110 protein-coding genes, 5 tRNA genes and 2 pseudogenes (1 of these 117 only partly in view) are annotated in these 106962 nt (G+C 69.9%); 57 read left to right on the forward strand and 60 right to left on the reverse strand.

All coding sequences use genetic code 11. The annotated features are described in order from the left end of the window. Positions 1-98 (forward strand): integrase core domain-containing protein (locus ACYVAK_RS05065; RefSeq protein ID WP_461060487.1); only part of this gene is annotated, 98 nt, incomplete at its 5' end. Between the two features lie 23 nt (positions 99-121). Here ACYVAK_RS05065 and ACYVAK_RS05070 read toward each other — a convergent pair. The 6 genes from ACYVAK_RS05070 to ACYVAK_RS05095 all read right to left on the reverse strand — a co-directional run bounded on the left by ACYVAK_RS05070 (position 122) and on the right by ACYVAK_RS05095 (position 4769). Beyond that, the gene (locus ACYVAK_RS05070; protein ID WP_461058660.1) at positions 122-751 is read right to left on the reverse strand and encodes a phosphotransferase family protein; all 630 of its coding nucleotides are present in this window, start codon (positions 749-751) and stop codon (positions 122-124) included. After that, entirely contained in the window at positions 741-1958 is a 1218-nt protein-coding gene (locus tag ACYVAK_RS05075; protein ID WP_461058662.1) for an acyl-CoA dehydrogenase family protein, read from the reverse strand. Before ACYVAK_RS05075 ends, ACYVAK_RS05070 begins: the two co-directional genes overlap by 11 nt. Positions 1959-1968: 10 nt before the next feature. Beyond that, on the reverse strand, positions 1969-2652 hold the full coding sequence (locus tag ACYVAK_RS05080) for a histidine phosphatase family protein (protein ID WP_461058664.1): 684 nt from the start codon (positions 2650-2652) through the stop codon (positions 1969-1971). A gap of 3 nt (positions 2653-2655) precedes the next feature. After that, positions 2656-3171: a DUF4426 domain-containing protein gene (locus tag ACYVAK_RS05085; RefSeq protein WP_461058665.1), complete on the reverse strand. Its 516-nt coding sequence runs from the start codon at positions 3169-3171 to the stop codon at positions 2656-2658. Between the two features lie 16 nt (positions 3172-3187). Beyond that, a complete protein-coding gene (gene proC, locus ACYVAK_RS05090) occupies positions 3188-4024 on the reverse strand; it encodes a pyrroline-5-carboxylate reductase (protein ID WP_461058667.1) in 837 nt (278 codons plus the stop codon). A 67-nt stretch (positions 4025-4091) separates the two neighbouring features. Beyond that, positions 4092-4769 (reverse strand): YggS family pyridoxal phosphate-dependent enzyme, encoded by a 678-nt coding sequence (locus ACYVAK_RS05095; protein ID WP_461058669.1) that lies wholly within the window; start codon positions 4767-4769, stop codon positions 4092-4094. Positions 4770-4855: 86 nt separating this feature from the next. Here ACYVAK_RS05095 and ACYVAK_RS05100 point away from each other — a divergent pair, with 86 nt between their 5' ends. Together ACYVAK_RS05100 and ACYVAK_RS05105 are read left to right on the forward strand one after the other, a co-directional pair. Continuing rightward, complete coding sequence (locus ACYVAK_RS05100) at positions 4856-5893, forward strand: type IV pilus twitching motility protein PilT (protein WP_461058671.1); 1038 nt, start codon at positions 4856-4858, stop codon at positions 5891-5893. A 47-nt stretch (positions 5894-5940) separates the two neighbouring features. Further along, positions 5941-7071, forward strand: coding sequence for a PilT/PilU family type 4a pilus ATPase (locus ACYVAK_RS05105; protein ID WP_461058673.1), 1131 nt, complete (start codon positions 5941-5943; stop codon positions 7069-7071). A 63-nt stretch (positions 7072-7134) separates the two neighbouring features. Here ACYVAK_RS05105 and ACYVAK_RS05110 read toward each other — a convergent pair whose 3' ends face one another. Then, positions 7135-7893 carry a hypothetical protein gene (locus ACYVAK_RS05110; protein ID WP_461058675.1) on the reverse strand — a complete coding sequence of 253 codons (759 nt, stop codon included), beginning with the start codon at positions 7891-7893 and terminating at the stop codon, positions 7135-7137. Positions 7894-7966: 73 nt separating this feature from the next. On the opposite strand from ACYVAK_RS05110, the gene ACYVAK_RS05115 reads away from it, so the two are divergent. Genes ACYVAK_RS05115 through ACYVAK_RS05125 form a run of 3 tightly spaced genes read left to right on the forward strand, consistent with a single transcriptional unit; the run spans position 7967 to position 9949 of the window. After that, positions 7967-8527, forward strand: a complete 561-nt coding sequence (locus tag ACYVAK_RS05115) for a YqgE/AlgH family protein (protein WP_461058677.1) — start codon at positions 7967-7969, stop codon at positions 8525-8527. A gap of 13 nt (positions 8528-8540) precedes the next feature. After that, a complete protein-coding gene (ruvX, locus tag ACYVAK_RS05120; RefSeq protein WP_461058679.1) occupies positions 8541-8984 on the forward strand; it encodes a Holliday junction resolvase RuvX in 444 nt (147 codons plus the stop codon). A gap of 29 nt (positions 8985-9013) precedes the next feature. Further along, complete coding sequence (locus tag ACYVAK_RS05125; RefSeq protein WP_461058681.1) at positions 9014-9949, forward strand: aspartate carbamoyltransferase catalytic subunit; 936 nt, start codon at positions 9014-9016, stop codon at positions 9947-9949. 19 nt (positions 9950-9968) lie between these two features. Here the strand turns inward: ACYVAK_RS05125 and ACYVAK_RS05130 are convergent, their stop codons facing one another. Both ACYVAK_RS05130 and mgtE read right to left on the reverse strand, forming a co-directional pair. Next, a complete protein-coding gene (locus ACYVAK_RS05130; RefSeq protein ID WP_461058683.1) occupies positions 9969-10472 on the reverse strand; it encodes a hypothetical protein in 504 nt (167 codons plus the stop codon). Between the two features lie 197 nt (positions 10473-10669). Continuing rightward, positions 10670-12031: a magnesium transporter gene (gene mgtE / locus ACYVAK_RS05135; protein WP_461058685.1), complete on the reverse strand. Its 1362-nt coding sequence runs from the start codon at positions 12029-12031 to the stop codon at positions 10670-10672. Between the two features lie 132 nt (positions 12032-12163). On the opposite strand from mgtE, the gene ACYVAK_RS05140 reads away from it, so the two are divergent. Then, positions 12164-12544 carry a hypothetical protein gene (locus ACYVAK_RS05140; protein ID WP_461058687.1) on the forward strand — a complete coding sequence of 127 codons (381 nt, stop codon included), beginning with the start codon at positions 12164-12166 and terminating at the stop codon, positions 12542-12544. 21 nt (positions 12545-12565) lie between these two features. Here the strand turns inward: ACYVAK_RS05140 and ptsP are convergent, their stop codons facing one another. From ptsP to ACYVAK_RS05205, 13 genes are all read right to left on the reverse strand, one after another. Next, positions 12566-14290, reverse strand: coding sequence for a phosphoenolpyruvate--protein phosphotransferase (gene ptsP / locus ACYVAK_RS05145; protein WP_461058689.1), 1725 nt, complete (start codon positions 14288-14290; stop codon positions 12566-12568). Then, positions 14290-14559: an HPr family phosphocarrier protein gene (locus tag ACYVAK_RS05150; protein ID WP_461058691.1), complete on the reverse strand. Its 270-nt coding sequence runs from the start codon at positions 14557-14559 to the stop codon at positions 14290-14292. The genes ptsP and ACYVAK_RS05150 overlap by 1 nt, the downstream gene beginning before the upstream one ends. Next, entirely contained in the window at positions 14552-14944 is a 393-nt protein-coding gene (locus ACYVAK_RS05155) for a PTS sugar transporter subunit IIA (protein WP_461058693.1), read from the reverse strand. The genes ACYVAK_RS05150 and ACYVAK_RS05155 overlap by 8 nt, the downstream gene beginning before the upstream one ends. A 55-nt stretch (positions 14945-14999) precedes the next feature. Next, positions 15000-15860 (reverse strand): RNase adapter RapZ, encoded by an 861-nt coding sequence (gene rapZ, locus ACYVAK_RS05160; protein ID WP_461058694.1) that lies wholly within the window; start codon positions 15858-15860, stop codon positions 15000-15002. Beyond that, positions 15857-16807, reverse strand: coding sequence for an HPr(Ser) kinase/phosphatase (hprK, locus tag ACYVAK_RS05165; protein WP_461058696.1), 951 nt, complete (start codon positions 16805-16807; stop codon positions 15857-15859). Before hprK ends, rapZ begins: the two co-directional genes overlap by 4 nt. A gap of 13 nt (positions 16808-16820) precedes the next feature. Then, a complete protein-coding gene (locus ACYVAK_RS05170) occupies positions 16821-17291 on the reverse strand; it encodes a PTS sugar transporter subunit IIA (RefSeq protein ID WP_461058698.1) in 471 nt (156 codons plus the stop codon). 28 nt (positions 17292-17319) lie between these two features. Further along, a complete protein-coding gene (gene hpf / locus ACYVAK_RS05175) occupies positions 17320-17646 on the reverse strand; it encodes a ribosome hibernation-promoting factor, HPF/YfiA family (RefSeq protein WP_461058700.1) in 327 nt (108 codons plus the stop codon). 98 nt (positions 17647-17744) lie between these two features. Next, positions 17745-19187, reverse strand: coding sequence for an RNA polymerase factor sigma-54 (locus tag ACYVAK_RS05180; protein WP_461058702.1), 1443 nt, complete (start codon positions 19185-19187; stop codon positions 17745-17747). Between the two features lie 5 nt (positions 19188-19192). After that, entirely contained in the window at positions 19193-19912 is a 720-nt protein-coding gene (gene lptB, locus ACYVAK_RS05185) for an LPS export ABC transporter ATP-binding protein (RefSeq protein WP_461058704.1), read from the reverse strand. Beyond that, positions 19912-20415, reverse strand: a complete 504-nt coding sequence (gene lptA, locus ACYVAK_RS05190; protein WP_461058706.1) for a lipopolysaccharide transport periplasmic protein LptA — start codon at positions 20413-20415, stop codon at positions 19912-19914. Before lptA ends, lptB begins: the two co-directional genes overlap by 1 nt. Further along, positions 20351-20947, reverse strand: a complete 597-nt coding sequence (lptC, locus tag ACYVAK_RS05195; protein WP_461058708.1) for an LPS export ABC transporter periplasmic protein LptC — start codon at positions 20945-20947, stop codon at positions 20351-20353. Before lptC ends, lptA begins: the two co-directional genes overlap by 65 nt. Next, positions 20944-21495, reverse strand: a complete 552-nt coding sequence (locus ACYVAK_RS05200) for a KdsC family phosphatase (RefSeq protein WP_461058710.1) — start codon at positions 21493-21495, stop codon at positions 20944-20946. The genes lptC and ACYVAK_RS05200 overlap by 4 nt, the downstream gene beginning before the upstream one ends. A 3-nt stretch (positions 21496-21498) precedes the next feature. Beyond that, positions 21499-22500 (reverse strand): KpsF/GutQ family sugar-phosphate isomerase, encoded by a 1002-nt coding sequence (locus tag ACYVAK_RS05205; RefSeq protein WP_461058712.1) that lies wholly within the window; start codon positions 22498-22500, stop codon positions 21499-21501. A 70-nt stretch (positions 22501-22570) separates the two neighbouring features. On the opposite strand from ACYVAK_RS05205, the gene ACYVAK_RS05210 reads away from it, so the two are divergent. The 3 genes from ACYVAK_RS05210 to ACYVAK_RS05220 are packed head-to-tail and all read left to right on the forward strand — an operon-like array spanning position 22571 to position 24747. Continuing rightward, positions 22571-22807, forward strand: a complete 237-nt coding sequence (locus ACYVAK_RS05210) for a BolA family protein (protein WP_297866132.1) — start codon at positions 22571-22573, stop codon at positions 22805-22807. 1 nt (position 22808) lies between these two features. Beyond that, on the forward strand, positions 22809-24068 hold the full coding sequence (murA, locus tag ACYVAK_RS05215; protein WP_461058714.1) for a UDP-N-acetylglucosamine 1-carboxyvinyltransferase: 1260 nt from the start codon (positions 22809-22811) through the stop codon (positions 24066-24068). Positions 24069-24072: 4 nt separating this feature from the next. Next, positions 24073-24747 carry an exopolysaccharide biosynthesis protein gene (locus ACYVAK_RS05220; protein ID WP_461058716.1) on the forward strand — a complete coding sequence of 225 codons (675 nt, stop codon included), beginning with the start codon at positions 24073-24075 and terminating at the stop codon, positions 24745-24747. Positions 24748-24788: 41 nt separating this feature from the next. Here ACYVAK_RS05220 and ACYVAK_RS05225 read toward each other — a convergent pair whose 3' ends face one another. The 4 genes from ACYVAK_RS05225 to purM are packed head-to-tail and all read right to left on the reverse strand — an operon-like array spanning position 24789 to position 27561. Next, positions 24789-25499 (reverse strand): DUF3108 domain-containing protein, encoded by a 711-nt coding sequence (locus ACYVAK_RS05225; RefSeq protein ID WP_461058718.1) that lies wholly within the window; start codon positions 25497-25499, stop codon positions 24789-24791. 36 nt (positions 25500-25535) lie between these two features. Next, the gene (gene purN / locus ACYVAK_RS05230; RefSeq protein WP_461058720.1) at positions 25536-26201 is read right to left on the reverse strand and encodes a phosphoribosylglycinamide formyltransferase; all 666 of its coding nucleotides are present in this window, start codon (positions 26199-26201) and stop codon (positions 25536-25538) included. After that, on the reverse strand, positions 26198-26452 hold the full coding sequence (locus tag ACYVAK_RS05235) for a hypothetical protein (protein WP_461058722.1): 255 nt from the start codon (positions 26450-26452) through the stop codon (positions 26198-26200). The genes purN and ACYVAK_RS05235 overlap by 4 nt, the downstream gene beginning before the upstream one ends. Positions 26453-26463: 11 nt before the next feature. Continuing rightward, a complete protein-coding gene (gene purM, locus ACYVAK_RS05240) occupies positions 26464-27561 on the reverse strand; it encodes a phosphoribosylformylglycinamidine cyclo-ligase (RefSeq protein WP_461058724.1) in 1098 nt (365 codons plus the stop codon). 143 nt (positions 27562-27704) lie between these two features. Here purM and ACYVAK_RS05245 point away from each other — a divergent pair, with 143 nt between their 5' ends. The 4 genes from ACYVAK_RS05245 to ACYVAK_RS05260 are packed head-to-tail and all read left to right on the forward strand — an operon-like array spanning position 27705 to position 31421. Next, entirely contained in the window at positions 27705-28856 is a 1152-nt protein-coding gene (locus ACYVAK_RS05245) for a DUF2066 domain-containing protein (protein ID WP_461058726.1), read from the forward strand. Between the two features lie 21 nt (positions 28857-28877). Continuing rightward, positions 28878-30023, forward strand: coding sequence for an AI-2E family transporter (locus ACYVAK_RS05250; RefSeq protein ID WP_461058728.1), 1146 nt, complete (start codon positions 28878-28880; stop codon positions 30021-30023). Next, the gene (gene hda, locus ACYVAK_RS05255; RefSeq protein ID WP_461058730.1) at positions 30020-30724 is read left to right on the forward strand and encodes a DnaA regulatory inactivator Hda; all 705 of its coding nucleotides are present in this window, start codon (positions 30020-30022) and stop codon (positions 30722-30724) included. Before ACYVAK_RS05250 ends, hda begins: the two co-directional genes overlap by 4 nt. Positions 30725-30764: 40 nt before the next feature. Next, on the forward strand, positions 30765-31421 hold the full coding sequence (locus ACYVAK_RS05260) for an NADPH-dependent FMN reductase (protein ID WP_461058732.1): 657 nt from the start codon (positions 30765-30767) through the stop codon (positions 31419-31421). 3 nt (positions 31422-31424) lie between these two features. Here the strand turns inward: ACYVAK_RS05260 and murU are convergent, their stop codons facing one another. From murU to ACYVAK_RS05280, 4 genes are read right to left on the reverse strand one after another with little or no spacing between them, the layout of a single operon-like run. Then, positions 31425-32144 (reverse strand): N-acetylmuramate alpha-1-phosphate uridylyltransferase MurU, encoded by a 720-nt coding sequence (murU, locus tag ACYVAK_RS05265; RefSeq protein ID WP_461058734.1) that lies wholly within the window; start codon positions 32142-32144, stop codon positions 31425-31427. A gap of 13 nt (positions 32145-32157) precedes the next feature. Beyond that, positions 32158-33183, reverse strand: a complete 1026-nt coding sequence (locus ACYVAK_RS05270; RefSeq protein WP_461058736.1) for an aminoglycoside phosphotransferase family protein — start codon at positions 33181-33183, stop codon at positions 32158-32160. 4 nt (positions 33184-33187) lie between these two features. Further along, complete coding sequence (locus ACYVAK_RS05275) at positions 33188-33454, reverse strand: GlsB/YeaQ/YmgE family stress response membrane protein (RefSeq protein ID WP_461058738.1); 267 nt, start codon at positions 33452-33454, stop codon at positions 33188-33190. A 38-nt stretch (positions 33455-33492) separates the two neighbouring features. Further along, complete coding sequence (locus ACYVAK_RS05280) at positions 33493-34986, reverse strand: M20 family metallopeptidase (RefSeq protein WP_461058739.1); 1494 nt, start codon at positions 34984-34986, stop codon at positions 33493-33495. A gap of 234 nt (positions 34987-35220) precedes the next feature. Here ACYVAK_RS05280 and ACYVAK_RS05285 point away from each other — a divergent pair, with 234 nt between their 5' ends. Both ACYVAK_RS05285 and ACYVAK_RS05290 read left to right on the forward strand, forming a co-directional pair. Further along, complete coding sequence (locus ACYVAK_RS05285; protein WP_461058741.1) at positions 35221-35571, forward strand: ComEA family DNA-binding protein; 351 nt, start codon at positions 35221-35223, stop codon at positions 35569-35571. A 207-nt stretch (positions 35572-35778) separates the two neighbouring features. Then, complete coding sequence (locus tag ACYVAK_RS05290; protein ID WP_461058743.1) at positions 35779-36351, forward strand: HutD/Ves family protein; 573 nt, start codon at positions 35779-35781, stop codon at positions 36349-36351. Positions 36352-36362: 11 nt separating this feature from the next. On the opposite strand, the gene ACYVAK_RS05295 is transcribed toward ACYVAK_RS05290, so the two are convergent. The 9 genes from ACYVAK_RS05295 to ACYVAK_RS05335 form a co-directional block, all read right to left on the reverse strand. Beyond that, positions 36363-36857: a bacteriohemerythrin gene (locus ACYVAK_RS05295; RefSeq protein WP_461058745.1), complete on the reverse strand. Its 495-nt coding sequence runs from the start codon at positions 36855-36857 to the stop codon at positions 36363-36365. 82 nt (positions 36858-36939) lie between these two features. Further along, positions 36940-37257, reverse strand: a complete 318-nt coding sequence (locus ACYVAK_RS05300; protein WP_461058747.1) for a Rieske (2Fe-2S) protein — start codon at positions 37255-37257, stop codon at positions 36940-36942. Next, complete coding sequence (locus ACYVAK_RS05305; protein ID WP_461058749.1) at positions 37254-37781, reverse strand: GNAT family N-acetyltransferase; 528 nt, start codon at positions 37779-37781, stop codon at positions 37254-37256. The genes ACYVAK_RS05300 and ACYVAK_RS05305 overlap by 4 nt, the downstream gene beginning before the upstream one ends. A gap of 37 nt (positions 37782-37818) precedes the next feature. After that, a complete protein-coding gene (locus ACYVAK_RS05310) occupies positions 37819-39072 on the reverse strand; it encodes a cysteine desulfurase (protein WP_461058751.1) in 1254 nt (417 codons plus the stop codon). Next, positions 39069-40313, reverse strand: a complete 1245-nt coding sequence (gene sufD, locus ACYVAK_RS05315) for a Fe-S cluster assembly protein SufD (protein WP_461060489.1) — start codon at positions 40311-40313, stop codon at positions 39069-39071. The genes ACYVAK_RS05310 and sufD overlap by 4 nt, the downstream gene beginning before the upstream one ends. Positions 40314-40366: 53 nt before the next feature. Then, complete coding sequence (sufC, locus tag ACYVAK_RS05320; RefSeq protein WP_461058753.1) at positions 40367-41131, reverse strand: Fe-S cluster assembly ATPase SufC; 765 nt, start codon at positions 41129-41131, stop codon at positions 40367-40369. A gap of 8 nt (positions 41132-41139) precedes the next feature. Next, positions 41140-41493 carry a hypothetical protein gene (locus tag ACYVAK_RS05325; RefSeq protein WP_461058755.1) on the reverse strand — a complete coding sequence of 118 codons (354 nt, stop codon included), beginning with the start codon at positions 41491-41493 and terminating at the stop codon, positions 41140-41142. Continuing rightward, positions 41490-42965 (reverse strand): Fe-S cluster assembly protein SufB, encoded by a 1476-nt coding sequence (gene sufB, locus ACYVAK_RS05330; RefSeq protein WP_461058757.1) that lies wholly within the window; start codon positions 42963-42965, stop codon positions 41490-41492. The genes ACYVAK_RS05325 and sufB overlap by 4 nt, the downstream gene beginning before the upstream one ends. Before the next feature lie 19 nt (positions 42966-42984). Continuing rightward, entirely contained in the window at positions 42985-43446 is a 462-nt protein-coding gene (locus ACYVAK_RS05335) for an SUF system Fe-S cluster assembly regulator (protein ID WP_461058759.1), read from the reverse strand. Positions 43447-43684: 238 nt separating this feature from the next. Between ACYVAK_RS05335 and ACYVAK_RS05340 the strand changes: the two genes are divergently transcribed. The 4 genes and pseudogenes from ACYVAK_RS05340 to ACYVAK_RS05355 all read left to right on the forward strand — a co-directional run bounded on the left by ACYVAK_RS05340 (position 43685) and on the right by ACYVAK_RS05355 (position 47419). Beyond that, positions 43685-43849: a hypothetical protein gene (locus ACYVAK_RS05340; RefSeq protein ID WP_461058761.1), complete on the forward strand. Its 165-nt coding sequence runs from the start codon at positions 43685-43687 to the stop codon at positions 43847-43849. Next, the gene (locus tag ACYVAK_RS05345; protein ID WP_461058763.1) at positions 43836-44417 is read left to right on the forward strand and encodes a DUF7010 family protein; all 582 of its coding nucleotides are present in this window, start codon (positions 43836-43838) and stop codon (positions 44415-44417) included. The genes ACYVAK_RS05340 and ACYVAK_RS05345 overlap by 14 nt, the downstream gene beginning before the upstream one ends. A 51-nt stretch (positions 44418-44468) precedes the next feature. Next, positions 44469-44930 (forward strand): annotated as a pseudogene (locus ACYVAK_RS05350) (SET domain-containing protein); the annotation flags it as partial. A gap of 191 nt (positions 44931-45121) precedes the next feature. After that, a complete protein-coding gene (locus ACYVAK_RS05355; protein ID WP_461058765.1) occupies positions 45122-47419 on the forward strand; it encodes a DUF5916 domain-containing protein in 2298 nt (765 codons plus the stop codon). 7 nt (positions 47420-47426) lie between these two features. On the opposite strand, the gene ACYVAK_RS05360 is transcribed toward ACYVAK_RS05355, so the two are convergent. After that, positions 47427-47843 carry a DUF2784 domain-containing protein gene (locus ACYVAK_RS05360; protein WP_461058767.1) on the reverse strand — a complete coding sequence of 139 codons (417 nt, stop codon included), beginning with the start codon at positions 47841-47843 and terminating at the stop codon, positions 47427-47429. Positions 47844-47861: 18 nt separating this feature from the next. Next, a complete protein-coding gene (locus ACYVAK_RS05365) occupies positions 47862-49232 on the reverse strand; it encodes a metal-dependent hydrolase family protein (protein ID WP_461058769.1) in 1371 nt (456 codons plus the stop codon). 163 nt (positions 49233-49395) lie between these two features. On the opposite strand from ACYVAK_RS05365, the gene ACYVAK_RS05370 reads away from it, so the two are divergent. Together ACYVAK_RS05370 and ACYVAK_RS05375 are read left to right on the forward strand one after the other, a co-directional pair. Beyond that, entirely contained in the window at positions 49396-50100 is a 705-nt protein-coding gene (locus ACYVAK_RS05370; RefSeq protein ID WP_461058771.1) for an alpha/beta fold hydrolase, read from the forward strand. Between the two features lie 117 nt (positions 50101-50217). Next, on the forward strand, positions 50218-50832 hold the full coding sequence (locus tag ACYVAK_RS05375; protein ID WP_461058773.1) for a glycine zipper 2TM domain-containing protein: 615 nt from the start codon (positions 50218-50220) through the stop codon (positions 50830-50832). A gap of 65 nt (positions 50833-50897) precedes the next feature. On the opposite strand, the gene ACYVAK_RS05380 is transcribed toward ACYVAK_RS05375, so the two are convergent. Further along, positions 50898-51782 (reverse strand): PhzF family phenazine biosynthesis protein, encoded by an 885-nt coding sequence (locus tag ACYVAK_RS05380; RefSeq protein ID WP_461058775.1) that lies wholly within the window; start codon positions 51780-51782, stop codon positions 50898-50900. After that, a complete protein-coding gene (locus ACYVAK_RS05385; RefSeq protein WP_461058777.1) occupies positions 51776-52648 on the reverse strand; it encodes a PhzF family phenazine biosynthesis protein in 873 nt (290 codons plus the stop codon). Before ACYVAK_RS05385 ends, ACYVAK_RS05380 begins: the two co-directional genes overlap by 7 nt. A gap of 170 nt (positions 52649-52818) precedes the next feature. Here ACYVAK_RS05385 and ACYVAK_RS05390 point away from each other — a divergent pair, with 170 nt between their 5' ends. The 4 genes from ACYVAK_RS05390 to ACYVAK_RS05405 all read left to right on the forward strand — a co-directional run bounded on the left by ACYVAK_RS05390 (position 52819) and on the right by ACYVAK_RS05405 (position 59083). Beyond that, on the forward strand, positions 52819-55422 hold the full coding sequence (locus ACYVAK_RS05390; protein WP_461058779.1) for a bifunctional aspartate kinase/diaminopimelate decarboxylase: 2604 nt from the start codon (positions 52819-52821) through the stop codon (positions 55420-55422). Beyond that, positions 55419-56834 carry a UDP-N-acetyl-alpha-D-muramoyl-L-alanyl-L-glutamate epimerase gene (murL, locus tag ACYVAK_RS05395; protein WP_461058781.1) on the forward strand — a complete coding sequence of 472 codons (1416 nt, stop codon included), beginning with the start codon at positions 55419-55421 and terminating at the stop codon, positions 56832-56834. Before ACYVAK_RS05390 ends, murL begins: the two co-directional genes overlap by 4 nt. Further along, the gene (gene murD, locus ACYVAK_RS05400; protein WP_461058783.1) at positions 56815-58203 is read left to right on the forward strand and encodes a UDP-N-acetylmuramoyl-L-alanine--D-glutamate ligase; all 1389 of its coding nucleotides are present in this window, start codon (positions 56815-56817) and stop codon (positions 58201-58203) included. Before murL ends, murD begins: the two co-directional genes overlap by 20 nt. Positions 58204-58279: 76 nt before the next feature. Continuing rightward, positions 58280-59083 (forward strand): dienelactone hydrolase family protein, encoded by an 804-nt coding sequence (locus tag ACYVAK_RS05405; protein WP_461058784.1) that lies wholly within the window; start codon positions 58280-58282, stop codon positions 59081-59083. Between the two features lie 24 nt (positions 59084-59107). Here ACYVAK_RS05405 and ACYVAK_RS05410 read toward each other — a convergent pair whose 3' ends face one another. Then, positions 59108-60106, reverse strand: coding sequence for a polyprenyl synthetase family protein (locus ACYVAK_RS05410; protein WP_461058786.1), 999 nt, complete (start codon positions 60104-60106; stop codon positions 59108-59110). Positions 60107-60237: 131 nt separating this feature from the next. Between ACYVAK_RS05410 and ssb the strand changes: the two genes are divergently transcribed. The 3 genes from ssb (at position 60238) to ACYVAK_RS05425 (ending at position 63891) form a co-directional block, all read left to right on the forward strand. Beyond that, positions 60238-60792, forward strand: a complete 555-nt coding sequence (gene ssb / locus ACYVAK_RS05415) for a single-stranded DNA-binding protein (RefSeq protein ID WP_461058788.1) — start codon at positions 60238-60240, stop codon at positions 60790-60792. Positions 60793-61066: 274 nt separating this feature from the next. Beyond that, positions 61067-63130 (forward strand): dipeptidyl-peptidase 5, encoded by a 2064-nt coding sequence (locus ACYVAK_RS05420; RefSeq protein ID WP_461058790.1) that lies wholly within the window; start codon positions 61067-61069, stop codon positions 63128-63130. Between the two features lie 2 nt (positions 63131-63132). Beyond that, positions 63133-63891: a helix-turn-helix domain-containing protein gene (locus tag ACYVAK_RS05425; protein ID WP_461058792.1), complete on the forward strand. Its 759-nt coding sequence runs from the start codon at positions 63133-63135 to the stop codon at positions 63889-63891. A gap of 8 nt (positions 63892-63899) precedes the next feature. Here ACYVAK_RS05425 and ACYVAK_RS05430 read toward each other — a convergent pair whose 3' ends face one another. From ACYVAK_RS05430 to ACYVAK_RS05445, 4 genes are read right to left on the reverse strand one after another with little or no spacing between them, the layout of a single operon-like run. Then, positions 63900-64610 carry a sulfite exporter TauE/SafE family protein gene (locus ACYVAK_RS05430; protein WP_461058794.1) on the reverse strand — a complete coding sequence of 237 codons (711 nt, stop codon included), beginning with the start codon at positions 64608-64610 and terminating at the stop codon, positions 63900-63902. Next, positions 64600-64776 carry a cbb3-type cytochrome oxidase assembly protein CcoS gene (gene ccoS, locus ACYVAK_RS05435; protein ID WP_461058796.1) on the reverse strand — a complete coding sequence of 59 codons (177 nt, stop codon included), beginning with the start codon at positions 64774-64776 and terminating at the stop codon, positions 64600-64602. Before ccoS ends, ACYVAK_RS05430 begins: the two co-directional genes overlap by 11 nt. Continuing rightward, positions 64773-67211 carry a heavy metal translocating P-type ATPase gene (locus ACYVAK_RS05440; protein ID WP_461058798.1) on the reverse strand — a complete coding sequence of 813 codons (2439 nt, stop codon included), beginning with the start codon at positions 67209-67211 and terminating at the stop codon, positions 64773-64775. Before ACYVAK_RS05440 ends, ccoS begins: the two co-directional genes overlap by 4 nt. Beyond that, positions 67198-67686 (reverse strand): FixH family protein, encoded by a 489-nt coding sequence (locus ACYVAK_RS05445; RefSeq protein ID WP_461058800.1) that lies wholly within the window; start codon positions 67684-67686, stop codon positions 67198-67200. The genes ACYVAK_RS05440 and ACYVAK_RS05445 overlap by 14 nt, the downstream gene beginning before the upstream one ends. A 187-nt stretch (positions 67687-67873) precedes the next feature. On the opposite strand from ACYVAK_RS05445, the gene ACYVAK_RS05450 reads away from it, so the two are divergent. After that, positions 67874-69175: an HD-GYP domain-containing protein gene (locus ACYVAK_RS05450; RefSeq protein ID WP_461058801.1), complete on the forward strand. Its 1302-nt coding sequence runs from the start codon at positions 67874-67876 to the stop codon at positions 69173-69175. A 33-nt stretch (positions 69176-69208) separates the two neighbouring features. Here ACYVAK_RS05450 and ACYVAK_RS05455 read toward each other — a convergent pair whose 3' ends face one another. Genes ACYVAK_RS05455 through ccoN form a run of 6 tightly spaced genes read right to left on the reverse strand, consistent with a single transcriptional unit; the run spans position 69209 to position 74277 of the window. Beyond that, positions 69209-70759, reverse strand: coding sequence for a 4Fe-4S dicluster domain-containing protein (locus ACYVAK_RS05455; protein ID WP_461058803.1), 1551 nt, complete (start codon positions 70757-70759; stop codon positions 69209-69211). 4 nt (positions 70760-70763) lie between these two features. Continuing rightward, positions 70764-71057 (reverse strand): hypothetical protein, encoded by a 294-nt coding sequence (locus ACYVAK_RS05460; RefSeq protein WP_461058805.1) that lies wholly within the window; start codon positions 71055-71057, stop codon positions 70764-70766. 4 nt (positions 71058-71061) lie between these two features. Next, a complete protein-coding gene (gene ccoP, locus ACYVAK_RS05465; RefSeq protein ID WP_461058807.1) occupies positions 71062-72063 on the reverse strand; it encodes a cytochrome-c oxidase, cbb3-type subunit III in 1002 nt (333 codons plus the stop codon). Further along, positions 72060-72203 (reverse strand): cbb3-type cytochrome c oxidase subunit 3, encoded by a 144-nt coding sequence (locus ACYVAK_RS05470; RefSeq protein WP_297866214.1) that lies wholly within the window; start codon positions 72201-72203, stop codon positions 72060-72062. The genes ccoP and ACYVAK_RS05470 overlap by 4 nt, the downstream gene beginning before the upstream one ends. A gap of 1 nt (position 72204) precedes the next feature. Beyond that, positions 72205-72810: a cytochrome-c oxidase, cbb3-type subunit II gene (ccoO, locus tag ACYVAK_RS05475; protein WP_461058809.1), complete on the reverse strand. Its 606-nt coding sequence runs from the start codon at positions 72808-72810 to the stop codon at positions 72205-72207. A gap of 12 nt (positions 72811-72822) precedes the next feature. Next, the gene (gene ccoN / locus ACYVAK_RS05480) at positions 72823-74277 is read right to left on the reverse strand and encodes a cytochrome-c oxidase, cbb3-type subunit I (RefSeq protein ID WP_461058811.1); all 1455 of its coding nucleotides are present in this window, start codon (positions 74275-74277) and stop codon (positions 72823-72825) included. A gap of 531 nt (positions 74278-74808) precedes the next feature. Here ccoN and ACYVAK_RS05485 point away from each other — a divergent pair. Continuing rightward, the gene (locus ACYVAK_RS05485) at positions 74809-76536 is read left to right on the forward strand and encodes a S8 family serine peptidase (RefSeq protein WP_461060490.1); all 1728 of its coding nucleotides are present in this window, start codon (positions 74809-74811) and stop codon (positions 76534-76536) included. A 116-nt stretch (positions 76537-76652) separates the two neighbouring features. Here ACYVAK_RS05485 and ACYVAK_RS05490 read toward each other — a convergent pair whose 3' ends face one another. The 3 genes from ACYVAK_RS05490 to wrbA are packed head-to-tail and all read right to left on the reverse strand — an operon-like array spanning position 76653 to position 78187. Next, positions 76653-77138: an asparaginase domain-containing protein gene (locus tag ACYVAK_RS05490; protein ID WP_461058813.1), complete on the reverse strand. Its 486-nt coding sequence runs from the start codon at positions 77136-77138 to the stop codon at positions 76653-76655. A gap of 33 nt (positions 77139-77171) precedes the next feature. Next, positions 77172-77597, reverse strand: a complete 426-nt coding sequence (locus ACYVAK_RS05495) for a DUF2069 domain-containing protein (RefSeq protein WP_461058815.1) — start codon at positions 77595-77597, stop codon at positions 77172-77174. Further along, positions 77597-78187 carry an NAD(P)H:quinone oxidoreductase gene (gene wrbA / locus ACYVAK_RS05500; protein WP_461058817.1) on the reverse strand — a complete coding sequence of 197 codons (591 nt, stop codon included), beginning with the start codon at positions 78185-78187 and terminating at the stop codon, positions 77597-77599. Before wrbA ends, ACYVAK_RS05495 begins: the two co-directional genes overlap by 1 nt. A 122-nt stretch (positions 78188-78309) precedes the next feature. Between wrbA and ACYVAK_RS05505 the strand changes: the two genes are divergently transcribed. Further along, entirely contained in the window at positions 78310-79575 is a 1266-nt protein-coding gene (locus ACYVAK_RS05505) for a YihY family inner membrane protein (protein ID WP_461058819.1), read from the forward strand. Further along, complete coding sequence (locus tag ACYVAK_RS05510; RefSeq protein ID WP_461058821.1) at positions 79575-80228, forward strand: TlpA family protein disulfide reductase; 654 nt, start codon at positions 79575-79577, stop codon at positions 80226-80228. Before ACYVAK_RS05505 ends, ACYVAK_RS05510 begins: the two co-directional genes overlap by 1 nt. Before the next feature lie 22 nt (positions 80229-80250). Here the strand turns inward: ACYVAK_RS05510 and ppk2 are convergent. The 3 genes and pseudogenes from ppk2 to hemA form a co-directional block, all read right to left on the reverse strand. Then, positions 80251-81075, reverse strand: a pseudogene (ppk2, locus tag ACYVAK_RS05515) (polyphosphate kinase 2); the annotation flags it as partial. A gap of 59 nt (positions 81076-81134) precedes the next feature. Further along, positions 81135-82220: a peptide chain release factor 1 gene (gene prfA, locus ACYVAK_RS05520; protein WP_461058823.1), complete on the reverse strand. Its 1086-nt coding sequence runs from the start codon at positions 82218-82220 to the stop codon at positions 81135-81137. After that, positions 82217-83497 carry a glutamyl-tRNA reductase gene (gene hemA, locus ACYVAK_RS05525; protein ID WP_461058825.1) on the reverse strand — a complete coding sequence of 427 codons (1281 nt, stop codon included), beginning with the start codon at positions 83495-83497 and terminating at the stop codon, positions 82217-82219. The genes prfA and hemA overlap by 4 nt, the downstream gene beginning before the upstream one ends. A 67-nt stretch (positions 83498-83564) precedes the next feature. Between hemA and ACYVAK_RS05530 the strand changes: the two genes are divergently transcribed. The 24 genes from ACYVAK_RS05530 to fusA all read left to right on the forward strand — a co-directional run. Further along, the gene (locus tag ACYVAK_RS05530; RefSeq protein ID WP_461058827.1) at positions 83565-85139 is read left to right on the forward strand and encodes a tetratricopeptide repeat protein; all 1575 of its coding nucleotides are present in this window, start codon (positions 83565-83567) and stop codon (positions 85137-85139) included. After that, the gene (lolB, locus tag ACYVAK_RS05535) at positions 85136-85825 is read left to right on the forward strand and encodes a lipoprotein insertase outer membrane protein LolB (RefSeq protein ID WP_461058829.1); all 690 of its coding nucleotides are present in this window, start codon (positions 85136-85138) and stop codon (positions 85823-85825) included. The genes ACYVAK_RS05530 and lolB overlap by 4 nt, the downstream gene beginning before the upstream one ends. Further along, a complete protein-coding gene (ispE, locus tag ACYVAK_RS05540; RefSeq protein ID WP_461058831.1) occupies positions 85822-86715 on the forward strand; it encodes a 4-(cytidine 5'-diphospho)-2-C-methyl-D-erythritol kinase in 894 nt (297 codons plus the stop codon). The genes lolB and ispE overlap by 4 nt, the downstream gene beginning before the upstream one ends. 41 nt (positions 86716-86756) lie before the next feature. Continuing rightward, positions 86757-86834: transfer RNA gene (locus ACYVAK_RS05545), tRNA-Gln, on the forward strand. Positions 86835-86873: 39 nt separating this feature from the next. Further along, positions 86874-87830, forward strand: coding sequence for a ribose-phosphate diphosphokinase (locus ACYVAK_RS05550; protein WP_461058833.1), 957 nt, complete (start codon positions 86874-86876; stop codon positions 87828-87830). A gap of 113 nt (positions 87831-87943) precedes the next feature. Next, positions 87944-88636, forward strand: coding sequence for a 50S ribosomal protein L25/general stress protein Ctc (locus ACYVAK_RS05555; RefSeq protein WP_461058834.1), 693 nt, complete (start codon positions 87944-87946; stop codon positions 88634-88636). A gap of 62 nt (positions 88637-88698) precedes the next feature. Next, positions 88699-89286 (forward strand): aminoacyl-tRNA hydrolase, encoded by a 588-nt coding sequence (gene pth, locus ACYVAK_RS05560; RefSeq protein ID WP_461058836.1) that lies wholly within the window; start codon positions 88699-88701, stop codon positions 89284-89286. Between the two features lie 34 nt (positions 89287-89320). Continuing rightward, positions 89321-90412, forward strand: a complete 1092-nt coding sequence (gene ychF, locus ACYVAK_RS05565; RefSeq protein ID WP_461058838.1) for a redox-regulated ATPase YchF — start codon at positions 89321-89323, stop codon at positions 90410-90412. Positions 90413-90494: 82 nt separating this feature from the next. After that, positions 90495-90580: transfer RNA gene (locus ACYVAK_RS05570), tRNA-Tyr, on the forward strand. Between the two features lie 50 nt (positions 90581-90630). Then, positions 90631-90704, forward strand: a tRNA-Gly gene (locus ACYVAK_RS05575). A 26-nt stretch (positions 90705-90730) separates the two neighbouring features. Further along, positions 90731-90806: transfer RNA gene (locus tag ACYVAK_RS05580), tRNA-Thr, on the forward strand. 32 nt (positions 90807-90838) lie between these two features. After that, entirely contained in the window at positions 90839-92029 is a 1191-nt protein-coding gene (tuf, locus tag ACYVAK_RS05585; RefSeq protein ID WP_461058840.1) for an elongation factor Tu, read from the forward strand. Positions 92030-92134: 105 nt separating this feature from the next. After that, a tRNA-Trp gene (locus tag ACYVAK_RS05590) sits at positions 92135-92210 on the forward strand. A gap of 42 nt (positions 92211-92252) precedes the next feature. After that, positions 92253-92645: a preprotein translocase subunit SecE gene (gene secE, locus ACYVAK_RS05595; RefSeq protein ID WP_461058842.1), complete on the forward strand. Its 393-nt coding sequence runs from the start codon at positions 92253-92255 to the stop codon at positions 92643-92645. After that, positions 92642-93202 (forward strand): transcription termination/antitermination protein NusG, encoded by a 561-nt coding sequence (gene nusG, locus ACYVAK_RS05600; RefSeq protein WP_461058844.1) that lies wholly within the window; start codon positions 92642-92644, stop codon positions 93200-93202. Before secE ends, nusG begins: the two co-directional genes overlap by 4 nt. A gap of 227 nt (positions 93203-93429) precedes the next feature. Continuing rightward, a complete protein-coding gene (gene rplK, locus ACYVAK_RS05605) occupies positions 93430-93858 on the forward strand; it encodes a 50S ribosomal protein L11 (protein ID WP_461058846.1) in 429 nt (142 codons plus the stop codon). 3 nt (positions 93859-93861) lie between these two features. Next, positions 93862-94566, forward strand: a complete 705-nt coding sequence (gene rplA / locus ACYVAK_RS05610) for a 50S ribosomal protein L1 (protein ID WP_461058847.1) — start codon at positions 93862-93864, stop codon at positions 94564-94566. A gap of 327 nt (positions 94567-94893) precedes the next feature. Next, on the forward strand, positions 94894-95391 hold the full coding sequence (gene rplJ, locus ACYVAK_RS05615) for a 50S ribosomal protein L10 (protein ID WP_297867604.1): 498 nt from the start codon (positions 94894-94896) through the stop codon (positions 95389-95391). Between the two features lie 48 nt (positions 95392-95439). After that, positions 95440-95814, forward strand: coding sequence for a 50S ribosomal protein L7/L12 (gene rplL, locus ACYVAK_RS05620; RefSeq protein ID WP_461058849.1), 375 nt, complete (start codon positions 95440-95442; stop codon positions 95812-95814). Positions 95815-96053: 239 nt separating this feature from the next. After that, the gene (gene rpoB, locus ACYVAK_RS05625) at positions 96054-100241 is read left to right on the forward strand and encodes a DNA-directed RNA polymerase subunit beta (protein WP_461058851.1); all 4188 of its coding nucleotides are present in this window, start codon (positions 96054-96056) and stop codon (positions 100239-100241) included. 29 nt (positions 100242-100270) lie between these two features. Beyond that, the gene (gene rpoC / locus ACYVAK_RS05630; RefSeq protein WP_461058853.1) at positions 100271-104476 is read left to right on the forward strand and encodes a DNA-directed RNA polymerase subunit beta'; all 4206 of its coding nucleotides are present in this window, start codon (positions 100271-100273) and stop codon (positions 104474-104476) included. A 376-nt stretch (positions 104477-104852) separates the two neighbouring features. After that, positions 104853-105227 (forward strand): 30S ribosomal protein S12, encoded by a 375-nt coding sequence (rpsL, locus tag ACYVAK_RS05635; protein WP_294064272.1) that lies wholly within the window; start codon positions 104853-104855, stop codon positions 105225-105227. 33 nt (positions 105228-105260) lie between these two features. Next, on the forward strand, positions 105261-105728 hold the full coding sequence (gene rpsG / locus ACYVAK_RS05640) for a 30S ribosomal protein S7 (RefSeq protein ID WP_297867608.1): 468 nt from the start codon (positions 105261-105263) through the stop codon (positions 105726-105728). An 18-nt stretch (positions 105729-105746) separates the two neighbouring features. Then, a protein-coding gene (gene fusA / locus ACYVAK_RS05645) for an elongation factor G (protein ID WP_461058855.1) crosses the window boundary here: on the forward strand, positions 105747-106962 show its 5' portion. It continues 875 nt past the right edge of the window; the window shows 1216 of its 2091 coding nt (coding positions 1-1216); the start codon lies at positions 105747-105749; its stop codon lies off the right edge, out of view.

Below are 106962 nucleotides of genomic sequence, written 5' to 3' on the forward strand. Positions count from 1 at the left end.
GCGTTGTCGGCGACTGGATCCAGTTCTACAACCACCGCCGACCGCACCAGGCGCTCGGCATGAAGACCCCCGCCGAGGCGTACGCTTTAGCGGCTTGAGCTGAGCAGAAACCGCTGGGTCGTTACACGAGCGCCACGACGCCGTCGTCGGCGGGACAGCGCTTCGGCAGTTCATGGATCAGCGCGTCCATCGCCGGAATGTCGCGGGTACGGCTCTGCGCGTACTGCTCGCTCCAGCGGGCGATCTGGCGCGCGAAGTAGTTGCCGGGCTTGCCGAAATCGGCGAGCCCCGCGGCGGCCACGTCGACGCCGTGGATGGCGGCGAGCGTGTCGATGATCGCCTCGTAATGCGCGGCGCGTTGCTCGGGCGCGTGGTTCGGCAGGGCCGGGTCCCACTCGACGCGGCCGTCGACGACATCCATCACGTAGAACATCGAGCCGATCACCGCGTCATCGCGGCACAGCCAGCGCGGCGTGGCCACGGGCACGCGGCCCTGCAGCGCCTGCAGCACGCGGAACTCGCGGTCGACGGCGTGCGCCGAAGCGAGCAGCGCCCCGGGCGGCTTGCGGCGCAGCACGAGCGGGCCGGAGGCCGCGTCGAGGCGGTAGGTCGGGTTGCTCTGGCCGCCCTTGAACTTCGTCGCCGTCAGCGGGCCGCGGAAGCCCGGCACGTTCGCTTCGAGCGCAAGGGCGAGCGCGGCCTCGTCGAGGGAGAACGCGGTTTTCGTTCCGGCGCTGGCGTCAGTGCCCATCGCGCTTCCCCTTCAGCATGCCCTTGGCCAGCGAGGCGAGGTGCACCTCGTCCGGGCCGTCGGCGAGGCGCAGGCAGCGTGCGCCGGTGTACGCCGCCGACAGGAAGGGGTCGGCGAGGCCGCCGGCACCATGGATCTGGATGGCGCGGTCGACCACCGCGCAGGCCATGCGCGGCGCGACGATCTTGATCATGCCGATGGCGTCCTTCGCGCCTTTGTTGCCCTTGGCGTCGAGCTGGGCGGCGGCATCGAGCGTGAGCAGGCGGGCCTGCTCGATCTCGCAGCGGGAGAGCGCGATCGCTTCCTGCACCATGCCCTGCGCGCCGAGCGGCTTGCCGAACGCGATGCGCGTTTGTGCCCGCGCCACCATCATTTCGAGCGCGCGCTGCGCCATGCCGATGGTGCGCATGCAGTGGTGGATGCGCCCCGGCCCGAGGCGGGCCTGCGCCAGCGCGAAGCCCTGGCCTTCGCCGCCGATCAGGTTCCCCCGCGGCACGCGGACGTCGGTGAATTCGAGCTCGACGTGCCCGCCCGGCGCATCGTCGTGGCCGAGCGCCTCCAGCGGCCGCACCACGCGCAGGCCGGGGGTGTCCATCGGCACCAGCACCATGGCGTGGCGCGCGTGCGGCTCGGCCTCCGGCGTGGTCACGCCCATGACGATCAGGATGCGGCAGCGCGGGTCGCCGGCGCCGGTGATCCACCACTTTCGGCCGTCGAGCACGTAGGCATCGCCGTCGCGGCGGATGCGCAGGGCGATGTTGGTGGCGTCCGAGGAGGCCACATCGGGCTCGGTCATCGCGAAGGCCGAGCGGATCTCGCCCCGGAGCAGCGGCGCCAGCCACGTCGCTTTCTGTTCCGGCGTGCCGAAGTGCGCGAGCACCTCCATGTTGCCGGTGTCGGGCGCGTTGCAGTTGAACACCTCGCTGGCCCACAGCATGCGGCCCATGCGTTCGGCCAGCGGCGCGTAGTCGAGGTTGGAGAGGCCGGCGCCATGCGTGGCGTCAGGCAGGAAGAGGTTCCAAAGGCCGGCGGACTTCGCTTCCGCCTTCAGCGTTTCGATGCGCGGGCACACCGTCCAACGCGTGGCCGGGTCGGACGCCCATGCCTGCACCTCGGCTTCGGCGGGCATAACGCGTTCGGCCATGAAGGCGGCGAGCCGCGCGTCGAGCGCGCGGGCGCGGTCGGAGAAGGGGAAGAGCGGGCTCATCGGGGCTCCCTCAGAAGTGCGTCCACAGCCGGCGGTCGTGCGCGAGGTGGGGCAGGGTGTTGAAACTGCCGAAGCGCAGCTGGCCGTGGCGGGCGGCGAACTCGTTGATCGAGGCGTTGCGGATGGCGAGGTTGAGGTCGACGGCGCGCGCTGCCGGCACCTCGAGCGCCTGCTGCGCCAGCCGGGCGATCACGCCGCCGGAGCTGACCACCAGGGTCGGTCCCTCGTTCGCGGCGCGTGCGGCTTCGGCACCGGCGCGCGCCACGCGCTCGCCGAAGACGCCCCAGCGTTCGGGAATGGCGTCCAGTTCGTCGTTCGCCCACGCGAGGATCGCGGCGTACAGCATCGGACCGACCACCGTCGGATCATGCGAGCCCGCGCGGGCCCGCATGTCGGCGTCGGCGCGCTCGACGAGGTAGGCGCGGATCACGGCGCCGTGGTCGAACTCGTTGAGGTCGGCGTCCTCCTCGGGCTCGGGCAACGGGTGCCCGGCCTCGGCGAAGGCGCGGCGGATGGCCTCGAAGGTCTCGCGATGCCGGCGCATGGCGCCGACGCGCACGCGGGCGAAGCCGTGGGGCTCGCGGGCGAGCCAGGTGCCGAGGTGGCCGGCCTGCGTCCAGCCGAGCGGCGAGAGGCGGTCGTAGTCGTCGGTGCCGTAGCTGGCCTGCGCGTGGCGGACGAAGAGCAGGGCCATGCGTCAGCGCGCCGGGATCGCGGGCCAGAACTCCTGGCGAAAGCGGGCGTTGATCGGCGTTCCACCCTCCGGCGTCACCACCAGTTCGAACACCAGCTCGTCGCGCTCCTCGATGCGGGCCTCGCCGAGGTAGTAGATGGCGCCGCGGTCGCGCACCTCGCGCAGGTTCAGCGATTGCCGTTGCCCGGCACCATTGATGGCGGTGGCGTCGATGCGCGCCGGCACGGCGACGGCCGTGGCCGCGCGCGGCCCCTTCATCACCGACACGTTCAGCAAGGCGCGATTGGTGGACCGGGTGATGCCATGGCGTGTGGCGATTTCCGGACGGATCAGCGTGCTCGGCATGGCGTTGTAGTGCACGGTGAACTCGCCGGACTGCGTGCTGTTGAGCCCCGAGCTCAGCGTCAGCGAAGGCTTGGGCGGCGCGGTGGCCGGGGCCGTGGCGCTGGCCGCGGCGGCAGCCAGCGTGGCGGCCAGGGCGAGGCCGAGCAGCGGCAGGGGCGGGTGGACGCGGGTCATGGCGGGTGGCTCCGGATCAATCGTTCGCCGCGGAGAGTTCCGCGCCGCGGATGCGCGCGGCGTGAATCGCGGCGGCCACGAGTGGCGTGAAGCCGCCGGCGGCGAACGCGTCGAGCGCGGCCTGCGTGGTGCCGTTCGGCGAGGTGACGCGCTGCCGCAGCGTCGTCGCCGTCTCGCCGCTTTCCTTCAACATGCGCGCGGCGCCGGCGATGGTCTCGACGACGAGCGTGCGCGCGGCGACGGTCGGCAGACCCTCGGCCTCCGCGGCGGCCTGCATGGCCTCGGCGAGCAGGAACACGTAGGCCGGCCCACTGCCCGAGGCCGCGGTCACGGCATCCATCAGCGCTTCGTCCTTGATCCAGACGGTCTCGCCGGCCGGGCGCAGCAGCTGGTCGGCCAGCGCGCGCTGGGCGTCCGAGGTCGCCGCCGTCGCGTACAGCCCGGTGACGCCCGCACCGAGCAGGGCAGGGGTGTTGGGCATGGTGCGCACCACCGCGATGCCGCCGCCGAGCCAGCGATCGAGCTGGGCGCTGGTGATGCCGGCGGCGATCGAGACCACCAGTGGGCGCTGGGCCCGGGCCAGCGGCGCGAGGGCCTCGCAGACGCCGCGCAGCACCTGCGGCTTGGTCGCCAGCACCCACACTGCACCCTTCGACGCGGCGGCGGCGTTGTCCTCGGTGGTGGCCACGCCGAACTCGGCGGCGAGGCCCTCGCGGTTGGGCGTGTAGGGTTCGCTGACGTGGATGTCCCCGGGGGACGCCCCGCCGCGGACCATGCCGCCGATCAGGGCGCGGGCCATGTTGCCGCCGCCGATGAAGGCGACCGGAGGAAGGGCGGTGGGGCTCGTGCTCATGGATTCCCGGGGACAGAGGCGGACGCCCTGCATCATGGCGGCCCGCCGCGGCCTTCGGAACCCCGGGTCAGGCCTTGGCGGGCCGCGCCCCGAACAGCGCGCTGCCGACGCGCACGAGGGTCGCGCCCTCGGCCACGGCCAGCGGCCAGTCGTCGCTCATGCCCATCGAGAGGGTGTCGACGCCCGGATGGCGGGCGCGCAGCGCGTCGAACAGGGCCCGCATCCGCGCGAACGCGGCGCGGCGGTGCGCCTCGTCCGGGTGCGGCTCGGGGATGGCCATCAGGCCGCGGAGCGCCAGGCGGGGCAGGGCCGCGGCCTGTTCGGCCAAGGCCATCACCTCGTCGGGCGCGCAGCCGGACTTGCTCGCCTCGCCATCGATGTTGACCTGCAGCAGCACGTTCAGCCGGCCGCGATCCGCCGGGCGCTCCTTGTCGAGCAGGGGCAGCAGCTTGGCGCGGTCCACCGACTGCACCCAGTCGAAGTGGCGGGCGGCCTCGCGGCACTTGTTGCTCTGCAGCGGCCCGATCAGGTGCCACTCGAGGTGGAGGTCGGCGAGCTCGCGCTGCTTGGCCAGCGCCTCCTGCACGTAGTTCTCGCCGAAGGCACGCTGGCCGAGCCTCGCGAGGGCGCGTACGGCCTCGGCGGGCTGCGTTTTTGACACCGCGACGAGACGGGCCGGCTCGCGCGCGCCCGAGTGGGCGAGCGCGTCGACAAGGGGGCGGTAGCGGGCTTCCAGAGCGTCCATGGGCTGGGGCTATACTGCCGGAGATCGCACCGTCGCACGATGGTGTGCGACTGACGACGCCTCGACAGGCTCTGGGGAGAGTACGAATGGATATCGCGGAACTGCTGGCCTTTTCGGTCAAGAACAAGGCCTCCGACCTGCACCTCTCGGCCGGCCTGCCGCCGATGATCCGCGTGGACGGTGACGTCCGCCGCATCAACATCCCGGCGCTCGACCACAAGACCGTGCACGCGCTGATCTACGACATCATGTCGGACAAGCAGCGCCGCGATTACGAGGAATTCCTCGAGACCGACTTCTCGTTCGAGATCCCCGGCCTCGCGCGCTTCCGCGTCAACGCCTTCAACCAGAATCGCGGCGCCGGCGCGGTGTTCCGGACGATTCCCTCGGAGATCCTCACCCTCGAGGACCTCAATTGCCCGCGCATCTTCCGCGAGCTGATCGACCAGCCGCAGGGCCTGATCCTCGTCACCGGCCCGACCGGCTCGGGCAAGTCGACCACGCTGGCCGCGATGATCGACCACATCAACAAGAACGAGTACTCGCACATCCTCACCGTCGAGGACCCGATCGAGTTCGTGCACACCTCGCAGAAGTGCCTCGTCAACCAGCGCGAAGTGCACCGCGATACCCACGGCTTCAACGAGGCGCTGCGCTCGGCGCTCCGCGAAGACCCGGACTACATCCTCGTCGGCGAGCTGCGCGACCTCGAGACCATCCGCCTGGCGCTGACCGCCGCGGAAACCGGCCACCTCGTGTTCGGCACCCTGCACACCAGCTCGGCCGCCAAGACCATCGACCGCATCATCGACGTGTTCCCCGCCGGCGAGAAGCCGATGGTGCGCTCGATGCTCTCCGAAAGCTTGCGCGCGGTGATCTCGCAGTCGCTGCTGAAGAAGGTCGGCGGCGGCCGCGTCGCGGCGCACGAGATCATGGTGGGCATCCCGGCCATCCGTAACCTGATCCGCGAGGACAAGGTGGCGCAGATGTACAGCTCCATCCAGACCGGCCAGCAGTACGGCATGCAGACGCTCGACCAGTGCCTGCAGGACCTGCTCAAGCGCGGCATCATCACCCGCGCCCAGGCCGCCACCTACGCCAAGGACAAGCGCCTGTTCGAGTGATCGAACGCGTCGACTGAGCGCCCACGAGACCCGGCCGGAGCCCCCCAATGAGCAGCATCGATTTCACCTCGTTCCTCAAGCTGATGGCGCACAAGAAGGCGTCCGACCTCTTCATCACGGCCGGCGTCCCGCCGTCCATGAAGCTGCACGGCAAGCTGGTGCCGATCACGCAGGAGCCGCTCACGCCCACGCAGAGCCGCGACCTCGTGCTGAACGTGATGAACCCCTCGCAGCGCGAGGAGTTCGAGAAGACCCACGAGTGCAACTTCGCCATCGGTTTGGCCGGCGTCGGCCGCTTCCGCGTCTCGTGCTTCTACCAGCGCAACCAGGTCGGCATGGTGCTGCGCCGGATCGAAACCAAGATCCCGACCATCGACGAGCTGAACCTGCCGCCGGTGATCAAGACGCTGGCGATGACCAAGCGCGGCCTGATCATCTTCGTCGGCGCGACCGGTACCGGTAAGTCCACCTCGCTGGCGGCGATGATCGGCTATCGCAACATCAATTCCTCGGGCCACATCATCACCATCGAGGACCCGATCGAATTCGTGCACAAGCACGAGGGCTGCATCGTCACGCAGCGCGAAGTGGGCATCGACACCGACAGCTGGGAGGCCGCGCTGAAGAACACGCTGCGCCAGGCACCCGACGTCATCATGATCGGCGAGGTGCGGACCCGCGAGGGCATGGACCATGCCATCGCCTTCGCCGAAACCGGCCACCTGGTGCTGTGCACGTTGCACGCGAACAACTCGAACCAGGCGATGGACCGCATCATCAACTTCTTCCCGGAGGAGCGCCGCAACCAGCTCCTCATGGACCTCTCGCTGAACCTGAAGGGCATCGTCGCCCAGCAGCTGATCCCGACGCCCGACGGCAAGGGCCGCCGCTGCGCGATGGAGATCCTGCTCGGCACGCCGCTGGTGCAGGACTACATCCGCGACGGCGAGATCCACAAGCTGAAGGACGTCATGAAGGAGTCCACCCAGCTGGGCATGAAGACCTTCGACCAGGCCCTGTTCGAACTCTACCAGTCCGGCGAGATCACGTACGAAGACGCGCTGCGCTACGCCGATTCGGCCAACGAGGTGCGCCTGAAGATCAAGCTGGCGCAGGGCGGCGACGCCCGCTCGCTGTCGGCCGGCCTGGACGGCGTGGAAGTGTCGAAGGTCGAGTGAGCCTCGGCGCCGCCGCGTGATGTCGACGGAGGCCGCCGCAAGGCGGCCTTCGCCGTTCCGGGCTCAGCCGCCGGCCCGGTAGCGGCCGGTGTCGAAGCCGCCCACCTCGAACTCGATCGGGTCGGCCTTGCCATCCACCGGGGCGATGCGCACGGTGGTCGCGGCCTCGAGCGCGCGGATGAAGCCGGCATCGTCCTGGATGAACAGGGCCGGCCGCGTGCCGGTGCTCGAGGCCTCGCCGGCGAAGCGCTTGGGCGCGGCCGCGTCGAGCGTGATGTTGAACGCGCAAGGGCGACCGCACTCGAACACGCCGTCCTCGATCACGAGGTAGACGCTCTGGCCCCAGCGCGGGTCGTCGCGCAGCACCAGCTGCACGGTCGGCACGACGGCGAAGCTGGTGGGGTCGTCGGCCTCGGGTCGACGGTTGCGCATGGACGCGGCCCGCTGCGGTTCGGACTCGCCGGCGATCGGCGTGGACACGTAGCTCCAGAGCGCCTTCAGGCGTTCGCTCTCCACCTGCGTCTTCGCCGCCTCGCGCAGCGCGTCCAGGCCCTCCGACACCTCGGCCGCGGCCGCGGTGCCGGGGCCGTCCGCCAGGATGACCTCGGCACTGGCGACGGCGATGCGGGCGTCCCCGCGCGCCTTGGCGTCGCGGTAGACCTGCAGGGTCGGGGCCATGGCGCCTTCACGAGCCGCGGCGGCGGCCTCCGCTGCGGCGCGCTGTTCCTCTGGGCTCGGGCCGCAGGCGGCCAACGCCAGCACGAGGGCGGCCAGCGGGACGGGGCGGAGGCGGGGCAGGGACGGGCGGAGGGACAGGGGCATGGGCGCGTGGGGCGTGGGTCCGCCTTCAGCTTAAGCGCACCCCCGTCCATGGCGCACGGCCTACAATGGGCGCATGCCGCTGGAAAACACGCTCGCGTCGTCGCTCCTGCTCGCCATGCCCGGCATGGACGACCCGAATTTTGCCCGCACCGCCGTGCTGGTTTGCCAGCACGACGGCGACGGGGCCATGGGCGTGGTGTTGAACCGCCGCACCGACGTCCTCCTCGGCGAGCTGTTCGAGCAGCTCGGCATCGAAGGAGCGCCTCGCGAGATGAAGGGCCGACAGGTGTTGTGGGGCGGCCCGGTGCAGGTCGATCGTGGCTTCGTGCTGCACGACGACCCGCGTCCTTGGCCATCGACCCTGCGTTTCGGCGGCTTCGGCCTCACCAGCTCGCGCGAGATCCTGCACGCCATGGCCCGAGGCGACGGTCCCGAGCGCTACCTCGTCATGGTCGGCCACGCCGGCTGGGGGGGCGAGCAGCTGGAGGGCGAACTCGCGCAGAACGCGTGGCTCACCGTGCCGGCGCCCGAAGCCATGGTCTTCGACACCGACAGCGAAGCGCTGTGGCAGGTGGCCGCGGGCCAGATCGGCGTCGACATGGCGACCCTGGCCGACTACAGCGGCCACGCGTGAGCGGCGCCCGCGCATGAGCCCCGGTGCCGTTCTTGGCTTCGACGTCGGCGCGAAGCGCATCGGCGTCGCCGTCGGCAACGGCATCACCGGCACCGCCAGCGAGCTGGGCCTGATCGAAGTGCGCGACGGCATCCCGGACTGGGCGCGCTTCGAAAGGCTCTTGAAGGAGTGGGCCCCGGTGCAGCTTGTCGTTGGCGACCCGCTCACGTTCGATGACGGCGATCCTGATCCGCCGGCCCGCCAGCGCGCGCGCGGTTTCGCCCGCGCCGCCGCGAAGCGCAGCGGCCTGCCGGTGGCGATGGTCGATGAGCGCCGCAGCTCGAAGGAAGCGGCCCGTCGCTTCGCCGACCAGCGCCGCGCCGGCCTGAAGCGCCGCAGCGACGCCGAGGAAATCGACGCGCTCGCCGCCGTGGTGATCATCGAGCGCTGGCTCGCCGGCGGCCACGCCCCGACCTGACCCGACCTATTCCAAGACCGGCCCCGCCCATGACCACCGACGCCCGCCTCCGCCACCTGCTCACCCTCGACGGTCTCGGCGGCGAACGCATCACCGAGCTGCTGGAGGACGCCGAGGCCCTGCATCCGCAAGCGCTGGGTGGCACCGCGCTGCGCCACGTGCTGGCCGGGCGGACGGTGTGCAACCTGTTCTTCGAGAACTCCACGCGCACCCGCAGCAGCTTCCAGCTCGCCGCACAGCGCCTCGGTGCCGACGTGCTGAACTTCGACGTCAGCGCGTCGTCGGTGAAGAAGGGCGAGAGCGCGGTCGACACGCTGCGCACGCTGGAGGCGATGGGTATCGACGCCTTCGTCGTCCGCCATGCCGAGAATGGCGCCGTCGCCGCGCTGGCGGCGGGCGCCAAGCCGACGACCTCGCTCCTCAATGCCGGCGACGGGCGCAGCGCCCATCCGACGCAGGGCCTGCTCGACATGCTGACGATCCGCCAGCGCAAGGGCCGCGATTTCGGCGCGCTCTCGGTGCTGATCGTCGGCGATGTCCTGCATTCCCGCGTGGCACGCTCCGACCTCCACGCCCTGCGCCAGCTCGGCTGTCGCGACGTCCGCGTCTGCGGCCCGGCGAGCCTGCTGCCCGGTTCGGCCGTCACCGCGGGCTGCGCGGTAGGCCACGACCTCGATGCGATGGTCGCCGGCGTCGACGTGGTGATGATGCTGCGCCTGCAGCGCGAACGTATGGAGGAGGGGCTGGTCCCCTCGCTCGACCAGTACTTCCGCGAGTACGGACTGACGCCGGCGCGTCTGGCGCGCGCCAAGCCGGATGCGATCGTCATGCATCCGGGACCGATGAACCGCGGCGTCGAGATCGCCGACGCCGTCGCCGACGGCCCTCAGTCCGTCATCCTCGAGCAGGTCGCCAACGGCGTCGCGGTGCGGATGGCGGTGCTCAAGCACCTGCTGCGCGGCTAGCGCGCGGGCGCCCCGCCGCTCAGCGCGCGAGGAGGTCCGCCTGCGGTGTGCCGTCCAACGGCTCCATGGTCGTTTCCGCGGTGGCCAACCCTTCGCCAACGAGCCGGTAGCGGATGACACGGACGAAGCCGGCGGTGGGGTGCGCGTTGTCGTCCTCGTCGCGGTAAAGCGGAAAGCTTCGCACCACGGCGTCGCCCTGAACGCCGAACTGGTCGCGGCCCCGCCAGCCGACGGCCGCGTCGTCATCGAGTGGCGGCAAGCGCAGCGGCGCGGCCTTCCCGTCGGCATCGAAGCGCCAGCCCCGCACGTCGCCTTCGGCGGCACTGCCGCCGCTGCGCATCCAGAGAAGCAGCTCGGGGGCGCCGTCGCCGTCGAGGTCGCTGGCGAAGGCCTCGGCGAGGCTTCCATCCCCATCGAGCCGGAGGCGTCGCGGAGCGTCGCCGGCAGTCGCGGTGCGCACGAGTGCATCGACACGGGTGCGGTCATCCGACGTGGCGGCGTCGAGATCGAACTGCCAGCCCAAGGCGGAAAGGCGAACGCTGCGGACAACGGGCGAAGGCGCCCGGGGGCCGGCCGGGACGCCAGGTCCGGCCGGCGGTGGCGCCGCGGGCGGGCCGACGCCAGGGGCCGGCGACGCCGTGTCATGGCCGCGTTCCCCGCCGCAGCCCGCCAAGACGGTCGCGGTGGCGAGCAGGAGCGCGAGTCGTCGCGGCCAGCGCATCAGCGCAGCAGGAACAGGGTGGCGAGGCCGAGGAAGGCGAAGAAGCCCATCACGTCGGTGACCGTGGTGAGGATCACGCCGCCCCCGACCGCCGGATCGACGTTGAATCGGCGCAGCAACATGGGGACCAGCACGCCGGCCAGCGCGGCGAAGCCGAGGTTGATGACCATCGCGGCGAAGATCACGGCCGCGATGCCGGGGCTCCGGAACCACGCCAAGGTCACGATGGCGACCACGAGGCCCAGCAGCACGCCGTTCATCAGCGCGATGCGGATTTCCTTCCACACGAGGGTGCGAAGGTTGGCGGCGGAGACTTGGCCGAGCGCGAGGCCGCGCACCATCAGGGCCAGCACCTGGGTGCCGGCGTTCCCGCCCATGCCGGCGACGATGGGCATCAGCACGGCGAGTGCGACGATCTCGGCCAGCGTGGCCTCGAAGCGGCCGACGACGCTGGCGGCCAGGAACGCCGTACCAAGGTTCACGCTGAGCCAGACGAAGCGGCCCTTGAAGGCCCGCAGCACCGGGCTGAACAGGCTCTCGTCCTCGCTGACGCCGGCCGCCGAGAGCACCTGGTAGTCGGCCTGCTCGCGGATGATGTCGACGACGTCGTCGATCGTGATGCGCCCCAGCAGCACGTTGTTCTCGTCGACCACGGGGGCCGAGATCCAGTCGTGGTCGGAGAACTGCCGGGCGACTTCATCCGAAAGGGTCTCGACCGCGATGGCGGGCTGGCTGTCGTCCATCAGCGTGTTGATCGGCGTGCCGGGCTCCTGGGTCACCAGCTGCGCCAGCGCGACGCGGCCAAGGTACTGGTGGCGGCGGCTGACGACGTAGAGGTGGTCGGTGTTGTCGGGCAGCTCGCCGCGCAGGCGCAGGAAGCGCAGCACCACGTCGACGCTGACGTCGGCGCGCACGGTCACCACGTCGGGGTTCATCAGGCGCCCGGCGCTGTCCTCGGGGTACGAAAGCACCTGTTCCAGGCGCTCGCGGTTCTCGCGGTCCATCGACTTCAGCACTTCGTCGATGACCGTGTCGGGCAGGTCCTCCATCAGCTCGGCGAGGTCGTCGATGTCGAGGTCCTCGACCGCGGCGACGAGTTCGTCGGCGTCCATGGCGGCGATCAGGCCCTCGCGCACCTCGTCGTCGACGTGCAGCAGCACCTCGCCGTCGTCTTCCGGGTCGACGAGGCCCCAGACCACGTCGCGCTTGGCCGGGGGCAGCGACTCGAGCAGGTTGCCGATCTCGGCCGCGGACAGCGAGTTCACCAGCCGACGCACGGGCCCGAGCCGCCCGCTGTCGAGGGACTCCGACAGCATGCGCAGCTGGTGGGCGGTGCGTTCGTGGCGGGCGGCGTCGACCATCGCGGGGCCTGGGCGTGCAGGGCGCGCGCATTATGGCCCGGGGCCCTGGCGGGCGAACAGCGCGCCGCGCGTGCTTGCGGCGTTCATCGTCGCTCCGGCACGCTGGCGCACCGTCGATCGGACCCGTCGTCCATGAGAGCCCCCGCCCTCGCCGCCATCGTCCTGCTGCTTGCCGGATGCGCCCCTGCCGAGATCGTTCCCACCGAGCCGATGGCGCTCGATGGCGTGCGTTTCGGGATCGAGGCCCTGCCCCAGCCCGACGGTGCCTGCGACCCGGCGAAGCCTTTCCCTGTGCGCGTCACCTGGGAGGTCACCGACTGGATCGATCCGAAGTTCGACCTGTTCCTCCGCAGTTCGAAGGGCCAGTTGGTCGCCCGCCACAACACTTCGGTGGGCGAGCACGTCACCGACCCCTACGCCCGGGAGGGGCTGTGGATCCTCCTGGTCGACCGCAACACGGGCTTGCTCGTGGCGACGACGCCGGTGCCTGCGCTGTCCTGCCCGCCGGGGTGATCCGGACGTCGAGCCGGGAGCTCAGAGGGCGCGCGCCCGTTCCAGCCATCGATCCACGTCCGCGCGTTCGCGGCATTGCAGCAGCGAGGCGGCCCGGCGACGGAGCTTGCCGACGTCCGCGGCGCGGATCGCTTCGCGCACTTCCAGCACCGCGCCGGGGTGCACGCTGAAGTCGCGCAGGCCGAGCGCGAGCAGCAGCGGCACATCCTCGGCGCGCGCGGCGAGCTCGCCGCAGACATGGATCGGCAGCCGGGCATCGCGAGCCTGCGCGAACAGCTGGTGCAGCAGCCGGAGCACGGCCGGGTGGCGCTCGCTGTAGAGGCCATCGAGGGCCTCGTGCGTGCGGTCCGCGGCCAGCAGGTACTGCACGAGGTCGTTGGTGCCCACGGCGGCGAAGTCGATCAAGTCGGCGTAGTCGACCAAGGTCAGGGCGGCGGCCGGCACCTCGACCATCACGCCGAATCGCACGTGTTCGCCGATCGGCACGCCGTCCTCGTGCAGCCGTGTGGCGAGCGCATCGAGCCGCACCTTGACCGCTTCGATCTCCTCGCGCGCGGTCACCATGGGCACCAGCACGCGCACGGGGCCGAAGGCCGAAGCGCGCAGCATCGCGCGCAGCTGGGCATCGAGCAGCATCGGTCGCGACAGCGACAGGCGCACCCCGCGCAGGCCGAGCGCCGGATTGGGCTCGTTGCGCAGCGCGAGGCCGCTGTTGTCGGCCTTGTCGGCGCCGAGGTCGAGCGTGCGCAGGGTCACCGGCTTGCCGGCCATGCCGAGCACCGCATCGCGGTAGGCGTGGAACTGTTCGTCCTCGTCCGGGACCTGGGCGCGGCCCATGAACAGGAACTCAGTGCGATAGAGGCCGATGCCGTCCGCTCCCAGGGCGAGCGCCTCCGCGATCTCCTCGCGACGCTCGCCGTTGGCATGGAGGCCGATGTCGATGCCGTCCCGCGTCCGCGTCGGTGCGCGCTTCAGGCGGTCGAGCTGCGCACGCTTCTTTTCGATCTTCGCCCGCGCCACGTGGTAGCGCGCAAGGTCGTCGGCATCCGGCTCCACCACGAGCAGGCCGTCCCGGCCGTCGAGCAGCAGGGCGTCGCCGTCGTTGACGTGGGAGAGCGCATCGCTGCAACCGACGACCATGGGGAGGTGCAGGCCGCGGGCGATGATGGCGCTATGCGACAACGGGCTGCCGGCGCGCGTCACCACGGCCAGCAGCTGCTGGCGCGAGAGCTCGGCCAGTTCGGCCGGGGCGATGTCGTCGGCGACGAGGATCTCGCCGGCCAGGCCCAGCTGGCCGTCGTCCGGACGCCGATGCAGGGCGGCGTGCACGCGGCCGATCACGTGGTCGAGGTCGTCGAGCCGCGTGCGGAAGTAGTCGTTGTCCATCGCCTGGAACACGGCGGCGAGGCGGTCGCGCTGCAGCTTCAGCGCGTAGTCGGCGGAGTAGCGTCCGGTCTGGATCAGGTCGCGCAGGCCGGCGCGCAGCTCGGGATCGTCGAGGATCAGCACGTGCAGGTCGAGGAACTCGCCGATCTCCTGCGCGAGCGCGCCCTGGAGTTTCCCGCGCAGCCCGCCGAGCTCGTCGCGCGCAGCCTGCATCGCAGCCTCGAGGCGCGCCAGCTCGTCCTCGACGGCCTCGGGTGCGATGGTCTCCTCCGAGAGCGTGAGGACGTGCGGGTGGCGGACGCGGGCGCGGCCGAGGGCGAGACCCTTCGACGCCCCGACGCCGGCCAGCGCGCGCCGCATCAGCTCTCCTCGTCGAAGCGTCGGGCGAACAGCGCTTCCGCGGCGGCCATCGCCTCGGCCTCGTCCGGGCCGTCGACGCGCAGCGTCACCGTGCTGCCCTGGCCGGCGGCCAGCAGCAGCACGCCCATGATCGATTTCGCATTCACCTCGCGGCCGCCGCCCACGAGGGTGGCCTGCGCCTTGAAGCCCCCCAACAGCTGCACGAGCTTCGCCGACGCCCGAGCGTGCAAGCCAAGACGGTTGATGACGGGGATCTGCCGTTCAAGCATCGTCGAGCACCACGCCGTTGCGGCCGCCGTTGGCCGCGGTTCGCGCCAGGTCGTCGAGGCCCTGGTCGCCGTAATTCATCACCCGCAGGAGCATCGGCAGCGACAGCCCGGCGACGCGGCGGCAGGGCGAGGCGATCTGCGTGAGCTGGTGCGCCAGCCGGGCCGGCGAGGCGCCGTAGACGTCGGTGAGCAGCAGGGTGCCGTCCTCGCCCATCACCTTCTTCAGCGCGGCGCTGGCGCGCGGCAGCTGGGCAGCCAGGTCGGCGTCGAACTCGAGTTCGAAGGCGCGCGCCTCGAGCGGCAGCTTGCCGAGCAGCCGCGATGCGGTTTCGAGCAGGGCGTTGCCGAGCCCGGGATGGGTGACGAGGAGGATGCCTACGGCCATGCCTTGAACCTTAGCAAACCCCGATGGCGCGCCGGCAAGCACCGGTGCTCCGGGCTCACTCCAGTTCGCGGTGGTAGCTCAGTGCGTCGTCGCGTCCACGCTCGCGGAAGTGCCCGGCCAAGGTCTCGGCGAGGTAGACCGAACGGTGCCGCCCGCCCGTGCAGCCGAACGCGATGGACAGGTAGCTGCGCGATTCCGACTCGAAGCGAGGCAGCCAGCGTTCGATGAATCCGGTCACCTCCGCGACGTACTCCTGCACGTCGGCGATGGCGGCGAAGTGCGCCTGGATCAGCGCATCGCGGCCGGTGAGGGGCCGCAGGGCCGGGTCCCAGTGCGGGTTCGGCAGGCAGCGGGTGTCGAAGACGAAGTCGGCGTCGACCGGGAGGCCGCGCTTGTAGGCGAAGCTCTCGAACAGCACGGTGAGGCCGGGGCGGCGTCCGGCCTCCAGCTCGGTGAGTACCAGCTTGCGCAGCTGGTGCACGTTGAGCGCCGTGGTGTCGAAGACGTGGTCGGCGAGGGCGCGCACCGGGCGCAACACCTGGCGCTCCAGCGCGATGGCGTCCGGCAGGGCCAGGCCGAGCTGCGACAGCGGGTGGCGGCGGCGCGTGTCGGAATAGCGCTTCACCAGCGTCGCATCGGCGGCGTCGAAGAACACCAGCCGGTGCTGGTAGCCGCGCTCGCCGACCGCCGAGAGCCACTGCCCGATGCTGCCAAGATCGGCATGGTGATTGCGGACGTCGATGCCGACGGCGAGCCGCTGGTGCGTCTCGCTGGTGCCGACGCTGTCCACGAAGCCGGGCAGCAGGTCGGCCGGCAGGTTGTCCACACAGTAGTAGCCGAGGTCCTCCAGCGTGCGCAGGGCGACGGTCTTGCCGGCGCCGGAGAGTCCGGAGACGACGGTCAGTGATCGGCTCATGTGGACTTGTCGAGGAGTGCGGAGTGGCGGGCCAGGAAGGCGGCGGCCGGGTCGGCGCCCTTGGCGCGCAGGATATGCAGGCGGGCGGCGGCCTCCGTCAGGACGGCCAGGTTCCGCCCCGCGGCGACGGGCAGGTTGAACACCGGGACGTCGAGCCCGAACACGGTGCGTGCCGCGGTTTCGCCGGTGAGCCGAGACAGGCCCTCCACGTCGACGGCCTCGCCGGGGCGCACGAGGTTGACGATGAGTCGGAGGTACTTGTTCCGCTTCACCGCCGTGTCGCCGAACATCTGCCGGATGTTCATGATGCCGAGGCCGCGCACCTCCAGCAGGTCCTGCAGCAGTTCGGGGCAGGTGCCGTCGAGCACGTCGGGTGCGATCTGGGTGAACTCCGGGGCGTCGTCGGCGACGAGGCGGTGGCCGCGGCTGATCAGCTCCAGCGCGAGCTCGCTCTTGCCGAGCCCGGATTCGCCGGTGATCAGCACGCCGATCGAGTAGATCTCCATGAACACGCCGTGCAGCGTGATCCGCGGCGCCAGCGCACGCGCCAGCACGTATTGGAGCTGCGACAGCAGCTCATGGCCGGCCTGCGGCGAGATCCACAGCGGCGTGCCGGTTTCCTCGGCGATGTCGCGAAGGTCGGTCGGGCAGCCCTGGTCGCGGGTGATCACCAGCGCGAGCGGCCGGAAATCGACGATCTTCTGCAGGGTCTCCCAACGTTGGCGGGCGTCCAGCGAATCGAGCCATTGCAGCTCCTCGCGGCCGAGGATCTGCAGCTTGTTGGGGTGGATGACGTTGAGGTACCCGACCAGCGACGGTCGTCGCGTGCGGTGCTCCTCGGATTCGATGGCGCGGTCGCCGCCGCTCTGGCCCGACAGCCAGCGCAGGCCGAGCCTGTCGCGGTGCTGCTCGAAGAGTTCGCGGGCGCTGAGCCGGCGCGGCAGCATGCGCTGGGCCGCCTCAGGCCGCCGCGGACTGGCCGGGTCGCCAATCCGCCACGAGGCGGAACAGGGCGTCGCCGTCGGTCGCGGCGCGCAGCCGGGCGCGGAAGCCCTCGTCGGCGAACATCTCGGCCAACTGGGCGAGAAGCACGAGGTGCTGCTGGGTGAAGTGCTCCGGCACGGCCAGCGCGAAGAGCAGGTCGACCGGCTGGCCGTCGCTGGCGCCGAAGTCCACCGGGTCGGACAGGCGGATGAACGCTCCCGTCGCGACGCTCAGCGCAGGGCTCCGGCCGTGCGGGATGGCGACGCCATGGCCGAGGCCCGTACTGCCCAGTCGTTCGCGCAGGCACAAGCTGTCGAAGAGGGCGCGTTCGCGGTCGGCGTCGCCCTCGGCGAGAAGCTGGGCCAGTTGTTCGAGGAGGCGCTTCTTGGAGGAAACCTTGGCGCCCGCGAGGACACGCGCGGGCGCCAGGAGGTCGAGGAGGTGCATGGGAATGGGGCTGGTGGTGCCGGGGCGTTCAGCCGAAGCTGCCGGAGCGGACGGCGGATTCGCCGCGGTGGTGGTCGGTCATGCGCTCTTTCTCCTTGAGCACCATGCGGTCCAGCTTGTCGACCAGCAGGTCGATCGCGGCATACATGTCGGCCGCTTCGGCTTCGGCATGGAGGGCCTTCCCTCGGGGCGTGAGCGTGGCCTCGGCCTTGTGCTGGAGCTTGTCGACGGAGAGCAGGACGCGCAGCTCGAGATGGTGGTCGAAATGGCGGGAGATCCGCTCGAGCTTCGCCGTGACGAAGTCCTTCAGGGCCGGGGTGACGTCGATCTGGTGGCCGCTCACTTCAAGGCGCATGGGCGCGTTCTCCTTGCTGGGACAAACAAACCTTCACTGGGAGGCAGCATACGCCCCTCGGGGGAGGGGGCGAAGGGGACCCGCGTCAAATTTCGGTGTCAGCGTTGCCCGCGTTCCGAGGACGGTGGAATACCCAGGCCCTCCCGGTACTTCGCCACCGTACGCCGTGCGACGGCGATGCCTTCGGCCTTGAGGGCGTCGGCAAGCGCTTGATCGGACAGCGGTTTGCCGCAAGGCTCGGCGTCGATCATCTTGCGGATCATGGCCTGTACGGCCGTGGACGAGGCCGCGCCGCCGTGCTCCGTGGCCAGCCCGGCGCTGAAGAAGAACTTGAATTCGAAGGTGCCCCGGGGCGTGCGCAGGTATTTGCGCGTGGTGGCGCGCGAGATCGTCGACTCATGGAGGCTGAGCTGCTCGGCGACGTCGCGCAAGGTCAGTGGGCGCATGGCTTCCAGTCCATGGTCGAGGAACGCGCTTTGCGCGCGGACGATCGCCTCGGCGACGCGTTGCAGCGTCTCGCCGCGGTTCTCCAGCGCCTTGATGAGCCAGCGCGCCTCCTGCAGCTGGCCGCGCAGGTAGGCGTCGTCGTCGCGGCTGCAGCGGCCGATCAGGCCCTGGTAGTGCGCGTTGAGCCGGAGCCCGAGGCCGCCGCGGGCCATGCGGACGCGCCAGAGGCCGCGCTGCTTCAGCGCGATCGCGTCCGGCTGCACGTACTCCGCCGGAGCGCCGTCGAAGCGTGAACCGGGCTTCGGGTCGAGCGCCTTGACGAGCGCGATGGCCTCGACCAGCACGGAAGCGTCGACGCCGAGCTCCGCGGCGAGCCGCTCGGGGCGCTGGCGGGCGATCGCATCGAGGTGGCCTGCCACCAGCTGCTGCGCGAGTCCCAGCCCCGGGGTGTCGACCGACAGCGCGGCCAGCTGCAGGCCGAGGCACTCGGCGAGATCACGCGCACCGCAGCCGATCGGATCGAACTGCTGGACCAGCCGGAGGAGGGCGCGCACCTCGTCGATGCCGACGCCCCAATCGCCGGGCAAGGACGCGGGCAGCGACTCCAGCGGCTCACGCAGGTAGCCGTCGTCGTCCAAGGCATCGATCACCGCCTCGCCGATGGCCTCGTCGCGGGAGGAGTGCACGCTCATCCGCAGCTGCCAGCGCAGGTGCTCGTGCAGGCCGGGCGTGGCGCCGGCCTCTTCGCGTCCCTCGTCCTCGTCGCCGTCGCGATGCCGTGGACCGGCGTCGTCGTCGACCGTCCATTCCTCGGCGGCGAGGCCCTCGTCCACGTCATCATCGCCCGCGGGGGCGGCATCGTTCTCCGCGGCTTCCGTCGCCTCGTCGCCGGCGCCGCCATCGAGGCTGGTCGCGCCCACCGCTCCGTCGTCATCGCCCGGTTCGGCGACTTCGAGCAGCGGATTCGACTCGACGGCGGCCTGCAGCTCCGCCTCGAGCTCGACCTGCGAGAGCTGGAGCAGGCGGATGGCCTGCCGGAGTTGCGGAGTGAGCGCCAGCGCCGTGCCGAGTCGGGACTGCAGGGCGGGCTTCATCGCCGTCACATCGTGAAGTTGGAGCCGAGGTAGACGCGGCGGACGTCGGGGTTCATGAGCACGTCGTTCGGGGAACCCTGGGCCAGCACGGTCCCGGCGTTGAGGATATAGGCGCGGTCGCAGATGCCCAGCGTTTCGCGCACGTTGTGGTCGGTGATCAGCACGCCGATGCCGCGGAGCTTGAGGTGGCGGATGATCCCCTGGATCTCGCCGACGGAAATCGGGTCGACGCCGGCGAACGGCTCGTCGAGCAGCATGTAGCGTGGGTTCGCGGCGAGGGCGCGGGCGATCTCGATGCGCCGGCGCTCTCCGCCCGAGAGGCTCTCGCCGGGCTGTTCGGCCACGTGGGCGATGTGCAGCTCGTCCAGCAGTTGCCCGAGGGCCGCTTCACGCTGCTGCGGCGAAAGGTCTTCGCGCAGCTCGAGCGCCGCCCGGACGTTGTCGGCGGCGGAAAGGCTGCGGAACACGCTGGCTTCCTGCGGGAGGTAGCCCACGCCGCGCCGGGCGCGCTGGTGCATGGCGAGGCTGCTGATGTCTCCGCCGTCGAGCAGGATCTGCCCGCTGTCGCTCGGCACCAGGCCGACGACCATGTAGAAGCAGGTGGTCTTGCCGGCGCCGTTCGGCCCGAGCAGGCCGACCACTTCGCCCGGATGCAGGTCGAAGCCGAAATCCTTGACGACTTCGCGCTTCTTGTAGCGCTTGCTGAGCGCGCGCGCCGACAGCATCAGTTGCCGGCCGGACGGGTTTTCGGCTGGATGATCGTCGTGACGCGACCGCCGTCGCCGCCGCTGTCGATGCTTCCGGTATCGACGTTGTAGCGGATGGTGCCCGCGGTGAACTCGCCGCGATCCTGCGCCACGCGCGCGTCGCCGGCGAGCACCATGATCTCGTCATCGGGGGCGTACGTGACGCGCGCGGCGCTGGCGTCGATCGTCTCCCCGCGCTCGTTCTGCTGGCGGATACGAACCGGGCGGCCTTCGAGGACGATGCGTTGGACGTCGCCGCCGCGCCGTTCCACGGTCGCCGTCGCGGCGTTCACCTGCAGCGAGCCCTGGGTGATCTCGACGTTCCCGCTCATGACGATGCTGTCGTCGTCCCCGAGGCCGCCACTCTGGCGGTCGGAGCGGACGGCCATGGGCTGGTCGCGGTCCCCCTTCCGTGCCTCAAGGGCGGGGGCGGCCAGCAGGGGCACCAGCACGGCGAGGAGGATCGGGATAGAACGTCGCATCGACATCGGCGAGAAGCTCGTAGGTTTTGGCCTGCAGGTCCACCTCGAGGCCGGTCGCTTGGAGTATAGAGCGGCCTTGGGTGATGGTCACCGCCGCGTCGGTACGCGCCCGTTCCGATTCAGCGAACACGCTCAGGTGGTCGGTGCTGAAGCGCGCCTGGCGACCATCGGGTTCCGGTGGCGCCACCATCTCGACCCCACCCTCGAGGCGCACCTCGTCGTTCTCGGGACCGATCCAGGCGCTCGCTGCGCGGGCACTCCAGCGCTGCCCCGGCGCGTCGCCCGGGAAGCCGAAGCGCGGCTCGGTGATCGTCGTGACCTGCGCGTCCTGGTCGCGCTCCAGCAACGGCCCCACCACGGTGAAGCCTTCGCTGCCGTCCTTCCTCAGGGCGGTCATCTCGAAGCCTTCGAGCCGGTAGTCGGCGCGGCTGTCGATCGCGGGCGGGGCCGGCGGTTCGCGCAGCCACCACAGCGCGGCGCCGGTGGCGGCGGCACCGATGGCGAGCAGCACGCCGAGCCAGAAACGGTTCATCGCAGGAAGCCCGCCAGCACGGCCTCGGCCCTGCCTTGGGCGCCGAGGATCAGGTCGCACAGTTCGCGCGCGGCGCCCTGGCCGCCGCCGGCGCGGGCGCGCCAATGGACGCGCTCCTTCACCCACGCATGCGCGTTGGCCGGTGCCACGGCGAGCCCAGCGACCCCCATCGCGCCGAGGTCGACGAGATCGTCGCCCATCATCGCGGCCTCGGTCGGGGTATGGCCGTACTTCGCGCACAGCGCTTCGAGCAGGGCGCGCTTGTCCTTGACGCCGATGTGCACCTCCGAAAGCCGAAGGTCGCGGCCGCGCGCCTCGGCGACGGCGCTGTGGCGGGCCGTCACGAGGGCGACGCGGATGCCGTGCTCCTCGAGCAGGCGCAGGCCCATGCCGTCGTGGATGTCGAAGGCCTTCAGCTCGCGGCCTTCGGCATCGAACCACAGTCGCCCGTCGGTGAGCGTGCCATCGACGTCGAAGCAGGCGAGGCGGACGCGCGCGGCGCGCTCGAGGATATCGGCGGGGTAGTCGGCGAGGTGGGCGTAGGCCATGGCTCAGACCACCCGCGCATTGAGCAGGTCGATGAAGTTCAGCGCACCGACGACGCGTCGGTCGGCATCCACGACGACCAGCGCGTTCACCTTGTGCTCTTCCATCGCGTGGACGGCGGCGCTGGCGAGCTCGTCCGGCGCGATGGTCTTGGGCGAGCGGCCCATCACCTTCGAGACCGCGTCGCCGCGTACGTCCAGCGCGGGGTTGTCGAGCGCGCGGCGCAGGTCGCCGTCGGTGAAGACCCCGACCAAGCGATCGTCCGCATCGACGACCGCGGTCATGCCGAGGCGGCCCCGGCTCATCACCACCAGCGCCTGCGCGATGGAGGCGTCGGCGTTCACGCGCGGCACGTCGTCGCCGGCGTGCATGACGTCGCGGATGGTCAGCAGCAGGCGGCGGCCCAGCGCGCCGGCCGGGTGCGAGCGGGCGAAGTCCTCGGGCGTGAAGCCGCGCGCCTCCAGCACCGCCACGGCGAGCGCATCGCCGAGGGCCAGCGAGGCGGTGGTGCTGGTGGTCGGGGCGAGGTTGTGCGGGCAGGCCTCGGAGGGCACCGACACGTCGAGGTGCACGTCGGCGAGGCGCGCCATCGACGAGCCCGGGCGGCCGGTCATCGCGATCAGCGGCACGCCCATGCGCTTCAGCGCGGGGGCGATCATCAGGATCTCGTCGCTCTCGCCGGAATAGGACAGCGCCAGCACGACGTCGCGATCGGTGACCATGCCGAGGTCGCCGTGGCTGGCCTCGCCGGGGTGCATGAAGAACGCCGGGGTACCCGTGGAGGCCAGGGTGGCGGCGATCTTCCGGGCGATATGGCCGGATTTCCCCATGCCCGTGCAGACGATGCGCCCCCTGCAGGCCAGCACGCGGCCGCAGGCCGCGGCGAAGGCGCCGTCGAGCCGGTCGGCCAAGGCGGACAGCGCCATGGCTTCCTCGGCGATCACGCGCCGGCCCGTGCGGGCGAAATCGGGCAATCCGGGGGCAGCGGCGGCCGCGGGGGCACTCATGGGGAGCCTTCGGGGATTACAATGACGGCCCTAGTTTACGGCAGGGCCTGCGGCCCTCTTCGCCTCCTCCATGAATGCAGATTTCGTGCGCCAGCTGATCGAAGCTGGCCTGCCCGGCGCCCGGGTCCACGTCGAGGGTGCCGATGGCGTGCACTTCGAAGCCACGGTCATCACCCCAGCCTTTGCCGGCAAACTGCCGCTGGCCCGCCACCGCATGGTCTACGCGACGCTCGGCGAGCGCATGGGCGGCGAGATCCACGCCTTGGCCCTCCGCACCCTCACCCCTGACGAAGCCGACCGGAACTGACATGGCCAAGATCGTGATTGCCGGCGGCGAAGCGCTGAACGGCGAAGTGCAGATTTCCGGCGCGAAGAACGCCGTGCTCCCGATCCTGTGCGCCACGCTGCTGGCCGACAGCGCCGTGGAGATCGGCAACGTGCCGCATCTGCACGACGTCACCACGACGATGGAGCTTCTCGGCGAGCTTGGGGTGCAGCTGATCGTCGACGAGAAGCTCACCATCACCGCCGACCCGCGCCATGTGACCAGCACGATCGCGCCGTACGAGCTGGTGAAGACCATGCGTGCGTCGATCCTCGTGCTCGGTCCGCTGCTGGCGCGTTTCGGCCATGCGCAGGTCGCGCTGCCGGGCGGCTGCGCCATCGGTTCGCGCCCGGTCGACCAGCACATCCGCGGCCTCCAGGCCCTGGGGGCCGACGTGCTTGTCGAAGGCGGCTTCATCAAGGCCACGGCCAAGCGCCTGAAGGGCGCGCGCTTCGTGTTCGACATGGTCACCGTCACCGGCACCGAGAACGTGCTGATGGCGGCGGCCCTGGCCGAAGGCACCACGGTGCTGGAGAACTGCGCGCAGGAGCCCGAGGTCGTCGACCTCGCGAACTGCCTGGTTGCCATGGGCGCGCGGATCGAGGGCGCCGGCAGCAACAAGATCACCGTCCATGGCGTCGACCGGCTGCACGGCGGCCACTACGACGTGCTGCCCGACCGCATCGAGACCGGCACCTTCCTCGTCGCCGGCGCGATGACCGGCGGCCGCGTGATGGCGAAGAAGACCCGCGCCGACATCATGGACTCGGTGCTGCAGAAGCTCGAGGAGGCGGGTGCGCACGTCAACACGGGCGAAGACTTCATCGAGGTCGACATGCGCGGCAACCGCCCGAAGGCGGTGAGCCTCACCACCGCGCCGTACCCGGCCTTCCCCACCGACATGCAGGCGCAGTTCGCCGCGATGAACACCATCGCCGAGGGCGTGGGCGTGATCACGGAGACGATCTTCGAGAACCGCTTCATGCACTTGAACGAGCTGACGCGCCTCGGCGCCGATGTCCGCATCGAGGGCAACACGGCGATCATCCGCGGCGTGCCGAAGATGACCGGCGCGCCGATCATGGCCACCGACCTGCGCGCCTCGGCCTCGCTGGTGCTGGCCGGCCTCGTTGCCGAAGGCGAAACCACCGTCGATCGCGTGTACCACATCGATCGCGGCTACGAGAACATCGAAGAGAAGCTGGGCGGCCTCGGCGCGCGCATCCGCCGCTTGCCGGGCTGACCGCATGCAGCGCATCGGCGAGGACATCCTCGCGGCCCTCGATGCCGCGGCCGACGCGCCGGTGCCGCCGCGTGTCGGTGAGGTCATCGGCCAGGGCGGCGCCTCCGCTTTCGGCTTCACTCTCGTCGTGCTGTGCCTGCCTTTCCTCCAGCCAATCTCGCTCGGGCCGCTGGGCACCATCGGCGGGCTCGCCCTTGCCGGTATCGGCTGGCAGCTGGCGCGCGGCGATGCGCGCCCGTGGCTGCCCGAATCGCTCTCGCAGGCCCAGCTCGACGCGAACCAGTGGCGCCAGCTCGCCGCGGCGGCGCGCAAGGTGTTGGGCTGGGCGTCGAAACTCGTGCGCCCGCGCCTCGGGCACTGGACCGAAGGCCGTCGCGGCCATCGCATCGCCGGCTCGCTCGTCGTGGTCGCCGCGCTGCTGCTGGCGATCCCGGTGGGTGGCATCCCGCTGAACAACCTGTTGCCGGCGCTGGCCATCGTTTGCGCCGCGCTGGCGCTCATGGCCGATGACGGCCTGATGTTCCTGTTCGCGCTGTTCTGGCTGGCAGTGACGATCGGCTACTTCATCCTGTTGTACGAAGTGTTCGTCGCGATGGCGATGAAGGCCTGGGCCTTGTTCCAGGTCTGGCCGACGGCATGGTCGCTGGTCGAGGCCGGTTGGCGGGTCCTTGGCGCCTGAGCGGCGGGCGTAGCGCGGCCGGACGCCGCGGGCCCTTGGATTCACCCGCGTCGCAGCAGCCGCATCTCGATCGTCTCGCCGTCATCTTCGCGCTGTTCGATGCGCAAGGGCAGGTGGCCGTCGTCGCGATCGAGCCAAAGCACGGTGGTGCGGCTGCTGGCGTCCTCGCGTCGGCGTTCGATGCGCAGCCCCTGTTCGGAGGAGGCGCCCATCGGCACCGCCTCGGCCTCGCCGATCCACCACGTCTGCGCCTCGATGGCGCTGCGGCCGGCGACCTGCAGCGCCTGCGCGCCGCGGCGCCCGCCGGCGACGGCTTGCATCAGTGCCACGGTGAGCAGCTGCCGGTCGAGGACGCCGGGCGCGTAGGGGACGTCCTGGCGGTCGTCGCGATTGCGCAGCGTGATGCGGCCAGCCGCGGCATCGACCACGGCGCTGCGTTCCCGCGAGTTGAAGCTGGTTTTCTGCGCGTAGCGGTAGTCGAGCGTCTCCGGGCGGCCGTCGACGTAGCGGAAGCGGCTCGACTCGTCGATGCGCACGCCGGCGATTTTGGCGAGGCCCTGCGTGCCGCGCGTTTCGCTGGTGAAGCGCCAGTCCGCACCGTCGCGCGCGAGGCGCAGGGTGGCCTCGCCCAGTACGTCGCCGTTGCGGCGCACTTCATACGTCGCGCTGAACGGCGCGACCGGCGCGGCGTCTGCCGGGAGCGCGATGGCCAGCGAAAGCGCCATGGCGCCGCGGAGCAGGATCGAACGCATCGCAGGGTCCTTCGTCGTGTCGTCGGGGCGGGGCGCTCAGGGCGCCGCGTGCAGGCGGTCGTCGTCGCCGAGGCGCAGGGGCTGGCCCAGCGGGGCGCCGTGCCAGTGGATGGCGTCGGCGTCGAGGCGCAGAGCGCCGCCGGCGACGGCCGCAACGCTGGCCAGCAGCAGCGGATGCTCGCGCGCCAGCACCCGGGCCGCCAGCGTTTCCGCCGTGTCGTGGCCGTGCACCGGCACCCGGGTCTGGGCCAGCACCGGGCCGGCGTCGAGTTCGGGGATCACCACGTGGACGCTCGCGCCGTGCTCGGCGTCACCGGCCTCCAGCGCGCGCTGGTGCGTGTGCAGGCCGGGGTGGCGCGGCAGCAGCGAGGGGTGGATGTTGATCATGCGGTTGGGGAAGCGGGCGATCGCGGCGGCGCCGATGATGCGCATGTATCCCGCACAGACGATGAGGTCGGGCTGAACCGCCGCGATGGCATCGAACATGGCCGCGTCGAAGGCCTCGCGCGTTTCGAAGGCGTTCGGCTTCATCGCCCAGGCGTGAACGGCCGATGCTTTGGCCAGCGCCACGGCGCCGCTGCCGGGCTTGTCGGAGAACAGCCCCACCACGCGGCCCGCGATGCGGCCGTCGGCGCAGGCCTCGAGCAGGGCGGCGAAATTGCTGCCGCGGCCCGAGGCGAGCACCGCGAGGCGCAGGCTCATCGCGCGTTGGCGCCGCGCGCCGCGAGGCGCCACGCCAGCGCGGCGGTGCCCAGGGCGGTCAGCACGCAGGCCGCGAGAAGCGGCGTGGCGAGGGTGAGCAACAACCATCCCCACGGGACATCGCGTTGCACGTACTCAGTGAAGGCGACATCGTTCTTCGCCACCAGCGGCCACAGCCCCACCGCCCCGGCGGAGGCTGCGGCCGCGAACAATGCGCACAGCGCGATGGCGAGACGGCGTGCCGTGCCCATGCCGCGGGCCCTCAGCCGATGCGCACGCGCTCGTGAACCGACGCGCCGGCGTTCTTCACCACGCGGCCGATCGGGCGCGGCGGTAGGCCGGCGGCGGCGAGCGGCACCGCGAGTGCGGTGATGCTGGCTTCCGGCACAACCAGAACGAAGCCGATGCCGCAGTTGAAGGTGCGCCACATCTCGGCGTCGGCGATGGCGCCCTCGCGCTGCAGCCAGTCGAACACCGGCGGCAGCACGATGGAGGAGGCGTCGATGTCGAGGCCGAGGCCGTCCGGGATCACGCGGATGATGTTCTCGGTGAGGCCGCCGCCGGTGATGTGCGCCATGCCGTGGATCGGCGAGTCGGCGCCCGGGAAGGCCTGCAGCAGCGACAGGATCGGCTTCACGTAGAGCTGGGTCGGGGCCATCAGCGCGTCGATCAGCGGCACGCCGCCGACCTGCACGTCGAGGCCGCCCTTGGCCGCGTCGAAGCCGGCGCGGGCCAGCACCTTGCGGATCAGCGAGTAGCCGTTGCTGTGGGGGCCCGAGGAGGGCAGGGCGAGCAGCACGTCGCCCTCGCGCACGCGGCCGCCGTCGCGCAGCTCGCTCTTTTCCACCGCGGCCACGCAGAAGCCGGCGAGGTCGTACTCGCCGGGCGCGTACATGTCGGGCATCTCGGCGGTTTCGCCGCCGATCAGCGCGCAGCCGGAGAGCTCGCAGCCCTTGGCGATGCCGCCGATGACTGCGGCCGCGGTGTCGACGTGCAGCTTGCCGGTGGCGAAGTAGTCGAGGAAGAACAGCGGCTCGGCGCCCTGCACGAGTACGTCGTTGACGCACATGGCCACGAGGTCGATGCCGATGCTCTCGTGGCGGTCGAGCTGCTGGGCGAGCTTGAGCTTGGTGCCGACGCCGTCGGTGCCGGAGACCAGCACCGGCTCGCGGTACTTGCCCGAGAGGTCGAACAGGGCGCCGAAGCCGCCGAGGCCGCCCATCACCTCCGGGCGGAAGCTGCGCTTCACCAGCGGCTTGATGCGCTCGACGAGGTCGTTGCCGGCGTCGATGTCGACCCCCGCGTCGCGGTAGGTCAGGGGCGTCGGGGTGCTCACGGGTGGCGGGCCTTCGGGCGTCAAGCGAAGCGCAAAGTTTACCAGCCGGGCCCGGCACGACGGCGGCCGGGACCGCCCGGAGGCTGAACCCGGGCCGCGCCGGTGGGCCACGCGTTGGACGCTCCCGCGCGCGCTGCGGCACCATGGCGCGTCCCTCGGAGTCCACGATGCACGCGTTTTCCTCCCGATTCCTCCGCACCCTCGCGCTCTCCAGCCTGCTGCTCGGGAGTGCGCTCCCGGTGGCCCTCGCGCAAGCGCCGGCGGTTGGCGCAGCGCCCGAGGTGGCGTCGGCCCCCGCGTCGGCCCCGACCCGGGAGCTCGAGTGGTACACCGCCGAAGTGCCCGTGACCTCGCAGGAGAGCCGTGAGCGGGATGCCGCGCTCGGCCGGGCGCTGGCACAGGTGCTGGTGCGGGTGAGCGGGCAGCAGGGCGCCCCGAGCGATCCGGTGGTGCAGCGGGCGCTCCGCGTCGCCGAGTCGATGGTGTTGGGCACCGAGTACAGTGACGTGGAGGAGCTGGCGGGCGGTGTGCCGGTGCAGCGCCAAGTGCTGGCCGCCAGCTTCGACCCCGAGGCCGTCGATGCCCTGGTGGTCGCGGCCGGCCTGCCCCTGTGGGCGGGCGAGCGGCCCAAGCCGATGCTGTGGCTGGCGGTGGACGACGGTGGCGGCGCCGGTCCGCGGCTCGTTTCAGCGCAGCAGATCAATGTGGTGAAGCCTCTGGCCCAGCGCGGCCTCGAGCGCGGCTTGCGCTTCCTGCTGCCTGGCGGTACCGCGGTGGAGCAGCCGGCGGCTGGCAGCATCTGGGCCCTCGACGCAGCGGCCGTGGGCGTGCTCTCGAGCCGCTACGGAGCGCGCGTGCAACTGCTCGGCAAGGTGTCGCGCGCTGGCGCGGCGGGCTGGACCAGCGAGTGGTTGCTGGCCGACGGCGCCGATGAACTGGCGCGCTGGAGCGTCACCGACCCCAGCCCGCAGCGCGCCATCGCCGCCGGCGCCGACCGGGCCGCCGACACCCTCGCGGCGCGGCAGGCCAAGCGCGTCGAGGCCGGCCAGGCGGAGGTGCTGGAAGCCGAGCTCCTCGGTATCGAGAGCCAGGCGGCGTGGCTGGACCTCGCCGCCTACCTGCAGTCGCTGCCGGTGTTGCGCGGCGTCGACGTGATCGAAGCCCGGCCCGACGCCTTGCGCGTGCGCCTCGACCTCGCCGTCGACCGCGCCCGCTTCGAGGCCCTGCTCCAAGGCTCCGGGCGCCTCGTGCCGGAGGCCACGGCACCGGCCACCGATCCGACCCTGCCGACGCGGGTGCGCTACCGCGTGGCGCGCTGACGCGATGACGAGGACGGCCCGATGACTGCCCCGCTGCTCTGGTTGCGCCCCTGGCTGTGGCTGGGGGGCTTCGTGGTACTGGGCTTCCTGCTGTGGCTGCTCGGGCCCGTGCTGACGCCCTTCGCCGTGGCCGCCTTGCTGGCCTGGGTGGCGGATCCGCTGGTCTCGCGCATCGAGCGCGGCGGGCGCTCGCGCAGTACGGCCGTCACGCTGGTCTTCCTGATGATGAGCCTGCTGGTGGTGCTCGTCGTGCTGCTGTTGGTGCCGATGCTGAAGACCCAGATCGAGCAGGCGGGTGAATGGGGGCCGAAGCTCGGTGTCTGGATCACAGGCACCGCAATTCCGTGGCTGGAGGCGCGCTTCGACGTGTCGATCGCCACCTATGTCGATCCGTCGGAGCTCGGCAACCTGCTCAAGGCGCACTGGCAGCAGGCCGGCGGCGTCGCGGCGAACGTGATCGGCGGTTTGTCGAAGTCGGGCCTGGCCTTCCTCGCCTTGGTCGCCAACTTGCTGCTGATCCCGCTCGTCACCTTCTACTTCATGCGCGACTGGCGCGGCATGATCTCGGCGGTCCACGAGCTGATCCCCCGTCCGCTCGAGCCGACGGTCGTGCGCTTGGCGCGGGAATCCGACGACGTGCTGGGCGGGTTCCTGCGCGGCCAGGTGAGCGTGATGATCGCGCTCGGCCTGATCTATGGCGTGGGCTTGAGCCTGATCGGCCTCGACCTCGGCTTCCTGATCGGCATGATCGCCGGCCTGCTCAGCTTCGTGCCCTACCTCGGCACGGCCATCGGGCTGGTGGCGGCCATCATCGCGACCCTCGTCGAGCACGGCGACCTCTTCCACCTCGTGCTGGTGTGCGCGGTGTTCGGCGGTGGCCAGTTGATCGAGGGCTTCGTGCTGACGCCGTGGCTGGTGGGCGACCGCATCGGCCTGCATCCGGTGGCCGTGATCTTCGCGATCATGGCGGGCGGCCAGCTGTTCGGTTTCCTCGGCGTGCTGCTGGCGCTGCCGGCCGCCGCAGTCATCATGGTGCTGTTGCGTTACGCGCATGAGCGCTACACGCAGAGCCTGCTCTACCGCGAGGATCGCGACGGCGACGGTGTTCTGGAAGGCGAGGCCGAAGGCCCGCCCGCCGACGAGGCCGGGGACACGCGTCCCGCATGAGTGCCCAGCTCCCGCTGGCGCTGCCGGTGGGGCCGGACCAGCGCTTCGAGCTCTTCGTGGGCCACGACTGGGCTGTCGAGCTGCTGCGTGCCGCTGCGACGGGCGAACGCGTTGATGCGTCGATTGATGCCGGCCTGTTCGTCGAGGGCGCTGAAGGCAGCGGTAAGACCCACCTGCTTCTGGCCGCCTGTCGCGAAGCGCACGACGCCGGTCGTCGCGCGCGCTACCTGCCGGTGCCGGCCTTCGCCGGCGCGCTCGGCACGATGCTCCAGGGCCTCGACGCGAACGACCTCGTCGCCCTCGATGGCATCGAGGCGGCCTCGGCTTCACGCGAGGACTGCGAAGCCTTGTTCCACCTGCACAACCGCCTGCGCGATGGCGGCCGTACGCTGCTCTACGCCTCGCGCTTGCCGGCAAGCGATGCCGCGTGGGCGCTCCCCGACCTGCGTTCGCGCCTCGGGCAGGGCCTGCGGGTGTCGCTCGATGCGCTCGACGATGCGGGGCGCCGCGAGGCGCTGCGCCGACGCGCCGCGCGACGTGGCTTGGAACTCGACGACGCCGTGCTCGACTGGCTGTTCCGCCGCGTCGAGCGCGACCTGAAATCCCTCACCGCGCTGCTGGACCGGCTGGATCGCGCCGCCCTGGCCGCGCAGCGGCGCCTGACCGTGCCCTTCGTGCGGCAGGCCCTCGGACTCGACTGACCTTGCCGTCCCCATGGGGCCGCGGCGAACCGGAGCTGCCATGAACGTCCTCGTCTTCCTCGGCTCGCGCCGTGCGTCCTCGCCGCCGAACCCGCCGCGGCTCGGTGAACGCGTGGCGCGCCATCTCGTTGCCGAGGCGGCGGGCCGGTTCGACGTGACGCTGGCCGACCCGCTGGCCCTCCCGCTCGAACCGGTGTTCCGCCCCGTGTTCACGCGTCCGGCGACCGAGGTGCCGCCGGCGATGGCTGATCTGCACGCGCGCATCCGGGCCGCGGACGCCTACGTCATGGTGAGTCCGGAGTACAACCACTCGCCGAGTCCGGCGCTCACCGACCTGCTGAATGCGTTCCCGAGTTCGGCCTTCGCCTTCAAGCCCAGCCTGATCGTGACCTACTCGTCCGGCCAGTGGGGCGGCACGCGGGCCGCGGTCGGCCTCCGCACCTTCCTGTCGGAACTGGGCTGCCTGCCGGTCTCTGCGATGCTGCATTACCCGCATGCGGATCGCGTGTTCGATGCGGAGGGCCGGCCCGCCGCCGGCGAGGATGCGGCCCGCTGGGCCAGCTACGCCGCCCGGGGGCTGTCGCAACTGGCGTGGTGGGCGGAGGCGGCGGCCGAGCAGCGCGAGCGGGTCGATCCCTTCGCCCAGTCGCCGGCGTTCCGGCGGCGTCCGACGGAGCGCGACGCGCCGTCGACCTGAGGCTCAGCGCAGCGCCGCGTCCAGCGCAGCGAGGCGATCCGGCGTGCCGACATCGGTCCAGCGCCCCTCGTGGCGCTGGCCGGTGATCGCGCCGCGCGCGATGGCGGCATCGAACAGTGGCCGCAACTTGAAGCGCGGCGGGGTCTCATCGGCGCCGGGCGCGTTCCCGACGATCGCCCGCCATCCATCGAGGAACGCGCGGCGGTACAGGCCGATGCCGGAGAACGTGAGCGCCTCGGCGCCGGCAGTGGCAAGGTGCAGGCGCCCATCGGCGCCGAGTGCGAAATCACCGCGGCCGTGGTGTTCGGGGTTCGGCACCATCACAAGGTGCGCGTGGCCCTCCGGCTCGCTCGGTAGCGCGCGGAAATCGAAGTCCGTCCACACGTCCGCGGCGATGGCGAGGAAGGGGGCGTCCTCCAGGAGGGGCAGGGCGTTGAGCATGCCGCCGCCGGTTTCCAGCGGCTCCGGGCCTTCGTGCACGTAGTGCAGGCGCAGGCCCCAGGCCGCGCCATCGCCGAGGGCCGGCGCGAAACAGTCGGCCAGCCAACTCGTGTTGATCACGACCTCGCGCACGCCGAGCGCCGCGAGCTTTTCGAGGTGCCACGCGATCAGCGGCTTTCCACCAGCGACGAGCAGGGGCTTCGGCGTGTGCTCGGTGAGCGGACGCATGCGCTCGCCCTTGCCGGCGGCGAAGACGAGGGCGTGCGTCGGGCGGTTGCTCATGCGTGGGGCCGGCTCAGCGCGGCGGCAGCGCGCCGACCTGTGGCAGCACGCGCTCCTCGATCACCGCCTGCAGGGGCTGCAGCATCCGGTGCTTCGGGATCACGTCGAGCAGGTAGCGCACGAAACGCGGCGCGTCGGCGAGGTACTTCGGCTTGCCGTCGCGGTGGTTCAGCCGCGCGAAGATGCCGAGCACCTTCAGGTGCCGCTGCACGCCGATCAGGTCGACGTCGCGGCGGAAGTCGGTGAGCCCCGGGACCGGCAGGCCCGCAGCGGTCGCGCGCTCGTGGTAGCGCGCCACGCCCCAGTCCACGAGCTCCTGCGGCCAGCCGTGGAAGGCGTCCTTGAACAGCGACAGCACGTCGTAGCTGATCGGCCCGACCACGGCGTCCTGGAAGTCCAGCACCGCGAGGCCGCCGTCGCGCAGCGGCATCAGGTTGCGCGGCATGAAGTCGCGGTGCACCAGCACCGTGGGCTGCGCGAGGATCGCATCCATCAGCCGGCGGTAGACCAGCTCCAGCGGGTCGGTCAGCGCGCAGTCGAGCGGATGGCCCAGGTGCGTGCCCAGCAGCCAGTCGTCGAACAGCTTCAGCTCACGGGTGAGCAGGGCCTCGTCGTAGCGTGGGAAGCCGGCCTGCGGGGCGATCTTCTGCAGCGGCAACAACTGGTCGAGCGCGGCATCGAACCAGGCCGCGGCGTTCGATTCGTCGATGACCTGCAGCAGGGTCTGCGTGCCGAGGTCTTCGAGCAGCAGGAAGCCGGTCTCGACCTCGCGGGCCAGCACGCGTGGCACGCGAACGCCGCCGTGTTCGAGCAGGTCGCGGATCGCGAGCCACGGCCGCACGTCCTCCTTGCCGGGCGGCGCGTCCATGACGATGCGCGTGGGCTCGCCGCTCGAGCGCCAGTAGCTGCGGAAGCCGGCGTCCATCGAGGCGCGTTCGAGCGTGGCCGAGGCGTCACCCAGCGCCGCGCGGGCGAAGGCGAGGCGACTGCCGGCGCGCGCGGCATCGTCGGCCGTCGCCGCCGTTCCGGTGTTCGTCATCGCCTCACTTGCCCTTCAATGCCTTGACCAGCGCGAGCAGCGCCACGGCGCCGCCCACCGCGGCGGCGAAGCGCATCCAGCGCCCGCCGACGGTGATGTCGAAGGTGTCCAGCACCCACGAGGCGCAAATGGCCCCAGCCATCCCAAGCAACGTGGTGAGGATCAGGCCGAGCTTCTGCCGGCCCGGGAAGATCCAGCGCGCCAGCAGGCCGGCGACGAAGCCGAGGAGGAGGATCTGTACCCAGCCGTAGCCGAGGAATCCGAGGTCCATGGGTCTGTGCGTCCTTGTGGGGGAGGGAAACGTCGCGCTCAGCAGCAGCCGTGGTTGCCGAATTCCGCGCCGCCAGCGGCCACGCCGACGCCGCGCGTCAGGCCCTTCTTCGACGCCTCGTAGTGTTCGGCGATGACCTGGGCCACCGCCTGCGTCACGCGCTTGCCGGTGGGGATGTGCAGGAACTCGTTCGGACCGTGCGCGTTGCTGTGCGGGCCCAGCACGCCGGTGATCATGAACTGCGCACCGGGGAACTTCTCGCCGAGCATGCCCATGAACGGAATGGTGCCGCCTTCGCCCATGTACATGGCCGGCGCGCCGAAGGCGTGCTTCGAGGCGTGGTCGATCGCATGCGAAAGCCACGGGCTCATCGCCGGGGCGTTCCAACCGGTGCTGCTCTTCTCCAGCTCGAAGCTGACCTTCGCGCCGTAGGGCGGGTTCTTGATGAGGGCATCGCGCAGCGCGTGGCCGGCGGCCTTGCCGTCGGCGGTGGGCGGCAGGCGCATCGACAGCTTCACTGCGGTGAAGGGGCGCAGCACGTTGCCGGCGTTCGACAGCGAGGGCCAGCCGTCCTGGCCGGTGACCGACAGCGCCGGGCGCCACGTGCGGTTGAGCACCAGCTCGGCGAGGTCGTCGAGCGCGGGCTGCATGCCCTTCACGAACGGGAACTTGTTGTACACCTCGTCGCCGAGCACGGCGGCGGCCTTCTTCGCCTGCTCGATGCGTTCCGGCGGGATCGCGACGTGCAGCGCGTCCAGCGTGACGCGGCCGGTCTCGATGTCCTCGATGCGCGCCAGCAGCTGGCGCAGCACGCGGAACGACGAAGGCACGATGCCGCTGGCGTCGCCCGAGTGCACGCCTTCCTCCAGCACGTCGACGCGCAGGTTGCCGCCGGCGAGGCCGCGCAGCGAGGTGGTGCACCAGAGCTGGTCGTAGTTGCCGCACCCGGAGTCGAGGCAGACCACCAGCGAAGGCTTGCCGATGCGCGCGGCGAGATGGTCGACGTAGAAGGGCAGGTCGTAGCTGCCGGATTCCTCGCAGGCTTCGATGAGGATCACCGCGCGGCAGTGCGGCTTGCCCTGGTCCTGCAGCGCCTGGATCGCGGCCAGCGAGCCGAACAGCGCGTAGCCGTCGTCGGCGCCGCCGCGGCCGTAGAGCTTGTCGCCCTTGATCACCGGTACCCAGGGGCCGAGGTCCGGGTCCCAGCCGGTCATTTCCGGCTGCTTGTCGAGGTGGCCGTAGAGCAGCACCGTGTCGCTGTCCGCGCCGCCGCCGTCGGTGCCGGGGACCTCGATGAAGATCAGCGGCGTGCGGCCCTCGAGGCGCACGATCTCGACCGTCATGCCCTTCACGGGCTGCTTCTTGGCCCAGTTGGCGAGCAGCTGGGTGGCGTCCTCCATGTAGCCGTGCGTCACCCAGTCGGCATCGAACATCGGCGACTTGTTGGGGATGCGGATGTACTCGACGAGGCGCGGGACGATATCGTCGTCCCACATCTGGCCGACGAAGGATTGGGTGCGGGTGTGGTCCATGGCGGGCTCCGTGGCGGCCTGCGAGGCCGGCTTGAAAGGCGTGGCCCCGATTGTAGTCCCCGGCGCCGCCCGGCTCCGCAGCAAGGGTAAGAAAATCCCTACAAGACACCGCGCGGATCTCCTAGCCGCCAACAGGCGCTCGGTCGATAACCTGCCGGACGTTGGATCGCGATCCTGTTTCCACCGCGGCACGAACCCCGCCGCGGCCCCAAGGATGACGGAGACGGAGCCCCCATGAACTTCCTCAACAAGACCTTTGCCGCGCTGCTGCTGGCGCTCGCCTTCACCGGCGCCGCACACGCTAACGAACGCATCAACATCAACACCGCCGATGCCGCCACGCTGGACCGCGTGATGGACGGCGTCGGCCCCGCGAAAGCCGCGGCCATCGTTGAGCACCGTCGCGTGCACGGGCCGTTCCGGTCGGTCGACCAGCTCGTCAACGTGAAGGGCATTGGCCCGGCCACGCTCGAGCTCAATCGGGCGCGGATCATGGTGGGGGGAGCGCCCGCCACGGCTCCCGCAGCGGCCCGCACGGCCACGAACGCACCGCGCCCTGCCGCTCCCGCCCCCCGGGTGCAGTGAGGCACGGTCTCAAGGAGGAGCGCGTCGCCCACGGACGGGCGCAAGGATGAATCAGGAGGCGCGGCCGCGGAGGGCCGCGCAACCGGCAAGGACGCTGCCCGGTGTCGCCCATGGAATGGGCGGCCGGGCCTTCTCGTTGGCCCCTTTCCGCTCGGCGGAGCGCGCGCCAGACTGCGGAGACTCTCCGGCATCGCCCACCGCCCGCGCATGATCGAGCTGCTCCCCGCCACTGCCCACCGCCTCGAACGCTGGAAGAACGGCGGTGGCTGGACGCGCGAGATCCTGCGCTTTCCGGCCGAGGGCGACTGGCAGTGGCGGATTTCGGTCGCCGAGGTCGGCGCCGATGGGCCCTTCTCACCCTTCCCGGGCTGCGAGCGCGAGATCGTGCTCGTTTCCGGGCAGGGCATGGCGCTGCACTTCGCCGATGGCGAGATGCAGGGCCTGATGCCGCCGCACGGCCGGCTGCGCTTCGCCGGCGAACGACCGCTGACGGCGCTGCTCGTGGATGGCCCGACGGTGGACTTCAACCTGATGTGGAAGCGCGACGCCATCGATGCGCAGCTGCTGCATCGGCCGATCGTCGGTTCGATGCTGTTCTTCGGCGAGCCCGGCGTGACCTGGGTGCTGTACGTGCTGGCCGGGCAGGTGCGTACCCCGGCCGGCGTGCTTGAGGTCGGCGATGCCGCGCGTTTCGAGATTCCGCCCGGCGAGCGGCGGGTCATCGATGGGGGCGGCGAAGTGCTGCTCGCCAAGCTGCGGCCGGTGGGTTCCCCGGCCTAGGTCCCGCGGCGTCAGCGCACGCCGTGCGCCCGAAGGTGGGCGCTGTAGGCCATGTCGTCTTCGAGGATGTGGTCCGCCAACCAGGCGATCAGGAAGCGCATGACGTCGCGCGCCAGCGTGCTGTCCCCGCCATCGAGCCGGTCGCGGAAGGCCCGCAGCTGCGCCTCGAAATGGCGATGGCCGTGCTCGTGGTCCTCGTGCTCCACCCAGTGGTGCAGGGCGAACAGCCGTTCCTCGTGGCGGAAGTGCAGCCGCGTGTAGGACTCGAGGCCCCCGATCACGTCCGCCAAGGCAGACGCCGATTGGCCCCGCGCGATCATCGCGCTGAGTTGGTTGATGTAGGCGAGCAGCACGCGATGCTGGGCGTCGATGCTCTCGATCCCCACCGACAGCAGGGGAGACCACGGAATGGGTTGGCCCTTCGCGGCCATCTCGGCCAAGGCGGGACCCATCGAGGGCAGGGGGCCGGCGTTCGGGGCGGTGGGCAGCGGGGCGGCGGCGGACATGGGCGGATCCGGCAGTTCGGGCCGCGACAGGGTCGCAGCGCGGCGCGCCGGCGCCTTGATCGCCGTCAATCCGGGGCTCGGTTCAGCGGTCGTCCCGCGTCCAGATCGCGCCGTTCTCCACCTTTACCGGGAACTTCACCAGGGGCAGGTAGGCCGGCGCGCACTGCGGCTCGCCGCTGCGCAGGTCGAAGGTCGCCGAGTGCAGCAGGCAGACCAGCCGGCCCTGCTCGGCATCGAAAGGCCCCGCCGAGAGCTCGTAGTCCTCGTGGGTGCACTTGTCCTCGACGGCATAGAACGTGCCGTCGAAGTTGATGACAAGGATCGGCGTGTCGCCGTCCCAGGCCACGCGCGTCTCGCCCGGCGCGAGCTCGTCCTCGGCGCAGACCTTCACCCACGTCACAGGGCTTTCTCCAGCACCTCGAAACGCAGGTCGTCGCGCTTCGGGTGGCCGAAACGGGCGTCGCCGTAGGGAAAGGGCTTCTTGATGCCGGTGCGTCGGTAGCCGCGGCGCTCGTACCACGCGATCAGCTCGTCGCGGATGTCGATGACGGTCATCCTCATGGCCGGCAGCTGCCAATCGTCGCGGGCGATCCGCTCGCACTCCTTCAGCACGGCATCGCCCAGCCCGCCGCCCTGGCGGGTCGGGTCGACGGCGAACATCCCGAAGTAGCCGGCGCCGGCGTCGTCGCAGACGTGCGCGCAGGCCACCAGGCCGTCGTCGCGCTCGGCCAGCACGACGCGACTGCGCTCGCGGGTCAGGTCGTGCTCCAGCACCTCCGGCGCCACCCGGGGGCCGTCGAGCAGGTCGGCCTCGGTGGTCCAGCCGGCGCGGCTGGCGTCGCCCCGGTAGGCCGAGGTCACCAGCGCGATGATCGCGTCGCGGTCGGCGAGCGTGGCGGGGCGGAAGTGGAGCACGGTCGTCATGGCGTCTGGTTGGGGCGCAGCGGGCGTGTGGGCGGGATCAGAGCAGCAGCTGGCGCACCTTGTGGAGGGCGGCCACCAGCGCGTCGATCTCGGCCTCGGTGTTGTAGAACGCGAGCGACGCGCGGCAGGTGGCGGAGACGCCGAACCACTGCAGCAGCGGGTGCGCGCAGTGCTGGCCGGAGCGCACGGCGATGCCTTCGAGGTCGAGCAAGGTCGCGAGGTCGTGTGCGTGCGTGCCCTCGATGGCGAAGGAGATCACCGCGGCTTTTTCGCGGGCGGTGCCGAAGATGCGCAGGCCCGGCACGGTGGCGAGCACCGCGTTCGCGTGGGCGAGCAAGTGTTGCTCGCGGGCCTCGATGGCCGCCATGCCGACGCCGTCCAGCCACGCCGCCGCCGCGCCTAGCCCGATGTGCCCGGCGATGTTGGGCGTGCCGGCTTCGAAGCGCATCGGCGGATCGTTGAACACCGTCCCCTCGAAGCGCACTTCCTTGATCATCTCGCCGCCGCCCAGGAAGGGCGGCATCTGCGCCAGCAGTTCGCGCCGGCCCCACAGGCCGCCGGTGCCGGTCGGGCCGCACATCTTGTGGCCGGTGAAGGCGTAGAAATCGCAGCCCAGCGCGGCGATGTCGACCGGGCGGTGCGGCACGGCCTGCGAGCCGTCGACGACCGTGGTGATGCCGCGTTTCGCCGCTTCCCGGCAGATCTCGCGCACCGGGTTGACGGTGCCGAGCACGTTGGACACATGGGCGAGGGCCAGCAGCTTCACCTCCGGGGTGAGCAGGCGCCACAGGCCGTCGAGGTCGAGCTCGCCCTCGGGCGTCAGCTCGGCGACCCTGATCGTCGCGCCGGTGCGTTCGGCCACGAGCTGCCACGGCACGATGTTGGCGTGGTGCTCCATGCGCGTCAGCACGATGGCGTCGCCGGGCTTCAGCCGCGGCAGCGCCCACGAGTACGCGACGAGGTTCAGGGCGAACGTGGTGCCGCTGCACAGCACCAGCTCGTCGCGGCGCACGTTGAGGAAGCGCGCCAGCGTGCTGCGGGCCGCTTCGTAGGCCTCCGTGGCCTCGCTGCCCAGCGCATGGACGGCGCGGCTGACGTTGGCGTTGTGGCGGGCCGTGAACTCGGTGACGGCGTCGATGACCGCCTGCGGCTTCTGCCCGGTATTGGCCGAGTCGAGGTAGACGAGCGGCTTGCCGTGCACCGTGCGCTCGAGCACGGGGAACTGGGCGCGGATCGCCGCCCAGTCGATGCCGACCGGGGCGTCCGAGGGCATGGGCAGGGCCGTGCTCATTCGCGGGCCGACGCGAGGCGCGCGTCGAGGGTGGTGGCCAGCGCGGTTTCCAGCGCGTCGTTCGCCAGCACCGCCAGCGGTTCGCGCAGGAAGGCGGCGGTGAGCATCGCCGTGGCCTCGGCCAGCGGCACGCCGCGCGCGCGCAGGTAGAACAGCGCCGTGGCGTCGAGGCGACCCACCGTGGCGCCATGGGCGGCCTGCACGTCGTCGGCATGGATGACGAGCACCGGCTGGGTGTCGATCTCGGCGCCGTCGTCGAGCAGCAGGTTCTTGTTCGACAGCGTGGCGTTGCTGCCGTCGGCACCCTCGGCGATCAGGATGCCTCCGTGGAACACCGCTCGACCGCGCTGCGCGCCGAGGCCGCGCCAGGTGAGCTCGCAGCGGGTGTTGCCGGCGCGATGCTCGATGCCAAGGCGGGTGTCGAGGTGGCGGCGCCCGTTGGCCAGCAGCACGCCGTTGGCGTCGAGCTGGGCGCCGTCGCCGGCCAGGGCGACGTCGAGCTCGTGGCGCGACAGCGCGGCGCCGAGTTCGAGGTCGAGCCGGCGGTAATGCGCGTTCGCGCCCAGCGTGGCCTGCGTGCGCTGGAGGAGCGTGGCGCCGTCCGACTCGCATTGCACGCGGGCCTGCGTGAGCGTGGCCGCTTCGCCCAGCTCGACCTGCAGCACGGTGTTCAACAGGTGGCGGTGCGCGCCGGCACCGAGGTGGTGCTTGGCGACCACGAGCGCTGCGCCCGCGCCCAGCGCGATGCGGTGGCGGAGGTGGAAGGCCCGCTCCGCGCCGTCGTCCACGCCGATGACCACGAGATGCAGCGGCGTGGCGACGCGCACGCCGGGCTCGACCTCGAGCACGAAACCCTCGTCCGCCAGCGCGCCGTTCCATTGCTGGAACGCGGCGTCGGCGGCCGTGGTGTCGGTGGCGAGCCACCCGGCGGCCTCGACGGGCGCGTCGCGCAGCACCTCGGAGAGCAGTCGCACGCGCAGGCCTTCCGGCAGGGCATGCAGGTCGGACAGGGCGGGGGCATAGCGGCCGTTGGCGATGACGAGGCGCGGCGCCGGAATGTCGGCGACGACCTTCAGGTCGACGTCGACGCGGGCGGCCCGTGCTTCGAAGCGACGCGCGGCGAGCGCGCGCAGGGCGGTGTACTTCCAGCGCTCCTGGCGCGTGGTCGGGACGCCGTGGGCGCGGGCGGCCTCGCGGGCCGCCGTACGGGCGGCCGCGAGCGCCGGGACGGCGTCGGCCATCGCGCCGGCCTGCGCGTCCAGCGCTTCGACCAGCGGGCTGGTCGCGGCCGTGCTCATGCCGAGACCCCGGGGGCGATACGGTCCTTCACCCACGCGTAGCCGTGCTGCTCGAGTTCGAGCGCGAGTTCCGGGCCGCCGCTCTCGACGATGCGGCCGTCGGCCAGCACGTGCACGACGTCCGGCTTGATGTAGTCGAGCAGGCGCTGGTAATGGGTGACCACGAGGAAGCTGCGCTCCGGCGAGCGCATCAGGTTCACGCCCTCCGCCACCAGCTTCAGCGCGTCGATGTCGAGGCCGGAATCGGTCTCGTCGAGGATGGCCAGCGTCGGTTCGAGCACGGCGAGCTGGAAGATCTCGTTGCGCTTCTTCTCGCCGCCGGAGAAGCCCACGTTGACGGCACGGTTCAGCAGTTCGTCCTTGATGTGCAGCACCGAAAGCTTCTGGCGCACCAGCTTCAGGAAGCCCATCGAGTCGATCTCGGGCTCACCGCGGTATTTGCGCTGCGCGTTGAGCGCCGCGCGCAGGAAGTAGGTGTTGTTCACGCCCGGGATCTCGACCGGGTACTGGAAGGCGAGGAACACGCCTTCCGCGGCACGCTCTTCCGGCTCCAGCGCCAGCAGGTCCTTGCCCTGGTAGGTCACCGAGCCCTCGGTGACCTCGTAGCCCTCGCGACCGGCGAGGATGTGGCCGAGCGTGCTCTTGCCGGCGCCGTTGGGGCCCATGATGGCGTGCACCTGGCCGGGCGCGACCTCGAGCGTGAGGCCCTTGAGGATCTCGCGGTTTCCGGCGCGGACGTGGAGGTTGTCGATCTTCAGCATGGGGTCGCTCAGCGGTGGGCGGCGGAAAGGGTGTGGAGGGCGGCCATCGCGGCGTCGCGTTGCGCCCAGGGGATGAAGAGGTGCTCATGGTGCGCGGCGGCGACGCGCCGGCAGGGCACGCCGGCAGCGGCCAGCGCGGCGGCCACGCCCGGCGTCGGGCTGGGCCAGTCGGCGTCCGCCGAGCCCCAAAGCGTGATCTGCGCCCACTGCGTCTCGCCCATCGTCGGCGCGTGGTCGGCGACGGATTCGACGACTGTCGTCCCTTCCGCTTCGCGGACGATCACGATGGCATTCGGCGGCAGCGGCGCCTCGGCGGGCTGCACGCGGATGATGCGCGGGATGTCCCAGAGCTGCGTCTTCATCCCACCGCTCCTTCGAGGCTGACTTCCAGCAGCTTCTTGGCTTCGACGGCGAACTCCATCGGCAGCTCCTTGAAGACCTGCTTGCAGAAGCCGTCGACGATCAGGCTCACCGCGTCCTCCTCGCCGATGCCGCGGGCGCGGCAGTAGAACAGCTGGTCGTCGCTGATCTTCGAGGTGGTGGCCTCGTGCTCGACGGTGGCGCTGGCGTTCTTCACCTCGATGTAGGGGAATGTGTGCGCGCCGCAGCGCTTGCCGATCAGCAGCGAGTCGCACTGCGTGTAGTTGCGGGCGTTGGCGGCGGTCTTCTCCACCTTGACCAAGCCACGGTAGGTGTTCTGGCCGCGCCCGGCGCTGATGCCCTTGGAGACGATGGTGCTCTTGGTGTTCTTGCCGATGTGCACCATCTTGGTGCCGGTGTCGGCCTGCTGGCGATGGTGGGTGAGGGCCACCGAGTAGAACTCGCCCACCGAGTCGTCGCCCACCAGAACGCAGCTCGGGTACTTCCAGGTGATGGCCGAGCCGGTTTCCACCTGCGTCCAGCTGATCTTCGAGCGCGCGCCGCGGCATTCGCCGCGCTTGGTCACGAAGTTGTAGATGCCGCCCACGCCGTTCTCGTCGCCGGGGTACCAGTTCTGCACCGTCGAATACTTGATCTCGGCGTCGTCCAGCGCCACCAGCTCGACCACGGCGGCGTGCAACTGGTTCTCGTCGCGCATCGGCGCGGTGCAGCCTTCGAGGTAGGACACATAGGCCTTCTCCTCGCAGATGATCAGGGTGCGCTCGAACTGGCCGGTGTGGCCGGCGTTGATGCGGAAGTAGGTGCTCAGCTCCATCGGGCAGCGGGTGTTCTTCGGGATGAACACGAAGCTGCCGTCGGAGAACACGGCCGAGTTCAGGGCGGCGAAGTAGTTGTCGCCGACCGGCACGACCGAGCCGAGGTACTGCTTCACCAGCTCGGGATGCTCGTGCATCGCCTCGCTGATCGAGCAGAAGATCACGCCGGCCTTCTTCAGCTCGTCCTTGTACGTGGTGCCGACCGAGACCGAATCGAACACGGCATCGACGGCGATGCCGGCCAGGCGCGCGCGCTCGTGCAGGGGCACGCCGAGCTTGTCGTAGGCCTCCAGCAGCTTGGGGTCGATCTCGTCGAGCGACTTCGGCGCGTTCTTCGGCGCGGCGAAGTAGGAGATGGCCTGGTAGTCGATCGGGGCGATGGCGAGCTTCGCCCACTCCGGCGGCGTCATCGTCAGCCAATGACGATAGGCCTTCAGGCGCCACTCGGTCATCCACTCGGGCTCGTTCTTCTTCGCCGAGATCGCGCGGACGACGTCCTCGGAGAGGCCGGCGGCGAAGGACTCGGTCTCGATGTCGGTGACGAAACCGGCGTCGTAGCGCCGGTTGAGGGCTTCTTCGACCCCGGCTTCCAGCGGCTTGCCGGAGGGCAGGGTGGTGTCGGCGGTAGGCGCGTTCATCGTGGCTCTCCTTGGCGGCTCAGGTCGACGGGACGAGGGCGGCCGGGATGGCTTTGGGGTGCTTCGGGGCCGGCGTCGGCGCGGGGGCCAGCATGTCGGCGAGGGTGGTGCGGGTCAGGGCGTCGAGCAGGACATCGTTGATGCGCTGCCAGCCGGCGCGGATGCCGCAGTGCGATTCGATGCCGCAGTCGCCGTCGTGGACGCTGCACGCCGTCATGCCCAGCGGCCCTTCCAAGGCTTCGACGATGTCGGCGAGGCGGATCTGTGCCGCCGGCCGGGCCAGCCGGTAGCCACCGGCGGCACCGCGGAAGCTCTCGACCAGGCCGGCTTGCGCGAGCAGTTTCAGCACCTTGGCCACTGTCGCGGTTTCCACCCGCGAGCGTTCCGCCAACTCGGCCGCGCTGTGCACGCGCTCGGCATCGAAGGCCAGCACGGTCAGCACGACGGTCGCGTAATCGGTGAGTTTGGTGACGCGGAGCATGGGCGGCTCGAAGGGCTGGCGACCGGGCAGGCCGGCGCGGGCGATGAATCAGGACCGGAATTGTACGGATTGGCTTTGGCCGGCTCAATCGACAGTGCGTGAGGCTGTTCATGGGGGCGCGGTTGCGGCATGACAGCCGTCACCTGCAACTCCTGACGGGCGTGGATGGGGCGCGGGATGGGCGCCGGGGAGACTGTCCGTACGCCCCCACGGTGGGGGCGGAGAGAGGAGAGAGACCGTGGATTCCCGTGATCTGACCCGCATCGCCCTGATCGCCGGTGCCGCCTACGTGGCGGGCAAGGCCATCAAGGCCGCCAAGGGCTTCGCCTGGGCCGGCTTCGGCTTCGCCTGGGTGGCGTATTGGACCGGTGGCTTCCGCTGGGTGCGCCATGTCCTCTTCTGATGCCGTTCGAGACGGAACCGAGCGCCCGCTGGAGGTCCAGCGGGCGGAGTTCGCGGCCCAGCGCGGCCTGGCGATGCCCCTGGCCGGCACGATCGCGTGGGCCGTGGTGGGGATTTCCGGGCTGTTCCTGCCCGAATCGACCCTGCTGCTGGTCCTGGTCGTCGCCACCGGCATGATCGCCTACATCGGGATGGGCCTCTCCAAGCTCACCGGCGAGGACTTCCTCGACAAGACCAAGCCGAAGAACGTGTTCCTCGGCCTGTTCTTTGTCGGCATGGCGCAGGCGCTGCTGGCGTATGCCATCGCGATCCCCTTCGGCATCGCCGATCCGTCGGCCATGCCGCTCGGCGTGGCGGTGCTCAGCGTGTCGATGTGGATGGTCTACAGCTGGATCATCGGCCACTGGATCGGCTATGCCCATGCGGCGACCCGCGTGGTCGCCGTTCTGTCGCTGCACTACGCGCTGCCCGAGCATCGCTACGTGGCGATCCCGGCGGCCGTGGTCGTGCTCTATCTGGCGGTGATGGTGGTGCAGGAACGACGCTGGCGTGCATCGCAGGTGCGCTGAGCGACCCGTGCGGGTGAGAATGGACACCCACCCGTCCCGACGTACCAGCCCATGCCAAAGAAAATCGAACGCCGCCAGTCGTCCATCCACGGCAATGGCGTGTTCGCCACCGATGCCATCGCCAAGGGCGAGCGCGTGGTGCGCTACAAGGGCGAGGTGCGCCGCCATGCCGACGTCGATGCCGAGTACGCCGGGCACGACGAGACCGGCCACACCTTCCTCTTCAGCCTCAACGACGAGTTCGTGATCGATGCGAACCGCGATGGCAACGTCGCCCGCTGGATCAACCACAGCTGCGCCCCGAACTGCGAGGCGGTGCAGGAAGAGAACGCCAAGGGCAAGAAGCACAAGGACAAGGTCTACATCCACGCCCTGCGCGACATCGCCGCGGGCGAGGAGCTGAGCTACAACTACGGCATCGTGCTCGACGAGCCCTACACGCCGGCCTTGAAGAAGCTCTGGGAATGCCGCTGCGGCTCGGCCAGGTGCACCGGCACCATGCTGCAGCCCAAGGACGAGCCGAAGCCGAAGAAGCCACGCAAGAAGGTCGAGCCGTCGAAGCCGGCACCGGCCAAGCGGTCGAAGAAGGCCGCGGCCGGGAAGTGAATCGTGGCTGACCCTGCCCCGGGCAGGGTGACTTCCGGGTGAGGCGTGCGCCCCGCGGTGCATGCACGCTCGCGGCCCCGATCCACGGAGAGGCCGCGATGGGCCGAGTTCCGACGCACGCGCCGTCCTTTGTCCGCCGATCGCGGGCGCCGCTCGCGATGGCCTTGCTGGCTGCCTTGGGGGCAACCGGCATCGAGGCGCGGACATCGATCACGCTCGACGGCCGCGTCGATGCCTCGGAGTGGGCCGACGCCCGCCACATCACCGACTTCCGCGGCGTACAGCCGCTCACCCGCGAGCCGGCCACCTTCGCCACCGAGGCTTGGGTGAAGGCCACGCCCGAGGGCTTGGCCGTCGCGTTCCGCAACCACCAGCCGGCCGGGGTGCCGCGCGTTTCCCCGCGCGGCGGCCGCGACAACGTGCCTCCCGCGGATCGCGTCAACGTCTATGTCGATTTCGATGGCGACGGCCGCAGCGGCTACAACTTCGTGGTGACGATGGCCGGCGACATCGGCGACACCACCATCGCCAACGAGAACCAGTTCAACGACGACTGGGACGGCGACTGGCAGCGGGCCACGTTGGAGGACGCCGAAGGCTGGTCGGCGGAGGTGCTGATCCCGTGGCACGTCGCGCCGATGGCGCAGGCTCGCGACGGCCAGCGCACGATCGGGCTTTCGCTGGATCGCGTGATCGGCCACAGCAACGCCCGCTACGGCTGGCCGACGGTGAGCTGGAACGAGCCGCGCTTCCTTTCTGTGCTGGAGAAGATCGAGCTGCCGGCCTTCGAGCAGTCGCTGCTGGCCATCACCCCGTACGTTTCCGGCCTGCAGGACCAGGTGGACGGCCGCTTCCGCAGCGCCGCCGGCGCCGACCTGTTCTGGAAGCCGAACGGCCGCTTCCAGCTCTCGGCCACCTTGAATCCCGATTTCGGCCAGGTCGAGAGCGACGAGCTGGTGGTGAACTTCGGCGCGACCGAGGTGTTCTTCAACGACAAGCGGCCGTTCTTCACCGAGAACCAGGCCTATTTCGACGTCGGCTTCGGCGGGCTGGGCAATGCCAACCGGCTGCTGTACACCCGTCGCGTCGGCGCCGGCGCGGACGACGGCTCGGGTGCGGGCGACGTCACGGGCGCGGTGAAGCTCAACGGCAGCGCCGGACGCATCGGCTACGGCCTGTTCGCGGCGACCGAGGACGGCCCGGCCGGGCGCGATTTCGTCGCGGCGCGCGCGAGCACGGCCGGCGACGGCTGGACCAGCGGCGCCATGCTCACCGAAGTGAAGCGGCCCTTCCTCGACCGCGTGGCGCGCGTGGCCTCGTTCGACCAGGTCTGGACGCCGCACGATGGCTTGACGGTCCGCGGTGGGCTCGCCGCCTCCGATATCGAGGATCCCACCCGCGGCGGCCGCGACAGCGGCGGCCAGCTGCGCATCGACCACGAGCTCGGGCAGGGCTGGCGCCATCAGCTGTACGCACTGCACCTCGGTAAGAACCTGCAGCTCAACGACTTCGGCTTCCTCGAGCGCAACAATTTCAACTACGCGCGCTACGAGCTCGCGAAGCGCGAGGCCGACCTTCCGGATGCCAGCCGATTCGCGTCGCACCAGACGCGCTACGCCGCCTCCAGTCGCTACAACGACCGGGGACTCCGCCTGTTCGACACCGTGGCGATCAACCGGTACAGCGAATACCGCGACGGCGGGAACCGACTCTGGGACGTGTACGTCACCGGCCCGCTCAACGACGATCTGGTGCTGCGTGGCAATGGCCATGTCCGCCTGCCGGCGCGCATCGGCCTCTACGCGGAGCGCTACTGGGCGCGGGCGCCCGGGGGGCGCTTCGAGTACTACGGCGAGCTCCGCAGTGCGAACGAAGGATTCGACGGGCGCGGCAACCTGCTGGTGGACGCGTTCGGCGAGACGACCTACCACGCCAACGACCGCCTGCGCTTCACCGCCAGCTTGCAGCTCGTCGACAACCCGGACTGGGTGATCTGGCGCGGTGGCAACGCGCTGGGCCAGTTCGCCGGCCGGCAGGCCTTCCTCTCCGCCGGCACCACCTGGCAGATCGACGCCAAGCAGGAGCTGCGTGTGCGCCTCGAAGCGATCGGCCTCGATGCCGAGGCCCGCGCCTTGTGGCGCGTGGGGCCCGATGGCGTGGCGAGCCGCACCAGTGAACCGCTTGACGACTTCGCCCTGCGCAACCTTGGCTTCCAGGTGCGTTACCGCTACCAGATCGCGCCACTCTCCGACCTCTACGTGGCCTACGTGCGCGGCGGTTCGCTGTTCCAGGAATCGCGCGACGGCTTCCGCCTCGGCGACGAGTTCGGCAGCGCCTTCGACCTGCGCGATTCGGAACAACTGCTGGTGAAGCTCAGCTACCGCTTCACGATCTGAGCCGGCGTCAGCGCCGGCTGTGCCGTCCCGGCGGCACGAGCCACCACAGCGCCAGCGACAGCCCGGCCCAGCCGAGGTAGACCGGGATCAGCACCGCCAGCGGCACGTCGACGTAGAGCGCCTCGGCGAGCAGGGTTTCCACGAAGCTGCCGCCGCTGCCCTGCTGTCCCGCCGCGCGACGCAGCTCGGCCTCCCACACCGTGAGGAAACACAGGTCGCCGAGCGCGGCTTGCAGGGCGACCACGCCCATGCCGCCGAGGTGCAGCAGGCGAAGCCCGCGATGCCGCACCCAGCGCCAGCCGCGCCACGCGCCGGCGAGGATCGCCGGCGGCATTGCGACGTTGAAGGCGACGACGGCGAGGTGCAGCGTGAGGATGGCGTCGGCCAGGGCCAGCGCCGTGGTTGGGCTGAACGCCTGGGCCATCGCGGGTCCCGCCGGAACTCAGCGCGCGGTGGCCACGGCGTGGTCGACGGCCTTCTCCGGCATCGGCACCACGCGGCCCGCCGCCACCACGAGGCGGATGCGGTCACGTTGCAGGGCGGCGAGGTCGGCGAGCGGGTCGCCTTCGACCACGACCACGTCGCCCGAGAAGCCCGGCGCCAGCTGACCCACCTCCGTTTCGAGGCCGAGCAGTTGCGCCGCGGTGCGCGTGGCCGAGACGACGACCTCCTGCGGGCTCATGCCGCCGTACTGCTGCATCAGCGGCATCTCCTCGGCATTGCGGCCGTGCTCGGAAACGCCGGAGTCGGTGCCGTAGGCGATGGGCAGGCCGGCCTGGCGCGCGGCGGCGATGTTCTTGCCGGTGGCGTCGAGGCGGATGCGGATCTTCGCCGCGACGACGGCGGTGTACAGGCCCTTCGGCAGGTTCTCGCGGTAGGCGATGGTCGGCGACAGCGTCGGCACCAGGGTCGTGCCGTTGGCCTTCATCGCGCGGATGCCGGCCTCGTCCACGTAGGTGCCGTGCTCGATCGAATCGACGCCCGCGCGCGCCGCGGCGGCCACGCCCTCGGCGCCGTGCGCGTGCGAAGCCACCTTCAGCCCGAGCTGGTGCGCGGTATCGACGATGGCCTTCATCTCGGCGTCGGTGAAGTGCTGGCCGAGGCCGCGGTTCTGCTGCGAGAGCACGCCGCCGGTCGCCGCGAACTTGATGACGTCGGCCCCGGCCCGCGACAGCGTGCGCACGACCTCGGCGCATTGCTCCGGGCCGGTGCAGGTGTTGCCGGCGTCCATCGCGCGCGTCACTTCGGGACGGAAGCCGGTGAGATCGCCGTGGCCGCCGATGATCGAGACCATCCGGCCGGCCGAGAGGATGCGCGGGCCGGGCACGTCCCCTTCGCGGATCGCGTCGCGCAGCGCGTAGCCGGCATGTCCCGGCGCGCCAAGGTCGCGCACGGTCGTGAAGCCCGCCTGCACCGTGCGCAGGGCATTCCGAACGCCGGTGATCGCGGCGCGCTCGTCGGTTTCGACGACGGCCTGCCAGAAGGGCTCGGCGGGATTGCCGGTAAGGTGTACGTGGCTGTCGATCAGGCCGGGCAGCACGGTGTGCGACGTGCCTTCGAAGCGGAACTCGCGGACGCGGCCCTGGCCTTCGGGCGTGGCCACCTCGGCATCCGCGCCGCGCAGCACCGCCTCGATGCGGTCGCCGCGGATCACCACGGTGGCCGGCGCCACGCGGCCGGTGGCCGGGTCGGCGAGCACGCGCTCGGCCCGGACGATGACGACGTCCTGCGCCGGTGAGGGGGCGGTCTGGGCGAACACGCCGGCGGACAGCAGGCAGGCCAGGAAGAGCGTCGATCGATGCCGGCAGCGCATGGAAAACCTCGTGGAGTCGGACGATGGGCCCCAGCATAGCCGCTGACCGTCCGTGGGCCCGTAGACTGCGAGGCCCCTCGCCACCGCACGACGCCCCCGGCATGCCCACCCGGCGATACACCACGTTCGTCCGCCCGGCGCGGCCATCGACAGGGGCGCCGGGATGAGCCCGCGTGCGCTGCTCCTGCATGGTGCGGGGGCTTGGGGCGGACAGTGGGCGGTCTGGCGTCGGGTGTTCGACGCCGAGGGTTGGCGGGTTGATGCGCCGGACTTCACTCCGGCGCCCGGCGGGCTCGCGGACACCCGGCTGCAGGACTACGTTGACGAAGCCGCGCGCTGGCTGGAGACGACCCCGGCGACGGCCCTCATCGGTGCCAGTCTCGGCGGGTTGGTCGCCGCTGCCGCCGCAGCGCGGGTCCCCGAGGTGATCCGCCCGCGCGCGCTCGTGCTGGTGAACCCGATGCCGCCTGCCCCGTGGGCCGACGCACTGCCGTCTTTGGATGCCGGCGGTGCGGTCGTGCCTTGGCGCTCCATGGGGCGCTTCGCAAGCACGCAGAGGGCGTTGGCTGGCGCGGGGTTCGCCGACCAGCATCTCGCCTTCCGGCATTGGCGTGACGAGAGCGCCGCGGTCCTGCGAGAAGCGCGTGCTGGCGTCGCGGTGCGCAGCACCGGGATTCCTGTGCTCGTCATCGCCAGCGATGAGGACGACGACGTCCCGCCGATGGTCTCCGAAGCTTATGCCCGCGGAATCGGCGCGAGCCTGTGCCGCCTGCCGGGCGGGCATGTGGCGCCCGTCATGGGCCGGTCTGCCGCCGCGGCGGCAGGCGTCGCTGTCGCGTGGTTGGCGTCTTCGCTGTCGGCGTCTTGAACGTGGGCTGGCCACAGGCTGAACGCCGCCTCGCCGATCCGTCCGATTAAGCCTGCATTGACCCGTGCGGCCGGAGTCTCTCGATGCGCCGCAATCCCGCGGCCCGGAGAGAACCCGATGATCCGCCGCAACGCCCTTGTAGCCGCCCTTGCTCTCGTCGCCGGCACGGCTTCGGCGCAGTACTACGACAGTCGCCGCGACGGCGGGATTCGCGGTGAGAGCGGCCCGCGTTGGGACACTGCCCGCGTGGTGAACGTCGATCCGATCCTCGCCCCGGGCGAGCCGCGCTATCGGCAGCAATGCTGGCAGGAGCCGGTGCGCTATCTCAGCCGCGGACGCGGTTACAACGACGATCACCGCTACGCCCGCCAGGCCGGCCCGGGGTCGGCCACGAGCACCGTGCTGGGCGGCATCGTCGGCGCCGCCGTTGGTCGCCAGTTCGGCGACGGCGACGGCCGCCGAGCGGCGACCGTGGCTGGCGCGCTGCTCGGCGGGGCCATCGCCAACGACCGCAGCCGCCAGCGCTACGACAATGGCTATGGCCGTGACGTAGTGCGCGAGACCGTGCGCTATGAACAGCGCTGCGAGACGATCGCCGACGGCCGGGCGGAGGACCGAGTGGTCGGCTATCGCGTCGCCTACGATTACAACGGCCTCGTCTACAGCACCGAGACGCCGTATCACCCGGGCGACACCATCCGCGTCCGCGTGGACGTGGTGCCCGAGATCTGATCGCCGGCATCCTGCCCCGATCCTCCGCCCCTCTCGACGCCCCGCCTCGCGCGGGGCGTTCCGGTTCACCAGCGCAGCGCGCCGACGACCACGGCCTGCGTGGCACCTCCCACCCAGATGCGTCCGCCTTCGCGGACCAGCGACAACCGCGCGTCGCGGCCGACTTCACGGCCTTGGCTGACGACGTAGCGGTCGCCGAGCTCGCGGGCTTGCCCGGTGGCATGCAGATAGCCGGCCAGCGCGGCGTTCGCCGCGCCTGAGGCTGGATCCTCGTAGTGGCCGTGGAAGGGCATCAGCGCGCGCACGACGAGGCCGTAGTCGGTGCCGTGGCAGCGCGCGAACACCGCGAGGCCCATGGCCTCGTCGGGCGAGGCGAGGGCGGCGATGCCGTCGAAATCCGGCGCCCAGCCGCGCACCGCGGCTTCGTCCACCAGCTCGGCGGCCCACCAGCGGCGGCCGCTGTCGATCAGCGCGGCGCCGGCGGCGGCGAGGCGATCGCCCAGCAGGGTCCTCAGGTCGGCATCGTCGCCCTTGCGGCGCGCCAGCACCTGCGTGGCCGGCGCCTGCACGAACAGGGCCTGCGTCGGCCCATCGCCTTCCACGCGCACCGGCAAGAGGCCGGCACCGCATTCCTGCACCAGCAGGCGCGTGCCGTCGGCGGCCCCACGCGGCGTGGCGAGGCCGGCAGCCAGCACCGCATGCGCGGTGCCGACGCTGGGGTGTCCGGCGAAGGCCAGTTCGCGGCGCGGCGTGAAGATGCGCACCCGGTAGCTGGCCTCGGGCGTGGTGGGCGGCAGCACGAAGGTGGTCTCGATGACGTTCGTCCACGCGGCGATGCGCTGCATGGCGTCCGTGTCGAGGCCCTCGGCGTCGAGGACGACGGCCAGCGGATTGCCGGCGCCAGCCCGCGGCGCGAACACGTCGAGATGCATGAAGCGCCGCGTCACCATGCCAGCGCCCCCTCGATGACCGTCTGCGTCAGGCCACCGATCCAGACCTCGCCGTCGGCGTCGATCTCGATCTCGACCACGCCATCGCGGCCCACTTCGCGGCCCTGCGAGCTGCGGAAGCGCGATGCCGGGAGCGCGATGTTCGCGTGAAGCCACGCGGCGATGGCGGCATTGGCGCTGCCGGTGACCGGGTCTTCCGGAATGCCGTCGGCCGGCACGAAGGCGCGGACGACGAGGGCGTAATCCGGCCCGCTGCAGCGCGCGTACACCGCCACGCCGACGCTGCCGTCCGCCCGGTTGGCCGCGGCCATCGCCTCGAGGTCCGGCGCGAGACGGCGCACGGCGGCCTCGTCGGCCAGTTCGATGCACCACCAGCGCGGGCCGTTGTCGATCAGGGCGGGCCGCACCGCGCCGCGCGGTGCGCCCTGGAGGCTGGCCAAGACCGCGCCCGCGTCCCCCGCGCGCTCGACGCCGCGCGGCGCACGCACGTGGATCACGCGCGCCGCGCCATCGCCGGTGAGGCGCAAGGGCAGCAGGCCGGCCGCGCATTCCTGTACGAGCGTGTCGCCCTCGGCTGCGGGCTTCGGCGTGGCGAAGCCGCGCGCGACGACCGCGTGCGCCGTGCCGACGCTCGGATGCCCGGCGAAGGGCAGCTCTTGCCGCGGCGTGAAGATGCGCAGGCGGTAGTCGGCCCCAGCCTGCGTTGCGGGGAGCACGAAGGTGGTCTCGGAGAGGTTGAGCCAGGCGGCGAGGGCCTGCATGGCGGCGGTGTCGAGATCGTCCGCGCCGAACACCACGCCCAAGGGGTTGCCCCGGCCCGGCTGGTCGGCGAAGACGTCGAGTTGCATGAAGTCGCGGTTCGTCATGCGCACAGTGTCCCCGCTGCCCGCGCGTGGCCACAAGCCGCGCGCTGGATCGGCGGCTCCCCTCGGCGTCTGCGGCGAGGCCACGGTATCCTTGCGGTGCCGCCCTTCCGGGCGGCATTCCTTTTCCGCTGCTTCCCCCGAACCCACGGCCTTGTGAGGTGCCAACCCCGATGAATCGCCCCGTCCCCGCGCTCGCCAATGACTGGATCGTCCTGAAGTTCGGGGGCACCAGCGTGTCGAAAAAATCGCGCTGGGACACGATCGGGAAACTGATGCGCCGCCGCGCCGACGAGGAGGGCGCGCGCGTGCTGGTGGTGGTGTCGGCCCTCTCGGGCGTGACGAATGCGCTGCAGGCCATGATCGATGGGCATCAGGACATGCCCGGCCTTCATGCCCAGGCCGAGGCCCTCGTCGAGCGCCATGCCGCCTTTGCCACCGAGCTCGGCATCGATGTCGAGGCCGTGCTGGGCGCGCGTTTCGCCGCCCTGCGCGCGCTGGCGGCCGATCCGCGCGCGGCGTCGGCCGACTTGGCGTGGCAGGCCGAGGTGCTGGCCCAGGGCGAGTTGCTGAGTTCGACGCTGGGCGTGGCTTACCTGCGCACGCAGGGCATGGCGCTGGAATGGTGGGACGCGCGCGATTCGATGCGCGCCATCGAGCAGCCCAACGCCAGCGCGTGGGCGCAGCGGCTCTCGGTGTCCTGCGACTTCATGGACCCGGTGGCGCGGGAGCGGCTGGTGGCCAAACCCGAGCGCTTCGCGATCACGCAAGGCTTCATCGCCCGCCACCGCGATGGCGGCACCGCGATCCTCGGCCGCGGCGGCTCCGACACCTCGGCCGCGTACTTCGGCGCCCTGCTGAAGGCGCGCCGCGTCGAGATCTGGACCGACGTGCCCGGCATGTTCAGCGCCAACCCGCGGCAGGTGCCCGACGCGCGCCTGCTCTCGCGGCTGGACTTCGCCGAGGCGCAGGAGATCGCGACCACCGGCGCCAAGGTGCTCCACCCGCGCTGCCTGACGCCCTGCCGCGAGGCCGGCGTGCCGATGTGGATCCGCGACACCGAGAACCCCGACCTCGCCGGGACCGTCATCGACGGGCAGGCGGCGACGGTGGCGGGCGTCAAGGCGATCAGCGCGCGGCGCGGCATCGTGCTGGTGTCGATGGAGACCATCGGCATGTGGCAGCAGGTGGGTTTCCTCGCGGAAGTCTTCGGCTGCTTCAAGGCGCACGGCCTGTCGGTCGACCTGATCGGCTCGTCGGAGACCAACGTCACGGTCTCGCTCGACCCGAGCGACAACCTGGTCAGCAGCAACGTGCTGGAAGCGCTGTGCCGCGACCTCGAGCGCTTCTGCCGGGTGAAGGTGATCGCGCCCTGCGCGTCGATCACGCTGGTGGGCCGCGGGATGCGCTCGCGCCTGCACCGGCTCACCGAGGTGCTGGCCACCTTCGGCCGCGAGCGCGTGCACCTGATCTCGCAGAGCTCCAACGACCTGAACCTCACCTTCGTTGTCGACGAGGCGCTGGCCGAGGGCCTGCTGCCGACGCTGCACGGCCTGCTGATCGCCTCCAACGCGATGCCGGTCGACGAGACGGCGGTGTTCGGCCCGAGCTGGCGCGAGCTGGGTTCGCCGCGCCCGCCCCGCGCGACGTGGTGGCAGGCCGACCGTACCCGGTTGATCGCGATCGCGGAGCGCGCCGCGCCGGCCTACGCCTACCACCTGCCGACCGTGCGCGAGCGCGCCCGGCAGCTGAAGGCCTTGGCAGCGGTCGATCGCGCGCACTACGCGCTCAAGGCCAACCCGCACCCGGCCATCCTCAAGGCGCTGGAGGCCGAGGGCCTCGGCTTCGAGTGCGTGTCGCTGGCCGAGGTGGAACACGTGGTGGCGACCCTGCCCGGGCTTGATCCCAGGCGCGTGCTGTTCACGCCGAGCTTCGCGCCGCGCGTCGAGTTCGAGAAGGCGTTCGCCCTCGGCGTGCACGTGACGCTCGACAACGCCGCGCTGCTGGCCGAGTGGCCGGAGGTGTTCCGCGGCCGCGAGTTCACCCTCCGCGTCGATCCGGGCTTCGGCTCGGGCCACCACGACAAGGTGAAGACCGGCGGCAAGGAGGCGAAGTTCGGCCTGCCGCTGGACGAGGCGCCGGCCGCCGCCGTCGCCGCCAAGGCGCTCGGTGCTCGCATCAGTGGCCTGCATGCGCACATCGGCAGCGGCATCTTCGACGCCAACCACTGGCGCGAGGTGTATGCGCGGCTGGCCTCGGTGGCCGACGCCATCGGCACCGTCGAACGCATCGACGTCGGTGGCGGCATCGGCATCCCCTACCAGCCCGAGAGCGAGCCCTTCGACCTCGCGGCTTTCGGCGCGATGCTGGCCGAGATGAAGGCGGTGTTCCCGCAGTACGCGCTGTGGATCGAGCCTGGCCGTTTTCTCGTCGCCGAGGCCGGCGTGCTGCTCACCCGCGTCACCTCGACCATGCACAAGCAGGGCGTGCGTCGCGTGGGCTTGGATGCCGGCATGAACGCGCTCCTGCGCCCGGCGCTCTACAACGCCTGGCACGGCATCGTGAACCTCACGCGGCTCGAGGACCCGCCCGGCGAGCCCGCCGAGGTCGTCGGCCCCATCTGCGAAACCGGCGACGTGCTCGGCCGCCGCCGCCGCCTGCCGGACGCCACCGCCGAGGGCGACGTGGTGCTGGTCGCCGACGCCGGCGCCTACGGCATGGTGATGGCCAGCCGCTACAACCTGCGCGCGCTGCCCGGCGAGGAGATCCTGGAATGAGCTGGACCTTCGATCGCGCGGCCATCCGCGCCTTCCATTTCACCTCGAAACGCTTTGACGCGGCCACGGGCGAGATCGCGCTCGGCTACGCCTTCGTCAACCACGACGGCACGGCCAGCGCCGAACTGGTCGAGCGCATCACCGTGCCCGGCGCTCCGTTCACCGCGGTGCAGCCCGGTTCGGCGGATTTCGACGCAGCCAAAGCGGCGGCGGTCGACGCCGCGCTGCGCCTGCTGCACCTCGTCGCCGGCGTCAGCTACTACAAAGCCGCGGCGCCTTCGGTGGTCGAATGCGCCGACGGCCCGCTCGATGCGTCCACGGCGACTTTCATCGCCAGCGTCTACGAGAACGGCCTCGGTGAATTCGCCTACCGCAACGGCCTCGACCTGCGCGGCCACCTGCAGTGGCCGGCGGGCGGCGCGGCGCGGCCCGTCGCGCCCGCGCTGGGGCTCGAGGCGCCCGGCGCCTTCGGTCGCCGCGCGCTGGTCGCCATCGGCGGCGGCAAGGACTCGCTGGTCTCCATCGAAGCCCTGCGCGCCCTCGGGGCGTCGCCGACCGTGACCTGGATCGGCAGCTCGCCGCTGATCCGGGCCTGCGCCGAGCGCACCGGCCTGCCCACGCTCAATATCACCCGCGCGCTGGCGCCGGAGCTGTTCGCCTTCAACCGCGAAGGCGCGTTGAACGGCCACATCCCGGTGACGGCGGTGAACTCGGCGATCCTCGTGCTCGCCGCCCTGCTCACCGGCCACGGCAGCGTGGTGTTCTCCAACGAGCACTCGGCGAGCTACGGCAGCCTGATCCCCGGCACCGGCGAGGTGAACCACCAGTGGTCGAAGGGCTGGGCCTTCGAGCGTGATTTCGCCGCGATCGTCCGCGCCCAGGTGGCGGCGGACTTCGACTACGTCTCGCTGCTGCGGCCGTTCTCCGAGCTGGCCGTGGCGCGGCAGTTCGCGCGGCTCGAGCGCTACGACGCGCATTTTTCCAGCTGCAACCGCAACTTCCATTTGCTGGGCGAGAAGCCCACGCAGCGCTGGTGCGGCGCCTGCCCGAAGTGCCATTTCGTCTTCCTGGCGCTGGCGCCGTTCATGCCGAAGCCGCGCCTGCTCGGCATCTTCGGCCGCAACCTGCTCGACGACGCCTCGCTGGCCGTCGAGTACGACGCCCTGCTCGAGATCGACGGCCACAAGCCCTTCGAATGCGTGGGCGAGGGGCGCGAATCGCGCGCGGCGATGGCCGCGCTCGCCGCCAGCCCGGCCTGGCGCGAGGATGCCCTCGTCGCCCGCTTCGCCGCGTCGCAGCAGCCGGTCCTCGATCCGGCTACCCTGCGCCTCGAACCGCTGCTCGGCCCGCAGGGCGAGCACGGTCTGGGGAAGGCGAGGATGGAGGCGCTCGGTGCGCATTTCGGAGCTTGATGGCAAGAGGGGCGCGATCTGGGGCTACGGCCGCGAGGGCCGTGCCGCGCTCGCGGCGCTGCGCTGGCGCCTGCCGGGCCGGCCGCTGACGGTCTTCTGCAAGGACGACGAGGTCGCCGAGCTCGAGGCGCAGGAAGACCCGACCCTGGTGATCCGCACCGACGTCGGTGCGGCCGAACTGTCGGCCTTCGACGTCGTGATCAAGTCGCCGGGCATCAGCGCGTACGCGTCGCCCAAGATCGATGCCGAGCTCAACGGGGTCCGCTTCACCAGCGGCACGGCGATCTGGTTCGCGGAGAACGCCGGTGCGCACACCGTCTGCGTCACCGGCACCAAGGGCAAGAGCACGGTCACGGCCCTGGTCGCCTTCCTGCTGCGCGCCGCCGGCGAGCGCACCGCGCTGGCCGGCAACATCGGGCTGCCGCTGCTGGAGCTCCTCGACGTGCAGCCGCCGCCGGACGCCTGGGCCATCGAGCTGTCCAGCTACCAGACCGGCGACGCGCGGCGCCCGGCCGTCGCGGTGGTGCTCAACCTGTTCCCCGAACACCTCGACTGGCACGGGTCCGAGGCCCGCTATTTCGCCGACAAGTTGAAGCTCGTGACGGAAGCGCAACCCGGCATCGCCCTGCTCAACGCCGCCGATGCGCGGCTGCGCGACGTCGGCACGGCGCTGGCCGCGCGGGGCCAGCGCGTGCAGTGGTTCAACACCGACGACGGCTGGCACGTGCGTGACCGCTGGATCATGCGCGGTGGCCGGGCCGTGATCGACGTGAAGTTCCTGCCGTTGCCGGGCCGCCACAACTGGGTGAACCTCTGTGCCGCCATGGCCGCCGTCGAGGCGCTGGGCATCGATCCGGTGCCTCTGGCGGAGCGCGTCGCCGAGTTCCAGCCCCTGCCGCACCGCTTGCAGCGCATCGCCGAGAAGGACGGCCTCGTCTACGTCAACGATTCGATCAGCACGACGCCGATGGCCTCGATCGCGGCCCTCGACTGGTACCCCGGCAAGGGCACCGCGATCCTCGTGGGCGGCTACGACCGTGGGTTGGACTGGGGCGTGTTCGCCGAACGCGTCGCCGCCGATGCCCCGGGTGCCATCATCACCATGGGCCAGAACGGCCCCGCGATCTTCGAGCGCCTGAAGGCCATCGCCACGGCGACGAAGTTCGTGCTGCGCGAATCCACCTCGATGGAAGAGGCCGTGCGCTTCGCGCAGGAGGCGCTGGGCACCAAGGGCACGATCCTGCTCTCGCCGGGAGCGCCGAGCTTCCCGCGTTACCGCGACTACGCCGAGCGCGGCAAGCACTTCGCGCAGGCCGCGGGCTTCGACGGTACGCAGATCAGCGCGATCCCGGGGCTCGGGGTACGCTGAGCGGCGACCACGCCGTGGTCACGACGCGGCCGGTGCATCGGCCTACACTCGCGCCGTCTTCCCTTGGAGCCCCGTCATGCGCCTTGCCCCGCGTCTTGCCGCCCTCGCCGTCGCCTCGGCGGCCGCCTTCGCCTCGATCGCCTCCGCCGCGCCGACCACGAAGCCCGTGAGCTGGACCGTCGGCGACACCACGTTCGACGGCGTCCTCGTCTATGACGACGCCAACGCCACGCCGCGCCCAGGCCTGCTGATGGTGCCGAACTGGTACGGCGTCACCGAGTCGGCCGTGGAGAAGGCGAAGACGATCGCCGGCGACGACTATGTGATCCTCCTGGTCGACATGTACGGCCGCGGCGTTCGCCCGGCCAATCCGCAGGAGGCCGGCCAGGCCGCAGGGGCCGTGTACGCCGACCGCGCGCAGATGCGCGAGCGCATCAACACCGCGTTGGCCACCTTGCGCGCCACCGAGGGCGCGCCGCTGGCCAAGGACGACATCGGCGCCATCGGGTTCTGTTTCGGCGGCGCGACCGTGATCGAGCTGGCGCGCAGCGGTGCGGAGCTCGCCGGCGTGGCCAGCTTCCATGGAGCGCTCAGCACCAGCGCCCCGGCGACGGCCGGCGCGGTGAAGACGCCGCTGCTGGTCATGAATGGCGCGGACGACGCTTTCGTGCCGGCCGAGGAGATCGCCGGCTTCGAGAAAGAGATGCGCGAGGCGGGTGCCGACTGGCAGTTCGTCAACTTCGGCGGCGCCGTGCACTGCTTCGCCGAGCCCGACGAGGACGGCAGCGTCATCCCGGGCTGCAAGTACCACGAGCCCAGCTACCGCCGCTCGATGGCGATGATGCGCGGCTTCTTCGACGAGCGTTTCGCCGCCGAGTGATCGGCGGCCGGCCCGCGGCGCGCCTCAGTGGGCGCGCTGCAGGGCGTAATGGGCCAGTCCGGCGAGCGCGGCCTTGGCCTCGGAATCCGGCAGGGCGCCGAGCGCGGTGATTGCCGCATCCGCATAGTCCTGCGCGACGGCGCGGCTGTAGTCGAGGCTGCCGCAGGCTTCGATGGCCGCCATGACGTCGCCGAATCCCGAGGCGTCGCCGTCGAGGACGATCTGCTTGAGCCGCGCCTGCACTTCGGGCGAGCTGTGGACCATGGCGTGGATCAGCGGCAGTGTGGCCTTGCCTTCCGCGAGGTCGTCGCCGACGTTCTTGCCCAGCGTCGCGGAATCGCCGGCGTAGTCGAGCACGTCGTCGGCGATCTGGAAGGCGTAGCCGAGCGCCATCCCGTAGTCGAAGAGGGCTTTTTCGCCGGCGGCCCCAAGGCCCGCGAGATGCCCGCCGAGCTGCGTGGCCGCCGCGAACAACACGGCCGTCTTGCGCTCGATGACGCGCAGGTAGGCGGCCTCGTCGGTGTCCGGATTGCGCACGTGCAGCAGCTGCAGCACTTCGCCTTCGGCGATCCGGTTGGTGGTGTCGGCAAGCACCTTCTGGATCGTCATCGATTCCAGCTCGACCATCAGCTGGAAGGCGCGCGAATACAGGAAGTCGCCGACCAGCACGCTGGCGGCGTTGCCGAAAGCCGCATTGGCCGTGGCCCGGCCGCGGCGCAGGTCGGATTCGTCGACCACGTCGTCGTGCAGCAGGGTGGCGGTGTGGATGAACTCGACCACGGCGGCGAGCTGGTGGTGGGCCTCGCCGAGATAGCCTGCTGCGCGGGCCGCCAGCACCGTCAGCATGGGTCGGAGGCGCTTGCCGCCCGCGCCGATGATGTACTCCGCCACCTGGTTGACCAGCGCGACGTCCGAGGCCAGCCGCCGGCGGATGAGGGCGTCGACGGCGGCCATGTCGCTCGCGGCCAGGGCCTGGACGGCGGGAAAGGGCAGGGCGGGCGCGGAGTCGACGGCGGCGTGCATGCCAGAATTATAGGCCGCAGGCCATGGCGAAGACGTGTTCGGACGCTCGCAGGGGCCGTCGGCCGACGCCGGGTGGGTGGGGGCTGTCATACTCTGCCCCCTGTTTCGACATTCAGCGGCCGGAGGACCCCATGGCGCGCGGCATCAACAAAGTCATTCTCGTTGGCAACCTCGGCAACGACCCGGAAGTGCGCTACAGCCAGAGCGGCTCGGCCCTGACGACCATCAGCGTGGCCACCTCCGAGAGCTGGAAGGACAAGGACGGCAACATGCAGGAACGCACCGAGTGGCACCGGGTGAAGTTCTTCGGCCGCCTCGCGGAAATCGCCGGCGAGTACCTGAAGAAGGGCCGCCAGGTGTACATCGAGGGCCGCCTGCGCACCGAGAAGTACACCGACAAGGCCGGCGTCGAGAAGTACAGCACCGACATCATCGCCGACGAGATGCAGATGCTCGGTGGCAACCCGGGCATGGGCGGCGAAGGCGGCGGCGAACGCGCCGAGCGCCCGGCCCGTTCGGGCGGTGGTTATGGCGGAGCGCGTGGCGCGGGCGGCGGCAGTCCCGGTGGCTATGGCGGCGCGCGCGGCGGCGGCTCCGGTGGTGGCGGCTACGGCAACCGCGCCGGCGGCAGCGCGCCGCCGGCACAGAGCAACGATCCGTTCCCGGATGACGATATTCCGTTCTGAGCAGGCGCTGCCGGCCGCGATGCTGTGCGCCCGAATCGTCCTGACGAACCGAAAGAGGCCCGCGATGCGGGCCTCTTTGCGTTTTCCGGCCCTGGGTTCTTGCGGCGAGGTGGGCGCCGGGAGCATGGGGGCTGGGCCATGCGTCCGGCGCCGTGTTGCTGGTCGGACGACTGCCTTGCCCTCGTCGCGGACGCGTGAGTCCGGAGTGGGTGCCGTGTGAGGCTCGGGGCCTCGCGTTATCCTTGACCCTCTCGATCCGGAGGCCGACCCGCCCATGCGCCTGACCACCCTCGCCCTGTCGCTGGCCTTCATCGGCCCGGCCATTGCCGTCGAGCCCGCGGCGAATCCCCGTGGCTTCACGGCGAAGGACCTCGTGATGCTCGACCGCGTGTCGGCGCCGCAGTTCTCGCCGGACGGCGACAGGATTCTCTACGCACTGCGTGAGACGAATTGGGAGGCCGACCGCGGCGTCGGCTCGCTGTGGGTGACCGATGCCTCGGGCGGTCGCGGAACCCGCCTGACGCCGGCCGAATTGCCGGCTTCGGCGGGCACATGGGCGCCCGACGGCGCCTTCGTCTATTTCCTGAGTGCGAAATCCGGCTCCATGCAGGTCTGGCGCGTGCCGGCTGGCGGCGGCGGCGCGACCCAGGTGACCGACTATCCGCTCGACGTCGGCAGTTTCCGCCTTGCCCCGGACGGCCAAGCGGTGGCGCTGTCCTTCGAGGTGTTCGCCGACTGCGCCACGTTGGCCTGCACTGCGGAGCGCCACGCCGTCCACGCCAGCGACAAGCGGACCGGCGTGCAGTACGACCGGATTTTCGTCCGCCACTGGGACACCTGGAAGGACGGTACCCGCTCGCAGCTCTTCCTCGCGTCGATCGGCGCCGACGGCAAGGCCGCAGGCGAGCCGCGCCTGCTCACCAAGGGCATCGACGGCGACGTGCCCGGCAAGCCTTTCGGCGACCAGAGTGACTACGTGTTCTCGCCGGACGGGTCGACGCTGGTCTTCAGCGTCCGTATCGCCGGCAAGAGCGAACCGTGGTCGACCAACTTCGACTTGTTCGAGGTCCCGGTGGACGGCAGCGCCGCGCCCAAGAACCTCACCGATGCGAACGACGCCACCGACACCAATCCGGTTTTCTCGGCCGACGGCAAGACCCTGTTCTGGCGCGCCATGAAGCGCCCGGGCTTCGAAGCCGACCGCTACGGGCTGATGGCGATGGATCGCGCCAGTGGTGCGACGCGCGAGATCGCCGCGGACTGGGATCGCAGCTTCGACACCCTCGTGCCGGGCGACGACGGCCGCACGATGTACACCGCCACGCTCGACACCGGAACGCACCCGGTGTTCGAGGTGAACCTCGCCAGCGGCGCGGTGCGCAAGGTCGTGCAGGGCGGCAACATCGGCGCATTCGACATCGACGGCGACCGCATCGTCTTCACCCGCGACACCATCGCCCAGCCGGCCGACCTCTACCTCGGCGCGATCCGCGCCCGGATCGCCGAGCGGCGCCTCACCAACGTCAACGCGGAGCGCTTGAGCGGCATCCGCATGGGCGAGTACGAGCAGTTCAGCTTCAAGGGCTGGAATGACGCCACCGTGCACGGCTACGTCATCAAGCCGTGGAACGCCGAGCCCGGCAGGAAGGCTCCGGTGGCTTTCCTGATCCACGGCGGCCCGCAGGGCAGCTTCCACAACCAGTGGCACTACCGCTGGAACGCCCAGACCTACGCCGGCATGGGCTTCGCGGTGTTGATGATCGATTTCCATGGCAGCACCGGCTACGGCCAGGCCTTCACCGATGCCATCTCCGAAGACTGGGGCGGCAAGCCGTTGGTCGACCTGCAGAAGGGCTGGGCCGCCGCGCTCGCGAAGTACGATTTCCTCGACGGCGAGCGTGCGTGTGCGCTGGGCGGCAGCTACGGCGGCTACATGGTCAACTGGATCGCCGGCAACTGGAACGAGCCCTGGGATTGCTTCGTGAACCATGCCGGTGTCTTCGACCTGCGTTCCATGGCCTACTCGACGGAAGAACTCTGGTTCACCGAATGGGAGAACGGCGGCGTGCCGTGGGAGAACGCCGAGGCCATGGAGAAGCACAACCCGGTGAACTTCGTGCAGAACTGGCGCGTGCCGATGCTGGTCATCCACGGCCAGAAGGATTATCGCGTCCTCGTCGAGCAGGGCCTGGCGACCTTTGGTGCATTGCAGCGTCGCGGAATCGAGTCGGAACTGCTCTACTTTCCTGACGAGAACCACTGGATCCTGCGGCCGCACAACAGCGTGCAGTGGCATGAGGCGGTGAACGCTTGGTTGCAGGAGCACACGGGGCGCTAGACATGAGCCTGGTCGAACTGAAGGCCCTCGCCGGCCAGCGAAGCTGCGATGAGTGCGTGTTGCACCCGATGTGCAAGCCCGCGCTGGTCGGCATCGAGGACATCGAACGCCTCTCGGGCGCGGTGCTGGCCCGGCGCCCGTTGGGCAAGGATGCCGTGCTGTTCCGCGCCGGCGAGCCGATGCGCTCGGTGTTCGTTGCCCAGAGCGGCGGCTTCAAGACCATCGCCATCAACGAGGCTGGCGACGAGCAGGTCATCGGGTTCTATTTCCCGGGCGAACTGATCGGCCTGGAGGGCCTGCGCGACGGCCGTTTCAGCACCGACGCCGTCGCCCTCGAGGCCGCCCAGGTGTGCGAGGTGCCGCTGCCGGCACTCGAGCGGGTGGCGACGCAGCGCCTCGAATTCCAGCGGCAGATGATGAAGGCCTTGGGCGAGGGCATGGCCCGTCACCAGGACCATCTCGAGCTGCTGGGCCGGAAGCAGGCGCAGGAGCGCCTCGCGATGTTCCTGCACGGACTCTGCGAGCGCCAGAAGCGCCTGGGGCGCGACCCTTCACGGCTGCACCTGCCGATGAGCCGTTCCGACATCGGCAGTTACCTGAGCCTCGTCATCGAGACCGTCAGCCGCGGCCTGTCGAAGTTGCAGGACGAGGGCGTGATTTCGGTGAAGGGCAGACAGCTGGAAGTGCTCGAGCCCGAGCGCCTTGCGAGCATCGCGCACGGTGAGGAAAACGACGGCGAGCGCTGCGCCGGTCGGCGTTGAGGATGCGATCAGCCGGCGAGGCTGCGGCAACCCAGCGCCGCCAGCGCCGAGTGCAGCATCGGTAGCGAGACCAGCCACGGCGCGGCGAGCGTCAATATGCCGCTGCCGCCGATGGCGAGGGCGCCGATCGTTCGCCACCGAGGGGTGTCCAGGCCGAGGCGGGCGCCGCTCCAGCCGAGGCTGGTCATCAGCGGCAGCGTGCCGAGGCCGAAGGCCCCCATCAGCAGGGCGCCGTGCAGTGCATCGGCTTCCAGCCATGCGGCGCTGAGCACGGTCGCCGAGAAACCGCAGGGCAACCAGCCCCACAGCAGCCCGAGCAGCCATGGTCGCAGCGGACCGGCTTCAGGCAGGCGGGCGCGAAGCGGGGCCAGCCATCGCCAGATCGGCAGTGCGGGCAAGGCGGCGGCGAAACGCGGGCGGACGATGCGCACCGCGGCCATCAGCAGCACTAGGCCGACGCCGGTGCGGAGGGCCGTGCCCAAGCCTTCGATGGCGAGCACGCCAAGCAGGCCGCCGCCCAGGCCACCCACGAGCGCGCCCGCCGCGACGTAGCCGGAGACGCGCCCGAGGTTCGTCGCCAACGCGCGGTAGGCAGCCCCCGACGCGGGGCCCGAGCTTCCAAGGCCGGCGGCGATCCCGCCGCACATCGCCCCGCAGTGGGCGCTGCCGAGCAGGCCGGTCAGCAGCGCTGCGCCGAGGACCAGCAGGTCAATCGGCATCGCGGCCACCGGTGCCGGGCGGCGGGGCGCGCTCGTCGCCGAGGATGTCGAGCGAGGGCGTGTCGAGGTCCTCGAACTGCCCGCTGCGCACGGCCCAAGCGAACACCACGAGCGCGAGGCCGACCAGCAGCAGCGAGATCGGCACGAGGAACAGCAGGACGTTCATGGTGCATCGCCCTCGAGGCCGCGGCCGATGCGCCAGGCGTTGGCGGTGACCCCCAGCGAGGACAGCGCCATGCCGAGCGCGGCGAGGCCGGGGCCGACGATGCCGACGGCCGCGAGCGGCAGCATCAGCGCGTTGTAGGCGATGGCCCAGACGATGTTCTGGCGGACGATGGCCTGCGTCTGCCGCGCGAGGCGCAGCGCGTCGCCCAGCGGTGCGAGGCGCGACCCGAGCAGCACCAGGTCGGCCTGGCGCTGTGCCAGCGAGGCTCCGCTGGCCATCGCGGCCGACACATCGGCGGCGGCGAGGACCGCGGCGTCGTTCACGCCGTCGCCGACCATCAACACGCGATGGCCGTCGGCCTGCAGCCGGTGGAGTGCGGCGAGCTTGCCCTCGGGCGAGAGGCGGGCCAGCCGTTGGTCCGCGCCGATGCCGAGTCGCTCGCCGAGCGCCGCCACGCGCGCGTCCGCATCGCCGCTGAGGATGCGCAGCGCGAGGCCGTCGCGCCCCAGGGCGGCGACGGTGGCGGCGGCGTCGTCGCGGGGGGCGTCATCGACGTCGAAACGCGCTTCGAGGCGGCCATCGCAGGAGAGCCAGATCCCGCCATCGTCGGGTGTGCCCACGTCGGCGGCGGGATCGGCGAAGCGACGGCGTCCGAGGCGCCAGAGGGCGCCCTCGATGCGGCCTTCGACCCCGTCACCGGGCCGCAGGACCACCGCGTCGGCGTGCCCGCCTTCCGGCGCGGCGCCAAAGGCTTTCGCCAGCGGATGGGCGACGCCGAGCTCGAGCCGGGCGGCGATGGCCCGGAGAGCCTCGGGATCGCGCGAACCCAGGGTTTCGATCGCCAGCAACTGCGGCTCACCGCGGGTCAGGGTGCCGGTCTTGTCGAAGGCCACGAGGTCGATGGCCGCCAGCCGGGGCAGGGCATCGGGGCCCAGCGCCAGCACGCCGCGGGCCAGCAGGCGCGATTGCGCGCGCGCGATCGCCGCGGGCACGGCCAAGGCCAGCGCGCAGGGGCAGGTGGCGACCAGCACGGCCAACGTTGCGGGGAAGGCGTTCGCGGGTTCGATGAACCACCACGTGATCGCGACCAAGGCCGACAGCACGAGCGTGGCCGCCACCACGCGGCGCGCGATGGCTTCGGCCCAGCCGGCCATGGCCGGTCGCTGTTCGCGCGCCTGGGCCACCTGCCGGGCGATCTGCGACATGGCGGTCGCCGCCCCGACGGCGGTGGCCCGCAGGCGCAGTGTGCCGGCGTGCACATGGCTGCCGGCCAGCACCGGATCGCCCTGGCGGCGGCGCAGCGGCGTCGATTCGCCGGTGAGCAGCGCTTCGTCGACCCAGGCGTCCTCGCCGTCCACGATGCCGTCGCAGGGCAGGGCGTGCCCGGTGCCCACCTGCACCAGGTCACCGATCGCCAACTCGCGGGCCGGAATGGCTTCGAGGGCCTCGCCGCGCACGCGCCAGGCCATGGCCGGCTGCGCCCCGGCGATGGCGTCCAGCCGGGCGGTGTTGGCGTCGCGCAGGCGGGCTTCTAGGAAGCGTGCCGCCAGGAGGAACAGCACGAACATGACCGCCGCGTCGAACCACACCTGCGGCCCGCCGCGCAGGGTCTCGACCAGCGAGCCCGCCCACGCGAGCAGGATGCCGCCGCCGATCAGGGTGTCCATGCCCGGCAGGCGCATCCGGAATTCAGCCCAGAGGCCGCGGAGGAAGGGGGCGCCAGCGATGAACACGACCGGCGCGGACACCGCGGCGGTCACCCAGCGGAAGGCGTCGCGGGTGGCCTCGGGCATCTGGCCGGCGGTGTCGAGGTAGAGCGCTTCGGAAAACATCATCGCCTGCAGCGTGCCGAGCCCGGCGATGCCCAGCGCGAAGAGTTGGCGGCGGCGCTCGCGCCGCTGCTCGGCTTCGCGTGCCGGTGAGGCCAGCAGCGCCGGGCGGTAGCCGAGTCGGCCGATCCGCTGCAGCAGGGCCGAGAGGGTCGCCCTCGATGGGTCCCAGCGCAGCTGCAGGCGGCCATCGACGGCATTGGCCCGGACATCGAGCACACCGGGCGCTTGGCGCAGGGCCTTGTCGACCAGCCATGCGCAGGCGGCGCAGTGCATGCCGCCCAGCGCCAGGCGGATGGCGCGGGCACCCTCCGTCGCTTCCGAGTGCGCCGCGAGCAGATCGTCGCGATCCCAGTCGCGGTAGTCGTCGTCGGTTTCGACGCGCGGGCCGGGCGCGCTGCGCCAGCGGTAGTAGTCGCCGAAACCCGACGACGCGATCCATGCCGCGGCGCCGGCGCACCCGTGGCAGCAATAGGGTTGTTCGACCCCGTCCACGGCGGCATGGACCACCGTGGAGGCGGTTTCTCCGCAGTGGGCGCAGACGGTTGCCGGCGCGGCGAAGTCCGCGCGGCGCGTCGTGGCAGCGGCGCCGTCAGCCGGGGCCATCGCCAGTGCCGGGGCTCGTGACGTTGTCGCTGGCCACCGCGGGCGCGAGATCGATGGTCCGCGCCCCCCTTGGCCAGCGCGCGACGAGTCGCCACGCCCCGTCGGAGGGCTCCAGCGAGACCCGCCAGCCGACATGGGCGTCGAAGGCTGGCGCTTCCCAACGGCCTCTCCCCGCGACAAGGGCGATCTGGGTGTCCTGGGTCGCGTCGAGTGGGTGCTCGAGGCGCAGATGCAGCGCCGCCGTGGTCTCCAGTCCCGTGATGTCCACCGTCGTCATGGTGCCGTCCATTGCGATCCGCCCAGCGAGGCCCATGCGCCGCGCCGCGGCGTCCGCCGCCAGATCGACTTGTTGCACCTGTGCGGTGCGCCGGACCGGGTCGCTGACCGTGTCGAGCCCGCCACGGCCGATAAGGGCGAGCGTGGCGACCCCGGCCGCGAGCGTCGCCACCGGCAGGCCGATGAGCAGGAGCAGCACGGGATTCTTTGCTTTCGAGGGCATCTCGCGGGCCGGCGACGCCCGAGGCCACGGGCAGGATGGCGACAGTCTGGCCGAGGCGGCCTTGCCGGGGTTTGCGTTCGATCAAGCGGGGGGGATGTCAGCGATGGCAAATCCTTGATCCACCCCCCTGTGGCCGTCCCCGCAAGGCCGTAAGCTGGCCGGAATGATCAAGCCCGTTCCCATCCACCGCGTCCGTCCTGGCATGTGGTTCCACCGCTTGGGCGGTTCGGGTTTCCACCACGCCTTCGTGAAGCACGGTTTCCTCCTCGAAGCCCGCGATATCGAGGTGTTGGCCGAGGGTGGCGTCGAAGAGCTGATCATCGATACCGACAAAGGCCTGGACGTCGAGGGCGTGGACGCCGCCGCGCCGTCGGTCGAGACCGAGGGCGGTGTGCCCGCGGGTGGTGTCGGCGCGGACGCGGCGGCCCCCGCGGGCGCCGCCCTCGACCCGGCCGCTCCTGTCGTTGCGCCAGAGGCCCTCCCGGCCGATCCGGTCGTGGCCCCGGCGGCGCCGCTGGCGCCGCGCCACAGCATGGACCAGGAACTGCATCGTGCCCGCCGCATCTGCCAGGACAGCAAGGCACAGGTGGTTGCCCTGTTCAACGACGCGCGCTTGGGCAAGGCGATCCAGCCCGAGGCCGTCATGCCGATGGTGGAGGAGATCAACGACTCGGTCAGCCGCCACCCTGACGCCTTGCTCAGCGTGGCCCGTCTGAAGACCCACGACGAGTACACCTACATGCACTCCGTGGCCGTGTGCGCGCTGATGGTCGCGCTTTCGCGCCGCCTCGGGCTGCCCGAGGACCAGGTCCGCGACGCCGGCGCTGCCGGCATGCTCCATGACCTCGGCAAGGCCGCGATGCCGCTGAACGTGTTGAACAAGCCGGGCGCGCTCAGCGATGACGAGTTCAAGATCATGAAGGCGCACCCGGTACGCGGCTACGAAATGCTGAAGATGGCCGGCTCGGCGTCCGAATCGGTCCTCGATGTCGCCCTCCACCACCATGAGAAGTTCGACGGCACGGGTTACCCGCACAACCTCAAGGGCGACGCCATCAGCCTCATGGCCCGAATGGGCGCGGTCTGCGACGTCTACGACGCGATCACGTCGAACCGACCCTACAAGAAGGCTTGGGGGCCTGCGGAATCCCTGCAGCGCATGGTCAGCTGGAAAGGCCACTTCGACGAGTTGGTGCTGAAGGCCTTCATCCGCAGCGTCGGCATCTATCCCGTCGGCGCATTGGTCCGCCTCGAGTCGGACCGTCTCGGCGTGGTACTCGAACAGGGCGAGAGTTCCCTTCTGGCGCCGAAAGTCCGGGTCTTCTTCAACGCACGCAAGCGCGAGCCGGTCTTCATCAAGGACGTCGATCTCGGCGCCCCTGACTGCGGCGACCGCATCGTCGGCCTCGAATCCGCCGACAAGTGGAACTTTCCGAACATGGAAAAGCTCTGGCTCGCGCAGTGAGCGAGGCATCGCGCAGCAACGCCGCGCGATGGGTCAGAGCGGTCCGAAGAAGCGGGTTTCCTCGGCCACCGTCGTGGTGCCATCCAGGGTCGCCACCTCCAGCGTGACATCGACGCGGCCGGTCACCGCGCCCGCCGGCGCCTTGAGGGCGATGCCGACGCTGCGCACCTCGCCGGGGCCGACGCCGACGGTTCCCGGATCGGCCGCCAGCGTGACGCCCTGCGGCGCCTCGACGACGCGGATGCGGTAGGCGGCCGGCGCCTCGGACTTGTTGATCAAGCGCAGCGTGTAGCCGTTCTCGACGCTGCCATCGACGTTGGTCCGGTACAGCGCGTTGCGGTCGCGCAGCACGTCGACGATCAGCGGGCTGCGCGTCGCGATGCCCACGGCGATGCCGATGGCGATGGCCGCGAGCAGGCCGCCGTAGACCCAGATGCGGCCGCGCAGCACTTTCGTCGGTTTGCCGTCGACGGCGTTCTGGCTCGAATAGCGGACGAGGCCCTTCGGATAGCCCAGCTTCCCCATCACCTCGTCGCAGGCGTCGATGCAGGCGCCGCAGGCGATGCACTCGTACTGCAGGCCGTTGCGGATGTCGATGCCGGTGGGGCAGACCTGCACGCACATCGTGCAGTCGATGCAGTCGCCGAGCGCCTCGCCGACGGGCTTCTCGCGCTCCTCGACATGGATGGCCGCATCGACGATCGAGGTGGTGCCGCGGGCGCCGCTGGCGAGGCTGGCGGCGCTCTGGTGGCGGGCGAACCAGGCCACCCAGCCGTCGGCGTCCGCCTTCGGCAACAGCCCGCGGGCACGCTCGAGCACGCTGGCGAGGCTGCCCTTCTTGCGCGGCCCGCGCGGTTCGCCGCGGCGCTCGTCGTAGGCGATGATCAGGGTGTTGCGGTCGAACATCGCGCTCTGGAAGCGCGCGTAGGGGCACATGTACTTGCACACCTGCTCGCGCAGGAAGCCGGCGTTGCCCCAAGTGGCGAGCGCGTAGAACAGCGTCCAGAAGGTCTCGTAGCCGCCCCACTCGAAGGGCACGAGGCGGGCGCCGAGGTCGCGGATGGGCGTGAAGTAGCCGACGAAGGTGAAGCCCGTCCAGAGGGCGAACACCGCCCAGAGCAGGTGCTTCGAGCCCTTGCGCAGCAGCTTCTCGCGCGACCAGGGCGCCGCGTCGAGCTTCATCCGCTTGGCGCGGTCGCCCTCGGTCCAGCGCTCCATCCAGAGGAAGACTTCGGTCCACACCGTTTGCGGGCAGGCATACCCGCACCACAGCCGCCCCGCCATCGCCGTGAAGAAGAACAGCGAGAGGCCCGCCATCACCAGCAGCAGGGCGAGGAAGATGAAGTCCTGCGGCCAGAACACCAAGCCGAACACGTGGAACTTGCGCGCCGGCAGGTCCCACAGCACCAGCTGCTGGCCGTCGATCGAGACCCAGGCCACGCCGTAGTAGAGGCCCAGCAGGACGACGACGGCGAGGTGGCGCAGGCGCTGGAACAGCCCGGACACCTCGCGCGGGTACACTTTCGCCTCGGAAACGTACAGGGCGCCGTCGTCGACGACCTTCAGCGGCAGCGGCTTGCCCATCGATTCAGTCCTTGAGCGGACCGTTGAAGCGGCTGGCGGGCCGCAGCAGGATCCAGGTGAACAGGCTCGAGCTCGCGGTGGCGGCCCAGAACATGAAGAAGCAGATCGTGTAGCCCACGCCGCGCCCGATCTCGTGGTCGAGATCGGGGAAGCTGATGTCGCGGAGGTCCAGCGGATCGACGAAGGCGAAGAACACCATCGTCATCACGCCCGCCGCGAAGAACGACGGCCAGAGGATCGCGCCGAGCCGCTGGGTCCAGCTGCGCGGCGGGTGCTCGATGCGCGGGCCGTCGTCCATGGCCTCAGCCTTCGCTCGTGGCGGTCGGTGCGGCGGCGTCCGCCGCGGCCGCCTCGGCGGGCGCCGGTGCCGGTGCCGGTGCCGGTGCCTGCGCCGGCGTCGAGGCGAGTTCCGGCTCACCGCTCAGCGAATGCACGTAGGCGGCCACCAGGCGCACGCGGTCCGCGCCCAGCACCGGCTCGAAGGCCGGCATCTGGCCGTTGCGGCCCTTGATGATGCCTTCGCGGATCGTGGCGAGGTCCGGCGCGTACAGCCAGTCGGTGTCCGTGAGGTTCGGGGCGCCCAAGGCCGGGTTGCCCTTGCCGTCGACGCCATGGCAGGCCGCGCAGACGAGGTCGAACTTCGCCTTGCCGACCGAGGCCAGCGCCGGATCTACCGACGTGCCGGAGAGCGACTGCACGTAGGTGGCGACCGCCGTCACCGCGGCATCGTCGCCGATCGCCGCGCCGAGGGCGGGCATGACACCGATCCGGCCGTGGTTGATCGTCGCCAGCATCGTGGCCTCGTCCTTGCCCCACTGCCAAACCGTGTCGGTGAGGTTGGGGAAGCCGCGGGCGCCGCGACCGTCCGAGCCGTGGCACTGCGCGCAGTTGTTGGCGAACAGGTTGCGGCCGACGGCCAGCGCCTCCGGCGATCGGGCGATCTCGGCGATCGGCATCGTGGCGAACCGGGCGTAGCGCTCGGCGAACGCCGCGTCGGCCTTGGCCTTCTCGGCGTCGTGCTGCTTCTGCGAGCTCCAGCCGAACGCGCCCTCGGCCTTGCCGAAGCCCGGATACACCACGAAGTAACCGATGGTGAAGGCGATGGTCAGGTAGAACAGGTTGATCCACCAGCGCGGCAGCGGCTTGTTGTACTCGGTGATGTTGCCGTCCCAGACGTGGCCGGTCGTCTCACCGGTGGGCAGGCTGCTGTTGCGCTGCTTCGAGGTGTACCAGAGCAGCCATACGCAACCGACGAGGTTGAGGACGACGAGGGCGATCAGGAACCAGGACCAGAAGTCGCTCACGGGCGTTCCTCCGTCGTTTCGTCGTCAAGGGCCATGCGGGCCAGGCGGTCGAAGTCCGCGGCTCGGCGGACCACGAACAGCCAGTAGGCGCCGCCGAGGAAGGCGGCAAGAAGGATTGCGGTGACGGTGCCGGCGATCATGTCAACCTCGCGGTGCGTGTTTGCCGAGGCCCTGCAGATAGGCCACCAGCGCGTCGAGTTCCGACTTGCCTTCGACGGCCGCCGCGGCGCCCTGCAGGTCTTCGTCGGTGTAGGGGTGGCCCAGCGTGCGCAGCGCGGCGAGGTTCGCCGTGATCGCCTTGCCGTCCACCGGCGTTTCGGCCAGCCATGGGTAGGCCGGCATGTTCGACTCCGGCACCACAGCGCGCGGGTCCATCAGGTGCACGCGGTGCCAGTCGTCGGAGTAGCGGCCGCCCACGCGGGCGAGGTCCGGACCGGTGCGCTTGCTGCCCCACTGGAAGGGACGGTCGTAGACCGACTCGCCGGCCAGCGAGTAGTGGCCGTAGCGCTCGGTCTCGAAGCGCAGGGTGCGCACCATCTGCGAGTGGCAGTTGTAGCAGCCCTCGCGCACGTAGACGTCGAAGCCGGCCTGCTCGAGGGCGGGGCGGGGCTTCATGCCGGGCAGCGGTTCCACCTGCTCGGCGCTGTACATCAGCGGGACGATCTCGGCGAGGCCGCCGAAGCTGATCGCCACGGCGATCAGCACGCCCATCAGGCCCACGTTGCGTTCGATCTTGTCATGGCTCATCGCGGCGACTCCTTAGGCGTGGGCCGGTTCGAGGACGGGGTGTTCGACCGCGCCGCGCGAGGCCTGCAGGGTCTTCCAGACGTTCACGACCATCAGCACCATGCCGACGATCACCAGCACGCCACCCGCCAGGCGGATCAGGTAGTACGGGTAGGTGAACTTCACGATCTCGATCCAGGCGTAGGTCAGCGTGCCGTCGACGTTCGCCGCGCGGCTCATCAGGCCCTGGCCGATACCGGACACCCACATCGAGGCGGCATAGAGCACCACGCCGATGGTGTGCGTCCAGAAGTGCGCGTCGATCAGCTTGGTCGAGGCCATTTCCTTCAGGCCGACGCACTTCGGGATCAGCATGTAGACCGCGCCGATGGAGATCATCGCGACCCAGCCCAGCGCGCCGGAATGCACGTGGCCGATGGTCCAGTCGCTGTAGTGCGAGAGGGCGTTGACCGACTTGATCGACATCATCGGGCCCTCGAAGGTGCTCATCATGTAGAACGACAGCGAAACGATGAGGAACTTCAGGATCGGGTCGGTGCGCAGCAGGTGCCACACGCCCGAGAGGGTCATGATGCCGTTGATCGCACCGCCCCAGCTCGGGGCCAGCAGCACCAGGGAGAACACCATGCCGAGGCTCTGCGCCCAGTCCGGGATGGCCGTGTACTGCAGGTGGTGCGGGCCCGCCCACATGTAGATGGCGATCAGCGCCCAGAAGTGCACGATCGAGAGGCGGTAGCTGTAGATCGGCCGGCCGGCGCGCTTCGGCACGAAGTAGTACATGATCCCGAGGAAGCCGGCGGTCAGGAAGAAGCCCACCGCGTTGTGGCCGTACCACCACTGCACCATCGCATCGACGGCGCCCGAGTAGATCGGGTAGCTGTGCAGGGCCGAGGTCGGCAGCGCCAGCGAGTTGGTGATGTGCAGCACTGCGACGGCGATGATGAAGGCGCCGTAGAACCAGTTCGCCACGTAGATGTGGCTCACGCGGCGCTTCACGATCGTGCCGAAGAAGAGCACCGCATAGGCCACCCAGACCACGGCGATGGCGATGTCGATCGGCCATACCAGCTCGGCGTACTCCTTGCCCTGGGTCAGGCCCAGCGGCAGCGAGACGGCGGCCGCGACGATGATCGCCTGCCAGCCCCAGAACACGAAGCTGGCCAGCTTGTCGGAGATCAGCCGCACGTGGCAGGTGCGTTGCACCACGTAGAGCGAGGTGGCGAACAGCGCGCTGCCGCCGAAGGCGAAGATCACCGCGTTGGTGTGCAGCGGGCGCAGGCGCCCGAAGCTCAACCACGGGATGTCGAAGTTGAGCGCCGGCCAATAGAGCTGGGCGGCGAGCAGCACGCCGACGGCCATGCCGACCACGCCCCAGATCACGGTGGCCAGCGAGAACTGGAGGACGACCCGGTCGTTGTAGGTCGCGGGTGGGGCTTCGGGGTGCCGGGTGGGCGCGGACGCGCTCATGGGAGGCCTCGTCAGGGAAGTGAGGCCAGTGTGAGTGTCGGTCGGGTGCGACCGATTGACGCCGGTCAAAACGGCGTCTGCGGGTCCCGCGGCCCGTCCCGGCCCGGGCGAAGGTCGCGCATTCGTCGCGCCCGGAGGGCGATTTCCCGTCAATTCGGGACTTACAAGAAAATCCAAGACCCTTTGGTGCCAAGCCTCAACTGTTTCATCGTGAAACCGTTGCTTGAAGCAACCGATGTGACGGCGTTTCTTCCGTCCGGTGACGAAAACGTGACTCGCTTCACCGCACGTCCCCCGTCACGACCCTCCCGCGACCCCCTTCCTGGCAGACCTTGGCGGTCCGCCCTGGGAAGGTCTGGTCGGCGGGGAGGGCGGCATCACCGAGGCGTGCCCGCGCGCCCGGGGGCCGGTAGCTGGCGCAGGGATGCCAAGGGCTTCGGCCCGACCTTCCGTTTCGCTCCAATCGACCAGGGGAAATTCAACGTGATCCGCAAATCCTTCCAGCCCCATGCACTGGCTGCCGCGCTGTTCATGGCCATGGCGCCGCTCGGTGCCGCGGTCGCCGCCGATGGACCGCGCGTTTTCAACGCATCGGCCATCGAATCGGGCGCCGAGTTCTCGGGCTTCATCGTCAAGTTCCGCGACGGCACCGCCGAGCGCGCCAACCCGGCCATGGTCACGAATTCGCTTCAGGGGACGAATTCGATGATGGCCCGCGCCGCCGGCGGCGCCCCGGGCCTGCGCCATTTCCGCCGCATGTCGCTCGGCGCCGACGTGGTTCGCGCGGAGCGCGCGCTCAGTCGCGCCGAGGCCGTGCAGGTGATGCAGCAGTTGGCGAGCCTGCCGGGCGTTGAATACGTCGAACCCGACCTGATCATGCGTCCGGCGCTGACGCCCAACGACACGCGCTACGGCGAGCAGTGGGGCTTTTTCGACGCCGACGCCGGTATCCGCGCCAACACGGCGTGGGACGTCGCCACGGGCGCGGGCGTCATCGTCGCGGTGATCGACACCGGCCGCACGGCCCACAGCGACCTCGACGCCAACACGGTGGCGGGCTACGACTTCATCTCCAGCAGCACGACGGCCAACGACGGCAACGGCCGCGACGCCAACGAGTTCGATCCGGGCGACTGGACCACGGGCCAGTGCGGTCCGGCCAGCAATTCGAGTTGGCACGGCACCCACGTCGCCGGCACCATCGCCGCCGTAACCAACAACGCCAAGGGCGTGGCCGGCACCGCGTTCGGCGCGAAGGTCATGCACGTCCGCGCGCTGGGCACTTGCGGCGGCTCGACCTCCGACATCGCCGACGCCATCACCTGGGCCTCGGGCGGCACCGTCTCGGGCGTGCCGACGCTGTCGGCCTCCCAGGCCGCCAAGGTCATCAACTTGTCGCTGGGCGGATCCGGCGCCTGCGGCACCACGACGCAGAACGCCATCAACGGCGCGGTCAGCCGTGGTTCCACCCTGGTCATCGCGGCGGGCAACAGCAACACCAACGTCTCGACGGCCACGCCAGCCAACTGCGCCAACGTCATCGCGGTCGCCTCGGTGACGAGCAGCTCCGCCCGTTCGAGCTTCTCGAACTACGGCACGCTGATCGATGTGTCGGCCCCGGGCTCGGCCATCCTGTCAACGCTGAATTCGGGCACCACCACGCCGGGCGCCGAGACCTACGCCAGCTACAGCGGCACCTCGATGGCCACCCCGCACGTGGCTGGCGTCGTCGCCCTGATGCAGAGTCGTCGCATTGCGCTCGGCTTGCCGCTGCTGAGCCCCGCCCAGGTCGAGTCGACCTTGAAGAGCACCGCGTATCCGCTCTCGGGCGCCTGTTCGGGCGGCTGCGGCGCCGGCATCGTCGATGCCCGCCGCGCCGTCGATGCCGCGGGCGGCGCGGGCGGTGGCGGTGGCACGACGCAGACCTACGCCAACGAGACCGACTTCGCGATCCGCGACAACACCACGATCAATTCACCGATCACCGTGTCGGGCCGCAGCGGTGCTGCGCCGTCCAATGCCTCCGTGTCGGTGGACCTCGCCCACACCTACCGCGGCGACCTGCTCGTCCAGCTGGTGGCACCGGATGGCTCGCTGTACACCATCTCGAACCGTGCCGGCGGCAGCGCGGACAACCTGATCGGCACCTACACGATCAACCTGTCCTCGGAGCAGCTCAACGGCACCTGGAACCTGCGCGTCAACGACAACGCGGCCGGCGACACCGGCACGCTGCGTCGCTGGACGATCACGTTCTAATTGGAAAAGGGGAACGACGGCGGGCCCGGGCTTCGGCCCGGGCCCGGCGGCGTCAAGACCGCTTTGGCCAAGGAGGGGGAGCCCGCGCCGCAGGTGCGGGCTTCGTCGTTCCGGGCTCAGTCGATCGCTTCGAAGCGGTTGGCGGCGACGTTCTTGCGCACCCTGAAGGGATCCCAGACGCGGCCGTTCATCGCGATGTAGACGCCGGGCGGCATCGACTGCACGGCGCCGACCGCACAGCCGACGTTGAACTCGGTGTCGGAGCCGCGGAAGCGCGCCGGGCTGAGGGCGCCGGTGAGTACGATGGTCTTGCCGAGGTCGGCCAGCACCTTCGCCGTCTCCACCATGGTGTCGGTGCCGTGGGTGATCAGCACGTGCTTTTGCGGCTGAGCGGCGATGAGCGTGCGCACCATCTGCCGATCGTCGTCGGTGATGTGCAAGCTGTCCTTGCGCAGCGCCGGGATGACCGTGAACCGGAAGGCGACGCCGAGCTCGCGCAGGATGTTGCCGATCTGCGGCTCGCCGACCTGGTAGTCCGACTTGTCGTCGAAATAGACCTTGTCGATCGTTCCGCCGGTGGTGACGATCAGCAGCTCGTCCATCGCGGTGCTCCGTGGGCGTGAGGGGGCGGAAGTTTACTGCGCGCCGGCGTCCCCGGCGTCTGCGGCCTTCCCGCGCCGGGCCGTGGCCCGGGCCTGCAGGCCGCGCCAGCTGGCAGCCACGACCAGGCCCACCGAGAGCAGGGTTTCGGCCCAGGCCAGCGCCGTGACCTCGGGATTGCTCCAAAGCTCCATCACGCCATGCGAGAAGTACAGCAGGGCGGCCACACCACCCCAGAACCCGGCGCTCGGGCGCCGGAAGATCGCCAGCAGCAACGCGGGCAGGATCGGCAGGCTCATCAAGCCGAGCACGATCGCCGGCGGCAGCCACGTGGAGGGTGCCAGCCACAGGTGCCAGACGGGCTGCAGCAGGGCCAGCGCGAGGATCCAGGGCAGCGGTCGAAGCAGGGCGTTCATCGTTCCGAATCTCGCAGGGTCGTCGATCGTGGTGGGGGGCGACATCAGGCGAGGCGCCGGGCGACGTCGGCAAGCCGTCGGCCAAGGGCCTGAGCGAGCACCTTCTCGTCGTCACTCAAGGTCGCATCGTCGTTCGCGCCAGCCACGTGGCTGGCGCCATACGGCGTGCCGCCGCTCCGCGTGCTGGACAGGGCCGCCTCGGAGAACGGCAGGCCGACGATCAGGCAGCCGTGATGCAGGAGGGGTAGATGCATCGACAGCAGGGTCGATTCCTGCCCCCCGTGCATCGAGGCTGTCGAGGTGAACACCGCGGCTGGTTTGCCCACCAGCGCACCGGACGCCCACTCCGCCCCGGTGGTGTCGAGGAAGTGCTTCATCGGCGCGGCCATGTTGCCGAAGCGGGTCGGGCTTCCGAGGACCAGTCCGGCGCATTCGGACAGGTCGGCTTTGGTGACGTAGGGCGCGCCGTCGTCGGGCACCGGTGGGCTGGCCGTGGTGGTGGCTGGCGCCACCGGCGGGACGGTGCGCAGCCGCGCCGTCATGCCGTCGACCGATTCGATGCCGCGTGCGATCTGGCGCGCCAGCGCGGCCACCGAGCCGCCGCGACTGTAGTAGAGGACAAGCACGTCGGACATCGCGGTACCGGGCGGGAGAAGGGCCTCGAAGGCTAGCGCATCGGACGGCGTGGCCGGCGTGAGGCCACCGATCGGTCCGCTCGGCAGGCGCGGGCGGCATCCGCCGCGCTAGGCTTCGACCCATGACCCGGCTTGCTGTCCTCCAGCGTTGGTGGGATCGCCTTGATCGCGACCTCAGCACGACGTTCTTCCGCTTCCTCGCCCGGCGCTTCGTCGACGACCGCTGCTTCGAATCGGCGGGCGCGCTGTCGTACACGACCGTCTTTGCGCTGGTGCCGCTGTCGGCGGTGGTGTTCGCGATCCTCGCGGCCTTCCCGGTGTTCGACGCCTGGACGCAGGCCCTCGTCGACTTCGTGTTCCAGAACTTCGTTCCGGACGCCGCTTCGGCGGTGGCCGACACTCTCCACCAGCTGGCCGGCAGCGCCCGCCAGCTCAGCCTCAAGGGTCTCGTCGCCCTGATGGTGTCGGTGTTGCTGGTGATGCTGGCCATCGAGCAGACCTTCGACCGCATCTGGCGCGTACCGCAGCCGCGGCCGACGCTGTGGCGCCTCGTCGTGTACTGGACGCTGCTGACGCTCGGTGCCGTCCTGGCGGCGTCCAGCCTCGCGGCGAGCACATGGCTCTTCGCACTGCCGGCCTTCGCCCAGGCCAATGCCACCCTGGGGCAGCAGGCCCTTGCCGCGATGCCCTTCGTCGTCGCCTTCGTGGTGTTCACCACGGCGTACCGGCTGATCCCGAACCGGCCCGTGCCGCTGCGCTTCGCGCTGGCCGGCGCACTGCTGGCCGCCGTGCTGTTCGAGACCGCCAAGCACGGCTTCGCCTGGTACCTGCGCAACACGAACTTCGAGCAGCTCTACGGCGCCTTGGCCGTCATCCCGATCTTCCTGGTCTGGGTCTGGCTGAGCTGGCTCGTGGTGCTGCTGGGGGCTTCGCTGGCGGCCTCGTTGGGCGCTTTCCGCTACCAGCCTCGGCACCAGCGGCTGCCGGCCGGCGCCGAGCTCTACGCCTGCCTGCGTCTGTTGGCCCGCCTGGAGGAGAGCCGGCGCCACGGCCGCGGGCTCGATGCCGAAGCCTTGCGCGCCCTGGAGCCGGCGCTCACCGACGACCTTTGCCAGCGCCTGCTGGGCGGCCTCGCGGAACTGCAGGTGGTGCAGCGCGGGGAAAGCGGGGCGTGGCTGCCGGTGCGCGACCTCGCCACGGTCACGCTGGAGGACCTGCACGAGCGCCTCGGCCTGCGCCTACCGCCGGCGGATTGCACGCTGCCCGGTGCCGATGACGCCATCGGTCGTGCCGCGCTCTCGGCCCTGCGCCACCTGCGACAGCCCCTCGACACCGCCCTCAGGCATCCTCTCTCCGATTTCCTCCTTCCCGAACCGGACGCCCCGTGATGCCTTTCCGCTCCGCCGTTGCCCGACCCGTGCTTGCCGCGGCCGTTGCCCTCACGCTTGCGGCCTGCGGGCCGTCGACGTCGCCGGACGCCGGTCCGGTCGAGGCCGCCACGCCGATCGCCGACGCCACACGCCCCGAGCCGACGACGGCGGCAGCCACGGAGGCTGCGCCCGCCGTGCCGCCGCCGGCCGATGCCGCGAAGCCGACGCATCCCACGCTGGCGGTCGACACCGTGGACCACGGCCGTTTCGACCTCGCCGCGCACCGCGGCCGGTGGGTGGTGGTGAACTTCTGGGCCACGTGGTGCGCGCCCTGCCTCAAGGAGATCCCGGACCTCAACGCGCTGGATGCGAAGCGCGATGACCTCGTCGTCATCGGCCTGGCCTACGAGGAGATCACGCCCGAGGCGATGCGCGCCTTTTACGCCGAAAAGGTGAAGCCGGAGTACCCGGTCGCCATCGTCGACGTCTACAACCCGCCGGCTGATTTCGACACCCCGCGTGGCCTGCCCTTCACCGTGCTGGTGGCGCCGGACGGCGAGGTGGTGCACAAGTTCCTCGGTCCCGTCACGGGTGACGAGATCGAAGCGAAGATCAGCGAAGTCGCCGCGGTGTCCTCGACGACGGACGACGCCGGGTCGTCGCCGGCCTGACCGGCGCTTTGGAGTCCGAGCTGTCCGGGATCGGTGGCAGCGTTGCATAGCGTTCTGGCAAGGGCTTCCCGGGCAACCTCGGCAACGCCAGCGGGCGATCCTCCGGAGCCTGCCACGGCAGGCTGGCCAGCCAGTGGCGGATCATCGTCAGGCGCCCACGGCGCTGATCATTGAAGTCCACCAGTGTCCACGGCGCGTGCACGGTATGCGTGGCGGCGAGCATGGCCTCGCGGGCCCTGGTGTACTCGGCGTACTTCGCCCGGGCCTTGAGGTCGATGGGCGAGAGTTTGTAGCGCTTGAGCGGGTCCATGGCGCGTTCGGCGAAGCGCTCTTCCTGCCTTGCCTGGTCGACGCCCAGCCAGTACTTGGCGATTCGGATGCCGTCGTCCACCAGCAGTTTCTCGAACACGGGCACCTGTTCGAGGAACCCCCGGTACTGCGCATCGGTGCAGAAACCCATCACTTTCTCGACGCCGGCGCGGTTGTACCAGCTGCGGTCCATCAGCACGATCTCGCCCGCCGAGGGCAGGTGCGCGACGTAGCGCTGGAAGTACCACTGGCCGCGTTCCACATCGCTGGGCTTGTTGAGCGCGACGACGCGGCAGTGGCGGGGGTTCAGCGTCTCGGCGATGGCGTGGATCACGCCGCCCTTCCCGGCGGTGTCGCGGCCCTCGACGATCACCAGCAGGCGCTGGCCCGTGGAGGCCACCCAGCGTTCTGCCTCGGATAGCGCCAGCTGCAGAGGCGCGAGACGCTCGAGGTAGTCCTTCTTCTTCAACTTGCCGTTGCCGTTGTCGGCACCGTCATCGGTATCGTCGCGTCGGGCCGCCGCCTTGCTCTTCGCCATGCGCCGACGTTAGCGCGACCTCAGCCCCGCTGCATGGTCCCGCCGCGACCGGCGCCGACTCAGGCCGCGTCGGTGAGCAGCTTCAGCTCGTCGGCCTGGGCTTCTTGCGCCAGCCGCTGCACCAGCTCGTCGAGGTCGCCTTCGATGATCGTCGGCAGGGCGTAGAGCGTGAGCCCTTCGACGCGATGGTCGGTCACGCGGCCCTGCGGGAAATTCCAGGTGCGGATGCGGGCGCTGCGGTCGCCGCTGCCCACCTGCAGGCGGCGCGAGGCCGCGGTGGCGGCCTGCTGCGCGGCCACCTGCTGCTCGTACAGCGCCGACTTCAGGCGCTGCATGGCCTTGTCGCGGTTGGCGTGCTGGCTGCGCTCCGTCTGGCACTCGACCACGAGCCCGCTGGGCACGTGGGTGATGCGGATCGCCGATTCGGTCTTGTTGACGTGCTGCCCGCCGGCGCCCGAGCTGCGGAACGTGTCCACCTTCAGGTCGGCCGGGTTGATCACGACCTCGGCCACGTCCTCCAGCTCCGGCAGGATCGCCACCGTCGCCGCCGAGGTGTGGATGCGGCCCTGGGCTTCCGTCTCCGGCACGCGCTGCACGCGGTGGGTGCCGGATTCGTACTTCAGCTTGGAATACGCACCACGGCCTTCGATGCGCGCGACGATTTCCTTGAAGCCGCCGTGCTCGCCGGGGTTGGCGCTCTGCACCTCGACGCGCCAGCCCTGCCGCTCGGCAAAGCGGGCGTACATGCGGAACAGGTCGCCGGCGAAGATCGCCGCCTCGTCGCCGCCGGTACCGGCGCGGATCTCGAGGAACAGGTTGCCTTCGTCACGCGGGTCCTTCGGCACCAGCAGCAGGGTGAGCTCGTCGTCGAGCGCGGCCAGCGCGTCGCGGATGGCGGGCAGCTCGTCCTCGGCCATGGCGCGGAGGTCGGGGTCGGCCAGCATCGCCTCGGCTTCGCGGCGGTCGGCCTGCAGTGCGGCCTCGCGCGCCAGCGCATCGGCCACGGGCTGAAGTTGCGAGAACTCGCGGGAGAGCGCGCGGAACTTCGCGTTGTCGGCGATCACCGACGGCTCCGCGAGCAGGCGCCCGACTTCCTCGTGGCGCTCGGCGAGCGCCAGCAGCTTGCGGCGGAGCCCCGGGCTCATGCGGGGTCGCTGGGGCCGGGTTGCGAGCCGTCGGCAGCGAAGAGCTTGGCGGCGGCGGCCAGTGTCGCCGCGTCGCCGTCCAGCGCCGCCTGGCGAAGGGCCGTCGACGGGGCATGCAGCAGCTGGTTGGTGAGCTGGTGCGCAAGGCGTTCCATCACCGCCTCGGCCGGCTCGCCCGCCGCCAAGCGTTCGCGTGCCTTGGCGAGGGCCTCGGCCTTGGCCAGCTCGGCGCTGCGGCGCAGGGCGCGCAGGCTGTCCTGCTGCCCCTGCGCCCGCCACCAGGCCATGAAGTGTTCGACCGAGAGGTCGATGATCGCCTCCGCCTGTTCGGCGGCGGCCTGGCGCGAGGCCTTGCTTTCGCTGATGACCTGCTCGAGATCGTCGACGGTGTAGAGGTAGGCGTTCGCGAGGTCCGACACGCTGGCCTCGATGTCGCGTGGCACGGCGAGGTCGAGCAGGAACATCGGGCGTTGGCGGCGCGCCTTCAGCGCGTCGCGCACGTCGGCAGCCCGCAGCACGGGCTCCCGCGCGGCGGTGGCCGAGATCACCACATCGGCCTCGGGCAGGTGGCGCGCCAGTTCGGAGAGGGGCAGGGCATAGCCGCCGACCCTCGACGCCAAGGCCTGCGCGTGCTCCAGCGTGCGGTTGGCGATGAGCAGGCGCTTCGCCTCGGCGTTGACGAGGTGCTTGGCGGCCAGTTCGATCGTGTCGCCGGCACCGACCAGCAGCACGGTGGCGCGGTCGAGCTCGGCGAAGACCTGCCGCACCAGCCGCACCCCGGCGTAGGCCACGGACACCGGATGCGCGCCGATCCGGGTGTCGGTGCGCACCCGCTTGGCCACGGCGAAGCTCTGCTGGAACAGGCGGTCGAGCGGCGTGCGCAGACTGCCGGCGCCGCGCGCCTGCTGCCAGGCGTCCTTCACCTGGCCGAGGATCTGCGGCTCGCCCAGCACCAGCGAGTCGAGCCCCGTCGCCACGCGGAACAGGTGGCGCACGGCCGCATCGCCTTCATGCGTGTACAGGTAGGTGGCCAGCGCGTCGGTGGCGAGGCCGTTCCGTCGCGCCAGCCAGTCGACGACCGCCGGCACGCGGCCGTCATCGATGCGCGCATAGATCTCGGTGCGGTTGCAGGTGCTGACCAGCGCCGCTTCCTCGACGCCCTCGACCTGCCGGAGTTGCCGTAGCGTCTCAGCCATTTGCGCTTCGCCCACGGCCACCTTCTCGCGCACCTCGACGGGCGCGGTCTGGTGGTTCACTCCGAGGGCGATCAGGGGCATGGCGGGCGCGATGATGGGCGCGGGGTGACGGCGGGACGCTATTCTAGCGGCCCCGCTTGGAGTCACGATGAATCGCTGTCCCTGGAGTCCGTTGGCGACGGTTGCCGCCGTGCTGGTGCTGTTGGGGCCTGCCATGACCTCGCTGGCGACCGCAGCGCCGATGCCTCGTGACGTCCTCGAAGCGCTGATGGCGGCGGAGTTCGCCCGCGCCGGTCGCGATGTCGAGGCCTCTGCGGCGCATGCCTTGGTCGCGGCGAGGATGTCCCGCGATGCCGGGTTGGCGGAGCGCGCCGTCGAGGCCGCACTGGACGCCGACGACCCGGCGCGAGCTGCCGAGGCTCTCGGGCGCTGGGCCGAACTGCAGCCGCAGTCGGCGCGTCGCGACGCCCTCGCACTGCGCTTCCATGTCGTCCAGGGCGATGCCGACCGCGCCGTGGAGACGGCAGTGCGGTTGCTCGCCGACCCGTCGACCCTGCCGGTGCTGGTGGCGGGTCTCGAAGCGCCCTACCCGGACCAGGGGGTTATTGCACGCGCCGTGCTTCGCGCGCTTCGGGTCGACGGCCGCTTCCCGCAGCGGCTCGACGCTTGGCTGGCCATGGCCGGCCTCGCACAGCGGCTCGGGGACGCGGCGCTGTCGGCGCAATGGATCGACACCCTGACGCAGCGCTTCCCAGCCGACCCGCGTGCCGGCCTGCTGCGCGCGGAGCGGCTCACGCAACGCGGCGAGCGCGATGCGGCGCGTGCGGAAGTGCGCCTCGTGCTGTCGCGCGGCGACTTGCCTTCCGAGCAACGCCGGATCGCGGCCGAGGCCCTGGCGGTGCTCGGTGATCCGGAAGGCGCGGCGGCGGCCATGGCGGCGGGTCCGCAGGACGCCCGCTCGATGACGTTGCGTTCGACCTGGTTGGCCCGCGCCGGCGATTTGGAGGGTTTGCGCCTCCTCTTCCTCGAAGCGGAGACATTGGCGTCGCGCCAGGTGGTGCCCGAACCCGCGCTTCCCCTGTTGCTTGGTGAGCTCGCCGAGCGCCTGCAGGATTGGCCTGCCGCCGAACGTTGGTATCGGCGTCTCGACGAAGGCGAGGCCGGTGATCGGGCCCGCCTTCGCCTTGGCGTCGTCCTGGCGCGGCAGTCGCGTTTCGATGACAGCCTGGCCGCGCTGCGGGCGCTCCAGTCGGACGATCAGGCGGACGGAAGCATCCGCCGCGACGCGTTTCTCGCCGAGGCCGACCAGTGGGAATCCCGCCGCCGCCGCCAAGACGCCGAATCAGCCCTGACCCGTGGCCTTGCCGTGCTCGAAGACGACCCGGCCTTGCGCGTGGCTCGTGCACGCGTCGCGCGCAACGCCGGCAAATCCGCGGACGCCGAGGCCGAGCTCCGGGGCGTGCTTGCCCGCGATCCGCGGTATGCACCCGCGTTGCGCGCCCTGGGAGCACTTCTGCTTGTGCGCGGCGCCCCCGGCGACGCCGAGCCGCTGTTTGCCCGCGCTTGGGGCATCGAGCCCGGTGCGCCGACGGCCGCCGCCTGGGGGGAGTCGCTCTGGCTGCTGGGACGGACCGCGGAGGCGCGCGAGGCGTGGCAGCGCGGGCGTCAGCTCGACCCTTCGGACCCCGTTCTCACCGATACCTTGGAGCGCTACGGCCAATGATCTCGCGCGGCTTCGGCCTGCTGTTGCTCCTCGCCCTCGCCGGATGCGCGTCGTATCCGGGGGGCGTGCCGCCTGGTGGCGGGGAGGGCGCCAAAGGGCGCGGTGACACGGGCGCTGAGGGCGTTGCGCCCCCCGTGGACTCGCCGGAGGCCTTCGCCGCGCTCGCGGCCCGTGATTCGGCGCTGCGCCGCGCGTCCGCATGGTCGCTCACCGGGCGGATCGCCGTTGCCCGCGGGAATGATGGCGGAACCCTCGGTTTTTCATGGACGCAGCGCGATGAGGTCTTCGATCTCCGCCTGAGTGCTCCCGTGACCGGAAAACAGTGGCGTCTTCGTGGAAGCCCCGGCAGCGCGACCCTCGAGGGTCTCGAGGGCGGGCCGCGCCAAGGGGTGGATGCCGAAGCGCTGCTGCTCGAGGTCACCGGTTGGCGGCTACCCATCCGGCAGTTGCCCGATTGGGTGCGCGGTCTGCGGGGGGCGGGGCGGGTGTCGGACCTGGCGATCGATGGCTTCGGCCGGCCGGTCGGTTTTCGCCAGGACGCGTGGGCATTGTCCTATCGGGACTGGTGGCCGGGCGATCCGCCGTTGCCCAGACGGGTCTTCGCCGAGACGGATGGGGCTTCGGTCCGCCTTGTGGTCACCGAGTGGGGCGCGGTCCCTGCCGATGGGGTGGAGCGGCCGGAATGATGGTTCCCCCCGACGATCGGCCAGGATGGCTGGCCTATCCCGCGCCGGCCAAGTTGAACCTTTTCCTGGCCATCACCGGGCGTCGGCCGGACGGGTACCACGACCTTCAGACCGTGTTCCAGTTGCTCGATTGGGGGGATACCGTCTGGATCCGTCTCCGGGACGACAGTCGCATCGAGCGGCTGGGGGCGCCGGACTACGCGCCGGATCCCGCCAGGGATCTGGTGGTCCGGGCTGCGGAGCGGTTGCGCTCCCTGGCGGTCTCCAGCAATAGCGCCTGCAAGTTCAGCCAAGGCGCAGACATCAGCGTCCAGAAGCGCGTTCCAGTGGGCGGCGGGTTCGGCGGCGGATCCTCCGACGCGGCCACCGTGCTGGTGGCTCTCGATCGGCTCTGGGGGATGGCGCTTGGCGTCGAGCGTCTCGCGGCCGTCGCTCTTGCCCTGGGGGCCGATGTGCCGGTCTTCGTCCGCGGCTACAGCGGCTGGGCGGAGGGGGTCGGCGAGGCCTTGGTGCCGATGGCCTTGGGCAGGCGCCACTACGTCGTGGCCGACTCCGGGGTTTCCGTCCCGACAGCTGAACTCTTCCAAGCCCCTGATTTGAAGCGGGATGCGCCCCCCGCTACAATCGCCGACTTCCTTTCCGGGATGCTCCACGGCAACGCCTTCGAGCCGGTGCTGCGCCAGCGCGCGCCGCTTGTGTCGAGGCTGCTGGATCGTCTGGAGGCGTTCGGGGACGCGCGACTCACCGGTACCGGGGGCGGGTGTTTCGTCGAACTGCCTTCGCAGGCCGAGGCCGAAGCCGTGCAGCGCCAGCTGGCGGCCGAGGGCTGGGGTTGCCGGGCCTGCGTCGGCGTCGACCGCTCGCCCCTCCAGGCGGCGCTCGGCGCCTGACCGCAGGCAGGCGCGGCGCGAGTCGCGGCAACACACCACGTAGGGGCGTCGCCAAGAGGCCTAAGGCACCGGGTTTTGATCCCGGCATTTCGTAGGTTCGAATCCTACCGCCCCTGCCACACCGGTCCGCCCGGCCACACCTCCCCGGAGCCTTAGCGATGCGCAAGCAAAACCTGCTGCTGTTCACCGGCAATGCGAACCGCCCGCTGGCGCTGTCGGTGTGCCGGGAGCTCGGCGTGCCGCTGGGCAAGGCCCTCGTGGGCCGCTTCTCCGACGGCGAGGTGCAGGTCGAGATCGAAGAGAACGTCCGCGGCCAGGATGTGTTCGTCCTGCAGCCGACGAACGCGCCGACGGCCGAGAACCTGATGGAGCTGCTGGTGCTCGTCGACGCGCTGAAGCGCGCCTCGGTCGCCAGCGTCACCGCGGTCGTGCCGTATTTCGGCTATGCCCGCCAGGACCGTCGCCCGCGTTCGGCACGCGTGCCGATCACCGCGAAAGTCGCGGCCAAGATGTTCGGCGCCGTCGGCACCGACCGCCTGCTCACCATCGACCTGCACGCCGACCAGATCCAGGGCTTCTTCGACATCCCGGTCGACAACGTCTACTCCTCGCCCCTGCTGCTCGCCGACATCTGGCGCACGCACGGCACCGAGAACCTGATCGTCGTCTCGCCGGACGTCGGCGGCGTGGTGCGTGCGCGCAGCATCGCCAAGCGCCTGGACGACGCCGACCTCGCCATCATCGACAAGCGTCGCCCGCGCGCCAACGTGGCGACCGTGATGAACATCATCGGTGACGTCGATGGCAAGACCTGCGTGCTGGTGGACGACATCGTCGATACCGCCGGTACGTTGTGCGCCGCGGCTGCCGCACTCAAGAGCCAAGGTGCCCGCAAGGTCGTCGCCTACTGCACCCACCCGGTGCTGTCCGGCGCCGCGATCAGCAACGTTACCAACAGCCAGCTCGACGAGCTGGTCGTCACCGACACCATCCCGCTGTCGGAGACCGCGCGCCTGTGCCCGCGGATCCGCCAGCTCAGCGTCGCCGAACTGCTTGCCGAGACCGTCCGCCGCATCGCGTTCGGCGAATCGGTCTCCGAGCTCTACGTCGACTGATCGAACCTGCCGCCCCGGGGTGAATCCGGCGCGGCTGCTGCACCACTGCCCTGGTCGCGGGGCAGTGTCCCCACCGCCGCGAGGCGGTCACCACCAAGCAAGGCAACAACGAAATGGCCATCCACATCATCAACGCCACCAGCCGCAAGGACGAGGGTAAGGGTGCGAGCCGCCGCCTCCGTCGCAGCGGCCAGGTCCCGGCGATCGTCTACGGCGCCAACGCCAACCCGGAGTCGATCCAGCTCAACCACGAGAAGCTCTGGCTGATCCAGCAGAACGAGTGGTTCTACGCCTCGATCCTCGACCTCGACGTCGACGGCAAGGTGCAGAAAGTGCTGCTGCGTGACATGCAGCGCCACCCGTACAAGCAGATCGTCATGCATGTCGACTTCCAGCGCATCGACGAGAACGCGCCGATCCGCTTCACGGTGCCGCTGCACTTCGTGAACCAGGAAGGTTCGCCGGCCGGCAAGTCGGCGGGCGTCGTCATCACCCACGAGCTGAACGCGGTGGAAGTCTCGGCCCTGCCGAAGGACCTGCCGGAGTTCATCGAGGTCGACCTGTCGGCGCTGGCCGTCGGCGACATCGTCCACCTGTCGGCCCTCAAGCTGCCGGCCGGCGTGTCGATCCCCGAGCTGAAGCTGGGCAAGGAGCACGACCTCGCCGTCGTGATCGCCAAGCACGCCCGTGCCGCCGAGGAAGAAGTGGCTGCCCCGGCTGCCGCCGAAGTGCCGAGCACCAAGTCGGCCAAGGCCGCTGCCGCCCCGGCCGCCGCCGCCCCGGCCAAGCCTGCGAAGAAGAAGTAATCGCGTCGTCCGCGGCGCCCTGATCGGGCGCCGCGACGGAGTCAGCGATTACCGAATCAGCCATGGCTGGCTTGCGCCTCATTGTCGGACTGGGGAATCCCGGTGCCGAATACGACCGGACCCGGCACAACGCCGGGTTCTGGTTTGTTGACGCCCTCGCGGCGCAGGCGAACGCCCGCTGGGGCCTCGATTCGAAGCTGCACGGCGAGATCGCGAAAGCGGAGCTGGCCGGGCACACGCTGTGGCTGTTGAAGCCCGGCACGTTCATGAACGCCTCGGGCCGCTCGGTGGCCGCGGCGCTGCGCTACTGGAAGATCGACCCGTCGGAGTGCCTCGTCGCCCACGACGAGCTCGACCTGGCGGCGGGCGTGGCGCGCCTCAAGTTCGATGGCGGCCACGGTGGGCAGAATGGCTTGCGCGACATCCACGGTCGGCTCGGGCATGGCAAGTACCACCGCCTGCGGGTCGGCATCGGCCACCCGGGCGACAAGACCAAAGTGACGCCTTGGGTGTTGGGACGCCCGGGGCGCGACGACGAGGCGGCCATCCGCGCCGCGATCGACGACGCGCTGCGCGTGCTGCCCCTGGCGCTCGCCGGCGATTTCCCCGAGGCGATGAAGCGCCTCCACACCCCGCCATCCTCGCGCTGACGTTTCCGTCGGCGCATCCAGAACCGGAGTCACCATGGGCATCAAGTGCGGCATCGTCGGCCTGCCGAACGTCGGCAAGTCCACCCTCTTCAACGCGCTGACGAAGGCCGGTATCGCCGCGGAGAACTACCCCTTCTGCACCATCGAGCCGAACGTCGGCATTGTCGAGGTGCCGGACAAGCGTCTCCAGCAGCTGGCCGAGATCGTCAAGCCGCAGAAGGTGCAGCCGGCCATCGTCGAGTTCGTCGACATCGCCGGCCTCGTGGCCGGCGCCAGCAAGGGCGAAGGCCTCGGCAACCAGTTCCTCGCCAACATCCGCGAGACCGACGCCATCGTGAACGTCGTGCGCTGCTTCGACGACGCCAACGTCGTGCACGTGTCCGGTCGCGTCGACCCGATCGCCGACATCGAAACCATCGTCACGGAGCTGGCGCTCGCCGACCTCGGCGCCGTGGAAAAGGCGATCCAGCGCGAGGGAAAGCGCGCGAAGTCCGGCGACAAGGACGCGCAGAAGCTGGTCGCCGTCTTGGAGCGCCTGATGCCCGTGCTGAACGAGGGTCGCCCGGCGCGCACGCTGGAGTTCAGCGATGACGAGAAGCTGCTGTTGAAGCCCCTCTGCCTGCTCACCATCAAGCCGGCCATGTACGTCGGCAACGTGCTCGAGGACGGCTTCGAGAACAACCCTCACCTCGACCGCCTGCGCGAGTTCGCCTCGCGCGAGAAGGCGCCGGTCGTGGCCGTGTGCGCCAAGATCGAGGCCGAGCTCGCCGACCTCGACGATGCCGACAAGCAGGCCTTCCTCGAGGACCTCGGTTTCGAGGAGCCCGGCCTGAACCGACTGATCCGTGCGGGCTACGACCTGCTCGGCCTGCAGACCTACTTCACGGCCGGCGTGAAGGAAGTGCGCGCCTGGACCATCCACAAGGGCGACACCGCCCCGAAGGCGGCCGGCGTCATCCATACCGACTTCGAGAAGGGCTTCATCCGCGCCCAGACCATCGCCTTCGACGACTACATCGCCTTCAAGGGCGAGCAGGGGGCCAAGGAAGCGGGCAAGCAGCGCGCCGAGGGCAAGGACTACGTCGTCAAGGATGGCGATGTCCTGAACTTCCTGTTCAACGTCTGAAGCGGGTTGGGCCAGCGGAGCGGAAATCCCCCGCGACGCGTTGACAAGGTGAAAAGCCCTCGCCAGAATATGCGGCTCTGTCGGAGGAATACCCAAGCGGCCAACGGGGGCAGACTGTAAATCTGCTGGCTCACGCCTTCGGTGGTTCGAATCCACCTTCCTCCACCACTCCCGGCGCCTCGCGGCGACGCGGGTGGGAAGAACGGTCCAGCCCTCGGGCGGGAGTAGTTCAATGGTAGAACCTCAGCCTTCCAAGCTGATGGTGCGGGTTCGATTCCCGTCTCCCGCTCCATGGTTCCACCCGCAACACCAAAACTCGCTCACATAGCTCAGTCGGTAGAGCACTTCCTTGGTAAGGAAGAGGTCGCTGGTTCGATTCCAGTTGTGAGCACCATCCTACGAACCATCATCACCGGGTAGACGGCAATGGCAAAGGGCAAGTTCGAGCGCACCAAGCCTCACGTGAACGTGGGCACGATCGGTCACGTTGACCACGGCAAGACGACGCTGACGGCGGCGCTGACGAAGATCGGTGCCGAGCGTTTCGGTGGTGAGTTCAAGGCTTACGACCAGATCGACGCGGCGCCGGAAGAGAAGGCTCGCGGCATCACGATTTCGACCGCGCACGTGGAATACGAGTCGCCGACGCGCCACTACGCGCACGTCGACTGCCCGGGCCACGCGGACTACGTGAAGAACATGATCACGGGTGCGGCGCAGATGGACGGCGCGATTCTGGTGTGCTCGGCCGCTGACGGCCCGATGCCGCAGACGCGCGAGCACATCCTGCTGTCGCGCCAGGTGGGCGTGCCGTACATCGTGGTCTTCCTGAACAAGGCGGACATGGTGGACGACGCCGAGCTTCTCGACCTGGTCGAGATGGAAGTCCGCGAGCTGCTGTCGAAGTACGACTTCCCGGGCGACGACACGCCGATCATCAAGGGCTCGGCCCGTCTGGCGCTGGAAGGCGACCAGTCGGAGATCGGCGTCCCGGCGATCCTGAAGCTGGTCGAGGCGCTGGACACGTTCATCCCGGAGCCGCAGCGCGACGTCGACCGTCCGTTCCTGATGCCGGTCGAAGACGTGTTCTCGATCTCGGGTCGCGGCACGGTGGTGACGGGTCGCATCGAGCGCGGCGTGATCAAGGTCGGCGAGGAAATCGAGATCGTCGGCATCCGCGACACGCAGAAGACGACGGTGACGGGCATCGAGATGTTCCGCAAGCTGCTGGACCAGGGCCAGGCGGGCGACAACGCGGGCCTGCTGCTGCGCGGCACGAAGCGTGACGACGTGGAGCGCGGTCAGGTCCTGGCGAAGCCGGGCTCGATCAAGCCGCACACGACGTTCGAGTCGGAGGTGTACGTTCTGTCGAAGGAAGAGGGCGGCCGCCACACGCCGTTCTTCAAGGGCTACCGCCCGCAGTTCTACTTCCGCACGACGGACGTGACGGGTTCCATCGAGCTGCCGGAAGGCGTCGAGATGGTGATGCCGGGCGACAACATCAAGATGGTCGTCACCCTGATCGCCCCGGTCGCGATGGACGAGGGCCTGCGCTTCGCGATCCGCGAAGGCGGCCGCACCGTCGGTGCCGGCGTCGTGGCCAAGATCATCAAGTAATAGACTGCGAGGGCAGCGCCGTCCCGGCGCCGTTTCCGCACGGGATGGCGGGCCGCAACACGGTCCGCCATTGCCGTTTAAAGCAAGCCCGCTCCAAGACAATGTACGCCAGTAGCTCAATTGGCAGAGCAGCGGTCTCCAAAACCGCAGGTTGGGGGTTCGAGTCCCTCCTGGCGTGCCACCAGCAAGGTCGTCGTTCCCCCGGGGCGCGGCCGGGAAACGCATGAACACCAAGGTCGAATCGACGAATTCCGCGGTGAACCCGCTGGATCTGGCCAAGTACGCGGCGGCAATCCTGCTACTCGCCGGCGGCGTTGCCGGCTGGTATCTGCTCGACTGGCCGACGCCGATTCGCGTTCTGGTCATGATCCTGGCGGTTCTGGGTGCCGGCGCGGTCGGCGCCTTCACGGCGAAGGGTCGCGAGGCGCAGGAGTTCGTCAGGGAGTCCTTGTTCGAGCTCCGCAAGGTGGTTTGGCCGAGCACCGACGAGTCGGTCCGTACGACGATCGTCATTCTCATCGTCGTGGTCATTGTCAGTCTGGTCCTCGCCGGTTTCGATTACGTCATTTCGCAGGGCGTCCGTGCGCTCCTCGAGCAGAACGGAGGTGCGGCATGAGCAAGCGCTGGTACGTGGTCCACGCCTATTCGGGTTTCGAGAACCAGGTCGCCAAGGCGCTCGAGACGCGCATCGCGCGTTTCGAGATGCAGGAGAAGTTCGGCCAAGTGCTGGTCCCGACCGAAGAGGTCGTGGAAATGCGCGCCGGGCAGAAGCGCAAGTCGGAGCGGAAGTTCTTCCCCGGTTACGTGCTGGTACAGATCGAGACGACGGACGAAGCCGGCATCCCGCGCATCGACAACGAAAGCTGGCACCTGATCAAGGAGACCCCGAAGGTCATGGGCTTCATCGGCGGTACCGCCGAGCGTCCCCTGCCGATCAAGGACAGCGAGGCCGATGCGATCCTCGCCCGCGTCCAGGAGGGCGTCGACAAGCCGAAGCCGAAGGTGCTGTTCGCGCCGGGCGAGATGGTCCGCGTCGTCGATGGGCCGTTCAACGACTTCAACGGCACGGTCGAAGAGGTCAACTACGAGCGCAGTCGCTTGCGCGTCGCTGTGATGATCTTCGGCCGCTCGACCCCGGTCGAGCTCGAGTTCGGCCAGGTCGAGAAGGCCTGACCCCCGTCCGGGCCGCGGCCCGGGCCAGCCAACGGGCCTCGGCCCCCACGTCGCGGCAGGGACACCGGCAAAACCGGACTTCTGCCGCGTCGTCGTTCAGGAAGGTTCCGTTCCTCTGAGGTAAGCTTGCGGGCTTCCCTTCGGGGACGCGTGAAGCCAGGGCACGTCATTCCCTGGAAACGATGGGGAGGCTGCATCGCGCAGCCGCATGCACCCGGAGAGCAGTCATGGCAAAGAAAGTTGTCGGTTACATCAAGCTGCAGGTGAAGGCCGGTCAGGCCAACCCCTCGCCGCCGGTCGGTCCTGCGCTGGGTCAGCGCGGCCTGAACATCATGGAGTTCTGCAAGGCGTTCAACGCCGCGACCTCCAAGCTGGAGCCGGGTCTTCCGACGCCGGTCATCATCACGGCCTACTCGGACCGTACCTTCACCTTCGTCACCAAGAGCACGCCGGCCACGGTGCTGCTGAAGAAGGCGGTGGGCATCACGTCGGGCTCCAAGCGTCCGAACACCGACAAGGTGGGCAAGGTCACCCGCGCCCAGCTGGAAGCCATCGTGAAGCAGAAGGAGGCCGACCTGACGGCCGCCTCCCTCGACGCCGCGGTGCGCACGATCGCGGGCTCGGCCCGTTCCATGGGTCTGGTGGTGGAGGGTTAAGCCATGGCGAAGATTTCGAAGCGTTACAAGGCCCTTTCGGCCCTCGTCGTCCCGGGCAAGCAGTACGCCCTCAACGACGCCTTGGATATCATCACGAAGAACGCCAAGACGAAGTTCGTCGAGTCGGTGGACGTCGCTGTCCGCCTCGGCGTCGACGCCAAGAAGTCGGACCAGCAGGTGCGCGGTTCGACCGTGCTGCCCGCCGGTACCGGCAAAACCGTGCGCGTCGCCGTGTTCTGCCCGCCGGGCGCCAAGGCTGACGAAGCCCTGGCAGCCGGCGCGGAAGCCGTGGGCATGGACGACCTGGCCGACAAGATGCTGGCCGGCGACCTCGACTACGGCGTCGTCATCGCCACGCCGGACGCCATGCGTGTCGTCGGCAAGCTGGGCCAGGTGCTCGGCCCGCGCGGCCTGATGCCGAACCCGAAGGTCGGCACCGTCTCGGCCAACCCGGCCGAAGCCGTCAAGAACGCCAAGTCGGGCCAGGTCCGCTACCGCACCGACAAGGCCGGCATCATCCACTGCACCATCGGCAAGGCCAGCTTCTCGGCCGACGCGCTGTCGCAGAACCTGCACGCGCTGCTCGCCGACCTGGTCAAGGCCAAGCCGGCCACGGCCAAGGGCCAGTACCTGCAGAAGATCTCGCTGAGCTCGACGATGGGCGTCGGCGTGACGATCGACCAGGCCAGCCTGTCGCTCGCCAAGTAACACGTTCAAGTCCGCCGCGGCCCTCGGGTCGCGGCGGCGCAATTTAGAAGGCGCCCGCATCCCGCGGGGGCCATCTAAGACCGCAGGTGCGGTCAGCGCGGATCGACGTCGGGCAAGGATGCACGAAAGGCAAGGAATCGCCGTCGACCCAAGCGGGCCCGCTTAATCCGGCCGCAAGGCCTGTCCTGCGCAGATGGTGCACCTTCTTCAGGATTTCTCTGGAGAGGCCACCACGGACGCCCACGCGTCCCGGCGTGCACGGAAGCCGCCGCCCAAGGTGCCATCGCCTGCTGGAGCAGGTGGTGGATTGAAGTTAGGAGGAGTGCAATGGCTCTCAATCTGTCCCAGAAGCATGAAGTCGTCGCGGAAGTCGCGGCGGTTGCTGCCACGGCCCACTCCCTGGTCGCTGCCGAGTACGCGGGCGTCACCGTCTCCCAGATGACGGCGATGCGCAAGAAGGCTCGCGAGACCGGTGTCTACCTGAAGGTCGTCAAGAACACGTTGGCTTCGCGCGCTGTCGCGGGCACCGAGTTCGAGTGCACCCAGGACCAGCTCACCGGCCCGCTGCTTTACGCGTTCTCGACCGAGGAGCCCGGCTCTGCCGGTCGCCTGATCAAGGAGTTCGCCAAGGGCAACGACAAGCTGAAGGCGAAGGTCGTTTCGATCGGTGGCAAGGCCTACCCGGCCGCCCACCTCGAAGTCCTCGCCTCGCTGCCGACCCGCGACCAGGCCCTGTCCATGTTCCTCAGCACGCTCGTCGAGCCGGCCACCCGCGTGGCCCGCGCGTTCAAGGCGATTGCCGAGAAGCAGGAAGCCACGGCCTGACCGTCCCGCGACCCCGACTGCATTAGCAACTTTCCAGAGGTAAACAACATGTCCCTGTCCAACGATCAGATCATCGAAGCGATCGCCACCAAGTCCCTGATGGAAATCATGGACCTCGTCAAGGCGATGGAAGAGAAGTTCGGCGTCTCCGCCGCCGCCCCGGTCATGATGGCTGCCGGCCCGGCCGCCGCCGCCGCTCCGGTGGAAGAGCAGACCGAGTTCACCGTCGTCCTGAAGGCCGCTGGCGATAAGAAGGTCGAAGTCATCAAGGCCGTCCGCGCCATCACCGGCCTGGGCCTGAAGGAAGCGAAGGACCTCGTCGAAGGCGCCCCGCAGAACGTCAAGGAAGGCGTGTCGAAGGACGACGCCGCGAAGTTCAAGAAGGACCTCGAGGCCGCCGGCGCCACCGTCGAGCTCAAGTAAGCGTCACTTGGGTCGCCGCGTCATCGCCGGCGACACCACCAAGGCTGGGGGCGAAAGCCCCCGGCCTTTGGCCGTTTCAGGGCGCCCATGCGCCTTGGCGGCCTGATCCGCCGCGACACCCGCTCCATGCACCGAGTGGACAGTGAGAAGCAGCAGCAGAAGGCGTGCTGGTGCCGGCAATACCAGCGGCTTCCCACTGGCCACTTGACCCCCACAGCTCACCGAGCCTGAAGGTCCCCATGACGTACTCGTTCACCGAAAAGAAGCGCATCCGCAAGGATTTCGGCAAGCGTCGCGCCGTCCTCGACGTGCCCTACCTGCTGGCCATCCAGATGGATTCCTACCGTGAGTTCCTGCAGGAGGGCGCCGCTGCCGGCAAGCGCGCCGAGCAGGGCCTGCACGCCGCCCTGAAGTCGGTCTTCCCGATCTCCAGCTACTCGGGCAACGCCGCCCTGGAGTACGTCAGCTACCGTCTCGGCGAGCCGCCGTTCGACGTCCGCGAGTGCCACAACCGTGGCCTCACCTACGGCGCGCCGCTGCGCGTGACCGTGCGCCTGGTCATCTACGACCGCGAGTCGTCGACCAAGGCCGTGAAGTACGTGAAGGAGCAGGAGGTCTACATGGGCGAGATGCCCCTGATGACCGAGAACGGCACCTTCATCGTCAACGGCACCGAGCGCGTCATCGTCTCGCAGCTGCACCGTTCGCCGGGCGTGTTCTTCGACCACGACCGTGGCAAGACGCACAGCTCGGGCAAGCTGCTCTACAGCGCCCGCATCATCCCCTATCGCGGTTCGTGGCTGGACTTCGAGTTCGACCCGAAGGACATGGTCTACGCCCGCATCGACCGCCGCCGCAAGCTGCCGGTGACGGTGCTCCTGCGCGCCCTCGGCTATTCGAACGAGGAGATGCTGCAGCAGTTCTTCGAGATCAACACCTTCACCCTGCTGCCGAAGGAAGGGGCCGAGCTGTCGCTGGTCGCCGAGCGCTTGAAGGGCGAGACGCTGAACTTCGACCTCGTCGCCAACGGCAACGTGCTCGTCGAGGCCGGCAAGCGCATCACCGCGCGCCATGTCCGCCAGCTCGAGCAGGCCAAGATCGGCACGCTGGAAGTGCCGGACGACTACCTCGTCGGCCGCATCCTCGCGCAGGACGTCGCCGACCCGAAGACCGGCGAGCTCCTGGCTGTCGCCAACGACGAGATCGATGACGCCCTGCTGGTCAAGTTCCGCAAGGCCGGCGTCGCGACGTTCGGCACCCTGTGGGTGAACGATCTCGACCGCGGCCCGTACATCTCGAACACGCTGCGCAGCGACAGCACGCGTACCCAGCTGGAAGCGCTGGTCGAGATCTACCGGATGATGCGTCCGGGCGAGCCGCCCACCAAGGACGCCGCGCAGAACCTGTTCCACAACCTGTTCTTCACCTTCGAGCGCTACGACCTCTCGGGCGTCGGCCGCATGAAGTTCAACCGCCGTGTCGGCCGCAAGGAAGTGACGGGCGAGTCGGTGCTGTTCGACAGCAAGTACTTCTCGCAGCAGAACGGCGAGGAGGCCAAGCGCCTGCTGGCCACCAACGGCCAGACCTCGGACATCCTCGACGTCATCCGTACGCTCTGCGAGATCCGCAATGGTCGCGGCATCGTCGACGACATCGACCACCTCGGCAACCGCCGCGTGCGCTCGGTCGGCGAAATGGCCGAGAACGTGTTCCGTGTCGGCCTGGTCCGCGTCGAACGCGCCGTCAAGGAGCGCCTGTCGCTGGCCGAGTCGGAAGGCCTGACCCCGCAGGAGCTGATCAACGCCAAGCCTGTGGCCGCAGCGATTAAGGAGTTCTTCGGCTCCTCGCAGCTCTCGCAGTTCATGGACCAGAACAACCCGCTTTCGGAAGTCACGCACAAGCGTCGCGTGTCGGCCCTCGGCCCCGGTGGCCTGACCCGCGAGCGCGCCGGCTTCGAAGTGCGCGACGTGCACCCGACCCACTACGGCCGCGTCTGCACCATCGAAACGCCGGAAGGCCCGAACATCGGCCTGATCAACTCGCTCGCCGTCTACGCCCGCACCAACCGCTACGGCTTCCTCGAGACGCCGTACCGCAAGGTCGTCAACGGCAAGGTGACCGACGAGGTCGAGTTCCTGTCGGCGATCGAAGAAAACGAGTACACCATCGCCCAGGCCAACGCGGCTTTGGACGACCAGGGCCGCTTCACCGCCGAGTTCGTGACCTGCCGCCAGCAGGGCGAAGCGCTGCTGAAGCCGCCGGCGGAAATCCACTACATGGACGTTTCGCCCATGCAGTCGGTGTCGGTCGCCGCCGCACTCGTGCCGTTCCTCGAGCACGACGACGCCAACCGCGCGCTGATGGGCGCGAACATGCAGCGCCAGGCCGTGCCGACGCTCCGTTCGCAGAAGCCGCTGGTCGGTACCGGCATTGAGCGCGCCGTGGCGCGCGACTCGGGTGTCACCGTGAACGCCCGCCGTGGTGGCGTCGTCGACCAGATCGACGCCGGTCGCATCGTCGTGCGCGCGAACGAAGACGAAGTCGGCGCCAACGACGCCGGCGTCGACATCTATACGCTGATCAAGTACCAGCGCTCCAACCAGAACACCTGCATCAACCAGCGCCCGCTGGTGAACGTGGGTGATCGCGTGGCGCGCGGCGACGTGCTGGCCGACGGTCCCTCGACCGACATCGGCGAGCTCGCGCTCGGCCAGAACATGCTGGTCGCGTTCATGCCGTGGAACGGCTACAACTTCGAAGACTCGATCCTCCTCTCGGAGCGCGTCGTCGAGCAGGACCGCTACACGACGATCCACATCGAAGAGCTGACCTGCGTCGCCCGTGACACCAAGCTGGGTCCGGAGGAAATCACCGCCGACATCCCGAACGTCTCCGAGCAGGCGCTGTCGCGCCTCGACGAGTCGGGCGTGGTGTACATCGGTGCCGAAGTGCGCGCCGGCGACATCATGGTCGGCAAGGTCACGCCGAAGGGCGAGAGCCAGCTGACGCCGGAAGAGAAGCTGCTCCGCGCGATCTTCGGCGAGAAGGCCTCGGACGTGAAGGACAGCTCGCTGCGCGTGCCCCCGGGCATGGACGGCACCGTCATCGACGTGCAGGTCTTCACCCGCGACGGCATCGAGAAGGACAAGCGCGCCAAGCAGATCGAGGATTCCGAGATCAAGCGCGTCAAGAAGGACTTCGACGACCAGTTCCGCATCCTCGAGAGCGCCATCTTCGCGCGCCTGCGTGGCCAGCTGATCGGCCGCACGGCCAACGGCGGCCCGAACGGCCTGAAGAAGGCCGACGTCACCGCCGAGTACCTGGACAGCCTGAAGAAGGACGACTGGTTCTCGCTGCGCATGAAGGATGACGACGCCGCCGAGGCGATCGAGAACGCGCAGAAGCAGATCGAAGCCCACAAGGCCGAGTTCGAGAAGCGCTTCCAGGACAAGCGCGGCAAGATCACGCAGGGCGACGACCTCGCCCCGGGCGTGCTCAAGATGGTCAAGGTCTACCTGGCCGTGAAGCGCCGCATCCAGCCGGGCGACAAGATGGCCGGCCGCCACGGAAACAAGGGCGTCGTGTCCACGATCGTGCCGGTCGAGGACATGCCGCACATGGCCGACGGCCGCACCGTCGACATCGTGCTGAATCCGCTGGGCGTGCCGAGCCGAATGAACATCGGCCAGATCCTCGAGACCCACCTTGGCTTCGCCGCCAAGGGCCTCGGCGAGCGCATCCAGAAGATGCTCGAGGCGCAGGCCAAGGTCGCCGAGCTGCGCGAGTTCCTCGACAAGATCTACAACCACGACAAGAAGATCTCGGGCAGCGCCCGCGTCGACCTGAAGCAGTTCAACGACTCGGAGCTCCTCAACCTCGCCAAGAACCTCACCGACGGCGTGCCGATGGCCACCCCGGTGTTCGATGGCGCGGCCGAGGCCGAGATCAAGCACATGCTGGAACTCGCCTACCCGAGCGAGGACCCGCACACCCAGCTGCTCAACATGAGCGACAGCAAGACCCAGGTCACGCTGTTCGACGGCCGCACCGGCGAGGCGTTCGACCGCCGCGTCACCGTGGGCTACATGCACATGCTGAAGCTGAACCACCTCGTCGACGACAAGATGCACGCGCGTTCGACCGGCCCGTACTCGCTCGTCACCCAGCAGCCGTTGGGCGGCAAGGCGCAGTTCGGTGGCCAGCGCTTCGGCGAGATGGAAGTGTGGGCGCTCGAAGCCTACGGCGCGGCGTACACGCTGCAGGAAATGCTGACCGTCAAGTCCGACGACGTGCAGGGCCGAAACCAGATGTACAAGAACGTCGTCGACGGCGACCACGAGATGGTCGCTGGCATGCCGGAGTCGTTCAACGTGCTGGTGAAGGAAATCCGTTCGCTCGGTATCAATATCGAGCTGGACGAGCAGTGATCGCGCGCGACTGACTGGAGAATCAAGCCATGAAAGATCTACTCAATCTGTTCAACCAGCAGCGCCCGGTCGCCGATTTTGATTCCATCAAGATCGGCCTGGCGTCCCCGGACCTGATCCGCTCGTGGTCCTACGGCGAAGTGAAGAAGCCGGAGACCATCAACTACCGTACGTTCAAGCCGGAGCGTGACGGCCTGTTCTGCGCCGCCATCTTCGGTCCGATCAAGGACTACGAGTGCCTGTGCGGCAAGTACAAGCGCATGAAGCACCGCGGCGTGGTCTGCGAGAAGTGCGGCACGGAAGTGACGCTGGCCAAGGTGCGCCGCGAGCGCATGGGCCACATCGAGCTCGCCTCGCCGGTCGCCCACATCTGGTTCCTGAAGTCGCTGCCCTCGCGCATCGGCCTCATGCTGGACATGACCCTGCGCGACATCGAGCGCATCCTGTATTTCGAAGCCTTCGTCGTGACCGAGCCGGGCCTGACCCCGCTCGAGCGCGGCTCGCTGATGAACGAAGAGCAGCTGATGCAGGCCCGCCAGGTGCATGGCGATGACTTCGAGGCCTACATGGGCGCCGAGGCCATCCATGAGCTGCTGCGCACCATCGACCTGCAGGCCGAGCTCCTCCGCCTGAAGGAAGAGATCGCCAGCACCAACTCGGAGACCAAGCTGAAGCGCCTCACCAAGCGCATCAAGCTCGTCGAGGCCTTCCTGGATTCGGGCAATCGCCCGGAGTGGATGGTCATGACCGTGCTGCCGGTGCTTCCGCCGGACCTGCGCCCGCTGGTCCCGCTGGACGGCGGCCGCTTCGCGACGTCGGACCTCAACGACCTCTACCGCCGCGTCATCAACCGCAACAACCGCCTCAAGCGCCTGCTCGAGCTCAACGCGCCCGACATCATCGTGCGCAACGAGAAGCGCATGCTGCAGGAGTCGGTCGATGCGCTGATGGACAACGGCCGCCGCGGCCGCGCCATCACCGGCACCAATAAGCGCCCGCTCAAGTCGCTCGCCGACATGATCAAGGGTAAGCAGGGCCGCTTCCGCCAGAACCTGCTCGGCAAGCGCGTCGACTACTCGGGCCGTTCGGTCATCGTGGTCGGCCCGACGCTGCGCCTGCACGAGTGCGGCCTGCCGAAGAAGATGGCGCTCGAGCTGTTCAAGCCCTTCATCTTCTCGAAGCTGCAGCGCCGTGGCCTGGCCACGACCATCAAGGCCGCCAAGAAGCTCGTCGAGCGCGAAGAGGCCGTGGTGTGGGACATCCTCGAGGAGGTCATCCGCGAGCACCCGGTCCTGCTGAACCGCGCCCCGACCCTGCACCGCCTCGGCATCCAGGCCTTCGAGCCGGTGCTGATCGAGGGCAAGGCGATCCAGCTGCATCCGCTCGTCTGTACGGCCTTCAACGCCGACTTCGACGGTGACCAGATGGCCGTCCACGTGCCGCTCTCGCTGGAAGCCCAGCTGGAAGCGCGCGCGCTGATGATGTCGACCAACAACATCCTGTCGCCGGCGAACGGCGAGCCGATCATCGTCCCGACGCAGGACGTCGTGCTCGGCCTGTACTACATGACCCGCGCCCTCGAGAACAAGAAGGGCGAGGGCATGGTGTTCGCCAACGTGGCGGAAGTCCGCCGCGCCTACGACAACCGCACCGTCGAGCTGCACGCCAAGGTCAAGGTGCGCGTCGCCGAGACGGTGAAGTCGGAATCGGGCGAGACCAGCCGCAAGTCGACCGTGTACGACACGACCGTCGGCCGCGCGCTGCTGGCCGAGATCCTGCCGGAAGGCCTGTCCTTCACGATGGTCAACACCGAGCTCAACAAGAAGGCCATTAGCCGCCTGATCAACGGCTGCTACCGCCAGCTCGGCCTGAAGCACACCGTCGTGTTCGCGGACAAGCTGATGTACACCGGCTTCTCGAACGCCACCCGCGCGGGCGTGTCGGTCGGCATCGACGACATGACCATCCCGAACGAGAAGAAGGACATCCTCGCCAAGGCCGAAGCCGAGGTGCTGGAGATCCAGAACCAGTACCAGTCGGGCCTGGTCACCTCGGGCGAGCGCTACAACAAGGTCGTGGACATCTGGTCGCGCACGAACGAACAGATCGCCAAGGCGATGATGGACACCATCGGCACCGATAAGGTGAAGAACGCCAAGGGCGAGATGGTCGACCAGAAGTCGATGAACTCGATCTACATCATGGCCGACTCGGGCGCGCGTGGTTCGCAGGCCCAGATCCGCCAGCTCGCGGGTATGCGCGGCCTGATGGCCAAGCCGGACGGCTCGATCATCGAAACGCCGATCACCGCGAACTTCCGCGAAGGCCTGAACGTCCTCCAGTACTTCATCTCGACCCACGGCGCCCGCAAGGGCCTCGCGGACACCGCGCTGAAGACGGCGAACTCCGGTTACCTGACCCGTCGCCTCGTCGACGTGGCGCAGGACGTGGTCGTCACCGAGGTCGACTGCGGCACGCTGAGCGGCCTCACGCTGACGCCGATCGTCGAAGGCAGCGAAGTCACCGAAGCCTTGCGCGACCGCGTGCTGGGACGCGTCGTCGCCGAGGACGTGTTCCTGCCGGGCAACGACGAGGAGCCGATCGTCACCCGCAACACCCTGCTCGATGAGAAGTGGGTCGACAAGCTCGACGCCGCCGGCGTGCAGAGCATCAAGGTGCGTTCCTCGATCAACTGCGAAGCCAGCTTCGGCATTTGCGCCATGTGCTACGGTCGTGACCTGGCCCGTGGCCACCTGGTCAACCAGGGCGAAGCGGTCGGCGTCATCGCCGCGCAGTCGATCGGTGAGCCGGGCACGCAGCTGACGATGCGTACCTTCCACATCGGTGGTGCCGCGTCGCGAGCCGCTGCCGTCGACAACATCACGGTCAAGACGACCGGTTCGATCAAGTTCACCCACCTCAAGACGGTCGCCCATTCGGCCGGCCACCTCGTGGCGGTGTCGCGTTCGGGTGAACTGTCCGTGCTCGACCCGATGGGCCGCGAGCGCGAGCGCCACAAGCTGCCCTACGGCGCGACCATCAATGGCAAGGATGGCGATGCCATCAAGGCCGGCCAGGTCGTGGCCACGTGGGATCCGCACAACCACCCGATCGTGTCGGAAGTGAAGGGTTTCGTGCGCTTCATCGACTTCGTTGAGGGCGTCACCGCCATCGAGAAGACGGATGATCTGACGGGCCTCACGGCGATCGAAATCACCGATCCGAAGCGCCGCGGCCAGGCCGGCAAGGACCTGCGCCCGATGGTTCGCATCGTCGACGCGAAGGGCAAGGACCTGCAGATCCCGGGCACCGATCTCCCGGCCCAGTACCTGCTGCCGCCGCGCGCCGTCGTCACGGTGCAGAACGGCGCCGAAGTGGGCGTGGGTGACGTCGTCGCCAAGATCCCGCAGGAAGCCTCGAAGACCCGCGATATCACCGGTGGTCTGCCGCGCGTCGCCGACCTGTTCGAAGCCCGCAAGCCGAAGGATCCGGCCGTCCTCGCGGAGCGCTCGGGCATCGTCAGCTTCGGAAAGGACACCAAGGGCAAGCAGCGCCTCATCATCAAGGATGCCGAGGGCAACGAGCACGAAGAGCTCATCCCGAAGTACCGCCAGATCGTCGTGTTCGAAGGCGAGCACGTCGAGAAGGGTGAAGAGGTCGTTGCCGGCGAGCCGAACCCGCAGGACATCCTGCGCCTGAAGGGCGTCGAGGAGCTGGCCGCTTACCTGGTCAAGGAAATCCAGGACGTCTATCGCCTGCAGGGCGTCAAGATCAACGACAAGCACATCGAGACGATCCTTCGCCAGATGCTGCGCAAGGTCGAGATCACCGACGCTGGCGGCACGCGCTTCATGGCCGGCGAGCAGGTCGATCGCTTCCGCGTCGCCGACGAGAACGCCCGCGTCTCTGCGCGCAACGAGCTGCCGGCCCGCGTCGAGCCGGTGCTGCTGGGCATCACGAAGGCCTCGCTGGCCACCGAGAGCTTCATCTCGGCGGCGTCGTTCCAGGAGACCACCCGCGTCCTCACCGAGGCGGCGGTCCGTGGTACTCGCGACACCCTGCGCGGCCTGAAGGAAAACGTCATCGTCGGCCGCCTGATCCCGGCGGGCACGGGTTTGGCGTATCACGCCCGTCGTCGCAGCGCCGCCACGGAGCTGACCGATGCCGACCTCGAGGCGCTTCGCGCGTTCTCGCCGGTCGCCGAGGTCAGCGCGGACGGCAGTTCGGACGAGTGACGAGAAGCCCCGGTGTCGCTTGGGCGGCATCGGGGTCTGCTCCGGCCTGAACGGCGGAGCGGGGCAGGGCGGCACCGCCGCCCTTGTCTTGGCAAACCGCCGTCCGCTCCTGTATAGTCGGCGGCTCATTGGCGGATTCATTCGCCCAGATCACGAAATGAGGTCGCAGGATGCGCCTCGTGTTCGGCCCAGGATGGGCAGGAAAGTCCGCTGGACGCGCCTCCGGGCGCCCATCGGGACCGTATCGGCTTCACGAGGCCGTCGCGGGCAAAGATTGCGTGTCGGCAGATCGGAGATCCCGGTCTGCCGGTGTTTTTTTTCGTCGTCGGCCAAGGGCCGGCCGACCCGGATCCAACCCTAAGCAGCGACCCTACTGATGGCAACGATCAACCAGCTGGTCCGCAAGCCGCGCCAGCCCAATACGTACAAGAGCGCCTCGCCGGCCCTCGCCAACTGCCCGCAGCGTCGTGGCGTGTGCACCCGCGTGTACACCACCACGCCGAAGAAGCCGAACTCCGCGCTCCGCAAGGTCGCGAAGGTCCGCCTCACCAACGGCTTCGAGGTCATCTCGTACATCGGTGGCGAAGGCCACAACCTGCAGGAGCACTCGGTGGTGCTGATCCGCGGCGGTCGCGTCAAGGACCTGCCGGGCGTGCGCTACCACACCGTGCGCGGCTCGCTCGACGCCTCGGGCGTCGCCAAGCGCCGCCAGAGCCGTTCGAAGTACGGCGCCAAGCGCCCGAAGAAGTAACGCGCTCTCCACATTTCAAGGTAGGCAAGCCTCATGTCCCGTAAAGGTCAGACCCCCGTCCGCGAAATCATCGCGGACCCCAAGCACGGCAGCGAACTCGTCGCCCGCTTCATCAACATGGTGATGAAGAGCGGCAAGAAGTCGATCGCCGAGCAGATCGTCTATGGCGCGATGGACGTCATCGGCCAGAAGAACGCCGAGCCGCTGCAGCTGGTCGAGAAGGCCCTCAGCAACGTCGCGCCGATGGTCGAAGTGAAGTCCCGTCGCGTCGGCGGCGCCACGTACCAGGTGCCGGTCGAAGTCCGTTCGACCCGTCGCATGGCGCTGGCAATGCGCTGGGTGATCGAGTCGTCGCGCAAGCGCGGCGAGAACTCGATGCCGCGCAAGCTCGCTGCCGAGCTGCTCGATGCTTCGGAAAACCGCGGTGGCGCTGTCAAGAAGCGCGAGGAAACGCACCGCATGGCGGAGGCCAACAAGGCCTTCTCGCATTATCGCTGGTAAGGGAAGAGGGTTACTGACGTGGCACGTACCACACCGATCGACCGTTACCGCAACTTCGGCATCATGGCCCACATCGATGCCGGCAAGACGACGACCACCGAGCGCATCCTGTTCTACACCGGTGTCAACCACAAGATCGGCGAAGTGCACGATGGTGCTGCGACGATGGACTGGATGGAGCAGGAGCAGGAACGCGGCATCACCATCACGTCCGCGGCCACGACCTGCTTCTGGTCGGGCATGGACAAGTCGTTCCAGCAGCACCGCTTCAACATCATCGACACCCCCGGCCACGTCGACTTCACCATCGAGGTTGAGCGCTCGCTGCGCGTGCTCGATGGGGCGGTGTTCGTGCTGTGCGCCGTGGGTGGCGTCCAGCCGCAGTCCGAGACGGTTTGGCGCCAGGCCAACAAGTACAACGTGCCGCGCCTCGCGTTCGTCAACAAGATGGACCGCACCGGCGCGAACTTCAACAAGGTCGTCGACCAGCTGAAGACGCGCCTTGGCGCCTACCCGGTGCCGATGCAGGTTGCGATCGGCGCCGAGGAGAACTTCGAGGGCGTCGTCGACCTGTTGAAGATGAAGGCCATCGTGTGGGACATGGCCACGAACGGCAACACCTTCAGCTACGCCGACATCCCGGCGCATCTTGCTGATGATTGCGCCGCTGCCCGCGCATTCATGGTCGAAGCCGCCGCCGAAGCGTCGGAAGACCTGATGAACAAGTACCTCGAGGAAGGCGAGCTCTCGGAGGAGGAGATCATCTCCGGCATCCGCGAGCGCACCATCCGCTGCGAGGTGATCCCGGCGTTCTGCGGCACGGCCTTCAAGAACAAGGGCGTGCAGGCGATGCTGGATGCGGTCATCCGCTACCTGCCGTCGCCGTCGGATCGTCCGCCGGTTAAGGGCGTGGACGAGAACGAGCAGGAAGCCACGCGCAACGCCGGCGACGCCGAGCCGTTCTCGGCCCTCGCGTTCAAGATCATGACCGACCCGTTCGTTGGCGCGTTGACGTTCTTCCGTGTCTATTCGGGCACGCTGAACAGCGGCGACCAGGTGTACAACCCGGTCAAGTCGAAGAAGGAGCGCATTGGTCGCATCCTGCAGATGCACGCCAACCAGCGCGAAGAGATCAAGGAAGTGCTCGCGGGCGACATCGCTGCGGCCGTCGGCCTGAAGGACGTCACCACGGGTGACACCCTCTGCTCGATGGACAACGTGATCACGCTCGAGC

Source organism: Silanimonas algicola (assembly GCF_054777375.1).

What these genes read in the sequence shown, in the direction of transcription:
- ACYVAK_RS05070 (WP_461058660.1), bottom strand. Translation starts at nt 751, where the DNA reads ATGGGCACTGACGCCAGCGCCGGAACGAAAACCGCGTTCTCCCTCGAC.
- ACYVAK_RS05075 (WP_461058662.1), bottom strand. Translation starts at nt 1,958, where the DNA reads ATGAGCCCGCTCTTCCCCTTCTCCGACCGCGCCCGCGCGCTCGACGCG.
- ACYVAK_RS05080 (WP_461058664.1), bottom strand. Translation starts at nt 2,652, where the DNA reads ATGGCCCTGCTCTTCGTCCGCCACGCGCAGGCCAGCTACGGCACCGAC.
- ACYVAK_RS05085 (WP_461058665.1), bottom strand. Translation starts at nt 3,171, where the DNA reads ATGACCCGCGTCCACCCGCCCCTGCCGCTGCTCGGCCTCGCCCTGGCC.
- proC (WP_461058667.1), bottom strand. Translation starts at nt 4,024, where the DNA reads ATGAGCACGAGCCCCACCGCCCTTCCTCCGGTCGCCTTCATCGGCGGC.
- ACYVAK_RS05095 (WP_461058669.1), bottom strand. Translation starts at nt 4,769, where the DNA reads ATGGACGCTCTGGAAGCCCGCTACCGCCCCCTTGTCGACGCGCTCGCC.
- ACYVAK_RS05100 (WP_461058671.1), top strand. Translation starts at nt 4,856, where the DNA reads ATGGATATCGCGGAACTGCTGGCCTTTTCGGTCAAGAACAAGGCCTCC.
- ACYVAK_RS05105 (WP_461058673.1), top strand. Translation starts at nt 5,941, where the DNA reads ATGAGCAGCATCGATTTCACCTCGTTCCTCAAGCTGATGGCGCACAAG.
- ACYVAK_RS05110 (WP_461058675.1), bottom strand. Translation starts at nt 7,893, where the DNA reads ATGCCCCTGTCCCTCCGCCCGTCCCTGCCCCGCCTCCGCCCCGTCCCG.
- ACYVAK_RS05115 (WP_461058677.1), top strand. Translation starts at nt 7,967, where the DNA reads ATGCCGCTGGAAAACACGCTCGCGTCGTCGCTCCTGCTCGCCATGCCC.
- ruvX (WP_461058679.1), top strand. Translation starts at nt 8,541, where the DNA reads ATGAGCCCCGGTGCCGTTCTTGGCTTCGACGTCGGCGCGAAGCGCATC.
- ACYVAK_RS05125 (WP_461058681.1), top strand. Translation starts at nt 9,014, where the DNA reads ATGACCACCGACGCCCGCCTCCGCCACCTGCTCACCCTCGACGGTCTC.
- mgtE (WP_461058685.1), bottom strand. Translation starts at nt 12,031, where the DNA reads ATGGTCGACGCCGCCCGCCACGAACGCACCGCCCACCAGCTGCGCATG.
- ACYVAK_RS05140 (WP_461058687.1), top strand. Translation starts at nt 12,164, where the DNA reads ATGAGAGCCCCCGCCCTCGCCGCCATCGTCCTGCTGCTTGCCGGATGC.
- ptsP (WP_461058689.1), bottom strand. Translation starts at nt 14,290, where the DNA reads ATGCGGCGCGCGCTGGCCGGCGTCGGGGCGTCGAAGGGTCTCGCCCTC.
- ACYVAK_RS05150 (WP_461058691.1), bottom strand. Translation starts at nt 14,559, where the DNA reads ATGCTTGAACGGCAGATCCCCGTCATCAACCGTCTTGGCTTGCACGCT.
- ACYVAK_RS05155 (WP_461058693.1), bottom strand. Translation starts at nt 14,944, where the DNA reads ATGGCCGTAGGCATCCTCCTCGTCACCCATCCCGGGCTCGGCAACGCC.
- rapZ (WP_461058694.1), bottom strand. Translation starts at nt 15,860, where the DNA reads ATGAGCCGATCACTGACCGTCGTCTCCGGACTCTCCGGCGCCGGCAAG.
- hprK (WP_461058696.1), bottom strand. Translation starts at nt 16,807, where the DNA reads ATGCTGCCGCGCCGGCTCAGCGCCCGCGAACTCTTCGAGCAGCACCGC.
- ACYVAK_RS05170 (WP_461058698.1), bottom strand. Translation starts at nt 17,291, where the DNA reads ATGCACCTCCTCGACCTCCTGGCGCCCGCGCGTGTCCTCGCGGGCGCC.
- hpf (WP_461058700.1), bottom strand. Translation starts at nt 17,646, where the DNA reads ATGCGCCTTGAAGTGAGCGGCCACCAGATCGACGTCACCCCGGCCCTG.
- ACYVAK_RS05180 (WP_461058702.1), bottom strand. Translation starts at nt 19,187, where the DNA reads ATGAAGCCCGCCCTGCAGTCCCGACTCGGCACGGCGCTGGCGCTCACT.
- lptB (WP_461058704.1), bottom strand. Translation starts at nt 19,912, where the DNA reads ATGCTGTCGGCGCGCGCGCTCAGCAAGCGCTACAAGAAGCGCGAAGTC.
- lptA (WP_461058706.1), bottom strand. Translation starts at nt 20,415, where the DNA reads ATGCGACGTTCTATCCCGATCCTCCTCGCCGTGCTGGTGCCCCTGCTG.
- lptC (WP_461058708.1), bottom strand. Translation starts at nt 20,947, where the DNA reads ATGAACCGTTTCTGGCTCGGCGTGCTGCTCGCCATCGGTGCCGCCGCC.
- ACYVAK_RS05200 (WP_461058710.1), bottom strand. Translation starts at nt 21,495, where the DNA reads ATGGCCTACGCCCACCTCGCCGACTACCCCGCCGATATCCTCGAGCGC.
- ACYVAK_RS05205 (WP_461058712.1), bottom strand. Translation starts at nt 22,500, where the DNA reads ATGAGTGCCCCCGCGGCCGCCGCTGCCCCCGGATTGCCCGATTTCGCC.
- ACYVAK_RS05210 (WP_297866132.1), top strand. Translation starts at nt 22,571, where the DNA reads ATGAATGCAGATTTCGTGCGCCAGCTGATCGAAGCTGGCCTGCCCGGC.
- murA (WP_461058714.1), top strand. Translation starts at nt 22,809, where the DNA reads ATGGCCAAGATCGTGATTGCCGGCGGCGAAGCGCTGAACGGCGAAGTG.
- ACYVAK_RS05220 (WP_461058716.1), top strand. Translation starts at nt 24,073, where the DNA reads ATGCAGCGCATCGGCGAGGACATCCTCGCGGCCCTCGATGCCGCGGCC.
- ACYVAK_RS05225 (WP_461058718.1), bottom strand. Translation starts at nt 25,499, where the DNA reads ATGCGTTCGATCCTGCTCCGCGGCGCCATGGCGCTTTCGCTGGCCATC.
- purN (WP_461058720.1), bottom strand. Translation starts at nt 26,201, where the DNA reads ATGAGCCTGCGCCTCGCGGTGCTCGCCTCGGGCCGCGGCAGCAATTTC.
- ACYVAK_RS05235 (WP_461058722.1), bottom strand. Translation starts at nt 26,452, where the DNA reads ATGGGCACGGCACGCCGTCTCGCCATCGCGCTGTGCGCATTGTTCGCG.
- ACYVAK_RS05245 (WP_461058726.1), top strand. Translation starts at nt 27,705, where the DNA reads ATGCACGCGTTTTCCTCCCGATTCCTCCGCACCCTCGCGCTCTCCAGC.
- ACYVAK_RS05250 (WP_461058728.1), top strand. Translation starts at nt 28,878, where the DNA reads ATGACTGCCCCGCTGCTCTGGTTGCGCCCCTGGCTGTGGCTGGGGGGC.
- hda (WP_461058730.1), top strand. Translation starts at nt 30,020, where the DNA reads ATGAGTGCCCAGCTCCCGCTGGCGCTGCCGGTGGGGCCGGACCAGCGC.
- ACYVAK_RS05260 (WP_461058732.1), top strand. Translation starts at nt 30,765, where the DNA reads ATGAACGTCCTCGTCTTCCTCGGCTCGCGCCGTGCGTCCTCGCCGCCG.
- murU (WP_461058734.1), bottom strand. Translation starts at nt 32,144, where the DNA reads ATGAGCAACCGCCCGACGCACGCCCTCGTCTTCGCCGCCGGCAAGGGC.
- ACYVAK_RS05270 (WP_461058736.1), bottom strand. Translation starts at nt 33,183, where the DNA reads ATGACGAACACCGGAACGGCGGCGACGGCCGACGATGCCGCGCGCGCC.
- ACYVAK_RS05275 (WP_461058738.1), bottom strand. Translation starts at nt 33,454, where the DNA reads ATGGACCTCGGATTCCTCGGCTACGGCTGGGTACAGATCCTCCTCCTC.
- ACYVAK_RS05280 (WP_461058739.1), bottom strand. Translation starts at nt 34,986, where the DNA reads ATGGACCACACCCGCACCCAATCCTTCGTCGGCCAGATGTGGGACGAC.
- ACYVAK_RS05285 (WP_461058741.1), top strand. Translation starts at nt 35,221, where the DNA reads ATGAACTTCCTCAACAAGACCTTTGCCGCGCTGCTGCTGGCGCTCGCC.
- ACYVAK_RS05290 (WP_461058743.1), top strand. Translation starts at nt 35,779, where the DNA reads ATGATCGAGCTGCTCCCCGCCACTGCCCACCGCCTCGAACGCTGGAAG.
- ACYVAK_RS05295 (WP_461058745.1), bottom strand. Translation starts at nt 36,857, where the DNA reads ATGTCCGCCGCCGCCCCGCTGCCCACCGCCCCGAACGCCGGCCCCCTG.
- ACYVAK_RS05305 (WP_461058749.1), bottom strand. Translation starts at nt 37,781, where the DNA reads ATGACGACCGTGCTCCACTTCCGCCCCGCCACGCTCGCCGACCGCGAC.
- ACYVAK_RS05310 (WP_461058751.1), bottom strand. Translation starts at nt 39,072, where the DNA reads ATGAGCACGGCCCTGCCCATGCCCTCGGACGCCCCGGTCGGCATCGAC.
- sufD (WP_461060489.1), bottom strand. Translation starts at nt 40,313, where the DNA reads ATGGCCGACGCCGTCCCGGCGCTCGCGGCCGCCCGTACGGCGGCCCGC.
- sufC (WP_461058753.1), bottom strand. Translation starts at nt 41,131, where the DNA reads ATGCTGAAGATCGACAACCTCCACGTCCGCGCCGGAAACCGCGAGATC.
- ACYVAK_RS05325 (WP_461058755.1), bottom strand. Translation starts at nt 41,493, where the DNA reads ATGAAGACGCAGCTCTGGGACATCCCGCGCATCATCCGCGTGCAGCCC.
- sufB (WP_461058757.1), bottom strand. Translation starts at nt 42,965, where the DNA reads ATGAACGCGCCTACCGCCGACACCACCCTGCCCTCCGGCAAGCCGCTG.
- ACYVAK_RS05335 (WP_461058759.1), bottom strand. Translation starts at nt 43,446, where the DNA reads ATGCTCCGCGTCACCAAACTCACCGATTACGCGACCGTCGTGCTGACC.
- ACYVAK_RS05345 (WP_461058763.1), top strand. Translation starts at nt 43,836, where the DNA reads ATGTCCTCTTCTGATGCCGTTCGAGACGGAACCGAGCGCCCGCTGGAG.
- ACYVAK_RS05355 (WP_461058765.1), top strand. Translation starts at nt 45,122, where the DNA reads ATGGGCCGAGTTCCGACGCACGCGCCGTCCTTTGTCCGCCGATCGCGG.
- ACYVAK_RS05360 (WP_461058767.1), bottom strand. Translation starts at nt 47,843, where the DNA reads ATGGCCCAGGCGTTCAGCCCAACCACGGCGCTGGCCCTGGCCGACGCC.
- ACYVAK_RS05365 (WP_461058769.1), bottom strand. Translation starts at nt 49,232, where the DNA reads ATGCGCTGCCGGCATCGATCGACGCTCTTCCTGGCCTGCCTGCTGTCC.
- ACYVAK_RS05370 (WP_461058771.1), top strand. Translation starts at nt 49,396, where the DNA reads ATGAGCCCGCGTGCGCTGCTCCTGCATGGTGCGGGGGCTTGGGGCGGA.
- ACYVAK_RS05375 (WP_461058773.1), top strand. Translation starts at nt 50,218, where the DNA reads ATGATCCGCCGCAACGCCCTTGTAGCCGCCCTTGCTCTCGTCGCCGGC.
- ACYVAK_RS05380 (WP_461058775.1), bottom strand. Translation starts at nt 51,782, where the DNA reads ATGGTGACGCGGCGCTTCATGCATCTCGACGTGTTCGCGCCGCGGGCT.
- ACYVAK_RS05385 (WP_461058777.1), bottom strand. Translation starts at nt 52,648, where the DNA reads ATGACGAACCGCGACTTCATGCAACTCGACGTCTTCGCCGACCAGCCG.
- ACYVAK_RS05390 (WP_461058779.1), top strand. Translation starts at nt 52,819, where the DNA reads ATGAATCGCCCCGTCCCCGCGCTCGCCAATGACTGGATCGTCCTGAAG.
- murL (WP_461058781.1), top strand. Translation starts at nt 55,419, where the DNA reads ATGAGCTGGACCTTCGATCGCGCGGCCATCCGCGCCTTCCATTTCACC.
- ACYVAK_RS05405 (WP_461058784.1), top strand. Translation starts at nt 58,280, where the DNA reads ATGCGCCTTGCCCCGCGTCTTGCCGCCCTCGCCGTCGCCTCGGCGGCC.
- ACYVAK_RS05410 (WP_461058786.1), bottom strand. Translation starts at nt 60,106, where the DNA reads ATGCACGCCGCCGTCGACTCCGCGCCCGCCCTGCCCTTTCCCGCCGTC.
- ssb (WP_461058788.1), top strand. Translation starts at nt 60,238, where the DNA reads ATGGCGCGCGGCATCAACAAAGTCATTCTCGTTGGCAACCTCGGCAAC.
- ACYVAK_RS05420 (WP_461058790.1), top strand. Translation starts at nt 61,067, where the DNA reads ATGCGCCTGACCACCCTCGCCCTGTCGCTGGCCTTCATCGGCCCGGCC.
- ACYVAK_RS05425 (WP_461058792.1), top strand. Translation starts at nt 63,133, where the DNA reads ATGAGCCTGGTCGAACTGAAGGCCCTCGCCGGCCAGCGAAGCTGCGAT.
- ACYVAK_RS05430 (WP_461058794.1), bottom strand. Translation starts at nt 64,610, where the DNA reads ATGCCGATTGACCTGCTGGTCCTCGGCGCAGCGCTGCTGACCGGCCTG.
- ccoS (WP_461058796.1), bottom strand. Translation starts at nt 64,776, where the DNA reads ATGAACGTCCTGCTGTTCCTCGTGCCGATCTCGCTGCTGCTGGTCGGC.
- ACYVAK_RS05440 (WP_461058798.1), bottom strand. Translation starts at nt 67,211, where the DNA reads ATGGCCCCGGCTGACGGCGCCGCTGCCACGACGCGCCGCGCGGACTTC.
- ACYVAK_RS05450 (WP_461058801.1), top strand. Translation starts at nt 67,874, where the DNA reads ATGATCAAGCCCGTTCCCATCCACCGCGTCCGTCCTGGCATGTGGTTC.
- ACYVAK_RS05455 (WP_461058803.1), bottom strand. Translation starts at nt 70,759, where the DNA reads ATGGGCAAGCCGCTGCCGCTGAAGGTCGTCGACGACGGCGCCCTGTAC.
- ACYVAK_RS05460 (WP_461058805.1), bottom strand. Translation starts at nt 71,057, where the DNA reads ATGGACGACGGCCCGCGCATCGAGCACCCGCCGCGCAGCTGGACCCAG.
- ACYVAK_RS05470 (WP_297866214.1), bottom strand. Translation starts at nt 72,203, where the DNA reads ATGATCGCCGGCACCGTCACCGCAATCCTTCTTGCCGCCTTCCTCGGC.
- ccoO (WP_461058809.1), bottom strand. Translation starts at nt 72,810, where the DNA reads ATGAGCCATGACAAGATCGAACGCAACGTGGGCCTGATGGGCGTGCTG.
- ccoN (WP_461058811.1), bottom strand. Translation starts at nt 74,277, where the DNA reads ATGAGCGCGTCCGCGCCCACCCGGCACCCCGAAGCCCCACCCGCGACC.
- ACYVAK_RS05485 (WP_461060490.1), top strand. Translation starts at nt 74,809, where the DNA reads ATGGCCATGGCGCCGCTCGGTGCCGCGGTCGCCGCCGATGGACCGCGC.
- ACYVAK_RS05490 (WP_461058813.1), bottom strand. Translation starts at nt 77,138, where the DNA reads ATGGACGAGCTGCTGATCGTCACCACCGGCGGAACGATCGACAAGGTC.
- ACYVAK_RS05495 (WP_461058815.1), bottom strand. Translation starts at nt 77,597, where the DNA reads ATGTCGCCCCCCACCACGATCGACGACCCTGCGAGATTCGGAACGATG.
- wrbA (WP_461058817.1), bottom strand. Translation starts at nt 78,187, where the DNA reads ATGTCCGACGTGCTTGTCCTCTACTACAGTCGCGGCGGCTCGGTGGCC.
- ACYVAK_RS05505 (WP_461058819.1), top strand. Translation starts at nt 78,310, where the DNA reads ATGACCCGGCTTGCTGTCCTCCAGCGTTGGTGGGATCGCCTTGATCGC.
- ACYVAK_RS05510 (WP_461058821.1), top strand. Translation starts at nt 79,575, where the DNA reads ATGCCTTTCCGCTCCGCCGTTGCCCGACCCGTGCTTGCCGCGGCCGTT.
- prfA (WP_461058823.1), bottom strand. Translation starts at nt 82,220, where the DNA reads ATGAGCCCGGGGCTCCGCCGCAAGCTGCTGGCGCTCGCCGAGCGCCAC.
- hemA (WP_461058825.1), bottom strand. Translation starts at nt 83,497, where the DNA reads ATGCCCCTGATCGCCCTCGGAGTGAACCACCAGACCGCGCCCGTCGAG.
- ACYVAK_RS05530 (WP_461058827.1), top strand. Translation starts at nt 83,565, where the DNA reads ATGAATCGCTGTCCCTGGAGTCCGTTGGCGACGGTTGCCGCCGTGCTG.
- lolB (WP_461058829.1), top strand. Translation starts at nt 85,136, where the DNA reads ATGATCTCGCGCGGCTTCGGCCTGCTGTTGCTCCTCGCCCTCGCCGGA.
- ispE (WP_461058831.1), top strand. Translation starts at nt 85,822, where the DNA reads ATGATGGTTCCCCCCGACGATCGGCCAGGATGGCTGGCCTATCCCGCG.
- ACYVAK_RS05550 (WP_461058833.1), top strand. Translation starts at nt 86,874, where the DNA reads ATGCGCAAGCAAAACCTGCTGCTGTTCACCGGCAATGCGAACCGCCCG.
- ACYVAK_RS05555 (WP_461058834.1), top strand. Translation starts at nt 87,944, where the DNA reads ATGGCCATCCACATCATCAACGCCACCAGCCGCAAGGACGAGGGTAAG.
- pth (WP_461058836.1), top strand. Translation starts at nt 88,699, where the DNA reads ATGGCTGGCTTGCGCCTCATTGTCGGACTGGGGAATCCCGGTGCCGAA.
- ychF (WP_461058838.1), top strand. Translation starts at nt 89,321, where the DNA reads ATGGGCATCAAGTGCGGCATCGTCGGCCTGCCGAACGTCGGCAAGTCC.
- tuf (WP_461058840.1), top strand. Translation starts at nt 90,839, where the DNA reads ATGGCAAAGGGCAAGTTCGAGCGCACCAAGCCTCACGTGAACGTGGGC.
- secE (WP_461058842.1), top strand. Translation starts at nt 92,253, where the DNA reads ATGAACACCAAGGTCGAATCGACGAATTCCGCGGTGAACCCGCTGGAT.
- nusG (WP_461058844.1), top strand. Translation starts at nt 92,642, where the DNA reads ATGAGCAAGCGCTGGTACGTGGTCCACGCCTATTCGGGTTTCGAGAAC.
- rplK (WP_461058846.1), top strand. Translation starts at nt 93,430, where the DNA reads ATGGCAAAGAAAGTTGTCGGTTACATCAAGCTGCAGGTGAAGGCCGGT.
- rplA (WP_461058847.1), top strand. Translation starts at nt 93,862, where the DNA reads ATGGCGAAGATTTCGAAGCGTTACAAGGCCCTTTCGGCCCTCGTCGTC.
- rplJ (WP_297867604.1), top strand. Translation starts at nt 94,894, where the DNA reads ATGGCTCTCAATCTGTCCCAGAAGCATGAAGTCGTCGCGGAAGTCGCG.
- rplL (WP_461058849.1), top strand. Translation starts at nt 95,440, where the DNA reads ATGTCCCTGTCCAACGATCAGATCATCGAAGCGATCGCCACCAAGTCC.
- rpoB (WP_461058851.1), top strand. Translation starts at nt 96,054, where the DNA reads ATGACGTACTCGTTCACCGAAAAGAAGCGCATCCGCAAGGATTTCGGC.
- rpoC (WP_461058853.1), top strand. Translation starts at nt 100,271, where the DNA reads ATGAAAGATCTACTCAATCTGTTCAACCAGCAGCGCCCGGTCGCCGAT.
- rpsL (WP_294064272.1), top strand. Translation starts at nt 104,853, where the DNA reads ATGGCAACGATCAACCAGCTGGTCCGCAAGCCGCGCCAGCCCAATACG.
- rpsG (WP_297867608.1), top strand. Translation starts at nt 105,261, where the DNA reads ATGTCCCGTAAAGGTCAGACCCCCGTCCGCGAAATCATCGCGGACCCC.